Source organism: Allolucifera butyrica (genome assembly GCF_900476375.1).
Taxonomy (GTDB): Bacteria; Bacillota; Negativicutes; order Sporomusales; family UPPP01; genus Lucifera; species Lucifera butyrica.
In genome coordinates, this window is the sequence record NZ_UPPP01000065.1 from 1 (window position 1) to 92,633 (window position 92,633).

The 92,633-nt window shown below is 50.3% G+C and carries 89 protein-coding genes; 7 read left to right on the plus strand and 82 right to left on the minus strand.

The genetic code is table 11. From position 1 onward, the window contains the following. Positions 1 to 160 precede the first annotated feature (160 nt). Positions 161 to 634, plus strand: a complete 474-nt coding sequence (locus tag LUCIF_RS08680; protein ID WP_207857285.1) for a redoxin domain-containing protein — start codon at positions 161 to 163, stop codon at positions 632 to 634. A gap of 197 nt (positions 635 to 831) precedes the next feature. Here LUCIF_RS08680 and upp read toward each other — a convergent pair whose 3' ends face one another. The 29 genes from upp to LUCIF_RS08825 form a co-directional block, all read right to left on the minus strand. Then, positions 832 to 1,458, minus strand: coding sequence for a uracil phosphoribosyltransferase (gene upp, locus LUCIF_RS08685; RefSeq protein WP_122627482.1), 627 nt, complete (start codon positions 1,456 to 1,458; stop codon positions 832 to 834). A 24-nt stretch (positions 1,459 to 1,482) separates the two neighbouring features. After that, positions 1,483 to 2,718 (minus strand): serine hydroxymethyltransferase, encoded by a 1,236-nt coding sequence (gene glyA, locus LUCIF_RS08690; protein WP_122627483.1) that lies wholly within the window; start codon positions 2,716 to 2,718, stop codon positions 1,483 to 1,485. A gap of 80 nt (positions 2,719 to 2,798) precedes the next feature. Next, positions 2,799 to 3,344: a TIGR01440 family protein gene (locus LUCIF_RS08695; protein ID WP_122627484.1), complete on the minus strand. Its 546-nt coding sequence runs from the start codon at positions 3,342 to 3,344 to the stop codon at positions 2,799 to 2,801. Positions 3,345 to 3,355: 11 nt separating this feature from the next. Next, positions 3,356 to 3,793 (minus strand): ribose 5-phosphate isomerase B, encoded by a 438-nt coding sequence (gene rpiB / locus LUCIF_RS08700; protein WP_122627485.1) that lies wholly within the window; start codon positions 3,791 to 3,793, stop codon positions 3,356 to 3,358. A 50-nt stretch (positions 3,794 to 3,843) separates the two neighbouring features. Beyond that, a complete protein-coding gene (locus LUCIF_RS08705; protein WP_122627486.1) occupies positions 3,844 to 4,314 on the minus strand; it encodes a low molecular weight protein arginine phosphatase in 471 nt (156 codons plus the stop codon). Positions 4,315 to 4,514: 200 nt separating this feature from the next. Next, positions 4,515 to 5,114, minus strand: a complete 600-nt coding sequence (locus LUCIF_RS08710) for a manganese efflux pump MntP (RefSeq protein WP_122627487.1) — start codon at positions 5,112 to 5,114, stop codon at positions 4,515 to 4,517. 54 nt (positions 5,115 to 5,168) lie between these two features. Then, positions 5,169 to 6,218: an L-threonylcarbamoyladenylate synthase gene (locus tag LUCIF_RS08715; RefSeq protein ID WP_122627563.1), complete on the minus strand. Its 1,050-nt coding sequence runs from the start codon at positions 6,216 to 6,218 to the stop codon at positions 5,169 to 5,171. A 16-nt stretch (positions 6,219 to 6,234) separates the two neighbouring features. After that, complete coding sequence (gene prmC / locus LUCIF_RS08720; RefSeq protein ID WP_122627488.1) at positions 6,235 to 7,104, minus strand: peptide chain release factor N(5)-glutamine methyltransferase; 870 nt, start codon at positions 7,102 to 7,104, stop codon at positions 6,235 to 6,237. A gap of 2 nt (positions 7,105 to 7,106) precedes the next feature. Further along, positions 7,107 to 8,183, minus strand: coding sequence for a peptide chain release factor 1 (gene prfA / locus LUCIF_RS08725; RefSeq protein ID WP_243638708.1), 1,077 nt, complete (start codon positions 8,181 to 8,183; stop codon positions 7,107 to 7,109). Then, entirely contained in the window at positions 8,170 to 9,135 is a 966-nt protein-coding gene (locus LUCIF_RS08730; protein ID WP_122627490.1) for a DUF1385 domain-containing protein, read from the minus strand. The genes prfA and LUCIF_RS08730 overlap by 14 nt, the downstream gene beginning before the upstream one ends. Positions 9,136 to 9,187: 52 nt before the next feature. After that, on the minus strand, positions 9,188 to 9,385 hold the full coding sequence (gene rpmE, locus LUCIF_RS08735; RefSeq protein WP_122627491.1) for a 50S ribosomal protein L31: 198 nt from the start codon (positions 9,383 to 9,385) through the stop codon (positions 9,188 to 9,190). 122 nt (positions 9,386 to 9,507) lie between these two features. Further along, the gene (locus LUCIF_RS08740) at positions 9,508 to 10,419 is read right to left on the minus strand and encodes a hypothetical protein (RefSeq protein ID WP_122627492.1); all 912 of its coding nucleotides are present in this window, start codon (positions 10,417 to 10,419) and stop codon (positions 9,508 to 9,510) included. Positions 10,420 to 10,431: 12 nt separating this feature from the next. Beyond that, positions 10,432 to 11,127, minus strand: coding sequence for an L-ribulose-5-phosphate 4-epimerase (locus LUCIF_RS08745; protein ID WP_122627493.1), 696 nt, complete (start codon positions 11,125 to 11,127; stop codon positions 10,432 to 10,434). A 159-nt stretch (positions 11,128 to 11,286) separates the two neighbouring features. Continuing rightward, positions 11,287 to 12,963 carry a ribulokinase gene (locus LUCIF_RS08750; RefSeq protein ID WP_122627494.1) on the minus strand — a complete coding sequence of 559 codons (1,677 nt, stop codon included), beginning with the start codon at positions 12,961 to 12,963 and terminating at the stop codon, positions 11,287 to 11,289. A gap of 60 nt (positions 12,964 to 13,023) precedes the next feature. Further along, complete coding sequence (locus LUCIF_RS08755) at positions 13,024 to 14,226, minus strand: ROK family transcriptional regulator (RefSeq protein WP_207857287.1); 1,203 nt, start codon at positions 14,224 to 14,226, stop codon at positions 13,024 to 13,026. A 151-nt stretch (positions 14,227 to 14,377) separates the two neighbouring features. Continuing rightward, complete coding sequence (locus tag LUCIF_RS08760) at positions 14,378 to 15,616, minus strand: radical SAM family protein (protein ID WP_122627496.1); 1,239 nt, start codon at positions 15,614 to 15,616, stop codon at positions 14,378 to 14,380. An 8-nt stretch (positions 15,617 to 15,624) separates the two neighbouring features. Further along, complete coding sequence (pth, locus tag LUCIF_RS08765; protein ID WP_122627497.1) at positions 15,625 to 16,182, minus strand: aminoacyl-tRNA hydrolase; 558 nt, start codon at positions 16,180 to 16,182, stop codon at positions 15,625 to 15,627. Continuing rightward, positions 16,183 to 17,001 carry a polysaccharide deacetylase family protein gene (locus LUCIF_RS08770; RefSeq protein WP_122627498.1) on the minus strand — a complete coding sequence of 273 codons (819 nt, stop codon included), beginning with the start codon at positions 16,999 to 17,001 and terminating at the stop codon, positions 16,183 to 16,185. After that, complete coding sequence (locus LUCIF_RS08775; RefSeq protein WP_122627499.1) at positions 16,994 to 17,641, minus strand: GNAT family N-acetyltransferase; 648 nt, start codon at positions 17,639 to 17,641, stop codon at positions 16,994 to 16,996. The genes LUCIF_RS08770 and LUCIF_RS08775 overlap by 8 nt, the downstream gene beginning before the upstream one ends. 155 nt (positions 17,642 to 17,796) lie before the next feature. Then, on the minus strand, positions 17,797 to 18,747 hold the full coding sequence (locus tag LUCIF_RS08780; RefSeq protein ID WP_207857289.1) for a ribose-phosphate diphosphokinase: 951 nt from the start codon (positions 18,745 to 18,747) through the stop codon (positions 17,797 to 17,799). Between the two features lie 15 nt (positions 18,748 to 18,762). Next, positions 18,763 to 20,130: a bifunctional UDP-N-acetylglucosamine diphosphorylase/glucosamine-1-phosphate N-acetyltransferase GlmU gene (glmU, locus tag LUCIF_RS08785; RefSeq protein ID WP_122627500.1), complete on the minus strand. Its 1,368-nt coding sequence runs from the start codon at positions 20,128 to 20,130 to the stop codon at positions 18,763 to 18,765. Positions 20,131 to 20,431: 301 nt separating this feature from the next. After that, complete coding sequence (gene ilvA, locus LUCIF_RS08790) at positions 20,432 to 21,640, minus strand: threonine ammonia-lyase (RefSeq protein WP_122627501.1); 1,209 nt, start codon at positions 21,638 to 21,640, stop codon at positions 20,432 to 20,434. 32 nt (positions 21,641 to 21,672) lie between these two features. Further along, positions 21,673 to 22,488 carry a pur operon repressor gene (gene purR / locus LUCIF_RS08795; protein ID WP_122627502.1) on the minus strand — a complete coding sequence of 272 codons (816 nt, stop codon included), beginning with the start codon at positions 22,486 to 22,488 and terminating at the stop codon, positions 21,673 to 21,675. Between the two features lie 253 nt (positions 22,489 to 22,741). Next, positions 22,742 to 23,500, minus strand: a complete 759-nt coding sequence (locus tag LUCIF_RS08800; protein ID WP_122627503.1) for a nucleotidyltransferase family protein — start codon at positions 23,498 to 23,500, stop codon at positions 22,742 to 22,744. Positions 23,501 to 23,565: 65 nt separating this feature from the next. Next, a complete protein-coding gene (locus tag LUCIF_RS08805) occupies positions 23,566 to 24,249 on the minus strand; it encodes a GntR family transcriptional regulator (RefSeq protein WP_122627504.1) in 684 nt (227 codons plus the stop codon). Then, complete coding sequence (ispE, locus tag LUCIF_RS08810) at positions 24,224 to 25,117, minus strand: 4-(cytidine 5'-diphospho)-2-C-methyl-D-erythritol kinase (RefSeq protein ID WP_122627505.1); 894 nt, start codon at positions 25,115 to 25,117, stop codon at positions 24,224 to 24,226. Before ispE ends, LUCIF_RS08805 begins: the two co-directional genes overlap by 26 nt. A gap of 4 nt (positions 25,118 to 25,121) precedes the next feature. Further along, on the minus strand, positions 25,122 to 25,592 hold the full coding sequence (locus LUCIF_RS08815) for a chemotaxis protein CheW (protein ID WP_122627506.1): 471 nt from the start codon (positions 25,590 to 25,592) through the stop codon (positions 25,122 to 25,124). A gap of 111 nt (positions 25,593 to 25,703) precedes the next feature. Further along, positions 25,704 to 28,355 carry a cyanophycin synthetase gene (gene cphA / locus LUCIF_RS08820; RefSeq protein WP_122627507.1) on the minus strand — a complete coding sequence of 884 codons (2,652 nt, stop codon included), beginning with the start codon at positions 28,353 to 28,355 and terminating at the stop codon, positions 25,704 to 25,706. A 13-nt stretch (positions 28,356 to 28,368) separates the two neighbouring features. Further along, on the minus strand, positions 28,369 to 29,181 hold the full coding sequence (locus LUCIF_RS08825; protein WP_122627508.1) for a cyanophycinase: 813 nt from the start codon (positions 29,179 to 29,181) through the stop codon (positions 28,369 to 28,371). A 149-nt stretch (positions 29,182 to 29,330) separates the two neighbouring features. Here LUCIF_RS08825 and LUCIF_RS08830 point away from each other — a divergent pair, with 149 nt between their 5' ends. Continuing rightward, positions 29,331 to 29,963, plus strand: coding sequence for a L,D-transpeptidase family protein (locus tag LUCIF_RS08830; RefSeq protein WP_122627509.1), 633 nt, complete (start codon positions 29,331 to 29,333; stop codon positions 29,961 to 29,963). Here the strand turns inward: LUCIF_RS08830 and LUCIF_RS08835 are convergent. From LUCIF_RS08835 to LUCIF_RS08855, 5 genes are all read right to left on the minus strand, one after another. Further along, positions 29,925 to 30,716, minus strand: coding sequence for a HipA family kinase (locus tag LUCIF_RS08835; RefSeq protein WP_122627510.1), 792 nt, complete (start codon positions 30,714 to 30,716; stop codon positions 29,925 to 29,927). The genes LUCIF_RS08830 and LUCIF_RS08835 overlap by 39 nt on opposite strands. A gap of 214 nt (positions 30,717 to 30,930) precedes the next feature. Beyond that, positions 30,931 to 31,764: an SDH family Clp fold serine proteinase gene (locus tag LUCIF_RS08840; protein WP_122627511.1), complete on the minus strand. Its 834-nt coding sequence runs from the start codon at positions 31,762 to 31,764 to the stop codon at positions 30,931 to 30,933. 129 nt (positions 31,765 to 31,893) lie between these two features. After that, complete coding sequence (locus LUCIF_RS08845; RefSeq protein ID WP_122627512.1) at positions 31,894 to 32,805, minus strand: SPOCS domain-containing protein; 912 nt, start codon at positions 32,803 to 32,805, stop codon at positions 31,894 to 31,896. 38 nt (positions 32,806 to 32,843) lie between these two features. After that, positions 32,844 to 33,563: a DUF3794 domain-containing protein gene (locus LUCIF_RS08850; protein ID WP_207857291.1), complete on the minus strand. Its 720-nt coding sequence runs from the start codon at positions 33,561 to 33,563 to the stop codon at positions 32,844 to 32,846. 257 nt (positions 33,564 to 33,820) lie between these two features. Then, entirely contained in the window at positions 33,821 to 34,684 is an 864-nt protein-coding gene (locus tag LUCIF_RS08855) for a YitT family protein (RefSeq protein WP_122627513.1), read from the minus strand. A 352-nt stretch (positions 34,685 to 35,036) separates the two neighbouring features. Between LUCIF_RS08855 and LUCIF_RS08860 the strand changes: the two genes are divergently transcribed. Next, entirely contained in the window at positions 35,037 to 36,197 is a 1,161-nt protein-coding gene (locus LUCIF_RS08860) for an ABC transporter substrate-binding protein (RefSeq protein WP_122627514.1), read from the plus strand. 108 nt (positions 36,198 to 36,305) lie between these two features. Here LUCIF_RS08860 and LUCIF_RS08865 read toward each other — a convergent pair whose 3' ends face one another. Beyond that, positions 36,306 to 37,247 (minus strand): 1,4-dihydroxy-2-naphthoate polyprenyltransferase, encoded by a 942-nt coding sequence (locus LUCIF_RS08865; protein WP_122627515.1) that lies wholly within the window; start codon positions 37,245 to 37,247, stop codon positions 36,306 to 36,308. Between the two features lie 169 nt (positions 37,248 to 37,416). On the opposite strand from LUCIF_RS08865, the gene LUCIF_RS08870 reads away from it, so the two are divergent. Continuing rightward, entirely contained in the window at positions 37,417 to 37,701 is a 285-nt protein-coding gene (locus LUCIF_RS08870) for a hypothetical protein (protein ID WP_122627516.1), read from the plus strand. 656 nt (positions 37,702 to 38,357) lie between these two features. Here the strand turns inward: LUCIF_RS08870 and LUCIF_RS08875 are convergent. Both LUCIF_RS08875 and yabG read right to left on the minus strand, forming a co-directional pair. Further along, complete coding sequence (locus LUCIF_RS08875; protein WP_207857295.1) at positions 38,358 to 39,119, minus strand: CAP domain-containing protein; 762 nt, start codon at positions 39,117 to 39,119, stop codon at positions 38,358 to 38,360. A gap of 175 nt (positions 39,120 to 39,294) precedes the next feature. Beyond that, a complete protein-coding gene (gene yabG / locus LUCIF_RS08880; RefSeq protein WP_122627517.1) occupies positions 39,295 to 40,167 on the minus strand; it encodes a sporulation peptidase YabG in 873 nt (290 codons plus the stop codon). Between the two features lie 165 nt (positions 40,168 to 40,332). Between yabG and LUCIF_RS08885 the strand changes: the two genes are divergently transcribed. Then, entirely contained in the window at positions 40,333 to 41,133 is an 801-nt protein-coding gene (locus LUCIF_RS08885; RefSeq protein WP_122627518.1) for a glycosyltransferase family 2 protein, read from the plus strand. A gap of 51 nt (positions 41,134 to 41,184) precedes the next feature. On the opposite strand, the gene rsmA is transcribed toward LUCIF_RS08885, so the two are convergent. The 5 genes from rsmA to metG all read right to left on the minus strand — a co-directional run bounded on the left by rsmA (position 41,185) and on the right by metG (position 47,054). After that, positions 41,185 to 42,045, minus strand: coding sequence for a 16S rRNA (adenine(1518)-N(6)/adenine(1519)-N(6))-dimethyltransferase RsmA (gene rsmA, locus LUCIF_RS08890; RefSeq protein ID WP_122627519.1), 861 nt, complete (start codon positions 42,043 to 42,045; stop codon positions 41,185 to 41,187). Further along, the gene (gene rnmV, locus LUCIF_RS08895; protein ID WP_122627520.1) at positions 42,042 to 42,587 is read right to left on the minus strand and encodes a ribonuclease M5; all 546 of its coding nucleotides are present in this window, start codon (positions 42,585 to 42,587) and stop codon (positions 42,042 to 42,044) included. Before rnmV ends, rsmA begins: the two co-directional genes overlap by 4 nt. 183 nt (positions 42,588 to 42,770) lie before the next feature. Continuing rightward, entirely contained in the window at positions 42,771 to 43,763 is a 993-nt protein-coding gene (locus LUCIF_RS08900) for a resuscitation-promoting factor (protein WP_122627521.1), read from the minus strand. A gap of 573 nt (positions 43,764 to 44,336) precedes the next feature. Further along, complete coding sequence (locus tag LUCIF_RS08905) at positions 44,337 to 45,107, minus strand: TatD family hydrolase (RefSeq protein ID WP_122627522.1); 771 nt, start codon at positions 45,105 to 45,107, stop codon at positions 44,337 to 44,339. 15 nt (positions 45,108 to 45,122) lie between these two features. Next, positions 45,123 to 47,054 (minus strand): methionine--tRNA ligase, encoded by a 1,932-nt coding sequence (gene metG, locus LUCIF_RS08910; protein ID WP_122627523.1) that lies wholly within the window; start codon positions 47,052 to 47,054, stop codon positions 45,123 to 45,125. Positions 47,055 to 47,308: 254 nt separating this feature from the next. Here metG and LUCIF_RS27170 point away from each other — a divergent pair, with 254 nt between their 5' ends. Further along, positions 47,309 to 47,560 carry an AbrB/MazE/SpoVT family DNA-binding domain-containing protein gene (locus tag LUCIF_RS27170; protein WP_122627524.1) on the plus strand — a complete coding sequence of 84 codons (252 nt, stop codon included), beginning with the start codon at positions 47,309 to 47,311 and terminating at the stop codon, positions 47,558 to 47,560. 40 nt (positions 47,561 to 47,600) lie between these two features. Here LUCIF_RS27170 and rsmI read toward each other — a convergent pair whose 3' ends face one another. The 19 genes from rsmI to rhaD all read right to left on the minus strand — a co-directional run bounded on the left by rsmI (position 47,601) and on the right by rhaD (position 70,299). Next, the gene (gene rsmI / locus LUCIF_RS08920) at positions 47,601 to 48,461 is read right to left on the minus strand and encodes a 16S rRNA (cytidine(1402)-2'-O)-methyltransferase (protein WP_279386952.1); all 861 of its coding nucleotides are present in this window, start codon (positions 48,459 to 48,461) and stop codon (positions 47,601 to 47,603) included. Between the two features lie 34 nt (positions 48,462 to 48,495). After that, positions 48,496 to 49,233, minus strand: a complete 738-nt coding sequence (locus tag LUCIF_RS08925) for a tRNA1(Val) (adenine(37)-N6)-methyltransferase (protein ID WP_122627526.1) — start codon at positions 49,231 to 49,233, stop codon at positions 48,496 to 48,498. Beyond that, positions 49,234 to 50,040, minus strand: a complete 807-nt coding sequence (locus LUCIF_RS08930; RefSeq protein ID WP_122627527.1) for a PSP1 domain-containing protein — start codon at positions 50,038 to 50,040, stop codon at positions 49,234 to 49,236. A 1-nt stretch (position 50,041) separates the two neighbouring features. Next, positions 50,042 to 51,034: a DNA polymerase III subunit delta' gene (gene holB, locus LUCIF_RS08935; RefSeq protein ID WP_122627528.1), complete on the minus strand. Its 993-nt coding sequence runs from the start codon at positions 51,032 to 51,034 to the stop codon at positions 50,042 to 50,044. A gap of 8 nt (positions 51,035 to 51,042) precedes the next feature. Further along, positions 51,043 to 51,489, minus strand: coding sequence for a YaaR family protein (locus tag LUCIF_RS08940; protein WP_122627529.1), 447 nt, complete (start codon positions 51,487 to 51,489; stop codon positions 51,043 to 51,045). A 14-nt stretch (positions 51,490 to 51,503) separates the two neighbouring features. Further along, complete coding sequence (locus LUCIF_RS08945) at positions 51,504 to 52,181, minus strand: dTMP kinase (protein WP_122627530.1); 678 nt, start codon at positions 52,179 to 52,181, stop codon at positions 51,504 to 51,506. A 1-nt stretch (position 52,182) separates the two neighbouring features. Continuing rightward, on the minus strand, positions 52,183 to 53,658 hold the full coding sequence (locus LUCIF_RS08950) for an aminotransferase class I/II-fold pyridoxal phosphate-dependent enzyme (RefSeq protein WP_207857297.1): 1,476 nt from the start codon (positions 53,656 to 53,658) through the stop codon (positions 52,183 to 52,185). Positions 53,659 to 53,907: 249 nt separating this feature from the next. After that, complete coding sequence (locus tag LUCIF_RS08955) at positions 53,908 to 54,936, minus strand: autoinducer 2 ABC transporter substrate-binding protein (RefSeq protein WP_122627531.1); 1,029 nt, start codon at positions 54,934 to 54,936, stop codon at positions 53,908 to 53,910. Positions 54,937 to 55,028: 92 nt separating this feature from the next. Further along, positions 55,029 to 56,036 carry an ABC transporter permease gene (locus tag LUCIF_RS08960; RefSeq protein WP_122627532.1) on the minus strand — a complete coding sequence of 336 codons (1,008 nt, stop codon included), beginning with the start codon at positions 56,034 to 56,036 and terminating at the stop codon, positions 55,029 to 55,031. Further along, entirely contained in the window at positions 56,014 to 57,024 is a 1,011-nt protein-coding gene (locus LUCIF_RS08965; protein ID WP_122627533.1) for an ABC transporter permease, read from the minus strand. Before LUCIF_RS08965 ends, LUCIF_RS08960 begins: the two co-directional genes overlap by 23 nt. A gap of 15 nt (positions 57,025 to 57,039) precedes the next feature. Next, positions 57,040 to 58,557 (minus strand): sugar ABC transporter ATP-binding protein, encoded by a 1,518-nt coding sequence (locus LUCIF_RS08970; protein WP_122627534.1) that lies wholly within the window; start codon positions 58,555 to 58,557, stop codon positions 57,040 to 57,042. 41 nt (positions 58,558 to 58,598) lie between these two features. Continuing rightward, a complete protein-coding gene (gene rhaI, locus LUCIF_RS08975) occupies positions 58,599 to 59,816 on the minus strand; it encodes an L-rhamnose isomerase (protein WP_122627535.1) in 1,218 nt (405 codons plus the stop codon). Between the two features lie 171 nt (positions 59,817 to 59,987). Then, positions 59,988 to 61,016 carry a LacI family DNA-binding transcriptional regulator gene (locus LUCIF_RS08980; protein WP_122627536.1) on the minus strand — a complete coding sequence of 343 codons (1,029 nt, stop codon included), beginning with the start codon at positions 61,014 to 61,016 and terminating at the stop codon, positions 59,988 to 59,990. Between the two features lie 121 nt (positions 61,017 to 61,137). Beyond that, complete coding sequence (locus tag LUCIF_RS08985; RefSeq protein ID WP_122627537.1) at positions 61,138 to 62,574, minus strand: rhamnulokinase; 1,437 nt, start codon at positions 62,572 to 62,574, stop codon at positions 61,138 to 61,140. A 276-nt stretch (positions 62,575 to 62,850) separates the two neighbouring features. Continuing rightward, positions 62,851 to 63,201 carry a DUF192 domain-containing protein gene (locus LUCIF_RS08990; protein ID WP_122627538.1) on the minus strand — a complete coding sequence of 117 codons (351 nt, stop codon included), beginning with the start codon at positions 63,199 to 63,201 and terminating at the stop codon, positions 62,851 to 62,853. Between the two features lie 29 nt (positions 63,202 to 63,230). Further along, entirely contained in the window at positions 63,231 to 66,863 is a 3,633-nt protein-coding gene (locus LUCIF_RS08995; RefSeq protein ID WP_122627539.1) for an AAA family ATPase, read from the minus strand. Continuing rightward, positions 66,850 to 68,121 (minus strand): exonuclease SbcCD subunit D, encoded by a 1,272-nt coding sequence (locus tag LUCIF_RS09000; RefSeq protein WP_122627540.1) that lies wholly within the window; start codon positions 68,119 to 68,121, stop codon positions 66,850 to 66,852. Before LUCIF_RS09000 ends, LUCIF_RS08995 begins: the two co-directional genes overlap by 14 nt. A gap of 137 nt (positions 68,122 to 68,258) precedes the next feature. After that, the gene (fucO, locus tag LUCIF_RS09005) at positions 68,259 to 69,419 is read right to left on the minus strand and encodes a lactaldehyde reductase (protein WP_122627541.1); all 1,161 of its coding nucleotides are present in this window, start codon (positions 69,417 to 69,419) and stop codon (positions 68,259 to 68,261) included. Positions 69,420 to 69,474: 55 nt separating this feature from the next. Next, positions 69,475 to 70,299: a rhamnulose-1-phosphate aldolase gene (gene rhaD, locus LUCIF_RS09010; protein ID WP_122627542.1), complete on the minus strand. Its 825-nt coding sequence runs from the start codon at positions 70,297 to 70,299 to the stop codon at positions 69,475 to 69,477. Between the two features lie 253 nt (positions 70,300 to 70,552). Between rhaD and LUCIF_RS09015 the strand changes: the two genes are divergently transcribed. Then, positions 70,553 to 71,308: a DeoR/GlpR family DNA-binding transcription regulator gene (locus LUCIF_RS09015; RefSeq protein WP_122627543.1), complete on the plus strand. Its 756-nt coding sequence runs from the start codon at positions 70,553 to 70,555 to the stop codon at positions 71,306 to 71,308. A 167-nt stretch (positions 71,309 to 71,475) separates the two neighbouring features. Here the strand turns inward: LUCIF_RS09015 and LUCIF_RS09020 are convergent, their stop codons facing one another. The 21 genes from LUCIF_RS09020 to LUCIF_RS27295 form a co-directional block, all read right to left on the minus strand. Beyond that, entirely contained in the window at positions 71,476 to 72,669 is a 1,194-nt protein-coding gene (locus tag LUCIF_RS09020) for a M20 family metallopeptidase (RefSeq protein ID WP_122627544.1), read from the minus strand. Between the two features lie 95 nt (positions 72,670 to 72,764). Further along, positions 72,765 to 73,274 carry a nucleoside recognition domain-containing protein gene (locus LUCIF_RS09025; protein WP_122627545.1) on the minus strand — a complete coding sequence of 170 codons (510 nt, stop codon included), beginning with the start codon at positions 73,272 to 73,274 and terminating at the stop codon, positions 72,765 to 72,767. Next, entirely contained in the window at positions 73,267 to 73,929 is a 663-nt protein-coding gene (locus LUCIF_RS09030; RefSeq protein WP_122627546.1) for a nucleoside recognition domain-containing protein, read from the minus strand. The genes LUCIF_RS09025 and LUCIF_RS09030 overlap by 8 nt, the downstream gene beginning before the upstream one ends. 62 nt (positions 73,930 to 73,991) lie before the next feature. Beyond that, on the minus strand, positions 73,992 to 75,158 hold the full coding sequence (locus LUCIF_RS09035; protein WP_122627547.1) for a M20 family metallopeptidase: 1,167 nt from the start codon (positions 75,156 to 75,158) through the stop codon (positions 73,992 to 73,994). Between the two features lie 222 nt (positions 75,159 to 75,380). Beyond that, entirely contained in the window at positions 75,381 to 76,310 is a 930-nt protein-coding gene (locus LUCIF_RS09040) for a glycyl-radical enzyme activating protein (protein WP_207857306.1), read from the minus strand. Then, positions 76,273 to 78,642 carry a glycyl radical protein gene (locus tag LUCIF_RS09045; protein ID WP_122627548.1) on the minus strand — a complete coding sequence of 790 codons (2,370 nt, stop codon included), beginning with the start codon at positions 78,640 to 78,642 and terminating at the stop codon, positions 76,273 to 76,275. The genes LUCIF_RS09040 and LUCIF_RS09045 overlap by 38 nt, the downstream gene beginning before the upstream one ends. A gap of 73 nt (positions 78,643 to 78,715) precedes the next feature. Then, a complete protein-coding gene (locus tag LUCIF_RS09050; RefSeq protein ID WP_122627569.1) occupies positions 78,716 to 79,375 on the minus strand; it encodes a GntR family transcriptional regulator in 660 nt (219 codons plus the stop codon). 154 nt (positions 79,376 to 79,529) lie between these two features. After that, positions 79,530 to 80,456 carry a type II secretion system F family protein gene (locus LUCIF_RS09055; RefSeq protein WP_122627549.1) on the minus strand — a complete coding sequence of 309 codons (927 nt, stop codon included), beginning with the start codon at positions 80,454 to 80,456 and terminating at the stop codon, positions 79,530 to 79,532. A gap of 5 nt (positions 80,457 to 80,461) precedes the next feature. After that, positions 80,462 to 81,853, minus strand: coding sequence for a TadA family conjugal transfer-associated ATPase (locus LUCIF_RS09060; RefSeq protein ID WP_122627550.1), 1,392 nt, complete (start codon positions 81,851 to 81,853; stop codon positions 80,462 to 80,464). Positions 81,854 to 81,868: 15 nt separating this feature from the next. After that, positions 81,869 to 82,771: a pilus assembly protein TadG-related protein gene (locus LUCIF_RS09065; RefSeq protein ID WP_122627551.1), complete on the minus strand. Its 903-nt coding sequence runs from the start codon at positions 82,769 to 82,771 to the stop codon at positions 81,869 to 81,871. A gap of 29 nt (positions 82,772 to 82,800) precedes the next feature. Beyond that, positions 82,801 to 83,715: a pilus assembly protein TadG-related protein gene (locus tag LUCIF_RS09070; RefSeq protein WP_165865940.1), complete on the minus strand. Its 915-nt coding sequence runs from the start codon at positions 83,713 to 83,715 to the stop codon at positions 82,801 to 82,803. 9 nt (positions 83,716 to 83,724) lie between these two features. Further along, the gene (locus LUCIF_RS09075; RefSeq protein ID WP_122627553.1) at positions 83,725 to 84,126 is read right to left on the minus strand and encodes a TadE/TadG family type IV pilus assembly protein; all 402 of its coding nucleotides are present in this window, start codon (positions 84,124 to 84,126) and stop codon (positions 83,725 to 83,727) included. A 101-nt stretch (positions 84,127 to 84,227) separates the two neighbouring features. Further along, positions 84,228 to 84,395, minus strand: coding sequence for a Flp family type IVb pilin (locus LUCIF_RS09080; protein ID WP_207857308.1), 168 nt, complete (start codon positions 84,393 to 84,395; stop codon positions 84,228 to 84,230). Positions 84,396 to 84,597: 202 nt separating this feature from the next. Beyond that, positions 84,598 to 85,581: a type II secretion system F family protein gene (locus tag LUCIF_RS09085; RefSeq protein ID WP_122627554.1), complete on the minus strand. Its 984-nt coding sequence runs from the start codon at positions 85,579 to 85,581 to the stop codon at positions 84,598 to 84,600. A gap of 353 nt (positions 85,582 to 85,934) precedes the next feature. Continuing rightward, positions 85,935 to 86,402, minus strand: coding sequence for a (2Fe-2S)-binding protein (locus tag LUCIF_RS09090; RefSeq protein ID WP_122627555.1), 468 nt, complete (start codon positions 86,400 to 86,402; stop codon positions 85,935 to 85,937). Continuing rightward, positions 86,395 to 87,237, minus strand: coding sequence for an FAD binding domain-containing protein (locus tag LUCIF_RS09095; protein ID WP_122627556.1), 843 nt, complete (start codon positions 87,235 to 87,237; stop codon positions 86,395 to 86,397). Before LUCIF_RS09095 ends, LUCIF_RS09090 begins: the two co-directional genes overlap by 8 nt. Continuing rightward, positions 87,224 to 89,560 (minus strand): xanthine dehydrogenase family protein molybdopterin-binding subunit, encoded by a 2,337-nt coding sequence (locus LUCIF_RS09100; protein WP_122627557.1) that lies wholly within the window; start codon positions 89,558 to 89,560, stop codon positions 87,224 to 87,226. Before LUCIF_RS09100 ends, LUCIF_RS09095 begins: the two co-directional genes overlap by 14 nt. A gap of 304 nt (positions 89,561 to 89,864) precedes the next feature. Next, positions 89,865 to 90,524 (minus strand): hypothetical protein, encoded by a 660-nt coding sequence (locus tag LUCIF_RS09105; RefSeq protein ID WP_122627558.1) that lies wholly within the window; start codon positions 90,522 to 90,524, stop codon positions 89,865 to 89,867. Positions 90,525 to 90,769: 245 nt separating this feature from the next. Next, positions 90,770 to 91,630 (minus strand): transposase, encoded by an 861-nt coding sequence (locus tag LUCIF_RS09110; protein ID WP_122627559.1) that lies wholly within the window; start codon positions 91,628 to 91,630, stop codon positions 90,770 to 90,772. A 71-nt stretch (positions 91,631 to 91,701) separates the two neighbouring features. Next, on the minus strand, positions 91,702 to 92,250 hold the full coding sequence (locus LUCIF_RS09115; RefSeq protein ID WP_279386953.1) for a hemagglutinin repeat-containing protein: 549 nt from the start codon (positions 92,248 to 92,250) through the stop codon (positions 91,702 to 91,704). 120 nt (positions 92,251 to 92,370) lie between these two features. After that, complete coding sequence (locus tag LUCIF_RS27295) at positions 92,371 to 92,616, minus strand: group II intron maturase-specific domain-containing protein (RefSeq protein ID WP_122627561.1); 246 nt, start codon at positions 92,614 to 92,616, stop codon at positions 92,371 to 92,373. Between the last annotated feature and the right edge of the window lie 17 nt (positions 92,617 to 92,633).

Consider the following 92,633-nt stretch of genomic DNA (forward strand, 5'->3'; position numbering starts at 1 on the left):
CCTTTCTATACAATTTCCTTAACGTAATTAAAATAATACAAAATATAAAATAAATTTATTATTATATAATAATAAAGAAGGATTATTTAAATAACCGGAGAATTTATCCATTAAATCCTACTTAATGGGATTCCATTCAATCCTAAGGGAGGTATTTAGAATGATTCAACGTATTACCAGTGGCGACAGTGCTCCTGTCTTTGCACTAAAAGATAATCGCGGTGAAATGATTGATCTGGCTTCTTTCCGGGGGAAAAAGGTTCTCCTTTCCTGGCATCCTCTGGCTTGGACAAGAGTATGCGCCGAACAAATGAAATCTCTTGAAGCGCATTGGGCCGAGTTTGAAAGGTTGAATACCGTTCCTTTGGGCTTAAGCATTGATCCGTATCCGGCGAAAAATGCCTGGGCCAAGGAGTTAGGGATTGCCAAGGTCAAATTGCTGGCCGATTTTTGGCCCCATGGAGAGGTCACCCGGGCCTATGGACTGTTTCGTCAGGAAGAAGGTTTTTCCGAACGGGCTAACGTTCTCCTGGATGAAACAGGCAAAGTGCTTTGGATTAAAGTCTATGAAATTCCGGAATTACCGGATATTAATGAAGTACTTACTGTCATCCGCAACAGTCCGGCCATATAGCTAAAAATTCATGGCTCGAAGCGCAAGGCTCAGGGCGCGAGAGAATCCGTCCGGCAAGGGCTTAGGACGTGAAATTCCGTCACTACAGAGTCGTTCCAGCGCCTCAAAACCAGCAAAAATGAGACAGGGCATAGCGCCTGTCTCATTTTTTTGAAGCAAAGTATGAGTTTCCGGACAAACTTTCCCGCCAATGCGTTTTATTTCGTGCCGAAAATCCGGTCACCGGCGTCGCCGAGCCCCGGAACAATATATCCGTGGTCATTAAGATGGTCGTCTACCGCTGCGGTATAGACTTCCACGTCGGGATGCTGTTCATTAATATAGTGTACGCCTTCCGGTGCCGCCACCAGGCACATCAGCTTAATATGCTTGGCTCCCTTCCGTTTCAACATGTCAATGGTCGCTGCGGAAGATCCTCCTGTCGCCAGCATAGGGTCAATCACTATAAATTCCCGTTCGGCTACATCGGTGGGCAGCTTGCAATAATATTCCACCGGTTTTAATGTTTCCGGATCGCGGTATACGCCCACATGGCCTACCTTGGCGGCCGGAATCAGGCGCAGGACTCCGTTTACCATGCCCAAACCGGCCCGCAGAATGGGAACGACGCCGAGTTTTTTACCCGACAGCACCTTGCAGCAGCATTTCGCCACCGGCGTTTCGATTTCCGTTTCCTCCAGCGGCAGATTGCGGGTCAATTCATACGCCATAAGCATGGCTACCTCTTCCAATAATTCGCGGAATTCTTTCGGCCCGGTTTTTATATCCCGGATTAGCGTTAATTTATGCTGGATCAACGGATGATCAATAATTTTAACTTGCACTCTACATTCAACCCCCAAAAAATTTTACGCATAAAGCGGATACTGACTACAAAGCTCTTTTACCATATCGGCCGCTTTTTCTTTCACCCAAGTGTCACCCGGCGCATCCAGAACCATGGCGATGATCTCGCCAATGACCAGCATGGCGTCTTCTTTCATGCCGCGGGAAGTAACGGCGGGTGTACCGATCCGGATACCGCTGGTGATAAACGGACTGGCCGGATCAAAAGGAATGGCGTTTTTATTAACGGTAATCCCGATTTCATCCAATAATTTTTCCGCTTCTTTGCCCGTAAGTTTTTGCCCTCTTACATCCACCAGCATCAAATGATTATCCGTGCCGCCGGATACCAGGGTAAATCCGGTGGCAGTCAGTTTATCGGCCAAAACCTTGGCGTTACGAACAATCTGCCCCTGATACAGACGGAACTCTTCACCCGTTGCTTCCTTCAGCGCAACCGCTTTGGCCGCTATCACATGCATTAACGGCCCGCCCTGAATGCCGGGGAAAATAGCTTTATCAATGGCTTTGGCGAGGGCGGCGCGGCAAAGAATCAGTCCTCCCCGCGGTCCACGCAGAGTTTTATGCGTCGTACTGGTCACAATATCGGCATGAGGAACCGGACTGGGATGCAGTCCGGCTGCAACCAGCCCGGCAATATGCGCCATATCCACCATAAGCAGCGCACCCGCTTCTTTGGCGATTTCACCCAGTCTTGCAAAATCAATAAGACGGGGATACGCACTGGCACCGGCCACCAGCATTTTCGGCCGGTGCGCCAGGGCCAGGCGGCGCACTTCTTCATAATCAATACGTTGGTGCACGGTGTCTACACCATAGGGGACAATTTTGAAATATTTACCGGAGATATTCACCGGACTGCCATGAGTTAAATGTCCTCCATGAGCCAAATTCATCCCCAGGATGGTATCGCCGGGCTCAAGGCAGGCAAAATAAACTGCCGTATTGGCCTGGGCCCCGGAGTGGGGCTGTACATTGGCATGCTCGGCACCAAATAAGGCTTTGGCCCGGTCAATGGCCAGCTGTTCCACGATGTCAACATATTCACAACCGCCATAATAACGATGAGCGGGGTATCCTTCCGCATATTTATTCGTCAATACGGAACCTTGCGCTTCCAGCACCGCTTTGCTGACAAAGTTTTCGGAAGCAATCAGTTCCAGCTTATTTTGCTGACGCATGCGTTCTAATTCAATTGCCCGGGCAATCTCCGGGTCAACACCGGCAAGTATACTCATAATTTCCTCCTTATAATCCATGGTTGGCACCGAGCATAAGACTCAGGACGTTGGAAAACCGGCGAAGTTTTTGCCTTACCTTATTCATACACGGCACGATTGCCGCCGATTAGCTTGGGGCGGGTGCGGGCGGCCGTAAGCAGGGCCTGCCCCACGTATTTTTGCTCTAAACGCACCGGCACCGCAACCCGTTTCAGATGCATCCCAATCAGGGTACAGCCGATATCCAGACCGGCATGGGCCTGGATGGTTTCCACCACGACCGGATCGGCAAAGTCCCGCATAGCCTGAGCTGCCAGGGATCCTCCCGCCTTGCGGACCGGTTTGACACTGACTTGTTCCAGGTTATAGCGTTCCATCACGGCCCGTTCCACAACCAACGCCCGGTTGAGGTGTTCACAGCATTGAATTGCCAGGGCTACGTTCCGCCCCCTGCAGACCGTCAGCAAACTGCGAAGGATGTCCGCAGCAATTTCTTCCGAACCGGCTGAACCGATTTTCACACCCTGCACTTCACTGGTACTGCAGCCAACCACCAGGATTTGTCCCGGTTGAAGCGCCGCCAAGGCCAGTAATTCTTCCACCGCTTTGGTTACCTGAGAATCAATGCCTAGAGCCTCTTGCATTTTTTCCACCTCTATTTTTCAATATCGGCAATCTTGCAAACCCGGCGGGCGTGACGTCCGCCGATGAATTCGGTCGTCAACCATTTATCAACAATTGCTAACGCCAGCCCGGGTCCAACCACCCGTTCCCCCATTGTTAAAATGTTGGCATCGTTATGTTCCCGGGACATCTGTGCTGAAAACACATCATGACACAAGGCGGCCCGGATTCCTTTCACTTTGTTGGCGGCAATACTGACGCCGATGCCGGTACCGCAAATAAGAATGCCCCTGTCACACTCCCCTGAGACCACCGTCCGGGCCACGTTCAGGGAAATGTCGGGGTAATCAACAGACTCGGTAGAATGAGTGCCGACATCTTGAAAAGCAATCCCTTTTTCCGTTAAAAAGTTCTTAATTTCCTCTTTTAAATGGAACCCGCCATGGTCACTGCCAATTGCTACACGCATATTTTCAACCCTCCAGCATCCAATTATATATTTTGTTCTTGATTCTCTGTCTAACTTTTTTTTCCTGCCAAATCGACAATCTTTTCCCAGATTTTATTCACCAGGTCTTCTATTTGCCGTGCACAGGCCTCATACCGGGCATGGCTGCCGCCAAACGGATCGGCTATATCCACCGTTTCTCCGGCATATTCCGCCAGCGTAAATACTTTAGCTCCGGCCTGCGGCGCCAATTGAAGCACGGCGCGCTTATGACGCTCCGTCATCGTCAGAATCAAATCGGACGCTTCAATATATTCAAACAGCAATTGACGGGAACGATGCGCCGACAGATCGATATTCCTCAGTCCCATGGCGTGTACCGCGCCGTCGGACGCGGGGGAATCAGCGCCGGCAGCGATTCCCGCCGACAACACCCTGATTATTTCCGTCAAATTGTTTTCTTTTACTTTGCGCTGCAACAGAGCCTCGGTCATCGGGCTGCGGCAGGTATTGCCGGTACATACGATTAAAATACGCAACATATCGTTTCAACTCCCTATAATAGTATGTCCCAGAACATTTTATCATACCAAATCAGGCCGGCGCTATAAGAAAAACCGCCGACGCGGCTTTTCGGCTCGTGGCGCGGGGCTCAGGGCGCGGAAAAGCCCTTCTGAAAATAATAAAAAAGACCGCTCATGCAGTCTTTCATTCAAGGCGCAGTCGCGACCATTTTTTATTTTTAGCATAATGCTGTCCATAGAACATGGATAGACAGTAGAATCAGCGCCAGGCCGCCGGCCAGTTCCGCCCACGTTCCCAGATAACGCCCCGCCTTTCTTCCCAGACCCAGGCCGCAAACGGCAATCACAAAAATGACTGTTCCCAGAATCACGCTGAGCTTTAATAAATCCACTTCCATCATTCCCATGCTGAATCCGGCCGCCAGCGCATCGACGCTGACACTGAAAGCCAGCATAAATAAAGCCGATCCTTGCAATGGGTGGCAGGAACCATTTTCATTGTTGCCCGGGGCCAGATTCTCTTTTATCATACAAAGTCCCAAACCTGCCAATACAAGGGCGCCGAAGGCGCTGGCCCAGTTTTGCACCATAAGAGCAGGATACTCGATATGATAGGTCCCCACATGCTCCACCATGTTGTCCAGCCAATGACCCACATGATAGCCGGTCAAAATCATCACAATATGAAACAGGGCAAAGACGATGGACGCCCGGAGAATCACCTTCAGCCGCACCCGGTTCATTCCGATGGGAATGGATGCTGAAAACAAGTCGGCTCCGAGTGCCGTACTCAATACCAGCAATTCCAGAAAGCTCACGCCCTCACCTCCATACATCCATTTATATGAGGCGAAAAGACGTTATATGTCCGTTCAGACGGTAAGGATCCGGTAGCCGGATGCTTTGCGCAGGCGGTTCATAACGGCAAGGCCCAGGCCCTGTTCCTCGATTCCTTCCGCATAGATAATATCGACGGGGTGTGAATCAAAATGGCGGAGGGCCGTATAAAGTCCGGCCGCTGCTTCTCCCGGGTCACGGCGGGAACCGTAAATTGCCGTAACAATTCCTGCCGGCAAGGCTCCGGCCATCTCTTGAGAAACGACAGCACCTACTTTTTGCCCCGCTTCAAGAGCAAGCTTAATTTTCTCCTGCAGATTTTCCCGGATCCGTCCCGGGTTTCCTTCCAACAGGATCAGAGGCGCATTCGGCGCATAATGACGGTACTTCATACCCGGGGACCGGGGAACCACGTCTTTTCTGCCGGCCAGACCAGGGTCCACTTCGACTTCCCCCAGTACAGCCATGAGCTGCTCCAGCGTAACGCCGCCCGGCCGCAACAGCGTCGGCACCGGCGTGGTACAGTCGATCACCGTCGATTCCACTCCGATATCGCAAGGTCCGGCATCAATAATTACTTCGATTTTTCCATCCAGGTCATTCAGAACATCCCCGGCCGTAGTCGGACTGGGGCGGCCGGACGTATTGGCGCTGGGAGCCGCTACGGGTATACCGGCCAGCCGGATCAGTTCCCGGGCCACGGGCGACGCGGGCAAACGGATGGCCACCGTATCAAGACCGCCGGTCACCACATCCGGCACCGCCGGGGTACGTTTGAGCACCAGCGTCAGCGGTCCGGGCCAGAATGCATCCATAAGCGCGGCTGCATTGGCCGGTATTTCCCGGGCCAGCTTTTCGACCTCCCGTTTGTCGGCAATATGTAATATGAGTGGATTGTCCGAAGGTCTGCCTTTCGCTTCATAGATGCCGCCGACAGCCCGCTCATCCAAACCGTTGGCGCCCAGACCGTAAACCGTTTCCGTCGGAAAGGCAACCAGACGGCCCCGGCGCAGAACAACCGCTCCCCGCTCCAGAACCGTTATATCCGGATGCTCTTTATCCACCGTGTAATATTCTGTTACCACCACAATACAAAACCTCCTATTCCGATAACGCCAAAATGACTACCCGTTCGATACCGCCATAATCCTTCAAAATTTCCGTCATCCTCAGCCGCGGCGATTGGGCCGCCAGATCAGCCACCGGCCGGGCCTGACCCATACCAACTTCTAAAGCCATAAAACCTTGCGGCTTCAGGCAGGCAGCCCCGTCTTTTATAATCCGGCGGTAAAAATCAAGGCCGTCCTTGCCGCCCGACAACGCCAAATGCGGCTCACAGCGGACTTCCGGCTCCAGATTGTCCACCTCCGCCGCCACAATATAGGGCGGATTGGCGACAACGGCGTCAAAAGTCTGACCGTCCAGAGGCGCAAACAGGTCACCTTGCTTACACTGCAAGCGGCTTTCCACACCGTGCCGGACAGCATTTTGCTGCGCCACTTTCAGGGCGTCACCGGAAATATCCACGGCAATTCCCGCCGCCGCCGCCAATTTGTGAAGCAGGCTGATTAGAATCGCGCCGCTGCCCGTGCCAATATCCGCTATACATGGGTTAACCGTTTGGGCCAGCCGGCTGGCTGCGTACTCGGCCAAAATTTCCGTATCCGGCCGGGGAATCAGCACATGGGGATTTACGATAAAATCCAGCCCCATAAATTCCTTATAGCCGGTTATGTAAGCCACCGGTACGCGCTGGGCCCGTTTTTTTACCACTTCGCGAAATGCCGCCAGTTCCCTCGCTTCCAGCGGCTGGTCAAAATTCACATATAAATGCAGGCGGCTTTTTCCCAGGATATGGGAAAGCAGTACTTCCGCATCAAGACGGGGATTGGAAATCCCCTTTTCGCGGAAGTACTGCCCGGTCCATGTGAGAATGCTGCCGATGGTCCATTGTTCACTCGTCGTCGTCATGTTCATTCAACCTGCTTCAGACGTTCGCTCTGGTCAGCAGTACTAAGGGCACTGATCAGTTCATCCAGATCGCCGTCCAGAATAAAATCCAATTTATGAAGGGTTAACCCAATGCGGTGGTCACTGACCCGGCCTTGCGGGAAATTATAGGTGCGGATCCGCTCGCTGCGGTCGCCCGTACCCACCTGACTTTTCCGGGCTTCCGCCGTTTCGGCCCGTTGTTCTTCCTGGGCGATTTCCAGCAATTTGGCCCGGAGAACGCGCATGGCCTTATCCTTATTTTTCAATTGCGATTTTTCATCCTGGCACTGGACGACGACTCCCGTAGGCAGGTGCGTAATCCGTACGGCGGATTCCGTTTTATTTACATACTGGCCGCCGGCGCCGCTGGCACAATAAGTATCAATCCGCAAATCATTGGGGTTGACCAGAACGTCATCCACATCCTCCGCTTCGGGCAATACCGCGACGGTTACCGTCGAGGTATGAATCCGGCCGCTGGCTTCCGTCGCCGGAACCCGCTGCACCCTGTGAACGCCGCTTTCATATTTGAACCGGGAATAAGCGCCGTCCCCTTCCACGACAAATACAACTTCCTTAAAACCGCCCAAATCAGTTGGGCTGGCATCCATGACTTCCGTCCGCCAGCCTTGTTTTTCGGCATAGCGGATATACATGCGGAACAAATCGCCACAAAACAGTGCCGCTTCATCGCCGCCGGCACCGCCGCGAATTTCGATAATGACATTTTTATCGTCATTGGGATCTTTCGGCAATAGTAAAATTCTCAATTCCCCGCTCAGTTTTTCATGCCGGTTTTTCAACTCTGCCAATTCGGCTTCCACCATATCCCGGAAATCGTCATCCAATTTTTCTTTCAGCATATCCCGGGCGTCATTCATTGCCTGTTCCGCGTTTTTAAATTCCCGGAACGCCGTAACGACCGGAGTCAGCTTCGAGTGAGCCCGGGTATGTTTCTGCCAGACATTCATATCGGCCATTACGTCCGGATCGCTGATCAGCGCTTCCAGCTCCAGGTATCTATCTTCAATTGCCTGCAATTTATCAAGCATCGACATTCTCCTCTTTATTCTCTTCCCCGGCTCCGGCAGTCGCCATAGCTTCTTCCGGCACCGGCCGCACGGCCTCCAAAGCGCGGATCGCCACTTCGATCTGGTCGTCACTGGGTTCACGGGTAGTCAGTTTTTGCAGCCATAAACCCGGGGTGATAGCGCAGGTTACCCATTTCTGCTCACTCCTGCCGGCAAACCGGATGATTTCATAGGAAATCCCGGCTATCACCGGTAAAAGTACAATCCGGGATACAATCCGGAGCCAAAGGTCAGGCCAGCCCAAAAAAGCAAACATCAGAATGCTGACCACCATGACAATCAGCAAAAAGTTGGTGCCGCAACGGGGATGAAGGGTACTGAAAGGCCGTACATGGTCCACATCCAGAGGCACGCCTGCCTCATAGGCATAGATCGTTTTATGCTCCGCACCATGATATTCAAAAACCCGCTTAATATCTTTCATTAGAGATATACCCAGAATATAGGCCAGAAAAATAACCAGCCGCAAAATACCCTCTAACAAATTGAGCACCCGGGAATCGGTAATGGTACTGTGAATATATTTTGCCGCATAGGTTGGAATTATTACGAACAGAACAATCGCCAGGCCTAAGGAAACCACCATAGTCACGGCAATCTCTTTCGCTGTCAGTTCTTCCCCTTCCTCACCGGCAGCCTGCGCGGAAAAAGACAAAGACTTTAAGCCGTAAATCAGGGATTCCACTAAAGCAACCACACCCCGCAGCAACGGCTTTTTGAGTATGGGATACCGCTCGGTTACAGACGTAACGGCGTCTTTCCGGACGGTAATCTCGCCGGAAGGTTCCCTCACTGCCGTAGCAATGTAGCCCGGACCGCGCATCATAACCCCTTCAATAACCGCCTGGCCGCCAATATAAACTTTCGGTTTCGCCACAGTATTTCTCCTCTCAGAGCAAGCCGCGACCGGCCGGCCCATATGTTTGGATATAAATACAGCAGAGCATCGCTGCTCTGCTGCCCCATTAGTCTTATTGACCGTAACGCTTATTGAATTTCTCAATACGTCCGCCGGCGGTTATATTCCGCTGCTGGCCGGTATAGAACGGATGGCATTTTGAGCAAACGTCCACACGCAGTTCTTTTTTGGTGGAACCGGTCACAAAAGTATTGCCGCAGCCACATACTACTTTGGCTTCACCATAATTCGGATGGATTTTTTCTTTCACCTTATCTTGCACCTCTCTTTAAATAGCCCACTCCACTTAATACTAAGTTATTATATCACATTGTGCCGGGACGATGCAAGATAAAGAAAAAGTAAAATACTTTCCTTCTACCTAAAGAGCCTTTAGGTCTTTCTTGTGTACTTACTAAGCAGCGACAACAGGCCGGCTTCATCCTGCGCCGGCGTTCCCACTCCGGGAATCAGTTCCCAGCTTTCCGCGTGGCTGGCGGAAGCACCCGGCTCTAGCCGGACCAGCGGCGACAGCGATTCCATCTCCAGCATAAAATCGGTCGTATATGTTTCATAAGACACGCCGAAATCCGGGTATTTAGCGTCCAATTGATGCTGATACCGTTTAATGAACAGGTTGCCGTGGTTAAAATAGGCCGCCCAGCCGTCCTCATTGGGAATCCCGAATTTAAAAGGCGGCTGCATTTTGGGGTCCTGCTTCAGGGCAATCATTTTCTCGCCCCAGTATATCCGGTGGTCGTTCATCTTGCTGTAGGGCCATAAGGCCAGCAGCCGGTTGCCCAAAAGCCCCGTATCCCGGGACGGCTGCGGCACAACTTCCCTGCCGCCCGGCGCCATGACCGTAAGGGCCCATACTGCCAGTTCCACCGGCCAGGCATTCTTATTTATCAATTTATGTGTAACCGTAACCTGATTGCTGCCGGCAGCCAGCGTCACCGTCATTTCTTTCTGAATCTGCACCCATTCCTCGGGTTTCTGTACCAGATGAACGCCGTTTTCCAGCAGGTGATACTCCACAGGATCATTGTCGGCGATATAAGAACGCGGGTCGTGTTCCGGACTGTGCCATAGCCGGTGTCCGCCGCGGATATGCCAGAACTTGCCGCCATAAGTTTCTTTAGCGCCTTCGTGTTCGCAAAATTCGTTTTCCTGTCCCGTAATACCGAAACGGATAATGCGGGGCCCGCAATCCACAGTGGCGACGAGATCCACCACCCCATTGGAAACGGACACGCATTTTCCGTATTGTTTATATTCCGTTTCCTTTACCGTTACCTTGGCCATTGGTTTCCCTCCTTATTTTTTGGACTGCCCATAATAGGCATTCTTGCCATGTTTCCGCATAAAGTGTTTATCCAAAAGAACCCGGTCGATCGGTGCTAAAGATCCCTGTAAACCGCAGGAATACATCGCCATTTTGGCTACTTCTTCCAGAACCACGGCATGATACACCGCTTCCGCCGCATCTTTTCCCCACGTGAATGGCCCATGGTTGGCCACCAGTACCCCCGGGACATAGAGGGGTTCCTTTCCCTGAAAAGTTTCTACAATCACGTGGCCTGTCTCCGCTTCATACTGGCCCTCAATTTCCTCAGCTTTCAAGGGACGGGTGCAAGGGACATCCCCGTAAAAATAATCTGCATGGGTTGTGCCGAAAGGGGGAATGGGGCGCTGCGCCTGCGCCCAGGCCGTGGCGCAGGTCGAATGGGTATGAACCACACCGCCGATGGACGGAAACATTTTATACAGTACCAAATGCGTCGGCGTATCGGAAGACGGCCGTAATTTTCCCTCCACCTGATTCCCGTCGAGGTCGAGTACCACCATGTCTTCCGGCTGCAGTTCATCATACTCCACTCCGCTGGGTTTAATTACGATCAGTTGTTTCTCCCGGTCGATCCCGCTGGCGTTTCCCCAGGTATGGATCACCAGGCCCTGTTTTTTTAATTCCAAATTGGCTTGCCACACTTTTCTTTTCAATTCTTTTAGCATGAATCATTGCTCCTTTCCAATTGATCTACGGGCATTTTTTCAGGTTCGGTTGAAAAACAAGGTTGCCAGGAAGCCAAAGGCTCCTGACAACCGCGATGGATACTTTCTCCGGCCATGAATTCAACTCCCATCGCTGGAAAACTCACGCCGGTCAGTCAATTACTCGCCTTTGACACTGCGTTTGATTTCTTTGAGCCGCTTCATGACATCATTAGCGCCCCGTCCGAAATAATCATGCAGGATCTTGTATTCGGCATACAATTTTTTATAAAGCGCCACGTTAGCGGCGATTGGTTTATAAACTTCCTTGATCCGCGCCATTTGGGCCGCAGCAGCAAAAATACTGTCATAGCCGCCCACGGCTTTACCGGCCGCCACCGCGCCAAACATGGCCGCCCCCAAAGCCGGAGTTTGCGCCGAGGCGGAAACGTGAATCTCCATATTGGTCACATCGGCAAAAATCTGCATGAGCATACGGTTTTTTTCCGCCAGCCCGCCACAGGCATATAATTGGTTGATGGCCACACCCGCTTCGCGGAAAGTTTCAATAATCATGTTTTTGCCATAGGCGGTTGCTTCAATCAGCGCCCGGTATATTTCTTCCGGTTTGGTCAGCAAATTAGCGCCCAGCAACACGCCGGTCAGGTCTACATCAACCAGAACCGACCGGTTGCCGTTCCACCAGTCGAGTGCAATCAGGCCGTTCTCACCCGGTTTCAGGCCCGACGCCTTTTCTTCCAGAAGTTGATGAATGGAAATCTTGCGCCGCCCGGCTTCTTCTGTATAATCGGCAGGAACACAATTTTCCACAAACCATTCAAAAATATCACCTACGGCGGATTGCCCGGCTTCGTAGCCATAAAAACCGGGTACCACGCCGTCTTCCACCACGCCGCACATGCCGCTGACTTCTTTTTCGGCCGTTCCGAGCAGGATATCGCAAATGGACGTTCCCATAATCATGAGCATTTTCCCGGCTTCTACCACATTGACCGCCGGCGCCGACACATGAGCGTCCACGTTGGCAACCGAAATGGCTGTTCCCGGTTTCAAGCCCATTTTGGCCGCCATCGCCGCCTTAAGTTCACCAGCCTTGTCGCCAATAGGCAGAATCGGGCTGTTCAGTTTTTCCGCCACCAGGTTTTCCAGCCGCGGATCCAGGGCTTTAAAGAATTCCGGCGACGGATAGCCTTTGCGTTTGTGCCAGATTGCCTTGTAGCCCGCCGTGCAGCTATTACGGACGTCGACGTCCGTCATCTGCATGGTAACCCAGTCGGCTGCTTCCATAAACCGGTCGGCAGCAGCATAAATTTCCGGCGCTTCATTTAAAATTTGCCAAATCTTCGGAATCAGCCACTCCGAAGAAATTTTGCCGCCATAGCGGGCCAAAAACTCTTCGCCCCGCGCCGCCGCAATTTCATTCAACCGGTTGGCTTCCTCCTGAGCGGCGTGATGTTTCCATAATTTGACCCAGGCGTGAGGATTGTCACGATATTCCGGCAATTGGCAAAGGGCCTTACCGTCTTTGCTGACAGGCAGCATGGTACAAGCCGTAAAATCAATGCCCAGACCGATCACATCGTCCGAATCCACGTTGGCCGTTGCTAAAACCTGCGGCACGGCGGTAAATAACACGTCCAAATAGTCATCAGGGTTTTGCAGCGCCCAGTCTTCCCCCAGTTTAATGCGGCTCCCCGGCAAATATTCATCAATGACTCCGTCTTTGTAGGGAACTACCGCCGTGGCGATTTCCCGCCCTGTCGCCACATCCACCAGAAGGGCCCGGCCGGATTGGGTGCCATAATCGACCCCTATCGAATATTTGTTTTTACCCATATTTCTCCTCCTCATTATAATATTGGGATTTATATAAAATTACAGCAAACACAAAGCTAACTATAAAATGTTCCGCAAGACCAAATCCACAATGCCTTTCAGCATCGATTCATCCCCGGTAGCGGAAAACCGGATACTGGCCGGCCCGTAACAGCTTTCCAGCGCCCGTTCCCGGATGGTCTGCTGCATCGTCTCTTCGATAAACTTCCGGCCGCGGACAATTCCGTCGCCAATAATCACCATTTCCGGATTAAAAATATTAATGATGTTGGCCACACCGATGCCAAGATAGCGGGCAATCTGGCGCAAAATCCGGCCTGCCAGCTCGTCTCCCTGCTCGGCCGCCTGATAAACATGTTCCGCCCGCACCGCTTCCATATCCCCGTCGACCAGATCACAAACCAGGGAGTCACGCCCTTCCTTAATTGATTTAACCATAGCGGCGACTAAGGCTGCTTCCGAAGCCAGCGCCTCCAGACAGCCATAATTACCGCAGCTGCAAACCGGCCCGGCCACATCCACCGTAGTGTGACCAAATTCCCCCGCACTGTTGCTCAATCCCCGGTACAGCTCCCCATTGATCACAATGCCGGCGGCCAGACCGTAAGAAACTCCCAGAAATATCAGACTTTTCGCTTCCCTGTCGGGTCCGTAATAATATTCGCCCTGGGCCATAGCCTGCACATCGTTTTCCACAAAAGTCGGAATGTGAAATTTATCCTCCACAATAAATTTTAGAGGGACATTCCGCCAACCGATATTGGGGGCAAATACGGAAATTCCTTCGGAAAATTTTACCGGACCGCGCACAATAATGCCGACCGCCGCAACGGTCGAGGACGACTCCGCCAAGCATGCTTCAATCGTCTCCAGCAAAAGGGATAAGGCGTCTTCCTGCTTGACATCTTTAATGCTATGGCTGATTTGTTTTTTAATTTCAAACCCGCCATTGATCAGATAGCCGACGATTTCCCGGGAGCGGGCCTTAATGACGACAAGGTCCGCCAAGTCCGGATTGGCCTTAAGAAGCACCGGTCTTCGCCCGCCGCTTGATTCTCCGATCATGTACTCCGTAATGTAATTCCATTCCATTAGTTTGTTGGTAATATTGGTAACAGTGGGAGGAGTTAAATCGGTTAATTTGGCAATATCCACACGGGATATCGGGCCGCGCCGCCGGATGACGTTCATGACCACCGATTCATTGGCCCCACTGGCTACTTTATAATTAAAATTCGGCAATCCCTGCATTCTCTCCCCCACTTTCTTAGGTACTTTATTAAGTTATATAATTATTATTCGCAACATCGCCTTGAATTCCTGCAATTTTTTTATAACTTTTTAATTCTTTTTAGAAAAGATTAAGAAAAGCTCAGGGCGCAAAAAATAAGAGTCGCCGGCGGCGACTCTTATTTTAGATGTTACGCCAATATTTGCTGAAACTGCCGATGGCAATCCGTGGGAAGGTTGCCGCAAGGTCTTCAATGAAGCGGCGTACACCCAGCGTTTTACCCGCCGGCGGCGGCATAAGGGGCAGAAATAAATCCGGGTCCATATTTAAATTGCGCAGTTGTACCATGTCGACGGCCGTAGTGCCGAGCCACTCTTTCCAGGCGCGCACTTCCTCCTCACGGTCGTTAAAGCCCGGCAAAAAGAGCATGTTCAGCGAAACATACACTTTATTTTCCACTGCATACCGGATCGACTCCCGGACATTGTCCAGGTGGTAATTGCCCCGGTAATACCGCTGATACTGTTCGGGGATAGCACTGATCATACTCACCCGCATGCTGTCGAGGCCGGCATCTACAATCTGCCGGATCCCCCCGGTGAAGCCGGCATTGGTATTGATATTAATCATTCCCCTGCCGGTCCGGGAACGGATCCGCTCAATCGCCGCCGCAATGGCTCCGGCCGCGAGAGAAGGTTCGCCTTCACAGCCTTGTCCAAAGGAAATCATGCCATCCGGCGCAGATTCCAGATGATAGATTCCAACCGCAGCAATTTCTTCCGCCGTGGGAGCAAACTGGATACGGCTTTGTGGCGACGGGCAGCATTCGGCCGGCTGCAACGAAATGCAGCCCAGGCAATTGGCATTGCAGGCAGGCGATACGGGAATTCCCGCTTCCCAACGGCGATAAAATAAATTTTGCGCCGTACAGCAATGCCATTTCAGCGCGCAGTCGGCCAATTGAGCCACAATCCGGCTGCCGGGCAAATCCCGTTTGACCCGGGTTACCTTTTGCCGCAAATCCGGCGTGTTAAAGCGGTAGGGATGCCATTTGGCATTGTCATCGCTTTTCGTGGCGGCTACATAAATTTGATCTTTATACAAAGCAGCGGCGGTATAGCCAAATAACGGCAGGGGCGATGCCCCATCCTGTTTGGTATAAGCCGGCAAATAGGTGCGGGTATACCCGACCGGCAGCATTGCCGCCACGGCCAGCCGGCGCCCTGTCAGCGGTTGAATCCTGCCCTGTTTGCCCGCCAGAGGAATACGGCCCGGCAAGTACATCAACTCGGCGCCTTCCGGCAGCGGAATCATATCCGCCAATGACAGAATCCGTTCCTGATTTCCCGTTCTGCCCACAGCCAGGCAGCCCGGTGCGTCAAAAATCTCCCCGTTCTTATCGGCATAAAGTGCTGTTAGCAAATAACCACCTACTTATTAAATCCATTCATCGCTTTATTGAAACCATGTTTTAGAATACTTTCCACAGCATCGGCTCCCCGGGCAATGGTTTCTTTCATAATCGGTGCTTCGTCAGCCGTAAACCGTCCCAAGACGTAGTCCGCCGTTTCCCAGCCCGCCGGCGGCCGCCCGATACCGACCCGTACCCGTCCAAACGTATCTTGTCCCAGATGAACCAGCAGTGATTCAATTCCCCGGTGACCGCCGGAACCGCCTTTCAGTCGCAACCGCAGTTTGCCAACGGGCAAATCCAGATCGTCATATACTACCACAATGTCCTCCGCCGGCGTTTTGTACCAGCGGGCCAACGCTCCAACAGCCTGGCCGCTTAGATTCATATAGGTCTGCGGTTTCACCAGCAGCACCGGTTCTTTGCCCCGGCATTCGCCCACAAGGGCGTCAAACCGCTCCCGCCAGGCTACCGGCTGCCAGCGCCCCGCCAATTCATCCACGACCATAAATCCCGCATTATGGCGGGTTGCACCATATTCCGCCCCGGGATTGCCCAATCCAACAATAATCTTCATCTAATCACCCGTTTTTGCTAAGATTTCATCTACCGTGACAAAGGTATACCCCCGCAACAAAAGTTCGGTTATGATCCGTCGCACTGCCTCTACCGTTTGGGCCCGGGATTGGGATGCCTCGATACCGTCCCCGTCGTGCAGTAAAATAATGGAACCATTCTTTACCCCCTTCAGCGTGCGCGAGACAATAACATCGACGCCCGGATTGGTCCAGTCCCGGCTCATAACCGACCATTCCACTACCTTAAGATGCCGTTCGTTCATAACTTCCATAACCACGGGGTCCCGAAAACCGTGAGGCGGCCGCACGACGTGCGGCACCTGACCGGTAATAGCGGCAATCACCTTATTCGCCCGGTCAATTTCGTACGCAATGGTTTTTTTGTCGGCTTTCAACAAATCCACATGATCATAGGTATGATTCCCCAACTGATGACCTTCGGCCAGAATCCGCCTCACCAGTTCCGGATGTTTTTCGGCGTTCCGGCCAATGACAAAAAAAGTGGCCGGCACCTTATACTCCCGCAAAATATCTAATATTTGTCCCGTATAGGGCGGATACGGGCCATCATCAAAAGTCAGCGCCACCACTTTCTCTTTGGTACTTATCCGGGAAAAAACAGCGCCATAAAAATCATTGCCCGGCAAAACAGCGTAAACTGTCAGTACAAAACCAATCACGATTCCCAGGATAGCTACCCAGAAGCCCAGGCGGACAGGACGCCGCAAGATTTGCAGATAATCAAGAGTCAGCCCGGTAACCGTTACGACGGTCAACAGCCCCAGCATGCTGATGAGCCGGATATTCAGATCAAACATGGCGCCGCCCCATTTCTTTAAACATGATGAGCCAGGGACCTTGGCAATCCCTGGTCATTCCACCGGCAACAAAACCCATTTTTTCATAAACCCGAACTGCCGGTCCGTTATCCGGCCGTACCTCCAGACGCACCCTGGATACCTTCCGGCACTCTAAGTATCGTAAGGCATGGTGCATTAACTGTTGCGCCACTTTCCGTCCACGCCAATCTTCTGCCACAGCAATTGATAAAATACGGGCATCTGCAGCCTTCGCCGGAGTCAAGGCGGAACGGAAAAAGGATATCTTACCGGCTAAAATGACCAATAACGGCCGGAACCGGAAACCATATTGCCCTGTAAGCCAGCGCCAGGCCCAAAAGAACAAATGGCCGCCGCAGATCCCCCGGCGCCACAGCCCGGAAAGCTCAGACGGCGCAAAGCAATAACCTATGATCCCGCCGGCTGCCGTACGGGCCACCAAAGCAGCCTCCGGTTCGCTCTCCCTTACCAGGGTAAAAACATCCTCCATTGCTTTTGGCTCCGGCAGACTACCGCAATAATAGAGGACACTTTCCCGGAATGCAGCCGTAAACAGGGCGGCAATTGCAGGGATATCCTCTTTTTGCGCTTGTTCAATAACATAAGCTTCCCGGTCCATAGGATCATCCTTTTTTTGGTAATTGGGTATTGGGTTTTGGGGATTGGGTTGGGTATGGGAAAAGGGAAATGAAAGCTCCGTTCTCATTTCCCTTTTCCCAATCACTACTCACACTAAGTTACCACTATTGTTTAATCATCTTACCACTATTATATTTAGTCATCGAATAATTTACTAATGGATAGTTCGCCGAAAATGCGCACGATGGCTTCACCTAACAGCGGCGCCACGGACAACACTTTCACTTTCGGCGAACGTTTCTCCGGCGGTAAGGGAATTGTGTTAGTCACAATGAGCTCGCAAATATTGGAGGCCTCGATCCGCTCGACCGCCGGAGGGCTGAGAACAGCATGGGTGCAACAGGCGTATATATCCTTTGCTCCGTATTTGGCCAGCGCTCTGGCTCCTTCCGTAAGAGAACCGGCCGTATCGACAATATCATCAATAATGACTGCATTTTTACCTTCCACGCTGCCGATTAAGTTCATAACCTCGGCCACTCCCGGCGCCGGACGCCGTTTCTCAATAATAGCAATCTGAGCGTGCAGCCGGTCGGCCAATTGCCGCGCCCGGGTTACACCGCCCAGGTCGGGGGATACAACTACAATATCTTCCAGTTGCTTAGAGCTGATATAGTCCGCTAAAATCGGCACTCCCGGCAGATGATCCACGGGAATATCAAAGAAGCCCTGAATCTGACCGGCATGCAAGTCCATGGTCACTACCCGGGTAACGCCGGCCGTTGTTAAAAGATTGGCCATCAGTTTGGCCGAAATCGGCTCCCGGCCACGGGTTTTGCGGTCTTGCCGGGCATAACCGTAATATGGGACCACGGCGGTAATATGGCGGGCGGAAGCCCGTTTCAGAGCGTCCACCATAATTAAAAGTTCCATCATATTCTCATTGACCGGCTGGCAAGTCGGTTGAACGATAAATACTTCAGTTCCCCGCACACTTTCGTCAATCATGACCTGTATTTCCCCGTTGTTAAACCTTCCGACATAAGCATCTCCCACAACGAGACCCAGATGAGCGGCAATTTCTTCCGCTAAGGCCGGATTGGCATTGCCGCTAAAGATGCGGAGCCTTTTATCATTTTTCAACATTATTAAACCTCCAGATTACTTTCTATGCTTGCCGACCCATCCTTCAATGTTGGCCTGGCGTGCCCGCGCAACGCCCAGGGCGTCCGGCGGCACATCTTTGGTGATGGTGGAACCTGCGGCTACATAAGCGCCGCACCCTACAGTCACCGGCGCAACCAGATTGGTATTACAGCCAATGAAAGAATGATCTTCAATTGTTGTCCGGTGTTTATGCTTGCCGTCGTAATTTACAGTAATGGTGCCTGACCCGATATTCACTCCGGCTCCCATGTCGGTATCGCCAATATAGCTGAGATGGGGAACTTTGCTGCCCGCTCCGACATGGGAATTCTTGATTTCCACAAAATTACCCACCTTAACGCCGCGGGATAACACTGTATCCGGTCTGAGATGCACGTAAGGACCAACGGTCACATTATCTTCTATTGAACATTGATGAGTATACGAAAAATGAAGTGTGACGTTATTGCCGACGAGGGTATCCTGCAGCCGGCTATTAGGACCGATCGTACAGCCGGAACCAATCTTCGTCGCTCCTTCCAGCCAGGTAAAAGGATAAATGACCGTATCCGGCGCAATTATTACCTGTTCATCAACAAAGGTAGAGTCCGGGTCCATAATGGTTACACCGCTGTCCATCAGTTCCTCCAGCTTACGCCGTCGCAGAAGTTTTTCCGCCTCCGCCAGCTGCAACCGGGAATTGATCCCCATGGTTTCCCGGTAATCGGCCGCTTCCATAGCCCAGACTCTGGCGCCCTGGGTTACTAAAATGCTAATGACATCGGTTAGATAATATTCGCCTTGTTTGTTATTACAGGTAATGCCCGACAGGGCATCAAACAGCGGGGCCCGCTCAAAACAGTAAATCCCGGTATTGATTTCGTTGACGGCCAGTTCGCCGGGACCGGCGTCTTTTTGTTCAACAATCTTTTTCACCTGCCCGCCGGCGTCCCGGATCACCCGCCCATATCCGGTCGGATCGGGCATCCGCGCCGTCAATACGGTGGCAACTGCCTGCGCCTCACGATGAGCGGCCAGAAGGTCTGCCAGCAGATCCCCCCGTAAAAGAGGAGTATCCCCGCACAGTACCATCACCGTACCCTCAAAATCGGCCAGTTTCGTTTCAGTTTGTATAACGGCGTGACCTGTTCCCAACTGTTCCGTTTGTACAACAAATTCCGCCCGGCCGTCCAACGCTTCCGCCACACTTTCCGCGCCAAAACCGATAATCACAAGATTCCTGCCGGCACCAGCCTTTTTTGCCGCCTCCAGCACATGCTGCACCATCGGTTTGCCGCCTACGGTATGCAGCACTTTGGGTAACGCCGACTTCATGCGGGTGCCCTTTCCCGCCGCCAGAATTACCGCTGCCATATCAGACATTTCCGTTCCTCCTTGTTGGGGTAGACTTTAGCATATCATGCTTTAATCCGTCTCCCGCCATGGTAACTAGTTTGACTCATTTATACAAAAGCCTTTATTCTCTTCGACATAATCGGCTATATTCCTTTTGAGTGAAAAATGCAAATTTCATAAAATTGCTGCGGCAAATAAGGAAAAAGCCATTCCTAACTAGGCCAGCGGGTTTCCGGACGGCGTCCGAACCGGCTATGCAAGTTTGAACAGCTTTCTTGAGCCCGCTTAAAAGCAGTAGCTACCTCTTTTTCAGCAGTCTCTTCTTGCTTTATAACACTTCTACCACATATCCTTCCCGCCTCAGGCCGGATAAGATCTCTTCCGTATGTAAGGCATCCCTGGTTTCCAGACCGATTTCAATGACGGCCTGCCCCAGCGGTACGGCCCGTTCCACCCGGTCGTGATATACATGAATCACATTGGCCTGCAGCCTGGCAATGATGGACAGCACCCGCTGCAACGCTCCCGGCCTGTCAACCACCAGCGTGGATATCCGTACACGCCGTCCGGCTTTCACCAGACCACGCTCAATAATCCGGGAAATAAAATTCACATCAATATTACCGCCGGAAATAACGCTAACGATTTTCCCTTTTGCAGGAATCTTATTATGTAAAATAGCAGCAAGAGAAACGGCTCCGGCCCCTTCAGCCAGCATTTTGGCCCGTTCCAGCAGCATCAGAATGGTACCTGCCGTGGCTTCGTCATCCACAACCACCATATCATCAACATATTTATCAATAATGGCAAAGGTTAAATTTCCCGGTTCTTTTACGGCAATTCCGTCGGCCATAGTCACTGCATCCGGTGTTGTTTTCAATTCATGGGCCCGCTTGGACATATAGATAGCCGGCGCTCCCTTGGCCTGTACTCCATAGATCTTGACATGGGGAGCCATTTCCTTGACCGCCATGGAAATTCCAGCCAGAAGACCACCGCCGCCGGCCGGAGCGACAATGGCCGAAACATCGGTGAGATCCTCCAGTATTTCCAGTCCGATCGTTCCCTGTCCGGCAATTACTGCCCGGTCATTAAAGGCATGCACCACGGTTTGACCGGTTTGCGCCTGAATTTCTTCCACTTTCCGGAATGCTTCGTCGTAGACGCTGCCACTTAACACCACTTCGGCCCCATAGCCTCTGGTCGCCATGATTTTGGCCAGTGGGGCAACTTCCGGCATGACGATGGTGGCCTTAATGCCCGCCGCTCTCGCAGCATAAGCAACTCCCTGGGCATGATTGCCGGCGGAGGCGGCAATTACGCCTTTTTCCTTTTCCGCATCGCTAAGGGTCTGGATTTTATTATATGCGCCCCGTATTTTAAACGAACCCGTCTTCTGCAAATTCTCCAGTTTAAGATACACTTCGGAACCAGTCATCGAACTAAATGTCTGACTGAGGTCAAGAGGGGTGTGGTGAATCACGCCCCGTAAAATGGAATAGGCCTGTTCAATGTCTTCCAATCGTAACCCTTGCATGACCCTGCCTCCTTGCAATCGCTTCCGCCGGTTCAGTCGGTAAACGCCGGCCGGATATCTATTGTCTTAGTATGCTCTTCCATGTCATGTAAAATAAGCAAGGCCAAATAATCTTCCACCAGTTTTTTCTGCGGTTCCGCGGTAGCAACTAATACGCCGGTCCCTACGACATCCGCTCCCACCTCGCCGGCCAGGTCGATCATTCCCCGGGCCGTACCGCCCGCCTTCATAAAGTCATCAATGATCAGTACTTTGCTACCGGGACGGATAGCCCGCTTCGGCAGCGACATAGTCTGAATCCGTTTGGATGAACCGGTTACATAATTGATACTGACCGTAGACCCTTCAGTCACCTTGGCATCCCGTCGCACCATAACCAGCGGCAGGTTAAAGGCCCGGGCCGTCATAAAAGCCAGGGGAATTCCCTTAGTTTCTACGGTCATAATATAATCGGGTGATTTCCGGTGAAATTTGGTCATAAATATTTCTCCTACCTGGACCATCAGCGAAGAGGTAAATAAAATATCCAGCATATACAAAAAACCGCCGGGAATCATGCGGTCGGGAGTTGCCAGCTTCGTCGCCAACTCCGTCAGCAACCGGTTGGTCCCGTCACCGCTGCGATACGGTAAAAAACGCACGCCGCCCGCCGCACCGGCTACCGTTTCCAATGTTCCAAAACCGCACCGGCCGAGCCCGTCCCGGATTGTTACCATATCCTCACTCAGAGTGGACTTCGCCGTTCCGAACATATCACTGAACTGAGTAAGGGAAAACAAGTGGCAGGGATTATCCACCAACAGTTTCGTCAAGGCCACGACCCGCTCCATTCTCCGTACTTTCTCCATAACCTAATCCTCCATTGTCAGGATAACAACGAACATTACCACTGATAAAAATATTTTTGTTCAGATTCTCTATAGACCTGACAATTCCTGCTCCCCGTTAAAAAAATATTGTAAGAAAAACCCGAAGGGTTTTCAAATGGAAGGAAAGTATTTTACTTTTCGGCTTTCTTAAAAAGAATGTGTTATTTGGAAACAATCTGAAAAGTTATACTTTCTGTTACTGTAAAAAAAGACACAGAATGCTCTGTGTCTTTTATACCGGCGCTTTAACGGCGGTGCGTACCATTTCCAGATCGCTTGGTTTATCCACATCAATGCCCAGTTCCGGATAATGGGATTGAATCACAGCCCCCCTGATATGCAATAATTCGGAAACCCGCCTTTCCACCTCTCTAAGCCGCAGTGTCCCCGCCAAAAAACGAAAAACGAACGTCCAGCCCAACATCTGGCATAATTTAAACGGACGTTTGCGATTATCAATAATTTTCCGGGCCAGGTCCATGCAATGCGGTACAATCCGGGGATCCACCAAAAACAAATTGCCCCCTGTATACACCCCTTCTTTCAACCGTACATAGGTACGCTGATTTCCGGGATAATGGCGTTCATTGACCTCTTTGGGAACGACCGGATAATATAAATCGGCTGTTCCCCCGGAACACTGGCCGATAAAATCATCAACCGCATCCGCCGTAAGCAAGGGAATATCCGCCGTAGCCACCAGTACCTTGTCACTATGGCCCAGTGCCTCCATACCCAGCGCGATCGTGTCCATAATGGTTGCGCCGCCTTCGACGATAATGACGGAGGAAGGAAAACCGCATTGCCCCAGTTCCCGAGCCGGCCCAATCACTAATATCCGTCCGACTTGACGACTTTGCAGCAGCGCATTAACTACAAACGTAACCATTGGTTTACCGTCAATATCAATTAACGCTTCATAGGACTGTGAAGAAAACCGGCTCAACTGCTTATTATTCTGTCCGCCTGCCAGAATCAGGGCATCATACATAGGTGCGATCCTCCTAAACGATACATAGAAACTATTAATGAGCCGGCGCCGTCCGGTTCCATCCGTTAACTCTGGCGACGGGCATTCATATCCATCAGTAAAGCCTGTTCCGCATTTTCCATATGTTCCCGGGCCACTCGCTGAGCTGCTTCGCCATCACGCTGTGCAATTGCCTCTACCAAGCGGCTGTGCTCCTCCAGGGTATTTTTCAAGCGGCCGGGAAAGGCCATGGAAATGCTGCGAAAACGTGTAAATTGCTCTCGCAGGTTGTTAATAATTCCTACCAGACGGTCGTTACGGCAGGCTTGATACAAAATGTCATGAAACTTACTGTCTGCCTCAACAATCTTATCTACGTCCTCCTGGTCAATATACTCGCCAATTTCCACCAGCAGGCGTTCCATCTGTTCCAGTTCCTCTTCCGTGATCCGTTCGGCAGCCAGTCCTGCCGCCAGCACGTCCAACGCTGTCCGGATTTCATATACCTCATTGACATCCTTAATCGATAAATCCGCAACATAGGTACCACGCCTTGGCATCATAACCACAAAGCCTTCCAGTTCCAATTTACGGATGGCTTCCCGGACAGGTGTCCGGCTAACGCCCAGTTCCTCTGCCAATTGGATCTCCATGATACGCTCCCCGGGCTTTAAGACCCCGTTGATAATGGCTTCCCGCAGCGTTTCACTGACCACTTCCCGCAACGGTTTGTAACTGTCCAGTCTAATCGGCAATAATCGCCGCTCCATTTTCTCCCTCCCCATCTGCTACACTGCGCGCTATCATAATCCGCGTTCCCTGGTCATCCTGCAGCCGGGCGGCAATACGCCCGGCTTCCTCCCGGCAGCGGACCAAACCAAACACCGTTGGTCCGCTGCCCGACATCAGGCAATGCCCGGCTCCACAATGCAGCAATCTTGTTTTTAGTTCATTAACGGCCGGATAAGCCGGAATCGTTACACTTTCCAGCACATTGGAAAATCGCGCCGCCACTCCCTGCAAATCCTTTTCCGTCAATGCCGCCCGCATTCCCGCCAGGTCCGGATGCTCCTTCACCGCCTCTGCCCGGTATTGCCGGTAAACCCAGGCGGTAGACACTTCCACAGGCGGCTTGGCAAGCACAAAATAGCAGAAAGGCAAGTCGGGCAGGGGGGATACCACTTCCCCCCGCCCGGTAGCCAACATGGTTCCGCCGTGAAGACAAAAAGGTACATCCGAGCCAAGGGAAGCCGCCAGCCTCTCCAGTTCGGACGAGCTCCGGCGTAAATTCCATAAGGTGTTCAGTCCTTTCAGCACTGCTGCTGCATCCGTACTGCCGCCGGCCAAACCCGCTGCCAGCGGTATGTGTTTTTCGAGAGCAATATGAACCCCCTGCCGGACATTGTAAGTATCGGCCAGCAGCTTAGCGGCCCGGTAAGCCAGATTATCCTCTCCGTCACTTAATCCGGAAACATCCACGGACAGCGTGATTCCGCTTCCCCTCGGGGTAAGACGGACAATATCGGCCAAATCAATGGATTGCATGATCATAGCCACTTCATGATATCCGTCGTCGCGCTTGCCCAGAATGTCCAATGCCAGATTAATCTTAGCATATGCCTTTAGAATCAGAGACATGATATCAGACTTTCATTTCCCGCAGGGCGATTGCTTCCTGCGTCGTTAAAATTTTATCAATGTCCAATAAAATAACCAGCCGTCCCTCAACCTTACCCACGCCATGAATATACTGGCTGTCCAGCACAAACGTTGGCGGGGGCGGTTCTACGGCATCGGCGGCAAGACGGATTACCTCGGTCACAGCGTCCACCGTAATGCCGACGGTCTGGCCGTTGACTTCCACGATGATAATTCTTGTATCATCACTATGTTCCAGCATCGGCAGCTGGAAGCGTTTGCGGAGGTCGATAACCGGAATAATCCGCCCGCGCAAATTAATAATTCCCTCAACAAACGACGGAGTCTGCGGCAATTTTGTTATTGGAACCAAGCGATTGATTTCCTGTACTTTAGTAATCGGTAAGCCATATTCTTCCTGGGAAAGACGAAAAATAACCAACTGCAATTCCTGGCCGGTTTGGACGTTTTCCATATAAGCGCACCTCCACATACGATAAAGTTGATGTATAATTCTACATTATGGAAGCTTTCGCCTGCATCCGGCCCGGATTTTTTTCTAATACTTCCCTGCTCTATCCCATTTTTACAGAATACTGCCGCTGGCCACAATGACTTGGTCCACCGGCTGCGAAGGGAGAGAAACCATTTCTTCCCGTTGCCGGAACTCTTGGATAACCTTCATGATCCGGTCATATTTTTCGTAAAATACGATGATCAGATCGCCGGCCTTGGCTGCTTGCAGCGCCGCCAGCACGGCCTGCCCTTCCTCCAGCACAATGTGCATCTTTTCCGGCGCCATGGAATCCAGTGCCCCCTGCTGCAGCAGGACGGCCACTTCGCCTGGCGCCCGCCCTCTAAGATCGGCGTCTTCCTTAATATAAATAACGTCAAAACCCTGCCCGGCAATCCGGCCTATATGCAATAGTACGTCATTTCGCCTGTCGCCGGGTGCGCCGATCACACCGACCAGCCGGGAAGCCCCCATCCTGCCGGCTGTTGCCAGCAGGGCCTGATAGCCGGCCGGATTGTGGCCATAATCCACACAGACCCGGAACTGGCCGAATGTTTCGACGGTCAACCGTCCCGGATTATGCTCAAAGGTCGACAGTCCTTTGCGGATATATGCCAAAGGGATATTATAGCTATAGCAGGCAGCAGCGGCTATAACAGCGTTTTGCACATTATGGGTGGCAATACCGCCCATGGTTACCGGAATATCGGCCACATGAATAACCGGCCGGGCCAGGCTGCCGCAAGCGGCATAAATAATATGGTCTTTTACCAAAAAAGCTTTGCCGCCCGCTCCCAAGTGTCTGCGAACTACAATATTGTCCGGGTAAATACTGCTGAAAACGATCTCGCCCCGCGCCCGGGGAAGCAGCGAGACAACATAAGGGTCATCCGCATTTAAAATGGCGGCACCTTCCGGCTTCACCGTCTCAATAATCAGGGATTTTAAATAAGAAAGATCCTCCAAATCTTCAATCCCATCCTGCCCAAAATGATCTTCCGTAATATTGGTAATAATCCCCACATCGCAGGTATCAAATGCCAGCCCGCCCCGTACAATGCCGCCCCGGGCCACTTCCAACACCGCCGCCTCCACCAGGGGATCGGTCAATACATTACGGGAACTCCGGGGACCGGTGGTATCCCCCCGTTCTACACAATAGCCGTCAATATAAATTCCTTCCGTTGTCGCCATGCCTACTTTATAACCGGCCAATTGCCAAATATGGCTGATCATCCGGGTTACCGTTGTTTTGCCGTTAGTACCCGTAATGGCCGTAATCGGAATCCGTCCGCTTCCGGCGGCGGGAAATAAGTGGTCTACAATAGCACCGGCCACATCCCGCGGTTTGCCGGCATAAGGAAAATGATGCATCCGGATACCAGGCGCGGCATTTATTTCAATAATGGCGCCGTTTTCCCGGGAAATGGGGCGGGCAATGTCCTGCGCTACCACATCGATGCCGGCAATATCCAGGCCGACGATACGGGCCGCTCTTTCTACCAGCCGGGCATTGTCGGGATGAACAATGTCGGTTACATCCACAGCCGTACCGCCGGTACTTAAATTAGCGCTTTCCCGTAAATAAACAACTTGTCCCGCTGCCGGCACCGATGCGCCGGTAAATTGCTGCTTGTCCAAAACCATCCTGGCAATGTCGTCTAATTTAATTTTAGTCAGCGGCTTTTCATGGTATTCGCCCCGCCTTGGATCTTCATTGACCCGATTCACCAGTTCAGCCACGTTATGAACACCGTCCCCCATGACGTAGGCCGGAATGCGTTCGGAAGCGGCTACCATTTTATAACCTACAATACACAAGCGGTATTGCCGGCCGGTTATATATTCCTCCACTAATACCCGCCGGTCATATTGACTCGCCACCGCAAAGGCCTGCTCTACTTCGGCGGCACTGTTGATTTTCACTGTTACGCCTTTTCCCTGATTACTGCTCAGAGGCTTGACCGCAACACAGCCGCCTATCTGCTGCCAAGCCCGGACTGCCTGTGCCGCATCTTCCACCAGCAGGGAAAAAGGTACAGGAATCCCGTTGTTAACCAAAAATTGATTGGTCAGATATTTGTCGCAGGCCAAGTCCGCCGCCAACGCCCCGGTTTTGCCGGTAATGGTGGCCCAAATTCTCTGCTGACGGCAGCCATACCCCAGAACCAGTAAATTTTCCGCACCGATCCGCGTAACTGGGATATTGCGTTTTACCGCCGCCTCATAAATAGCCTGAGTGCTCGGCCCTAACTGGTACCGTTCCGCTGCCGCCCGTACCTTGTTCACTGCCTCGCTCAGGCTAAATTCCTGCCGGCCTAATACGGCGAGCAGCAATTTTTCTGTTTCCGCTACGGTTTGCATTGCAGCTGCCTGCACGCTATAGCCGATAATAACGTCATATACTCCGTCCCGTCCGCTGTGGCGCGTTTTGCCGAAACGGACATCGTAGCCGGCCAGATTCTGTATTTCTAAAGCCACATGCTCGAAAATATGCCCCAGGTAGGTTCCTTCGGCCAACCGTTCCACAAAGCCTCCCTCCCTTCCCCGGGAACAACAATGCGTTTGCAGACCGGGCAGCAATTCCAGCACACGGTCAATAAACCCGTCTATGGCGTTACTGGGTATATTCTCATACTCGCCAATGTCCAGCATTACCCTAAGTACCGGGCGATAACTGTACACATTAGGCCCCTCCAGTACGCGCACCGACAGAACTTGCATGAATAAGCCTCCTTTAAGAACCACAGATATACGGCCGCCGCCGCTTTAAATCATAACCAAAACCGGCCGGCAGAATATGCAGCAAAACATTGGTAATCGCCAGCGGTTCATAGGTTTGGGACTCGGAAATATTGGAGTACATTATATGTTTCCCGTCGATAATTGTCACTGTCTGCGAGCCAATCACCTCGCATCTGGCATCAGGTGTCACAGCTAAAGCAGTATCTTCGTCAATTCCGACACCGAGAATATACGGGTTTTGCGCCACCGTCGCCAGTAACCGGTTAATCCGGCCCCGCTGGGCAAAGTGCTGATCAACCACGACTTCCTCCAGCAAGCCCATCCCGTGCGCCATGCTGAGGGTGGACTTTTTTGGCGTATCATTCGAATCTCCCTCGACAATCATCGTGTCGCTCATCACCGACGCGCCGGCGCTTGTACCGGCAATCACCGTGCCCCGGCTGTAGGCGCGGCGCAAAGCGTTGTCAACTTCGGAGCCGCCCAGGATACTGGTAAGACGAAGCTGGTCGCCGCCGGTCAAAAACAGGCCGGTAGCGGTCTCGATTTCCGCTGTCTGGCGGGGGGTATTGGCCATCTCCCGGTCGGCTATATATAAAATAACAACACTTTCCGCTCCCAGGGCCAAAAACAGTTGGCGGTACTGGTCGCCTACCTCGCGGGGATATTCCGTCGCTGTTGTCACAATTGCAATTTTAGCATCCCGGCCGCCGGCCATTTCTATAAACTTTTTTAATATTAGACAATCGCCTGTTTTGTCTTCATTGCCGCCGATAATCAACAAATTTCCTGTTACTTTATCTCCCATGCATAACCTCCGTCATTCAGTCATACAATGCTATTTTTGCCAATGACACCTAATATTTATACAAAAATCTCTGGGAAAAACACCTGCTCCGCTTTGCTTTCATATAATATGGCAAATAAAATAAGCCCATAATTAAAGGAGGTTCCAGGATGGATCTCAGGATACTCTATCCGCCATGCAGTGTAAAACGAGTTGTCTTTACTGAAGATTCCGTTCACCCAATGCTAAATAGAATCCAGACATTACTAAAAAATCGTGGCCTCTATCAGGGTGAATACCATGGCAAATATGACGCCGCAACGCAGGAAGCGGTAGCTTTGTTTCAGGAAGGAGAAAACCTAAAAGTCACCGGCAACGTAAATCCTATTACGGTTTGCCGTCTTGAACAGGCGGTTACCTGGGAAGTGGTTCCGGTAAAAAACAAAATGCGCAGCAATTTTGCCTTGCCCCGGGCCAACATTCTTATTACCAAGAGTACCCGTCAACTCACCCTGTTCAACGGCAACAGCCCGTTCCGTCATTTTCCGGTAGCGATCGGTAAGCCGTCAACCCCCACTCCGTCAGGCAACTACGCTGTTGCCACCAAAGTAATAAACCCAGGCGGAATGCTGGGCACCCGTTGGCTGGGTCTTACTTTGCCGTCGTATGGTATTCATGGTACCAGTGCTCCCTGGCTGATCGGAAAAATGGTCTCCCATGGCTGCATTCGCATGTACAACGAGAATGTGGAAGAATTATTTGTTTTAGTCAGTGTCGGTACGCCGGTGTACATCCGGGATTAGAGAACACAGCCGGGAGGCTATTTCCTTCACCATATCCCGCCGCGTCAGCAAAAATAAAAACAAGGCCTCCCGCTCATCTTCCCGTGGCAGCCATTCCCAAGGGATATCATCCACCAAAATAGCCAGTTCCTCATCGGTAATCTGTTCAAATTTCCGCACATAAGGCTGAAAATGACGGGCTGACAAAAAGTGCTTCAATAACATGCCATAAGCACGCCGGTGATTCACTTTAATTTCTCCGGCCAGTGTCCTGAGTGATTCAATATTCCACACACCCCGCCGGAATAAATGAGAGTTGTCGATCGCATAAACCCGGTAACCTTCCTTTTCCCGGCGAATTAAGAGGTTTTTGCGATTCCATATCCGGTCCCAGTTATGAAACAAATGGTCGAATAAAATGACGCCGGCCATTTGTTCTTTATTAATGGCCTTCGAAAGACTGTACCGTTCCACATACCGGGTGGAACTTATATATTGGCAGGCAAAATGAGGTCCCGGCGCCATGCCTTTAACCTGTCTATATTTATTGCCGGCTAATAAGCGGTCACTGATCATTATCAAGTCGCTGGGCGGAAAACACAGTTCCATCATCTGACCGATACGGGCGGCCAGCCATTCATTGACCAGAACTTTAGCGCCCATACGGTTTTTCTGCAATTTTACGACATAGAGCTTGTGATTGTCTGCCCGGAATACTTGCGGTGTCGTTACACCAACTCCCATTGGTCCCATATATTCTACGGCAACTAACACATTTTTACCCCCTTGTCGACTATCCCACATTTCGCATCCTGAACTTATGGTGGCAATGCAGGGGACTGCGAAAAATGGGACTATAACAATTCAGTACAGTATATGCGCCAGGTACAAAAAAGGTATAAGAAAAACCGCTTGACGCGTTTTTTTGGTAATTGAGAATTGGGTTTTGGGGGTTGGGGATGAATGTGTCCAAAAAAGAAAAGCCGCGTCAGCGGCTTTTCTTGGCATCCTGGTGACTGTAGGGAACGGGAATATACTGGACTGAGGGACGGCGCTGCGCCGGCTGCGGGTAAAGCTCCATCAAATCGTAAATTTCCGGCGGCAAATCCGGATTAACCGGCAGGTTCATTGCTGCCAGCTTATCGCAAGTAATTGGATAGTCATGGGTCCAGCGCCCTTCCGTCAGGGTATGAGCTAACTGTCCGGCTTCCACCGGCGACAATTTATTCAACAACAAAGTCGTTAAAAATTCCTCCACCTGCTTCATTGCCTTTTGGGCCATATCGGCCAAAATCAGCGTATTATCATCAATCCGGTTAATTTTCTTTTGTTTAACCACTTCAAGGATGGAGGCAGCCGGATACTGGCCCAGTTGAGGATCTACCGGTCCCAGAACGGCGTTGCAATCCATGACAATTTCATCAGCGGCCAAAGCGATCATTGTGCCGCCGCTCATGGCGTAGTGGGGTATAAACACAGTTACCTTAGCCTTATGTCTCGTCAAGGCATGAGCGATCTGCTCCGATGCCAGAACCAGCCCACCGGGCGTATGTAAAACAATATCCAGCGGCATATCGTCTGGGGTCAGACGAATAGCCCGTAAAACCTGCTCAGAATCTTCAATATTGATATACCGGCTGATCGGCACCCCTAACAGGCTGATCGCCTCCTGTCGATGGATCAGCGTAATTAAGCGTGAGCCGCGTTTCTCCTCAAAGGTGCGCACAAGCCGGAGCCTGGCTTTTTCAATATTCTGTTGTTTGAGCATGGGCCAAATGCTAAATACTAAAAACAGCAGCCAAAAAATTCCGGTCCAATCCATCTCTTAGCCCCCCCTAACATTATATATCCGGAATATTGGCTGTTTCGTCTCAAAAATCCTTTTTTCGCTCTTGACGTGAGGAAAAAGCAAAAAGACCGCAACCTGGTTGCGGCCTCTACGCATCAGCATTTATCCCTTGGTTGTTGTGATTCCCGTTACATCGAGCAGCCAACTGGCGATCCAGCCGGTCGTATTCCCGTCGGGCAGTACAACCTTATACCAGCCGAAAGCAGAGTCCTTGATGGTAACAACATCCCCTTTATTCACCTTGGCAACTACAGGGAAATTAGTTCCCGGGCCGGTACGGACATTTACACGGTTGCCAGTTACCGTTGCCGTTCCGGCAGGAGCCATTGAGGTCCCCGCTGTCGGCGTAATTCCCGGGCCGCTAACCATCACATTCTCAGGACAATAACCGCTAGGCTGCATTGCCGGAGTTGCTTCCGGATTCATGCCGGCACCCAAATTACCGGCCATGGGGCCTTCTGTTACTCCCATTTCACCGGCGGGAGGAACGGGATATACATCCATCTGGGTTGTCGTCGTTACCCGGGCCCATACTTTCAATACAATGGTAATATGCATCTGACGCGGCGTTGCCGGATCAAAATCATAATTAATTAAATCTACTGTCGCGTCGGCCGACGCAGTCATTCCCGGTATCGTGCCGTCAATTTCCACATCCCGTGTCCAGTGAACAGCTTCGGTTTCAAACGCGTGGACCGGTTGGTCCGGCAAATTAGCCACATACATTACCTTAACATCTAATTCGCCCCGGACAATGACCCGGTCTTTAATCACATCAATGGTCTTGACTTCCACATCTTTGACATAGACGTCAATGATCTGCTCCATATCGGGTTTGGGCGATGGCACAATCATGTCAAATTCAACGACCCGCTGAGCGTAATTAGCGCCCAGTACCTGCTCTACTTCAATTGTCTCCGGACCGGGCGGCGGAAAACCGCACATTGTTTCATCCATGTTTGTCGTTTCTGGTCCCATAGTACTGCCGGTGTTTTGCCTTAGTTTTTCAGCCAACTTTCTCCCCCCTTTTTATCCACCTTGCATAGCTCCTGTCATCCTTTAGGCGCAACAGGCGGCATAGGCGGTGCGGGCGGCACAGCGGGGCTGAGCATAACTTCCCGGTCCGCCATAACCTTGGCCGTGACGGTAAGCACGATGGAAACATCAAATTCCCGGTTGCATTCCTGAATCTGGACCACGACTTCCTCTGCTGCTGCTGCTGTTTCAGTAGCAGGAGCAGGACCGCATTCTTCGGCGGCAGGTGCGGTAGGAGCGGCGGTCTCGCAGCATTCGACTTCGTCGTCATCCTCCTCATCAGGTACATAATTTTTGTACTTATACGCACGGCTTAGTCTATGCACATCATAATCAACAAAGTCGACAACCACACTGGCATCGGCATCCATGCCCCGGCGGGCTCCCGGTATGGTAACATCCTGCGACCACTTCACATTTCGTACTTCCACGGCATGTACGGCTTGATCCGGCACACAAGCAACATAAATAGCCTTAATTTCAAAATCGCCCCGGACAATGACCCGGTCATTGAGGATATCTACTGAATTGACTTCCACGTCTTTGACGAAAACATCGATAATTTGTTCAATAGCCGGTTTCTGCCGCGGCACAACAACATGAATATCCATAACCTTTTGCTGCTGTTGCTCGCCGATAATCTGACGTACCACGATTGTCTGCGGTCCGGTTTGCTCGCCTAATGTGCACTGGTTTCCCCAGTAATTTGCCTGACGGAGATCTTTATCGTCCACCACAAACTTTCCCCCCTTTTGTATGTTCTATTTCATATATATGTTGAATCCCGGTCTTATGTGACAGATAATGCAACATCCGTCGGAGAATCCTTTTTTTTGTTATATTCTATGCGGAGTCCACCGGTTTTGGCACAAAGAAAAACCGCTAGCGCGTTTTTTCGGCTCAAGGCGCAGGGCTCAGTGCGCTGAAAAGCCCAAAAAAGACATCCGGATTTAATCATCCGGATGTCTTTTTTCTCCGATCCTACTCTCTCTAGTTATTCGCAATTAACCCGGTGGGCTCCCGGCAAGGTAAAGCCCCGCCCCATAACTTCCGCCGCGTCGCTGACAATCATGAAGGCACAAGGGTCGGCTCCCTGCACCAGCAACTTAATCTTAGCAATCTGCGTTAGACTCACCACAACAAAAATTACCTGTTTCTCCTGACGCGTAAAGGCTCCTTCCCCGTTCAAAATGGTGACGCCCCGGCCCACTTCTTTTAAAATCGCTTCGACAATTTGTTCTGTATTATAGGAAACGATAAATACTGTCTTTTTGCGATTAAAGCCTTCCACGACCTTATCGGTAACGTTGGCACCGACAAACATGGAAATTAACGTCAAAAAAGCGGGTTTCAAACCAAACAGGACGGCGGCGATCAACATGAGCACGCAATTGACCGCAAAGCCGACTGCACCAAAATTAAAGGAATAGTACTTCTTCACTATGGCCGCTACGATATCCAGCCCGCCGCCGCTGCCATTAGCACGAAAGATAATGCCTGAACCGATCCCGCTGATCACGCCGCCTGCCAATCCGGCCAAAAGCGGGTCATCTAAAGGACTGTAACTGGATAAAAACTGCAAGGCGTCTACAGCAACGGAAAAAATAATCGCACCGTAGACCGTCCGGATAGTAAAATCTTTTCCTAATAATTTATAAGAAGCAAAAAGCAAGGGTATATTCATCAAAAATATTTGCACACCAATAGGCAGTCCAAATAAAAAATAAAATATCATCGCTATGCCGCTTACACCGCCGCTCAGCAGATGATGCGGCACTAAAAAAAGGTCGATGGACGCGCTGCTGATAAGGCACCCCAACCCAACGTACAAATACTGCCAATACTGTTGTTTATTCATAGCATTCCTCCACTTTTAATTCGATACTCTTTCATGTCCTTCCCATCCTATTCCGTTTCTATTCGCAACCATTTCATAAATATCCTTCCGCTCCCGATAACTGCCACAAAATTCCCGCAATAAAGCGAAAAATTGATGTGGAAGTATTTTGCTCGTGGATATAGCATATATTTGTCTCCCACGGACGTTAATAGAACAAATTGCCAATTAACCGGCTTTGACGGGGTATGGCAAGAGGTCTATAATTGTTACATGTATACATTATACCTTTAATCGGTGTGCACTACCAAAATACAAAATGCTTCATCCAATACAATTGAATAATTATGTTTAATGATGCAGGAGGATGACAATGAAGAAAAGAAAGATGACCCTTTTGGCCGGTGCGTTAGCCCTTCTTACTGCGGTAGCGGCCGGCTGCGGCGGTAACAAGGCGCAAACCAATGATATAAAAATCGGCGCCAATTTTGAACTGACCGGCGGAGTAGCCCAATATGGACAATCCACCGTCAATGGAATTAAACTGGCCATTAAACAGGCCAATGCCGCCGGTGGTATTATGGGAAAACAGCTTACACTGGTTGTTGCCGACAATAAATCGGAACCGTCTGAATCAGCCAATGCAACAACAAAGTTAATTACCCAGGATAAAGTTGTGGCAATCATCGGCCCGGCTGCCAGTTCTAATGTGTTAGCATCCGCTCAGATTGCCGAGGATAACAAAATCCCTCTACTTACTCCGACCGGTACCAATCCACAAATTACCGTGGCCAATGGCAAAGTAAGAGATTTTCTTTTCCGCTCATGCTTTACCGATCCCTTTCAAGGCAAGATTATGGCCAATTTTGCCACCAATAGCCTGAAAGCCAAAACAGCGGCAATTTATACGGACAGTTCTTCCGATTATTCCAAAGGTCTGTCGAAGAATTTCGAAGCGGCTTTTGTAAAAAATGGCGGTCAAATCGTAGACAAAGAAGCTTTTCTGCAAAAAGACCAGGATTTCAAGGCAACCTTGACCAAAATCAAAACAGCCAATCCCGACATCGTTTATATCCCCGCTTATTATGAGGAAGTCAGTAAAATTGTCAAACAGGCTCGTGAAATGGGTATTACAGCGCCATTACTGGGCAGTGACGGCTGGGATTCACCCAAATTAGTGGATATTGCCGGGCCGGCCGCTCTGAATAATACGTTTTTTACCAACCACTATTCGTCCCAGGATAAAGATCCGCGGGTCCAAAAATTCATTGCCGAATATAAGCAGGAATACGGCCAGGAGCCGGATGCTTTCGCCGTACTCGGCTATGACGGCGCCCGTATGCTGATTGATGCCATAAAACGGGCCAACAGCACCGATCCGGTTAAGATCAAAGACGCTTTGGCCCAAACCAAGAATCTGCAGCTAATCACCGGCATACTCTCGGTTGACGCCAACCATGACCCGGTAAAAAGCGCCGTCATTATCGAATTGAAAGACGGTAAACAAACCTTTAAGGAAAAAATCAATCCCTAAGGGAAAGACTGATACATAAAAACAGGTCCGTAACCTTTATAAGAAAGGTACGGACCTGTTTTTCTCATTTTCAGATGGCTTTTCAGGGCCTGCCGCCTTTGCCCTGCGTCAATTGTATTGAAATAATAGCACCAGCGCCAGCAGCAGGCCAAACAGGGTGTTGGTTTGCGCCGTAGCTTTCATCGCCGGCATCATTTGCCGGGGCGTTGTTTTTCCCCGGAACCCTTTAACAGCTTGAATCGCCTTGGGCAAACTGCCAAAGGCCAGCAAGGCCCCCCACGGCAGAACACCGCTGAAAACCAGCCCCAAAAGCCATACATAGGCAATACTGAAAATAACGGTTAAACAAACAACGGCCCGTTTATGGCCCAGTAAAATGGCCAGCGTTCGCCGTCCGTTTTTCCGGTCTCCCTCTAAATCACGAATGTTGTTAGCCATTAAGATAGCGCCAATCAAAAATGACACAGGAATTGACACAAGCACACTGCTCAACGTAACGGAACCGGTCTGAATATAAAAGGAAAGCAGAATAATGACCAGTCCCATAAAAGTGCCGGCAACCACTTCGCCAAAGGGAGTCGCGGCAATGGGCCGGGGTCCGCCGGAATAAAGATACCCCGCCATGATACATACTGCGCCGATAGGCAGCAACCACCAGCTCGTTGCCGATGCGAGATAGAATCCTAAAAATAAGGCCGCAACGATAAAACCGGACGCCAAGGTTAAAACCAAGTGCGGCGCAACTCCTTCCCGGACAATGGCGCCGCCAATCCCCACGGACTGTTCATTATCCAAGCCGCGTACAAAATCATAATACTCATTAAAAGCATTCGTGGCAACTTGAATCAGCATGCAGGCCAACAACATGGCAAAAAACAAGTTAAGCTTTACCGGCTTTAGCGGCAGCGCCAGCACAGTACCAATCGCAACGGGAACAAAAGCTGCCGTCAGGGTATGGGGGCGCAGCAGGTTCCACCACACGGCCCAATTTTTGCCGGCCGGCAGAGCCAATAATTGCTCTGGTTCTTTTATTTTTATTTTCGTAGTCATAAAATTCTCCTCGTAATCCCGTTTGTTTTAACCTATATTTTTATAGTAACCGATTTGCTACGAATAGTAAATTGGGGAAAAAAAACTGCGCACCCGTAAAGAAATATCATAGTTATCGGCATCATAACATATTTTGAAGCAAGACCATTATTTGTATGGAGTGGGGATTTTGGACGACATGTTTTTATTTAATCTGGATCCTAACGAGCTTGCCCTGGTAGGGTTTTTGGTTGGTTTTGCCATAGCTCAGGAAAATCTCAGTATTGAAGAACAGTTTATTATCAGCAGCTTTTTAGCTTTAATAGGACAAACTTTATCAACCATTGCGACACAGCGGGTATTACTCAAAGTGCTGCAGCAAACGGACGACCAGGATCAAACCAAAAAATTGCTGGAACAAATCAAACAATTACAAATAGAAATTGACCAACTAAAAGGGAAAAAAAATGACTAAATCGAGTGCAAATTATGTAAAAAAACATAACCTTTTTCCCAACAACCTCATAAGATATAACAAATGGTTCCGCTTCAAGGAAAATTAGAGGAGGTCATGTATGTGAAATATGGATATTGCCCCAAATGTGGGTATCCTCAGCATTTATGCAAATGCCATTTGTACCATGAGCCGGGTATGAATTGGGGAGAAATGTCAGGTTATCCTGAAATGAAATGCAAAAAAGAAATGTGCCCCCCTCCCATACAGTGCCATATACCGGAATGCAAGCCGGAAAAAGAGTGTGTTAAGACCTTAAAGTATGTATTTAAGCTTTATAAAACTTGCAAGTTTCATATGTGTATGATTTGCCCTGTTTGCGGTCATGAATTTGATTATAACCGTCATCACGGCGTATGTCCCAAATGTATGATGCATACAGACGATCCACCCGATGATATGTAAAGCAAGACCGCCAATGCGTTCTTGCGGCCCGGGGCTCAAAGCACAGGGCGCAAAAGACCTGTGTATTAACCGGACCTGTTGCAAACGCCGGATAACGCTCCGCCTGAATATGAGCTTCTAAATTATGTAAAGCCTGCGGTTATCCCGCAGGCTTTTGTATTCTAACTTAATGGAAACCGCTAAAAAATGGGATCAATGCACTTTTTAACAGACTAGCGGCCGATAAATTCCTGGGCAACGTAAACTGAACCATTGCTGCTCCGGGTCACGCCAATGCCGACATCGGTATAATGAGGATTCAGGATATTGGCCCGGTGGCCTGCGCTGTTCATAAACGCAGTTTCAGCAGCGGCAACATTTTGATTGATAGCCAGATTTTCCCCGGCATATACATAGCTGATGCCGGCTTGCCTCATCCGGTCAAACGGGGATTGTCCTTCGGGATTGGTATGGGAAAAGAAATTACGGCGAACCATATCTTGCGTATAACTCTCCGCCAAAGCCGTAAGCTGGGAATTCAGCCGGAGAGCAGGCAGCCCCTGGGCAGCCCGGTCGGCATTCAGCAAGCGTAACGCCTGTTGCTCGTCACTAGAAACGGCGCTGCCGGCGGAATTGGACGCCGGTGAAGTGTTAGAAGCAGGTGGCGTTGTTACGGTAGTTGCCGGACTGGGAATTGTCATCCAATTCGGATTGCTTACTGCATTGGAACTAAATCCCGGCTTGTCCACCGTCCAAAGATTAGAAGCCGCAGGATAGCTGTTGGAAGGCATACGATAGGTATACCCGGCCGGCAAAAACGACCCGAAAGTCAGGTAGTTTCCCCAGCCGCCATACCAGGAGGGACCGTTCCACGTATTTCCCCAGGCAGCCGCTGCCGTCACTGCCGGAAAGACGGTCGCCCAGGAAAGGGTAACCAGAGACAAGGATACCAAGCTGAGAACAAAAATACGCAGGACCTTGTTTAAATATTGCACTTGATCTTCCTTTCTCTAAATAATAAGTTACAATCCCGAATACAGTGTTACTATTTCGACTGCTCTGCTATAAAATCCTGTCTAACTTTTCTGTTAATTGTTTACAAACCCGTTGTGTTTTAAGCAGTCCAGGCAGACAAGGTTGCCGGATCAGGCAGCCTTGTCTGAATACTGCTCAATACGGGGTTTTGGGCATACCCAGCCGGAATTTCCCCCTTGTTTCCACCCCGCCGACCCCTTCGATGCCGGTGACAGACGCTACAATGGCTTCATTTACATTGACCGTATTGCCTATTGGCGTATATGCCACCTTTTCCGCAATAAATACCGGGTCATAGGCATGAATAAAAATCCGGGTGGGAGAACTGGCAAAATTGGCACCGGCTCCCAGGATGGCTTCAAAATGGGATTGGCAGGCTCCGGCAAAAATAACCAGATCATCGCGGGAAGGCTGGTAAAGGCGGACATTTCTTACCGCCCGGACAAAATGCTTAGAATTCCGGTAGTTGTTAATATCCCGCAGGTCTTTTTTCCCCCCGCCAATCAATGCGTCATGACCGGTAAGCACAATAATGTCCGGCCAGTGATCTTTCAGCAAATCCACGATATGGTCAGGCTGCTGCTCTTCCGGCATCCACTTGCCCACAGCGTCTATATTCAGTTGATGATATGTTTTCAAACACATCTTTAAATATTCTTCATCCCCGTCCAAATGAAGCACCCGTCCGGGCAATTCAAAGGAACCGTATTTTTTCGCCGCCCCGGAACGAAGTAAATCCGATCGTTGCCGTTCCCTGGTCCGGCGCAGCATAACCCGTTTTAAATTCTCATTATGCAAACTTTCCATTCGCACAATCTCATTACGCAGATGTTCCGCCGACACCCGTTCCAAATCGTCAATCGGGGCATCGGCGACCAGGCGCAGGTGCAATCCTTTGAGAGCGCAGTGCGTTAGGTTAGCCTCGTCACAAAAAATATCGGTCACTTTAAAAACAATATCGCCGCCATGTGACTTCCGTACAACCAGGTCGCCTACTGTTATGGACATATTTCTCCCTCCCCTCGGTTATTACATACTATGTGTCACACGAATGATTTGCCATCGAATTTTTCCCGTCCGGTACAAGTCGCAAATACAAGCACCTATCAATATACTATAGTAGGTTGCCTAGGCTCATAGGCAGCGCCTGATAATCACAGAGGTGATAGCCACATGATCACCGTAGTCGTTCCAGCAAAGAATGAGGCCGGCCGTATTGTGACGGTACTGCAAAATTTGGGGACTTTACCCGTTGACCACATTATCCTCGTAGCAAATGGATCGAAAGACGCAACCATGCAAGAAGTGCTGCGCATGCGGCTTCCCAAACTACAAATCCTTTATTTTCATGAATGCCTGGGCATCGATGTTCCCAGAGCAATCGGCGCCAAGGTGGCCGCCTCGCTGGGAAGCGACGTGGTTGTTTTTGTTGATGGTGACATGGTAGGAACCTTTAACGAAAATCTTATTGAACTGGCTGATGGAATCCTGTTAAAGCACCTCGATATGGCCCTGACTAATTGCTATCCTTCTCCTCCCCGCCATATTGAACGGTATAACCCCACCTTTCAGTGGCGCCTTAATTTAAACAAAGAAATTGGTCTGGAAAAAAAAATTAATCTGGCAACACCTGCTCACGGCCCCCACGCCGTATCCCGGCGCCTTCTGGAATCCATTCCCATCCGTGAACTTGCCATTCCACCTGTCAGCATCGCTCTGGCAAGAATGCATAAACTGCGTATTGATGTGGCAACTACCATTCCTCATTACCGCCTGGGTTCTTCCATCAAAAACCAAATCCATACCAACAAAATTATTGATACCATTGTTGGTGATTGTCTCGAAGGAATTGCCGTTTTTCATGACCAGCCACGCACCCGCCAGTGGCAAAATAAAACATATCTGGGTTATCACAGTGAACGCCGTTTTGATCTTTTGGATCACTTTTTAAATGAAAATCAATCTTCCACATAACATAAGAGCAGCTCTTGGCTAAGAGCTGCTCTTATGTTGCATCCGTTTTGCTTAGGATCCTTGCTCCTGTTCGGTCCAGGCATTGGCCACAGCGGCAAATTCCGCCAGGGACAGGGTTTCACCCCGCCGCATTCCATCTATCCCGGCCGTATTCAGGATTCCGTTCACCTGCGGGGCATCCAGCCCGGCGGCTTTTAATGCATTATGCAAGGTTTTACGGCGTTGTGCGAAGGCAGCCTTGACAACCCGGAAAAATCGTGTCTCATCCTGCACGTCCACAAGAGGCTGCTGCCGTACCGTACAACGGATGACTGCCGATTCTACCGCCGGTTGCGGAATAAAGGAGGAAGGCGGCACGAAAAACATAATCTCCGGCAGAGTATAATATTGGACCGCCACCGACAAGGCGCCATAATCCTTACCTCCCGGTGAAGCAATCATCCGTTCCGCTACTTCCTTTTGAACCATCGTAACCAAAACTTCAATCGGCAACCGTTCTTCCAGGAGCTTCATGATAATCGGCGTTGTAATATAATATGGTAAATTCGCAACCACCTTATATTTAGGCACCGTTATTTCCCGGGAAATGTCGATACGTAGCACATCACCCTGAATAATACGCACATTATCATATCCAGCCAGCGTTTTAGCCAGTACATCGGGCAGGCGCTTATCCAGTTCCACCGCTACTACCTGACTGCCGGCCTCGGCCAGCCCCTGGGTCAGCGTACCGATACCCGGTCCGATTTCGAGAATGGTATCCCCGCTGCCGGCCCCCGCTGCAGCCACAATTCCTTGCACGACGTGTTCATCAATCAAAAAATTCTGACCTAATTTTTTACTGGCATGGAGGTTAAAGGTTTTTAAAATATGCAGTGTAACATCTTTTCTGGCAATCTTCGGCTGAATCATATCGGGCCGGCCTCCATTTGCGCCACAGCCCGGCTGAATTCTTCCCGGCTGACGCCATAGTGATTGAGACGGTATAAAAAACTCTTGGCATTTGCATAACCGATACCCAGCATCTCACCTAGTACCGCCCGCCGCTCTGCCGCGTCAGGCCCGCCGGATAAACGGTTCTGCAATAGATCCTGCTGCAAGAACTCTTCCCGGGGCTGCCATGTCAGATAACGGATTTTAGCCAGTGCCGCCCGGATAGCCTCCGGCGAAGCCTGCTCAATACCCACATCCTGATTGGCTGTGGCGTCCCGCCGCGGCACAAAAGCGTGTTTGGCCAGAGGAAACCGCTCCTTTAAATAATTGCGGATCCGTTCGCCGGCACTATCCGGATCGGTCAATATAATCAAGCCCCGTTTTTGATAGGCTTGTTCGATTCTATGCAAAATAAGCGGTCCCAGTGTAAAACCGCCGGTAGCAATGCATTCCGCATCCACGGCCCGTTTTATGGCGGCAATATCCTGTTTTCCTTCCACAACAATTACTTCTTTAATCATTTCGGTCCTTTCTGAGAAAGACCGCTAATGCGGTCTTTCGGTAATTGGTAACAGGAGATTGGTAATTGGAAAAAGACAGGATACGAAAAGCCGGAACGGCGCAGCGTTGATGAGAGGATTCTTCTGTCGTTAATGGTTATTATACCTGGGAGCAAAAACCAACAGGGATACCCCTGTTGGTTTTTAATCTGCCAGAATATACACCTTGACCGTTTGGTGTCCAAACGACCAGGCCTCATTGGAATTTTCCATACACAAATCGATCCGGTTGCCGGTTATGGCTGAACCCGTATCGGCCGCCAAGGCTAATCCATAGCCGGGAATAAACAATCTGGTGCCGAGACGGATTACGCTAGGATCAACCGCCACAATACCGCGCCGGGCCGGTATACCGCTAGCCGTAATTCCTTCCGACGATCCGTCAGTGGGAAGATAGGCTGTAGCCCGCATCCATTCCACCCGCCGGAAACGCATTTCCCCCCGGGATGTTTCCACGGTATCGCGCGTACCGACTTTAATAATCTGCGGTTTCGCTTCCCGGATGATTTTTTCTTCTACCGGCTCAGAGCCAACTTGCTGTCCGTCTGCAAACTTCAGCCGGATACTCACCGTTTTAGCACCATTCTGGCCGTTCTCCACTACCTGCTCCTGTCCTTGTTCCATATCGGAATCAGGCTGGCGGACAACCGGATAAGGAATGCTCTCTTCCTGGCTAATTGTCTTTTCAGTTAAGACAATTGCCTGAATCTGCATATTTGGCGTTACTTTTGTGTTTTCATCCGGAACCAGTTTAATATGGTCCGCCGGAATTCCTAACGCATGGGCGGCTTCCCCCACCGTTGGTTTGTTGGTAATTACCTTGCGGGTCTCCCCCCGGTAAACAAGGGTTACTGGTGCGGCGCGATCTACTTCAATCGTACTGCCGTTGACAAGTTTTCCTGTTGACAACCGGTATTCGTCGTTGGGACCTAATGTTACTCCTGCTTGCAACAACACTTCCTGTGGATTATTGTATAGTGTGCTTACATTTAAATTCTTACCATCGACTACAATATGTACCGTCTTGTGCGCCCAAACAAACCCGGTTGCCACCAGTGATGCCACGATGACTGCCCCGATTAGCAGCATCCTCATCTTTCGCCCGCGAAAAGCCTTTTTGGGCAAAACATCACTCATGTATTTCCCCCTTTCTGAACGCTCGTAAAATTGTACCATAAATGGTATCAGCTTGTCAAACCATCCACTCTTTCCCTGTCCTCAAAGTATTTCCCTGCCTTGGAAATCCTATTCATACCCGGAAAAGGAAAAACCGCAACGCGGTTTTTCGGCTCATGGCGCAGAGCCCTGGGCACTGAAAAACCCGGCAAAAGGCTTCTGGCAAATCTTTGCTCTTCCAGGCAGAAAAAAGGTCTTGTTATAAGCGGATTAGGTGACACAACGGCGCGGCGCTGATAAGGGATTCTCTGCTGTTAACAGTTGCCGGTCCATAAGAAAGACCGCTGACGCGGTCTTTCAGTCCATATCACAAGGCCCGGGACGCCAAAATCTTAAACGAAGACCCAATAAGAACACTTTTGCAAGAAAAATATTGCGGCTTTACAGAGGACGGCAAAAAAAGAGGATTAGTACAAGATATTCATCGGGGGGCCTAAATATTCCAATGACCCCACTCTTCGCAGTCCTTTGTTATTCGACAATAATTCTCCGGGAAATATTGCCGCTATCAGTTCAGAATGCGAAATGTGGGAACTATTCCTTTGCGAGGCGGAACAGGGTCCGCACATTCCCGGTTGTCGCCGCGGCCAGCGCCTCGGTCTCCATACCCCGCAGCCGGGCCACTTCTGCCGCAACCAGACGGACATGGGCCGGCTCATTGCGCCGTCCGCGATAAGGCTGAGGCGTAAGATAAGGAGAATCAGTCTCCACCAGCAGCCTGTCAAGCGGCACTTCCCGCGCCACCTCTTTCAATTTGACCGAATTGGCAAACGTGACCGGTCCCGCAATGGATACGTAAAAGCCCAGCTTAATTACATCCCGCGCCATTTCCAGGCTGCCGGAAAAACAATGAAAAACACCGGTCAGGCCTTTTCCTTCCCGCCGCATGATTTCCATGATATCACCATGAGCGTCCCGGTCATGAATGATAAACGGCTTGCCCGTTTGCCGGGCCAGGTCGAGTTGACGGATAAACACCTGCTTTTGTATATCCCGCGGCGACAAGTCATAATAATAATCCAAACCGATTTCACCAATGGCTATTACCTTGGGATGTCCGGTCCACGCGGCCAGCTGTTCATAATCTTTCTCCTGCATATCCTTGGCATCGTGAGGATGCATGCCGACAGCGGCATAAATCGTTTCATGCCGCTCCGCCAGCAGAACCGAATTGGCCGAAGACGCCATGTCGGCTCCCACGTTAATTATATGAGTCACGCCGTTCGCCGCCGCCCTGGCAATGGCGGCTTCGCGGTCTGAATCGAAACGCTTGTCGTCCAGATGAGCATGCGAATCAAATAACATGCGGCAAAACCTCGCTTATTTTACCTTGCTGCCCGGCTGAATCTCTGAAGCCGGTGACACTAAGGTCAGTTTATCGTCGCAGGAAGCGGCCAAAACCATTCCCCGCGATTCAATTCCCCGGATTTTGGCCGGTTTCAGGTTGACAATCATCACCACATATTTACCCACCAGTTCTTCCGGCGTGTAATGTTTCGCAATGCCCGAAACAATGGTGCGCTGCTCCAGGCCCAGATCGACGGTCAGCGTCAGCAGTTTATCGGCTCCCTTTACTTTTTCCGCCGCCAGTACTTTGACGACCCGCAGATCCATTTTGGCAAATTCGTCAATGGTGATTTCCGGCATATCCAGGGCGGGAACAGACGGTTTAACGGTTTCCTGGGCGGCAGGCACTACTGCTTCGGCCGGAACGGCCTTTTCTTCAATGCGCGGGAAGATAGGTTCCGGTTTATTGGCTTTGGTAACGGCCGGCAAGAGACCCCACCGCTTCGCATCCGCCAGGTTCATACTCCCGGGATCGGCAGTAATTCCTAATTGCGACCAAATTTGCGGCGCTTTGACAGGGAGGAAGGGTGAAATCAAAATCGCAACAATCCGCAGAGTTTCCGCCAAGCTGTATAATACTCCGTGCAAACGGTCCTTTTGCGCCGGGTCCTTCGCCAGCGCCCAGGGAGCCGTCTCATCAATATACTTGTTGCTCCGGCTGATCAATGCCCAGACTTCTTTAATGGCGGCATTAATATCTAATTTTTCCATCAGCGTTTCATAGGTCGCTGCCGTTTTCACTGCGAGATCGGCCAGTTCCTGGTCAATCGCAGCTGTCACCGCCGGTTTTTCGATGATACCGCCGTTAAAACGGCCGACCATATTCAGGGTACGGTGCAGTAAATTACCAAGATCATTGGCCAGATCGGCATTCGTCCGGTTTATCAATGCTTCGCGGGAAAAATTGCCGTCCATACCCAGCGTGATTTCGCGCAATAGGAAATAACGGATGGCGTCCGGCCCAAATTCGTCAATTAATGCGAGCGGATCAATCACATTCCCCTTGGACTTGGACATTTTGTCCCCTTCCACGACCAGCCAGCCGTGTCCATACACCATTTTCGGCAACGGCGCATCCAGAGCCATCAAGATGATCGGCCAAATAATGGAATGAAACCGGACAATTTCCTTGCCGACCAGATGAATATCCGCCGGCCAGAACTTGGCGTACTTCTCCCGGTCATGCAGATAACCGGCCGCCGTAATGTAGTTGGTCAACGCGTCAAACCATACATACACCACATGTTTGGTATCAAAAGGCACAGGAATGCCCCAGTCAAAAGTAGTACGGGAAACAGCTAAATCTTCCAGACCGCCTTTAATAAAATTAATCATCTCGTTGCGGCGGGAAGTCGGCTGGATAAAATCAGGATTTTCTTCAATATAAGCCAGCAAACGGTCCTGATACTTGGACAAACGGAAAAAATAACTTTCTTCTTTTAACAGTTCGACCGGACGGCCGCAATCGGGACATTTGCCGTCGTTTAGTTGTCTTTCCAGCCAGAAGGTTTCACAGGGAGTACAATACCAGCCTTCATATTCGGCTTTATAAATATCACCCTGGTCATAAATCTTTTGAAAAATGGCCTGCACAACTTCCTGATGCCGCGTCTCGGTGGTACGAATAAAATCATCATGGGAAATATAGAGCTTCTCCCACAGCAATTGGAAAGACGCCACAATTTTATCCACATACTCTATGGGCGTAATTCCATTTTCCTGCGCTTTCCGTTCAATTTTCTGTCCGTGCTCATCCGAACCGGTCAGAAAAAATACATCATAACCGGCCAGCCGTTTGAAACGGGCTATCGCATCGGCAACGGTGGTACAGTAGGCGTGGCCGATATGTAGACGGTCGCTGGGATAATAAATCGGCGTTGTAATATAAAACGGTTTTTTATTCATAATGTCCTCCTTCACAAGTTCTGATCACTTTTTTCCAATTATAGACAAATCACTCTTTTCTTGTCAAACCTTTCGCTTACATTCATCGCGTTTATTTGACAAGGAAACCTAGTTATCTTTATAATCTTTTACCATTTTGGAAAATATATTACCAAATGGAAAAAATTAGGTTGACAAGTTGTAGCGAATTTGGTATTATTTAGGTAGACAAAAAATTTGTCGAAACATGTTTGTTTGAGGGGGAATTAGAGAAAATGAAATCAACTGGTATTGTGCGAAAAGTGGACGAGCTCGGCAGGGTAGTGATTCCTATTGAATTGCGCCGGACACTCGACATCGAAGAAAAAGACGCACTGGAAATCTATGTGGACAGCGACCGCATTATTCTTCGTAAATACGAACCTGCGTGCGTGTTCTGCGGCAATGCGGACGAAGTAACCAATTTCAAAGGCAAAAATATCTGTAAAGAGTGCCTTGATTCCATGGCACAAAAAAAGGCTATCTAACATTTCCTGTAAAATAAGAGGTGCAAACCTCTTATTTTTTTTATTTTTCGTCCTCACCGGCGACGACCGTCTGGTAAACTTCCCTGCGAGGCAAACCTCTGGCTGCGGCGACCTCGCGGATCGCATCCTTTTTGCTCATACCGGCGGTCACTTTGGCCATCACCGCATCATAGACAGAAGTCTCCGGGGCGTCAGACGGCTGTTCGCCGTCCATTCCGTCCGCTCTTCCGGCAATAATCAGGGTAAATTCTCCCCGCGGCAAGTATTCGTCAAAATGAGCCTGGAGGGTACTCAGCGTACCCCGCACCCACTCTTCAAACCGTTTGGTCAATTCCCGGGCCGCTACGGCCGGACGATCGCCCCAGGCCGTTACCAGTTCCGTCAGAGTTTCCCGTAAATGATGCGGGGATTCATACAAAACCAGGGTCGACCGGTAAGACGCCAACAGGGCAAGAAGCTCACGGCGTTTTTTATTATTTTTCGGTAAAAAACCGGCAAACGTAAACAAGCTTGTATCAAGGCCGGAAGCCACCAGCCCGGTTAACGCCGCATTCGCACCCGGAACGGGAGTAACCGTGACACCGGCTTCGATAGCCAATTGTACCAAATGCGTCCCCGGGTCGGAAATCCCCGGCAGGCCGGCATCGCTGACAACGGCGAGATCCTCGCCGTCCAAAAGGCGCTTGATGAGCTCCGGTCCCCGGCTGAATTGGTTATGTTCATGATAACTAATCAGCGGTGTATGCAGGGAAAAATGACTGAGCAATTTACGAGTCTGGCGGGTATCTTCCGCCGCAATGGCGCTCACTTCCCCCAATATCCGGACGGCCCGGTAGGTCATATCCTCTAAATTGCCGATGGGCGTGGCGCATAAATAGAGTACACCTGCTCTCTTTTCCAAACCAGTTTCCCCCTTGGCGCCAGCTAGTGGTCCACTAGGCATAATAGCTTTTAATCTCCTTACTGTAATCACCTGCCGCCGTATATACGGCCAGCGGCGGCATTACGTCCACTCCCGGCCGGGCGCCGCGAATTCCTTCCACTAATAGCATGGCCGGTTTTTTATGCAGCACAGGATGGATCAAACGTACCCGTTTGGGCTCTAACCCGGCGGCCGACATTTTTTGTAAAATTTCCGCCATGCGCTCGGGTAAATGGACCATGGCAAACCGGCCGCGATATTTTACCAAATAACGGGCAGCCTGAATTACATCGTCGAGATTGGCCGCCACTTCATGCCGCGCCAAGGCCACGCGGTCATTGGGACTGACGGCGCCTTTACCGAGAGGACGGTACGGCGGGTTGGACACGACAAGATCCCATTCTCCTGCGGGCAACAATTGATTAACCTTGCGGAAATCGCCCTGAATGACTTGCATTTTAGCGGCCAGTTTATTAAGTAAAATACTGCGTTTGGCCATATCGGCCATATAAGGACTGATTTCAAGTCCTGTCACATACCCTGCACCTCTGGCGGCAAGCAAGAAACCAATTACCCCCGTGCCGCTTCCCAGGTCTGCCACCCGCCAGCCGGGACGAAAAAAAGCAAAATGGGCCAGCAGGACTGCATCCAGAGAAAAACAGAATTCCCGCGGGTGCTGAATAATTTTCAAACCCTGAATCAGTAAATCATCGAGACGTTCCCCCGGCAGTAATAAATCCGCTTCTCCCATTTATTCTTTTTCCACAATTTCTTCCCAGGGGATTTCCACCGTTTTATCATGGACCAGCTGAACTGTGGCTGTCTTTCTGGCAGGATTAACGGTCATTACCTTTCCCTCGCCGTCAATCGTAACCACTTCCACCCCAATCGCCGGCGGCAAGACTCTCTTACAGCAAGAATGATAGCAATCGCTTTCATATTTAAGACAACACATCAGCCGGCCGCATATCCCGGAAATTTTCGTAGGATTCAGCGACAGGTTCTGATCTTTGGCCATCCGGATGGACACCGGCTCAAAATCGCCTAAAAAGGTGGCACAACAGAGGGAACGTCCGCAGCAACCAATTCCCCCCATCATTTTGGCCTCATCCCGCACCCCAATCTGCCTGAGTTCAATGCGGGTCCGAAAGACGGCCGCCAAATCCTTAACCAGTTCCCTAAAGTCAATCCGCCCGTCGGCGGTAAAGTAAAAAATAATTTTGTTTACATCAAAGGTATATTCCACATCTACCAGATTCATAGGCAATCCGTGGGTCCGGATTTTTTGCTCGCATAGTTTGAACGCGTCTTTTTCCTTATCCCGATTTTCCAGGACTTTTTCTTCGTCCTGGGGCGTGGCTTTACGCTGCACCGGCTTTAGAGGCGCCACTATCTGGTCGTCCTCTACCTGACGCGGGCCGATCACCACATCGCCGAATTCCAGTCCCCGGGCCGTTTCCACAATAACATGGTCACCAACAGCCAACGCAATTTCACACGGATCAAAATAATAAATTTTACCCGCTTTTTTAAACCGGATCCCCACCACTGTCTGCATGCTATCGTCCCTCCCTTGCTCCGTCTAGTAACCGGATGAGCAGCGCTTCACCCGTTAACCGGGTATTGGCATTGGCCAGCAGCGCCCGCTGCGCTTTTTTCACGTCCGCCAGCGCGGCCATCAGCCTTGGTTCATCCCAATACTTCGTTTGTGCCATCAAAAAGTCCAGCAAATCAATGTTAAACACTAATTTTTCATTTCGTCCGCATAAAATTACCAAGATATCCCTGAGTAGTAACGCCAAATATTGCAGCAGGTCCAAAACCTGGTTCCCCAGCTTTTCCCACAACGGTCCCTGTTCCCAAACCAAACCGCTTTCCTGCCGGCAGACAGCTTCTAAAAGGGTGGCCGCCTGATCCCGGAGCTCAAGACCGCCCGGTTCCAGTAAGGCTAAGGCCATTCCCATCCGTCCCCCGGCCAGCCGGGAAACCAGGTCGGCTTGGGCGGGGGCAACGCCCCGTGCGGCCAGCCCTTCGGCTAATACAGCGGCCGGAAGCGGCTGAAAGGAGAGCAGGAAACAGCGCGAGCGAATGGTCACCAGCAATTTTTGAAAAACCGCCGCTACCAAAATAAATACAAAATTGGAGGGCGGTTCCTCTAAAAGCTTTAACAAGCTGTTCTGGGCTTCCGTCGTCATTCGCTCCGCGTCTTGAATGATACATACCCGATAGGGGTTGATGTGCGCCGACATGCCGGCCTCATATTGCAAAGCACGGATTTGGGCTATTTTAATCGTGCTCCCCTCCGCCTCCACTATGTGCAGGTCCGGATGCGCCCCTTGGCGGCTCAGGCGGCAGTCATTACAGGAACCGCAAGGTTTCTCGCCCTGCCCGGCACTGCAGAGAATCGCCGCCGCCAACGTACGGGCCACCAGCATTTTTCCGGTTCCTTCCGGTCCGGCTAGTAACAGGGCGTGAGGAATCCGGCCGCCGGCGAGCATTCCCCGCAATGTAGCAATGCGTTCTTCGTGCCCAATAATGTTTTTCCATTCCATAACAGCCTCTACGTATATAAGTCCACCAGCATACCGCGAATTGCGTCATGCTTGGCTAGAATCTCCAGTTGCTTTTCCTGGCCGCTGCGCACATCTTCCGTCATATCGGCCAGGGTCTGGTCTACCTGTTTAATTATAGTATACATTTTCTGCCGGCCCTGACTGTCCCAGCCGTTTTTTGATTCCAGGCTATACATCCGGCCTACGGCTTCCCCAATAAATTTGCGCACCAATTCTTTATAACTTTTTAATTCTGCATACGTAGGTGTACTGCCTAACTTCTGTCCCTGCTCGTCAATCTGCCGCAATAGGGCGTTTAATTGCTCAACCGATTGTTTATCCTGCGAATTGAGGAGCTCGGACGCAAAGTGGTTTCCTACCTTATCAGGTTTGCCGGTACTTTCCCGTTCAGACACCATCGGAATGTTGGAAGTTCCCATTTTATTTACTTTCACGGCGTACCTCCTGCTTATAAATCAACCATACGTTTTACCGCGTCATAAATTGCCGCATGAATTTCGTCAATTGATTTTAACCGTCCATTTTCCGTACATGAAATGGTCTGCCAGCAATATTTGGCCGCTACCAGCCGGTAACTGGCGTAGCACCGGCTCAAATAATCCTCGTCCCGCTCATGAATGTCCGGTTGGCCTTCACCGGACTTATTGGCCCGTTCCCGGATCAACTTCCGGCTGTACTCGGGCGGCACATCCAAAAAAAGCACACAGTCGGGCACAGGCAGTTGAAAGAGTTGAAATTCAAAGTTCCATAGCCATTCCAGAAACTTTTGCTTGTCCGCATCACCGGGTATCTTAACGGCCTGATGAACCATATTGGATGTCGTATACCGGTCCGCCAGGATAATCCCGCCGCTGTAATAAAAATCTTGCCAGTCCTTTTTAAAAGAGGCATACCGGTCCACGGCATAAAAAGTAGACGCCACATAGGGACTGACATCGCCGGGCTGACTGCCGAACTCACCGTTTAAATACATCTTGATCAGAGCCGAAGAAGGACTCCGATAGTCCGGGAATTCAACCTTTTTTACCCGCTTTCCTTCTTTTTGCAGCCGCAGGTAGAGTTTTTCCGTCTGAGTGGCTTTACCGCTCCCGTCTCCCGCTTCAATGATAATTAGCTTTCCCGGCATTTTATCCCACCACTTTAATGGTTTTTAGTGTATAGTCTTCGGGGCCGGAAATATGAAGTCCGGCCTCCTGTAAACGACGACAATAATCAATAATTTCCTGGGAAATTTGTTCCCCCGGGCACAGCAGCGGAATGCCCGGCGGATAAAAGGTAACAATTTCGGCACAAACGAGTCCGCACGAGTCGAGAAACGGCACCTGGCGGGTCTGCCCGAACAGAGCTTCCCGCGGCGATAAGATCTGCGGCGGTGCAACCGGATAAGCCACATCCACGCAAGCATTGTACATCGCCGAAAAATCGGACTGTCCCCGGTGATTCAGCACCATATCCCGCAGAGCGTCCACCAGGGCCTTGGCTTCCTCTTCCGTATCGCCCAGGGTCAGCAAAAATAGAATATTGTACATATCCGACAATTCAGCCTGCACCTCGTAATGGTGGCGTAAGATCCGTTCCGCTTCCGCGCCTTTAAGGCATAACCCCTTTACCGTGACCGTTACTTTCGTAGGGTCTATACTGTGAACCCCCGGGGTGCCGATTTTTTCCTCCCCAAAACAATAAAGTCCCGGTATGGTATTAATTTGGCTTCTGGTCCAATCGGCCAGATCGATAGCCCGGGCAATCAATTCCCGCCCCTGGGTCGCCATCTGCATGCGGGCCACATCCAGCGACGCCATCAGGATATAATTCGGGCTGGTAGACTGAACCAGCTGCAGCATGGCTTTAAGCCGCGGCACACTAATCCGCCCTTCCCGGCAATGCACCATGGAACACTGCGTCATGGCCCCGATAATTTTATGCGTACTCTGGGCGCAAATATCCGCTCCGGCGTCCAGTGCCTGCACCGGCAGCCGGCTATTGAATTTCAGATGAGGTCCGTGCGCCTCATCCACTACTACAGGCATATTGTGGGCGTGAACAATATCCACAATTTTTTTCAAGTCCGTCGCCACACCGTAATAGGTTGGATTAATAATAAGAACACCCTTGGCTTCCGGATGCAGTTTGACGGCCCGCTCCACCGTCTGCGGGGTAACCCCCATGGCCAGGCCCAGGTCGGCGTCTACCTCAGGCTGCATAAATACCGGTATGGCACCGCTGAGAATGATCCCGCCGATAATCGAGCGATGGGCATTCCGCGGCACAATGATTTTTTCCCCCGGGCCGGCAATCGTTAGTATCATAGCGTAAATCCCGCCGGTTGTACCGTTGACGACAAAGAAACTATGATCGGCACCATAAAGCTCGGCGGCTAAGTCCTGCGCTTCTTTAATACAGCCGTGCGGTTCGTGCAAATCGTCCAATTCAGCCATTAACGCCAAATCGAGTGCCAGCGCATCCCGCCCCAGAATGTCTCCCAATACGGAATGCATCCCTTTGCCTTGTTTGTGTCCCGGTGTATGATAAGGGATGACCCCCTGTTGTACATAATTCAGCATTGCTCCCAACAATGGAATGTCCCGCTGACTGATATGCCCCACACCACAGCCTCCTCACTATGAAAAGGGTAAATTTTTCCTGTATGCAATATTATACCCTGTTTTGCCAAAATAATCTCAATTAATTGTATCATAGCGTCCCTGCCTGTACAATGCCGCAGAGACAGTTAATAAGCAACTCCTTTTTATTATAGAACAATACGGTGGTAATGTAAAAAAAATTCGGGGCGGAAAAAACCGGCGAATTGCTTCGCCGGTAAAAAAGGGAGAAGGTTATACGCCTGTTCAGAACTAGAAGTTGAACTGGTCAACATTCTCTTTGGTAAAATCCAGAGGAGCGCCCATAATGACTTCTTTGGTATCCGCCTTATAGGTGATCTTGCCTACGGTAGGAACCTCCATCCCATCGGTCGGGGTTTTGCCGTCAAGCAGTTGTTTGGCCATATAAATTGTCAGGTACCCCAGTTTGCCCACATCCCAAAGGGTGGCGCTCTGAGCGGCGCCGCTCTTTATGTATTGTCTCATACCGTTCGGGGTAGCCAAACCGATTAATTTAATCTTGCCATTCAGACCCATCTGTTCAATCGCCTGGGCCGCACCCGGTTCCGCTACGGTGGATAAGGCGGCAATTCCTTTCAAATCCGGGTAGGCCTTAACTAAATTCTGGGTCTGGGAAAATGCTTTTTGCTGATCTTCTTCACTCGGTGCAACTGTCACCAGCTTGATGTCCGGATATTTTGCGGCTTGCTGTTCTTTCATCCACTTAATCCAGACATTTTGATTCGGCGCCGTCAAAGAAGCGGTAAGTATGGCGTATTCACCGCTGCCGCCTATTTCTTTCGCCATATTATCCATCATATGACGTCCCAGGATCTCGGCAGTCGTTTGGTTAATAAACAATTCACGGGCCTGCGGCATGGAATCGGCGTCATAGGTCATGACTTTTATCCCCGCCGCCATGGCTTTTTTCAAAGCCGGCGCCACTGCGGCCGGATCATTGGCCGAAACAATAATCACATCCACTTTTTTATTAATTAAATCCTGAATGATATTGACCTGCTGCGCGGCATCGGCCGCAGTCGGCCCGGTATAAAGAAACTGGAAGCCCAATTGGGCGGCTGCCTTTTTGGCGCCTTCCGCGGCGGTATCAAAATACGGGCTGCCTATTACCTTGGGAACCATGGCAATCGTCTTTTTGCCTGTCTGGGCCGGTCCCTGAGTATTTCCCTCTTTCGCAGTATTCCCGCCGCATCCCGCCGCCAACAACAACCCTGCCAATGCGGCCGTTACCAATAATGCGGTAAGTTTTCCCGTTTTCATCGCAATCACCTCTCCGTCTTTTTAGAACACCCGGCTTGCCCCAAGCCGCAAATTCCGGTTCCCCCCGCCAGGAATTTTATCCATTTACGGCTTCAGGATTTCTCCTTTAAGCCGGGAGTCCCACCGCCGGAATTGCCAAGGAAATTGAATTTAATAAACAAATTCAGCTTATCCCTGATAACAACCAAATTATTAATCAGCAAAATGACAATCAGCGCCAGCCCCATTAATAAATTTTGCGCAAAAGGGCTTACTCCGATGAGGTTTAGTCCGTTTCCCAGCACGGCAAATACACTGACCCCGATTACTGTCCCGGCAATGGTGCCTGAACCGCCGGCAATATTCGTCCCGCCCAGCACGGTCGCTGCAATGCTCTGCATAAGGTATACGGCTCCCAGATCGGCCCGCGAAGTGGAAACACGCGAGGAAATAATCAAGCCCGAGACCGCGGCCATTAACCCGCCGTAAATGTATACATACATAAGCACCCGGCCGGTCTTCACCCCGGAGAATAAGGCAGCCACTTTATTGTTGCCCAGCGCATAGACCCTTCGTCCCCAGGGAGTCCGCGATAACAGCAGGGAGGAAATCACCGCCAGCAACGCAAATAACACGGTCTGCACCGGCAAATTGCCTAATAGATAACCTTGCCCGATAAAATAATAGCTGTCGGGGAAATTGGAAATCGCGTTGCCCCTGCTAAGTACCAGGGCGATTCCATTAAACAGGGTCATTGTACCCAATGTCGCCAGGATCGGCGGTACGCCAACGCCGGCAATCAACAGACCGTTAAAGGCGCCGCAACCGAGCCCCGTCAAAATTCCTGCACCGATGGCTGCCGCCAGGTTTCCTGTGGCCCCGTAAACAACGGCAATTACAATCGTCGTCAGGCCGGCAATGGAGCCAAGAGACAGATCAATGCCGGCCGTAATAATAATCACGGTCGCCCCTAAGGCCAGAATACCCAGTTCCGACATTTGCTGCGTAACCGATAAGAGATTGGCAAGTGTCAGAAAGGTCGGCGACAGAAACGACATGACGGCCATTAGCCCCAGGAAGAATAACAGCAGAATCAATTCATGAGACCTCCGTTTTCCCATGCTTCATTCCCCCCCTTACCTCTCCGGCTACATCAATACCCTGTTTGTTCAATTCGTTTTGGCGGTTATTCATTACATCCAACGTAACCGCCATAATAATTACCAGGCCCATAACCACATTCTGCCAGTAAGGTTCAATATGCATTAAAATCATGCCGTTTTGCAGCACACCCAGAATGAATACCCCAATCAGTGTTCCCGTCAGACTGCCGCTGCCGCCCAGGACATTGGCCCCACCGATCACCACGGCGGCAATGACGGTTAATTCAAAGCCGGTCCCGCCGTTAGGGTCAATCGTCCCCAGTTGGGCGCCGTACAGTACACTGGCTAAACCGGTTAACGCTCCCATATAGCCGAATACAAACAAAGTAACAAGTCCCGTAGGAATCCCGACTCTGGCCGCCGCCGGAGGATTGCCGCCAAGAGCATAAATACTCCGGCCCAGGCGCGTATATTGAAGCAAATAATAGGTTACGGCGAGCACAACCAGCAAAATCAATACCGGTATGGGGATGCCCAGCAGCGAAGTATTATAAAGGCTCGTATACCAGACCGGCATGGAAGTTACCCACTTGCCGTTCGTATATAACAACAGGCTGCCCCGGAAAAGATTCATCGTGCCCAGAGTCACGACAATCGCCGGGATTTCCGCCCCCGCAATCAGAATGCCGTTAATCAGACCCAGCAAAATACCGCAAGCAATGCCGGTCAGCAATATAGTAAAAAGATTGGCCGCCGGCAGTAAGGCGCTCAAACCGGCAAAAATGGCCGCAAAACCGAGTTGGGAACCAACCGATACATCAATACCCGCCGTCACAATGACCAGGGTCATTCCCACGGCCATAATGGCCAAAATAACATTATTCATAATAATGCCAAGTAAATTCGACGGATTCAAAAAGGCCGGGGACACCAAAGCAATCCCGCCGCTGATCATTAGCAAAATCAGGGTCATCACCAATTCCCGGTTTTTCAACCAATCTTTCATAGTAAGACTCCTTTGCTATATAAATTCCGCGGCCTGCTCCGCCGTACCCAGCGCCTTGGCCATAATGGATTCCTGGGTAGCGTCCTTTTTCGCCGCCACTCCGGCTACCCGGCCCCGCCGCATGATTAAAATCCGGTCGCTGACTGCCAAAATCTCCGGTAGTTCCGAGGAAATCACAATTACCCCAATTCCGCTGTCGGCCAATTCCCGCAATGTTTTATGAATTTCAATCTTGGCGCCGATATCCACACCGCTTGTCGGTTCATCGGCAATCAAAATTTTCGGGTTGGTAGCCAGCCATTTGGCCAGCACCACTTTTTGCTGATTGCCGCCGCTCAAAAAGCGGGCCCTTTTACCAGGGTCCGGCGGCCGGACATCCATTTTTTCAATATATTGCTGCGTGATTGCCAGTCCCTTCTCTTTATCCACACAGCCAAACTGATTCCGGATCGTGTCCAATATGGGCAACGTAATATTCTGCTGCACCGTATCCGCGAGAATCAATCCTTCCAACTGCCTGTTTTCCGGCACATAAGCGATGCCATAATGTAAGGCATCGGCCGCACAGCCGATCACAACCGGCCTGCCTTCCAGAATGATTTCACCCGTATCAGGCCGGTTCAAACCAAATAACGCCTTGGCTATTTCAGTGCGGCCGGACCCGACCAGCCCTGTAATACCCAGAATCTCCCCTTTTTTCAGTTCAAAAGAAACATTGCGGAAATTTCCTTTTTTAGTCAAATTTTCAACTTTCAGAATTTTATCCTTGCAAAGGCTCCTGGCAGTTAGTGATAAATACTCTACCTCCCGGCCGACCATCAGGCGGATCAATTCCCGCCGGTCAATCGCCGCAATGTCCCGGGAGGCAATGTACTTGCCGTCCCGGAATACGGTAACCCTGTCGGCGACCCGATAAATTTCGTCAAATTTGTGGCTGATAAATAATACAGCAATGTTTTCCCGGCGAAGAGTGTCGATAATTTTATACAAATTTTCCACTTCCCCCGCCGATAGCGTGGAAGTCGGTTCATCCATGACAATCAGGCCGGCATTAAAACTAATTGCTCTCGCAATGGCGACAATTTGCTGGGAAGCCAGATTCAGGTCCTTCAATACGGTTTTTGGATTCAGCCTGGCGCCTACCCGCTGAATTGCCGCTGTTGCCAGCTCATTAATTTTTTTCCAGTCTAACTGCCTGCCCCATACCGCTTCATTGCCGATGCAAATATTTTCGGCAACAGTGAGATTAGGGAACAGGCTAATATCCTGATAAATCACCGAAATCCCTTTGCGGATTGCATCCAACGGGTTTTTGACAACCGTCCGTTCCCCGTTAATTATTATCTCGGCGCCGTCGTCAGGATAATGAACACCGGCCAGCACTTTAATCAACGTCGACTTGCCGGCGCCGTTTTCCCCTACCAGGGCGTGGACTTCTCCCCGTTTCACATCCAGCGAAACATCATCCAGCGCCTTAATGCCGCCGAAGGTTTTACTGATATGTCGTAAATTTACAATATCATCCCCAGTCAAACGAATCCCCCCTGCTTCTCACTTCTGAACCGCTTAACCGTCTACTCCCAACCCTGGCCATCGCGGCCGCGGCCTACTTTCTGCTCCTCATAGCCGCTTTGCAGATAGGCCGTCATCGGGTCGGGCGCCAGTCCCAGTTCCTCCCGGATGCCGGCCAACAGAGGCTTAACCTCCGTCTCAAAGGCTTCCCGCACGATATTTTCGGCAGCCAACACATCGTTTTTTTGCCGGGCTTGCCGCAATGCGGCCCGGTTTACCAGCAGGGCTTTGGCGTGCGCCGTCTGGATATTGAGCACCGAACGGATCATGGCCGGAACCTTCGGTTCAATACAATGACTTTGGTCAATCATGTAAGCAATACCGGCTGCCGTCGCCGCTGTTGCCGGGTCCAGTTCGCCCGCTACCAGTTCGTTAAAAATCAGGAATAATTCATACGGATTGATCGTACCGACAATTAAATCATCATCGGCATATTTCCGGTTATTGAAATGAAAGCCGCCAATTTTATGTTCATCCAGTAAAAAGGCGACAATATGTTCCACGTTTACCCCCGGGGAATGATGGCCGAGGTCTACCAGAACCTGCGCCTTTTCCCCCAATTTGCCGGCCAGGGTGAAGGACATCCCCCAGTCGGCGATATCCGTATGATAAAACGCCGGTTCGAATACTTTATATTCAATCAAAAGACGCATATCGCCGGTGAGGGAGGCATACACCGTCTGCAGCGCCTGCTCCAGATAATGCTTTCTTTCCCGGAAGTCACCCTGCCCCGGATAATTGGTCCCGTCGGCCAGCCACAGGCTTATGATTCCGGAATTTACCGTTTTGGCGATTTCAATACATTCCAGCACGTGGTCCAATGCTTTTTGCCTTACTTTAGCGTCCACATGGCAGAGACTGCCAAATTTATATTCCTCACCCTGAAATAAGTTAGGATTTACCGCGCCAATTTTCAGGCCGAGTTCCGCCGCATAACCGATGATTTTTCCATAGTCATCCGTTTTATCCCAGGGAATGTGGATGGCTACGGCCGGGCAAATCCCGGTAAATTTATGAACTTGCGCGGCATCGTCCAGCTTCTCGTATAGATTGCGGGGTACCCCGGTTTGTTTAAAAACCTTGAAACGGGTGCCGGAATCCCCGTACCCCCAGGACGGCGTCTCTACTTTAAAAGCCTTAATCCGTTCTCTTACCCAGGCGACATCAACTCCTTTGGCCTGCTGCTGTTTTTCCCAAACCGTATAATTCTGCCCGTTCATCCTGCATTTCCCTCCCAATTGTTCTCCTATCGCCTGCCGGTTATCCCGGACAGGCCATGGCCGTCGTAGAAAACGTTAACATGGAATCGATTTCTATAGTCATTATACGACACCTTTTCATTGAATCTGACACCTTAATGCGACACCGCTCCGGTCTTGTTGCCCGAAATTTTATACCTGTACAAACTCCTCTTTCGCAGGATCCGTTGACCGTCTGATCATCAATTCGCCTTCAAAAATAATCCGTTTCACTTTCGCATGCGGATGGCGGGACCGGTGCAGGAACAGTTCCACTGCCTGTTCGGCCATCGCCGCCAGCGGCTGCCGGCAAGTCGTAACAGGCGGCGAAATCCACCGGCTCATATGAATATCGTCAAACCCCGTAACGGCAACATCTTCCGGAATCTTCAGCCCCATTGATTTAAGATAATTGATCGCACCGATGGCCATCAAATCGGTAGCGGACACAATGGCCGTCGGCCTGACCGGAGCAGCCGTAAAAAAATGCCGGGCCGCTTCATAACCGCTTTCAATATGATAATTTCCCTCATAAACCAATTCCGGCCGTAAAGGCAGCCCATATTCCCGGAGCGCGTCGGCGAAGCCCTGATACCGGTCGTTATTCACCTTATACCGGGGAATGGAGGTAATATAGGCCATCTCCCGATGACCCAACTGATACAGATGCTGCACAATCTTTTTAATTCCGGCATACCCGTCCGTATATACAGTATTCACCGGTTTATCCAGGTTAAGATGGTCAATAAAAACCACCGGCAGGGTTTCGGCCAGTTTCAGCAGATATTCAATACTGGCCTTGTCTCCCTGATAGGTGCAAACTACCAGTCCGTCAACATTGCGGTTGACCAGATCACTTAAATAAGCCGTCTTATCCTGCGTCCCCTCACCGATCGAAGTGACTAAAATATTATAGCCGTGCTTCCTGGCGGCATCCTCAAGGTCTTTAAACAGCTCGTAATAAAAAGAATTAATATAATCGGGAATAATAATTCCCAGGGTTTTCGATTTTTTGGTCCGCATCCCCTGAGCCATCATGCTGGGTGAATACCGGAGTTCTTCAATCACTTTCAAAACGTTTTTTTTCGTCTTTTCATTGACCGGCGCCGTTTCATTCAAAACCCGCGATACGGTTGTTACGGAGACTCCCGCCTGCCTGGCCACATCTTTAATCGTTGCCACAATTCATTCTCCCGCTCATTAAATTGTTATCATGAAATCGTTTCCTACGAATCATTATAGCCTCCCTTCCTTTTCCCTCGCAATCTTTATTTTTCACTCAATTCAGACTTTATTCGCCGCATCATTCCCTGGGTTGCGGCGAATACTCCTGCGTGCCAAAAGATCTTTGAATCAGTTCCCGTCCCTCCGCCAAATTTTTCACCTCGCCGGCGGCGATTAACTGCAGCAGGATATTTCCCAATACGGACGCCTCGACCGGGCCGGCCAGCACCGTTTTACCGGTTACGTCCGCTGTCAGTTGGCACAAAAAGCCGTCCTGAATCCCGCCGCCCACCATATGGATTGCGTCAATCCGGTAGCCGAGAATTGCCTCCAGTCCGTCAATAACCTGTTTATATTGTCCGGTGATCCCATGATAGGCGGCGATGGCCAGTTCACCAATCGTCCGCGGTATCCCCTGCCCGTGGTCACCGCAATAATCCCGGATCGCAGCGGCCATATCGGCCGGCGCCCGGAAAACATCGGCATCCGGGTCGATAACAAACCGGTTATTCTTCGCTGCCGCCGCCTGCTTGCTAATCGCCGGAAAGCCAATCTCCTCGCCGTTTTCGGTCCAATGTTTCCTTAACTGTTGAATGATCCATAATCCTGTTACATTTTTCAAAAAACGAATTTTTCCTTCCACACCCCCTTCGTTGGTAAAGTTATTCTGCCGGGAAAGGGCATTCATTAGCGGTCTGTCCCGCTCCACTCCCAGCAGCGACCACGTGCCGCAGCTCAAATAGGCGCTTTGGGCCGTAGCCAGCGGCGTGGCAGCCACGGCGGATGCCGTATCATGGCTGCCCACGGCAATGACCGGAACGGCCCCCAATCCGGTCTCGGCCTGAACCGCCCGGGTCAGAATGCCGGTTACCTGTCCCGGCCTAATCAGGGTTTGCAGAATCTTTCCCGGCAATCCCACAGCCTGCAGCAGATCCGGGTCCCAGCCGGCCGTGCCGGCATTGAGCAGTTGCGACGTTGAGGCTACCGTATACTCGTTGTATTTATGGCCGGTAAGATAAAAAGCGAATAAATCAGGCAGAAACAGCAGGCTTTCGGCTTGTTCCAACAAACTGCCGCGATATTTTTTATCGGCATATAATTGAAATAACGTATTAAAAGGCAGATATTGTACGCCCGTCTTAGCATAAAGTTTTTCCCAGGAGATGAAATTGTCCGTTATCTCCCTGCCGATGTTCTCTGTCCGCTGGTCCCGGTAATGGTACGGGTTGCCGATCAGTTCGTCACGCCGGTCCAGTAGACCATAATCAACCCCCCAGGTGTCAATGCCGATGCTGCTTATGTTTTTTCGACGAATGCCGGTCAACGTTAGCCCTCTTTTAAATTCCAGCAACAATCGCAAAAAATCCCAATACAGCGTCTTGCCCAGCATGACCGGCTCATTGGCAAACCGGTGGACTTCCTCCAGCCGAAGATTGCGTCCATTGTACTCCCCCAGCATAATCCGCCCGCCGGAGGCCCCGAAATCAGCCGCAACATAAAACAAACTGTTTGGCATGCGCATCCCCCCTAAGAAAAACCGCTGCGCGGTCTTTCGGCTCAAGACGCAGGGCTCAGAGCGCGGAAAAACCATTGCGTGGTTTTTCGGTAATTGGACTTTAGTAATTGGATTTTGGTAATTAGTAATTGGAATTTGAAAAAATGAAACAGCGGTCTTTCGCAAATACAACCTCAGAAAACGTTACCATGAAATCGGTTCCTATTACTATTATAGATTAGCGCTGGCGGATTAGGCAATCGTTATTTTGAAAATATTTCCATTTTTTCATTGCATCTAACCCGGCTCTTTTGCATAAACCAAGGCATCGCCGGCTTGCGTGAAAGTATGCGCGGCCGTCCCTGCCGGCAGTTCAATCACATAGGCGCTGCCCCGGCAGGCGGCCCATTTCCCCGGCCGTAAATCCGCAACAATTTTAAGAATACAGTCTTTATTATCAACAAACAGAACATCAATGGCGTAGTGCATACCCAAGGTATGCACGCTGTTGCACGGCCGGATCACCAGCCCCTGTCCCGCCGGCAGAGTTTTCGTACCCAAGAGTCCCCGTAAGCGGCGGAAAAACGTGTCCGCCACCCGGAGCTGCTCCGCCAGAATCGTTCCCTTCTCTTTGTTCAATAACAACATAGCTTACCTCCCTTAAACCAGTGAGTGCACTAGGCAATTTCGATGGTTACCGTGCTGCCGTGCCCGGCAGGTTCAGCCGGTCCGACAATCAGTCGCCTGGGCATGCGCTGCTGCAGGCCGGTCACATGGCTGATCACCCCGATGGTCATATTTTCATTCGGCAGCCGTTCCAGCGTGCTCATAACAACCTCCAGCGCTTCCGGATCCAACGAACCGAAGCCTTCATCCAGAAAGAAAAATTCGAGCGGATACTGGCCCCGGAGCTGAATCTGACTCGACAGGGCCAGAGCCAATGCCAAAGAGGTCTGGAAGGTTTCCCCGCCGGAAAGGGTTCCCACAAAACGCTTGAAACCGCCATTGGCGTCGTCACGGACAAGAAAAGAACCGTCCGAGGCAATCTCAATGGCATAGCGATGATTGGTCAGTTGCTTTAATCGTTCCGACGCCGACGTCAGTACGATCTCCATCTGTTCCTGAGCCATAAACTCGACCAGTTTATTGCCGCGGGTCAGCGTCCGCAAGGTTTCAAGATGGCGCAGCCGCTCCGTAAGGCCGGTCATTTCATTTTCAATTTCCTGCCAGCGATTATGCCGGTTGACGAGGTCCCGGCAGCTGTTTTCCGCCGCCACCCGCCGTTCCATAGCTTGTTCTTTTTGTGCCAGGGCTTCCTGGGCTTGGCTCTGCAAGCGCTTCCATTCTTCCATACTAATCCTTTTATCACCCAGTTTAGCAGCGAATTGGTCCCGCTCCGCCGCCAACCGGTGTTCCTGCTCTGTATACGCATCCATTCGCTGCCGCATTGCCATTAAGTCACAGTCCTCGATATAGGCGGTTTCGGCCGCCTCCTCCTGTTCAAAGCCTAACCGCTTCAGCTTGCCGGTAATCCGCTCCGCAAAACGGCACAGCTGCTCCTGCAGCGTGGACCGCTCCGCCTGCCGCCGGGTCAGGTTCTGTTCCACATTCATTCGGGCCGCTTCCGCCTCCCCGTACTGTTCCGCCGCATTCTGCTCCACCGTACGGAGCCCGGCAATTTCCGCATTAACTTCCTCAAATAATACCCTGGCTGCCATGCCCTGGGTAATCCGGCGAAGTTCTTCCCGCTTCTGTTCCCTGCTATTGACCAGCACCTGCCGTTTGGCCTGAACACCGGCCAGAGCCGCATTTATCCTGGCCTTACCGTTACTTAGTTCTTGCAGCCTGTCCTGAAACTGCCTGCTGTCCTCCCGGTTTTGGCCGGCCTTTTGCCGCAGTTCCTCCGCCCGGCGGTCTTTGTCCGCTACCTGGGCAGCCAGCATCCCTGCTTTTCCGCCAAGCTCCTCCGGTTCGATAAACTCCCCGGAGCAAAGCGCCGTCAGCAACCGGAGGAGTTCCTGTGATAGCCCGGCTACCCGTCTTTCCAGTTCGCTCAGGTTGTCCTGCTCCCGTTTCAGCTCCTCTTCCGCGGCGGCGATCGAAGCCTGCAGTCCGGCAATGGCTAATTTAGCCCGGGAAAATTTTTGCTCAAGCTCCTGCAGCCGCTCAGCAGCCTGCTTCCGCTCATTACGCCAAGCGCTGAAGGCCGCTTTCGCCCGCTCCAGGGCCACCGCCTGCGCTGCCGCCAACGAACCGGCGCTCTCCACCGTCAAAAAGCCGGCAGGAACGTCCCACTCCCCGGCCAGCGTATCCAGTTCCGCCGCGATCTGCCTGCGGCCGTCACTGACCGCCTTCTGAGCGGCGACAAGTCTGGTCTGAACGGCGACAACCCCGGCCTCGTGCCGGCGAAGCATCAACTCTGTCTGTTCAAGATTTATCTTCAACTGCTCCGCTTCTTGCTCAAGCAGTTCCTTTTCGCCGCCAGCACCCTCCTCAGGGCTGACAAGGGCCGGAACGGGATGAGCTATCGAGCCGCAAACCGGACAAGGCTGACCCTCCCGTAAACCGGCCGCCAGTTGAGCGGCGAGCCGGCGATGGTCTTTCGCCAGCAAGGCGGCGATTTGACCGGCCAGCAACTCCTGTTTTTCCTTTCCGTCCTGATAGGCCGACTGCAATTGATCTCTTTGCTCTCCCAGCCCGCTTAATTCCAGGGTTAAAGCATCCACTGCGGCAGTTTCCCCTGCTATTTTCGACTCATTGGCGGTCAATTCGTTCAGTTTGGCTTTCAGTTCCGCCAGTCTGACCTCTTGCCGGACCAAATTTTCTTCCTGCCACGGACACTGTTCTCCGGCGGCCAGTTCTCTTGTCCGGAGTTCATCGGCTGCCCGCTGTAAATCCGCTTCTTCCGCCGCAGCCTGACAGAGATCCGTTCTGGCCGAGGTTAGCCTGTTCTTTCTTTGCGCATGTTTCTGCTGCATTGCGGCAGCAGCCTGAATTTCCCTTTCCAGACTGCCGGCCAGTTGTACGGCCGCCTGTACCTGCAGGCGGTACGTACGGTCTACGGTATTTGCAGCCAATTCATTTTCGAGAGCAGCCACTTCAGCGGCTAACCGCGCAATTCGCTCCTCCGTCACCCCGATTGCACCGCCTGTATTCGCCAAATTCGCCTCCAGTTCATCCATTTTCCCTTTTTCCCGGGCAATTTCCTCTTCGAGCCTTGCTGCTTCCCGCTCGGTATCTTGGGCTGCCTCCAACTGCGCCTTCCGTTCGATAAGCTTTGGTTCCCGCTCTTGCCTACCGGTCTTAGCCGCAATCAGGGCTTTCTCAAAATCCCGGGTCCGGGTTTCTAATTCCTGCAGATGTGTTTCTATACCGACACAGGCTTTTTCCACCTCGTCAAGCTGGCCGGCCAAACCTTTTCTGGCACTAATATCCGCAAAAACCTGACTTGCTTTGTCGGCGAGCTGCACTTGCCAGGTCAGCCGGTCAAATTCCTCTTTCTGCCGGCGGTGGTTGAGAAGTTCCTGCTCTTTCCCGGCCAGTTCCTGCTGCAGTTCAAAAATCCTCCGCCCCTCCTCGCAGTGCCTGCCAGTCTCCTCCTGGTGCGCAGCGGCGGCCTTCTCGCTTTCTACGGCTTGACCCAGCAGCGTTTCCGCCTGCTTAAGACTCTCCCGGGAAGCATCGCCCAAACCTTGCAATTCTCCGGACAACTTAATAAATTGTCCGTTAACCGTCTCGTAGCGGCTGTTGAGTTTTTCCACCAGGCCCCGCCCGTATTTCTCCAAGGAAAAAATCCGTTCCAGCATTTGCCGCCGGCCGGCGCCGTCCATTTTCAAAAACTCGGAAAATTTTCCTTGCGGCAACACGACCGCCCGCATAAAATCTTCCGGTGTCAGTCCGAGAAGATTGTTTATATAGTTAGTGACGTCTCCGTCCCGTTCCGCAACGACAATTTCCTGACCTTCCGTCAATTCGACAAGACGGCTGTGGGTATTTTTCACCGAGATATGATCCCGGGTTTTGTAGCCGCGTTCAACACGGTATATCCGGCGCGGCCCCGCGCCGAGAGCAAAGGTGAACGACACGGCAAGCTTGTTCTCAGCATGGTTGATAATCCCCTGAATCCCCCGTTTGGCCCGGACCACCGTTCCATAAAGGGCCAGGGTCATCGCATCCAGAATCGATGACTTGCCGCTGCCGGTGGGACCAAAAATACCGAAAACGCCAAGGTCGGATAACACGTCAAATTGAATTTCCTGCTCCGCCCGAAAACTATTCAGTCCTGCTATTTTAAGGTTAAGCGGTTTCATTGGCTTCCTCCCTTTCCTTAGGGTCGTCGAATGATTCAGTTTCCCCGGTAAGGTCCAAAAACAGCTTGATCAAACCGGGCTCAGCAACCGCACCGCCGGTTTGGCGTTCATAGAAGCGTGCAAACATCTGCTCGGCCGACAAATGCCTTAGTTCATTAAGCTTGTCTACGCCTTCACCGGTCAGGTGAATTACAGGCCGGATCGTAACGAATCCCGGCTGAATGCGCCGTAAGGTCTGGATTTGGTCCATCGTCAAAGGCTGGGTTACGGATAGCTCCAAATCAATCCAGGCCGCGGCGTCCCGGCCTTCCTCCACCCAGCGGTACACTTGCTCCAGACCGGCCGTAGCCCGCCATTTGACCAGCGGTTTGCCGGCTGTCAGCAGAATTTCTCTTACCGCCGCACTTTCTCCCGGTACTACGTCTACAAGGGTCACCGATTTAGCCTGGCCTGTTTCGGCAAAACTGTACTGGAGCGGCGACCCGGCGTAACGGCCGGGGACGGCTCCGCCGAGAGCCTGGGGCCGGTGGAGGTGTCCCAGGGCAATATATTGAGCAGTTGCGGGAAAGACCGAGGCATCGACTGCATAAATTCCGCCTACTTGCTGGATCTGGTTTTCCGATTCGGGACACTCCATACAGCCCCGGACAAAGATATGGCTCAGGGCTATGTTAATTGTATCCCGGCGAAAATTGGCGCTTAACCGTTCCATGGCCGCCTTAACCATGGCTGCGTAGCCCTGCTGCATCTCTTCCTCTGCCAGGGTCCGGGACATTAGCTGCCGGAGGCGTCCTTCCGAAGGGTAAGGCAGCGCCGCAAGCACGGCGGAATGGTCGCACGACGGCATTGCCAGTTCGAGCCAGGACGGACCGCACTGAATCCGTTTCACTCTCCCTGCCGGAGTATAGGAGGTTGGATAAATTTCATCCCGCGGCAAGCCAACCAGCGTAATCCCCAGCCGGTCTGCCAGCGGCGACGGGGCGCACAGACGTTCCGGATTGTCATGATTGCCCGCTATAACAACAACTCCCCGTACGCCATGATTTGACAACCGGTCCAGGGCAAAATAAAACAGTTCCTCCGCCGCGGCGCCGGGATTGGGGGTATGAAACACGTCGCCGGCAATCAGCACCAGATCCACCGCTTCTTGCTCCGCGATGCCGCAAATCTCGTCAATAAACTGCTCCTGCTCCGGTTGCCGGTCCCTGCCGTCCATTGTTTTTCCCAGATGCCAATCCGCCGTATGAAGTATGCGCATCCTAGGCCTCCTGTATAGGTAGAATAGAATATCCTTTTAAATAATGTTGTTTTATGTTCATTATATTATAGCTTGTCACTAAAAAGCCAGCCTGCAAAGCAATGCTTTGCAGGCTGCCCGGACACGGCTTTATTCTATTATTTAAACGCTTGCCGGTAGATTGCCAGTATATCGGCTACACTGGTTTCGCGGGGATTCCCCGGCGTACAGACATCGCGGTAAGCCATCTCGGCCAATTTCGGCAAATCTTCTTCCTTGGCGCCGATCTCAACCAGCTTTTGCGGGATGCCAATCTTCCGGGACAGGGCAACCACTGCTTCCACCGCAGCCCGCCGGTATTCCTCCTGACTCATATTGTCTACCTTCGCGACTCCCATGTTGCGGGCAATTTCCCGGTACTTTTCACCGGTTGCCGGTGCATTGTACTCCATGACATAAGGCAGGAGCAGGGCATTGGCCACCCCATGGGGCGTATCGTAAACAGCCCCCAGGCAGTGGGCCATGGAATGAACAATCCCCAGACCTACATTGGAAAATCCCATTCCGGCAATATACTGGGCAACTCCCATACCTTCCCGGGCCGCTAAATTATTCGGCTCAAATACGGCTGTTGCCAAATGCCTGGCAATCAGTTCAATGGCCTTGAGTTCAAACATATCCGTCATGACCCAGGCCCCTTTGGTCGTATAGCCTTCAATGGCGTGGGTCAGAGCATCCATCCCGGTTGCCGCAGTAAGGCCCTTGGGCATGGAGGCCATCATTTCCGGGTCTACGATGGAAAGCACCGGAATATCCTTCGGGTCAACGCAGACCATTTTCTTCACAGCCGCTTCATCGGTAATGACATAGTTTATCGTAACTTCAGCCGCCGTTCCGGCAGTAGTCGGCACGGCAATCACGGGAACGGATTTATTTTTAGTGGCTGCCACGCCTTCCAAAGACTTTACATCGGCAAATTCCGGATTATTCGTGACAATGCCGATGGCCTTCGCGGTATCCATGGAAGACCCGCCGCCAATCGCCAGAATAAAGTCGGCTTTTGACGCCGCATATTGTTTCACACCGGTTAAAACATTTTCAATGGTAGGATTGGGTTTTACATTATCATAGATTTCAAAAGGGATCCCCGCATTTTCCAGAACGGTGGTGACCTTCTGGGCCACTTTGAATTTTACTAACTCCTTGTCTGTTACCACAAACGCCTTTGTAAAATTCCGCCCGGCCACTTCCGCCGGAATTACCTGAATGGCCCCTGCCCCAAAATAAGACGTTTCATTGAGTACAATGCGATTTGCCATACTAACACCTCTTTATTTTATTTGTTGTAGAATCTACGGCGGTGCGAAAACTTTATTAAGCCTGCAAAACTCCGGCCCGCGGCCTTACCCCGAAAGCCTTGGCCAGCGCCAGAAGCTGCCGGTCCGTAATGCTTTGTTTAATGCCGCCCTGATGAGCATGAATCAACATATATATCTCGGCAGCCTTTTCCACTGTTTCAATCAGGCCGAACGCTTCGTCCATGGTTATTCCGGCCCCCAGAATTCCATGCTGCGGCCAGATAACGATCCGGCAGTCCTTCATCTTATCCGCTGTGGCCCGGCCAATTTCATTTGTTCCCGGTACCAGCCAAGGAAGCACTCCCACCCCGTCGGGAAACACCACTAAACACTCGGTGCACATTTCCCATAAAGTTTTGGTAAAGGCCTTTTCCTCAAGCCCGTGGACAAAGGTCATTGCCAAAACATGCGTGGCATGATTATGAATAATAACACGATGGTTAGGATCTTTTTTAAGCCGTTCCGTATGGCTCATGAAGTGAGCCGCCAGTTCGCTGGTAGGACGGCCGTCGTTCTTAAGGCCCCAGATAATATCAAAGGTGCGGCCATCCTCGCCAATCCGTATGACGCCCAGGTTTTCCTCAGGATTTGCGAATACGTTTTTAAAATACTTTCCCGTGCCGGTTACGATAAAATATTTTTCCGCCAGTTCCTGGACGGGACAGGGCAAAGGCAATGTCTGCTTTACATCGCTGACATCCATATACTTTTTCACTTCTGTCCCGGGAAGCAAATAACTTATATTGCCGCCGTTGCGTTCATCCCATCCCTTTTGCCACATATTGCGGGTAACTTCCATCATTTCCTGCACAAAGGGAATTTCGTGCCGGATACCGTTCATTCTCTTCCCCTCCTGCTTATGGCTTACTTACCGCCATGTTCATATTCAATTAATGGGAACCGTCTCTATCATTTCTTTTCTTCTTTAGTTTATTGCACCGTTTCTTCGTTGTCAACAGAAAAAAAGAGATATCATCCTTGTATTTTGTTGTTTTATGTCCGATACCTATTCTAATTTTGTTGTTTATTTGTCTTTCCCTGCCAATCCGGTTATACTTAAATCAATGATCCCATATAATCCGAGGAGGTTCTGCATGCTAGGAATCGAACGCCGGCAAAAAATCACCGAAAGGATCCAACGAGACCGGAAGGTCTATGTATCCACTTTAAGTGAACTTTTCGGGGTAACGGAAGAAACGGTCCGCCGGGACCTGGAAAAATTGGAAAACGAGGGAATCCTATCCCGTACTTACGGGGGAGCCATCTCGAACCAGCATACCAATGAGGATTTATCTTTTCCGGCGAGAACTTCCCTTAATTTTGAAGCAAAACAGCTTATTGCCGCCAAAGCGGCTGCTCTCATCAATGACCGGGATACAATTATGGTCGACGCCAGTACCACTTGTTTAGAATTAATGCATGCCCTGAAAGAAAAAAAGGGTCTTACCGTAATTACCAACTCCGTAAAAATAACTCATGATTTTATGGATGCCAATTTTAATATTATTTCCACCGGCGGTTCCCTGCGCTCTCATTCCTGCGCCTTAGTCGGCCCGGTCGCCGTAAATACCCTTGCCAATTATTATGTAGATGTAGCCGTTATCAGCTGTAAAGGGCTCTCCCTCGCCAAAGGGATTATGGAATCCAACGAGCCGGAAAGCGAATTCAAAAAAAGACTGATTCAACAGGCCGGAAAAACCATCTTGCTTGCCGACCACACTAAATTCAATAAAACCGCCTTTGTTAAGCTGATGGACTTTGCAGCGCTGGACTATATCGTGACCGATCAGGCCCCTGCCGGGGAATGGCTGGAATTATTTAATAAATATAATATAAAAGTCCTGTATTGATTGGGAATTGGGTGTTGAGTGTTAGGTATTAAGGTTGGGTTGTGAAGAGCGGATCTCGGTAAACGGAAGGAAACCGCATAAAAAACCGGCTAATGTGATCTTTCCTGTAAAACAGGGAGTGTCTCCAATTCTGAGACACTCCCTGTTGCTATACCAAGAACTCCGGCTTACCTTTTTAACGTTTGTAAACAAAATGAATCAGCATCCAAATTAATTGTACATACGGCTAATAATTTTGCCCGCTCAAATAAGCTTTCCACAATGGCAAACTCTTCCGGACTATGATTTCTGCCCCCCTTAACCCCCATAGCGCAAACAGTCGATACGCCGGCCATTACGCTGAATGCCGAATCAGACCCGCCGCCTACCAACTTTGCATACGGAATCCCCACGTTCATTTCCTCATAGGTCTTTTTAACAATAGAAAAAAGCTCATCAACGCCTGCCGTTCTTCTCATCGGCGCCATACCGTAAACCTCGGCAACCGTGGTAGTTGTTCCCTGAATATAGGTTTTGGCTGCTGCTTCCTGTATTTGCTGGCGAATCTCCGGTAATAATGCAGGATCCAGATACCGGACATCTATCACGATTTTCGCCTGACCAGGTACTGCGTTGGGAACGGTCCCGCCCTGTATCACACCAACATTGAAGGTCGTGCCCTTTTCCCAGTTCGTCAAGTTCTGAATAGCGATTACTTTATGGGCTATTTCTAAAATAGCACTCCGTCCATTTTCCGGCTCGTTGCCAGCATGTACAGCAACCCCTTTGACTTCCAGTTCAAATACAGCGGTTCCCTTGCGCCCGACAACGATTGCATCATCTGTAAATCCCGTTTCACAATTAAACGCCGCTGCCGCTCCCTGTGCCTCTGCCATAAATACATCGGCCGCATTGGATTTTCCGTGAGCTACCTCTTCATCACCAGCCAAAATTACTTTCAGTGGACGTGCATTATATCCAACTGCCTGCAGTGCCTTTATGGCATATAATGCAGCCACAATTCCGCCCTTCATATCAAGAACGCCCGGACCGTAGGCGACACCATCCCGGACCGTAAACGGCCGCTTGGCTGCAGTGCCCTCTGGAAAAACCGTATCCATGTGCCCAAGAAATAATACTTTTGCTTTTTTTCTGTCGGAGCCCAGTTCACCAATCAGCATATTTCCAGCCTGCTCCATTTCGAGGATCCGGGTAACTGCCCCTTCCCTTGCCAGCACTTGCTGAATTCTGTTGGCGACGATATCGATACCCGGCTTATTCCAGGAACCGCTTTCCAGGTTGACAAGTTCCTGCCACAACGCCAGCATTTCATCTCGATGCGCATCAATAAATTGAAAGATTTGCTCTTTTTGACTATTCATATTTCCACTCCTAATATTTTTGTCGCTGCAGCGACGGCCAATAAGCTCAAAGTTCATGTTACTATTCCATTCTGCCCTCTGTTTTTCTGTAAAACTTACCCGTTTATTCCCATAACGCTTAAAACCACTCTGGTCAATAACATAACAACGGCAGCGTCTACAAGCGGAACGCAAATCAGCAGGGAATGCCATTTTTTATCAACGTTGGAGACAATTACAATGCGGACAAAATGGCCAATCAGCGTTCCCATGGTTACACACGCGGGAAACAGGATCGTTGCCTGAACCGCGGTGATTATGCCTTTAGAATACAAAGTAGCCGCGGTAGCACACCCTGCTGCCTTGGCGAAAAAGGCAGCAATCAGCGCAAATACAGCCTCACCAGGCAGACCAAATATGGCCATCACCGGCTGAAGTATGGTACCGACTCCCTTCATTAACCCGGTAATTTCTAAGAACTGAATGAGTACATACGCCAAAACCATAGCCGGAGCAATCATTTCCGCGCCAATATAAAAACCTTTTTTGGCTCCCGCCACAAATTCTTCCACTACACTGGGTTTCACTTTCTGCAAATTTATTTCTGCGGCAGTCTGATTAGCCATTTACGCCACGCCCTCCTTCTGCCTTGTTGCGGGATGCATACCATTTTAAATACAAGCGTGCCAAATTAGCGCCCATGACCTTAACAATAAAAATCAACCCGATAATAACGCCCACCGGCAAAACGCTGATAGGCAGCAGGGCGGCTCCGGTGCCGAAGGTATTGGTAACCGGCGCAGACCCCGCATACTGGTAGGCGACAAATACGGCCCGCTCCTCTTCCGTCATCATTTTGTCTTCTACTAATCCCTTCGTCATTACCGCCGCCACATCAGAACTGGTAAAACTGCTGACGAAGGCTAATCCGCTGGCGCCTGGAATTCCCATTAAAGGCTGTAAAACAGGGCGGAATAATACTTCAGCCGCCCGCAAAGCACCAAGCGACTCGGCAACTTGAATGCATCCCAGTGCAAACATCAGCGTTGGAAAAAGCGTTAATGCAAACATGAAACCATCCCGCGCCCCGTTGCCTCCTTTACCAGTAAAGATAACCCCATTGGCTACTTTCCCAAAGCTCCCCGTAAGTACCTGAAAATCCAACGCTCTCAAAGGTCCGTCCGCTTTTGCAAATACACCGGAAAAGGCAATAATCAATATGATTAATGATAACCAGCCTTTCCAAGTAACTTTGTATTGTTCTTGCTTTTGTTCCGCCATAGGTGCTCCTCCCCATTAATTTAAATATTTAATATGTTAAAGCCATTTTTATATTCGACTTACTAAATGTTGTCTAACTTGAGCACGCAGGCAACCAACAGTTTAGCTCTTTCAAACAGGCTTTCGACAATTGCATATTCCTCCGGACTATGATTCCGTCCGCCTTTCACTCCCATAGCGCATACCGTTGGCACTCCTGCCAAAACCGTATAGGCCGAATCAGAGCCACCGCCTACCGTCTTTGCATAGGGCGTTCCAAAACCATTTTCTTCATAGGCCTTTTTCACTACTTCAAATAACTCCTTTACCCCTTCCGTTGTTTTCATCGGCTTTATGCCATCCATAAAAGTAACCGTAGTGGCCGTACCTTCAATATAAATTTTATTGCCAACATCTTCGATCCGTTTCATAATTTCCGGTAAATCATCCGGTTCTTTATAGCGCACATCAATAAAGATTTTTGCATAATCGGGAACAGCCGTTGATGTCGTCCCGCCTTGCATTACCCCTACATTAAAGCGGATGCCTTTCTTACAATCCGTTAGATTTTGTACGTCAATAATCTTATGCGCCATTTCTAAGATCGCACTCCGGCCGTTTTCCGGATCATTTCCTGCATGTGCGGCAATCCCCTTTATTTCCATCCTAATCCGGGCGACACCCTTACGTCCGACAACAATTCCATCATCCACAAACCCTGTCTCCATATTAAATGCCGCTCCGTAGCCCTTTGCTTCTTCCATAAATATTTCCGGCGCATTCGAATTGGCATGTAAAACCTCTTCATCGCCCGCCAAAAGGACTTTAATCGAACGCGAATCATAGCCAATCGATTTCAAAGCTTTTATTGCATAAAGAGCAGCCACAATACCGCCTTTCATGTCAAGAACACCCGGTCCATAGGCTTTGCCATTTTCTATGGTAAAAGGACGCTCTGCGATTGCGCCTGCCGGAATCGCCGTATCCATATGTCCCATAAAAATTACACCTGGCTTGGAATGATTTTTGCCAATCTCTCCGATCAGCATACTGCCGGCTGTTTCAAACTCAATCGTACGAAAAGTTGCTCCTTCGCCATCCAAAATCTTTTTAAAGCGAGCGGCAACTTGGTTGATCCCTTCTTTTTCATGGGGACCGCCTTCCATCGTTACGACTTCCTTCCACAGTGATACCATTTCCGCACAGTGATCATCTACATACTGAAATGCTTTCTGTTTTTGGTTAGTCATCTTATTCCTCCTATTATTTATTTATATTAAGAAATCAAGTAGATTTCTTAATGCTAAATATAGATAGCAAGAGACTATTATAAAAACCAATTTTCCGTTTATTCCGTCTATTGTGAATTAATAAAAAAGTGCTTTAAATGAAGATTTCCCTTACTAGCCTTCATATAAAGCACCTTTGCTTACTAAATTCACCTTTGGGAATCCGTTTATAGATATCACAAATTACTTAAAGTCTAAAATACGTATCCCATAGGTCGATATAATTTTCTTTATGTCGCCAATTTTTGCATCACTTGGTGTTGTGAACGTCTCGTTATGGGCCCCAACGGCACGATACTTCGACTCACCCAAATTATGATAAGGAAGAAGTTCAACTCCTTTTACCCACGTATTTTTCTTAAGAAATTCACACATTCTTTTGATATTTTGCTCATTGGCATTCACTTCTTCTATAAGCGGAACACGAACAATTGTATTCGGATGCATCTGTGATATCTGCGTAATATTTTTTAAAATTGCCTGGTTACTGACCCCGGTCATTCTCTTATGAGTTGCTTCGTCCATGTGCTTGATATCCACAAAAACGCAATCTAAATATTCAATGATGTCTTTTACCTGTTCAAAATCAAAGTAACCGCTTGTTTCGACAGCAGTATCGAATCCGTGCTGGCTGCAAGCTATAACAAGCTGCCGTAAAAATTCAGCCTGAGCAAATGGTTCCCCACCGGAAAATGTAACCCCGCCTCCGGATTCCCGGTAAAAGACAGCATCCCGTTTGATTACTTTCAGAACGTCTTCAACAGTAACTGTATACCCTATCATCTCACGGGCACCTGTTGGGCATACTTCACAACACTTAGCGCAACCACAACATTTTCCACGGTCAAAACGATTTATCGTATTATCCGTGACAATTGCGCTGTTACTGCAAACGAAGACGCAGCGATTACAACCAGTACACTTTTTATGAAAAAATAATACTTCCGGCTTTTGATTCCAAGACTCCGGATTGGCACACCATTGGCAACGTAATGGACAGCCTTTTAAAAAAACAGTACTTCTAACTCCTTCCCCGTCATGGATCGACCAGCGCTGTATTTGAAATATAATCCCTTTACATTGTTTCATAGGTGGTTCTTTCAATAATCGCATTCTGAGCTTCCCGGGAAAGGTTGACAAATTGCGTACTGTAACCTGCTACTCTGACAAGCAAATCTCTGTAATCCTCCGGATGTTCCTGGGCTTTTCTCAATACTTCCGTAGAAATCACATTAAATTGAACATGAAAAGCGCCCAGGGCAAAATAAGCTCTAATAAGAGATGCTAAATTTTTCAGGTTTCTCTCCGATTTCAACAGTTCAGGAGCAAATTTCATATTCATCAAGGTCCCGCCGGAATGTACGTCATGATTGATTTTAGTAACAGAACGCATCGCGGCGGTTGGACTTGTTAAATCAGTACCTGCGTGGGGTGAAACTCCTTCCGTTAATGGAGTCTTTGCTTTTCTGCCGTCCGGAGTTGCCCCAATCACACTCCCTGCCGGAATATAATTAGAAATTCCCATGAATGCCGAAGTAAAAGGGGTTCCGAAATAATCTTTATAGGACCGTACTTCTTTATAATAAAAATCAGTTATTTCTACAGCAATTGCGTCAACGTAGTCATCATCATTGCCATATTTCGGACAGGCAAGCACCGCTTGTCTCATTTCCTCGTAGCCTTCCCAGTCAGCCTCTAACGCTTGGTTAATCTCTGCTAATGTGTACTTTTTATCCTCAAACACCAGTTTTTTAATTGCCGCCAAGGAGTTGGCCGAGTCAGCCACCCCAATTCCGGTAAAGACAGGGGAAAGATTGTATTTAGCACCGCCTTTACTAAGGTCTTTCCCCTTTTCCATACATCCATCTACAAGCAGGGAAATATATGGTCTGGGCACCATTTCGGCATGAATCTGCTGTAGAGTAACCGAGCCGATCGCAGAATGTTTTATCAGATAAGCAAGTTGTTTATAAAAAGCTGCTTTTACTTCTTCATAGCTCTTGAACACAGAAGCAGAAACTTCCGAAAGTCCCATATCTTCTCCGGTAATGCGGCTTTTGCCGCCATTCAGCGCATATTCCAGCGCAGCGGCCAAATTAATATTTACGGCTGACGTCCACCGGCCTATTTTTCTAAAGTGCGGCACTACGCAGCCGCAATTGTTCCAATCGCGTGCGTCTTCCGGCGACAATCCTTCCGCCAATAACATTTCCGAACCGATCTTGTCGTTATGTACCGCCGGAAACCCTGTCCCAACCCGAATCAGTTTACATACGGCCAATAGAAATTCATCCGGACTATCAGGATGAATCCGCACACTCAAACCTGGCTGATGTGTTTTTACATTTTCAGTTGCATTCAGACACATATAAGAAAGGTCATTCGTTGCATCCCGGCCATCTCTTGTCCTGCCGCCTACGGTCAAATTCTGGAATGCATTATAACCGGCAAAAAATTTAGCCGTATTACCGGAAATAGCCCATACCCACTCAGAAAGCTTAATCCAAAGCGCCTCAATCAACTCCTGCGCTTCCTCTTTAGTGATAGTGCCTGCTTTTATATCCTTAGAATAATATGGATACATATATTGGTCGAACCTGCCCAGATTTAATGCCAGGGAATTCTCAGACAAGATTGAACCAAGTTGAGTAAACCATATGGTCTGTATCGCTTCATAAAAAGTTTCCGGAGGATGTTCCGGCACGTTCCGGCAACTTCTTGCAATTTCAAGAAGTTCTTTTTTCCGCAGAGTGTCCGTTTCCCGCTGTGCCATGGCTACCGCTTCATCCGAATAGCGGCGGGCCAGGGCGATAATTCCATCACAAACCAAAATGGCAGCATTATAAAAATCAATTTTTTCTAACGCTTCGGCAGTAATCGGTTCTAAACTCTGCAAATGTTCGAGCGCCTCTTCTTTTAGCCTCCCAAATCCTTTTTTGAAAATAATATCTTGATAATCGGCCGTAATTTCGCCAACCGCATTTCTCCACTTGGAATCATTGTCGATAATGCCGGTATCAACCAAAATTTTTGCCGTTTCCGGATTTAGACGGGATAAAAAAGTCTCTTCCAGCGACTTGCCTTTCCAGTAAGGGAAAATCTCTTTACGCAATGTGTCTTTTGCCGCTGCATCAATGTGATAAGAGTCCTGGTCCCGGCTTGCAAACGAGTCCATTTCCTCGTCAACCCACTTCCAGGAATATTCAGGACAAATAACCCCCGACTTCAGAAATTCGCCAACGGCTCCAACAATAAGTTCCTTATCAAAAATAGTTACCGGAATACTCTTACATACAGCTTGAAATGCTTTGGCCCGCCGTATAATAACGGATTCGCCTTCCGTATTTTTATAGGATGCCGTAAAAGCTACTGCCCGGTGAACACTGATAGACGGCTTAGCATCTATATACGATGTTTTAAAATCTTCTATCCGTTTATTAGACATACTTATGCCCCCTTTTATATAAGCATTATTATCGATTATCGATTTTCGAAAATCGATAATAAAAAAAAGAATTTCAACTTAAGTATTCGATTAAATTAGCACTGGCATCGGCCATATGTTTACGCAGTATTTGTTTAGCACCCATGATATCTTTTTGGGAACAGGCATCTAGTAACGCATGATGTTCTTCCTGCGATTTCATCTGATAATTCATCGTTGACAAATACAGGCGCATATAGCGCTCCACATTATTATTCATATTATGAATTAATGTAAGCAGCTTAGGCCTATTTGCAGGCTGGTATAACGTTTCGTGAAACTGCCAATTCAGTTCACCCCAGCGCCCGCTATGGCCTTCTTCATCCGCCTGTTTCAATATTTTGCCCGCAGCCGCTAAATCCGCCTCTGCCAAATTGGGAACAGCCAGTTCAAGGGCCCCTAATTCTAAAAATAACCGTATATCAAATATCTCCTGCGCTTCCTTCGCGGATAATTGACTAACTACGGCCCCACGGTTAGGATAAAAACTCACTAATCCTTCCGCTTCCAAACTTTTTAACGCTTCCCGCAGGACACTCATGCTTACGCTAAACTTTGTAGCTAACTCCTCCTGCTTGAGCTGAACTCCCCCGCCAAGTTCCCCCGACAGAATGGCTTCGCGAAGAATATTGGTAATCATGCCCGGTAACGTACGGTATGAAGTTTTTATATGATTATTTAAACTATTTTTCATGTTTTTACTATATAACTTTTCCTCGCTCTTGTAAAACCAATTTTCGAATGTATACATGATACATTCGAAAATTGGTTTTATACGGTAACTGGTTCCTCTTTTCGCCGGCACTTTGCAATCGTTTTTCTTTGAAGTTTCGACTTCATCTCTTTTTTTAACGTTTAGTAAACATCGTAAAGATTTGAATAAACGCCGGGCCCAGAAGTACCACAAAAATAGTAGGGAAAATAAACATGACCAAAGGGAAAAGCATTTTTACGGGCGCCTTCATCGCTTTTTCCTCCGCCCGCTGGCGCCGTTTTTCCCGCATGCCGGCGGACTGGACCCGCAGCACATTGCCGATACTAACGCCCAGCTGGTCGGCCTGTACCAGAGCGGTGACAAATAAAGACAAGTCCGGCACGTCACAGCGCTGGCCCATGGCGTGCAATGCATCCCGCCGGGAAACGCCAATACGGATTTCCTGCAGCAGCCGGCTGAACTCCTCCACCAAGGCGCCTTTCATTTTCTCCGTTAGTTTGACCAGGGCACCGTCAAAACCCAGACCGGCTTCCACACTAACCGTCAATAAATCCAGCACGTCGGGCAGGTCTTTCTGAATATTGGCCCGGCGGCCGGCAATTTTCTGATTGACCAGCAGCAAAGGCAGCGACAGGCCCACGGCAAGGCAAATCATCGTAATGCCAATGATTTTGTGTACCGGAACCGCCGCCATAACTAAACCCAAAACAACTACCCCAGGCAATAACAACGCCAAAAAAACAGTCAGCAACAAAAACTGGTCCGCATTTAATCCGCCAAAACCGCCGGCCATCAACAATTTTTGTTCCGCCAGCCGGCGAATCGCCTGCGGCGCCAGACGGGCCAGCACCGCCGCCAAACTGCCGCTCACGGGGGTAAAGAACCTTTGCAGAAAGGGTTTGCTCAATTCCTCCTCAATATCGGTCCGCTCCCGCGTAATTTCCTCTAAAGCCCTCAGGCGCAGGGAAACCGGCCCTGCCGCCGGAACAAAAGTATTCAATGCAAGGTAAGCCAGGATAAAAATAATCAAGAACGTCATGCCGGCAATCAGGATTATCACGTATATCACCTGCCTAAAATGGTTTGCTCACTGGGCCAGAACACTTCATTGGGCAGCATAATTCCGTTGGCCGCCAGTTTATCCAGAAATTTGGGACGGATTCCCGTGGGACGGAACCGGCCGATAATATGATTCTGTTCATCTTTGCCGGTTTGTTCAAAGACAAAAATATCCTGTAAGACGATCACATCGCCTTCCATCCCCTGCACTTCGGTCAAATGGGTAATCCGCCGGCTGCCGTCCTGCAGGCGGGATTGCTGCAGAATCAAATCCACCGCCGATGCAATTTGCTCCCGGATCGCCCGGACGGGCAGTTCCATCCCGGCCATGAGCACCATCGTTTCCAGACGGCTCAGCATATCCCTTGGGGAATTGGCATGACCGGTGGTTAAGGAACCGTCATGACCGGTATTCATCGCCTGCAGCATGTCCAGCGCTTCACCGCTTCTCACTTCGCCCACCACAATACGGTCGGGCCGCATCCTGAGGCTGTTGCGGACCAAATCCCGCATGGTAATGGCCCCTTTTCCCTCGATATTCGGCGGCCGCGTCTCCAGCGTCACCACGTGATCCTGCCGCAATTGCAGTTCCGCCGCGTCTTCAATGGTTACAATCCGTTCGTCGTCGGGAATAAAGGAAGAAAGAATGTTGAGGGTTGTGGTTTTCCCCGAACCGGTACCGCCGGATACAACAATATTCAGTTTCCCTTCCACACAGGCTTTTAAGAAATCAGCCATTTCCCGGGTCAGGGTGCCAAAAGCGATTAAGTTTTCCACCGTCAGAGGATTTTTGGCAAACTTACGGATGGTAACGGACGGCCCCTTTAAAGCCAGCGGGGGAATAATCGCATTGACCCGGGAGCCGTCGGGCAGACGGGCGTCTACCATGGGGGAACTTTCGTCAATCCGCCGTCCCAGCGGCGCCACAATTTTCTCGATCACATGCATAACGTGCGCGTCGTTACGAAACCGCACGTCGGTCAGCACTAATTTGCCCTTCCGTTCTACATACACCTGACTGGGGCTGTTAACCATGACCTCGGACACGGAATCATCCTGCAGCAGCGGTTCAATCGGGCCATAGCCCAGCACCTCATCCACCACTTCCCCGATAATCCGGCTGCGTTCGGTGCGCGGCACGGGAACCGGTTCTTCATCCATTACCGTATTGGCCATACGGGATACCAGGTCTTCCAGCTTTTTTCTGTCCGCGTCTTTGTCAAACAAAATCTGGCTGTCTTCCGAACTGATCTCATCCACAATTTGTTTATGAATGCGCGATTTTAAATTCTGATACGGGTCCCCCTTGAACGAAATAACAGGCTTGTTTTTATCTTTGTTGGTCAGGGCCGGCAGCTCGGTTTGTTTTTGTTTCTCCAGCCGTTGCAGCAACGACATGCCATTCCCCTCCCCCTACTGGACCAGTTTCGCTCCATATAGACCAAATCCCGTCGAACTCGTGGTCACATCCCCGGGCATAACCATCTGCAAAAATTCACCGGTTACATAGTTTTGGTTGCCCTGACCGCCGGCCCCCTCCAGAAAGAAGGCGGCGAAACCGACAATTTCCACCTCAGTGCGGCCGTTTCCCGACAAAGAATCAATGACCGGCACAATAACAATCCGCGGTGAACTTCTTTTTACCGTGTCAAAAGTAGCATCCGGGTCCAGCCCGACCCGGTAGGCCACTCCCTGGCTGGTAGGCCCGGACATGTTGCCCGGCTCCGTGGAAACCGAATCACCAATCGATAAATTTCCATCATAACCATACTCAATATTATTCCGGTACACATTCGCCCCGTTCCCCCCCAGCGCCAGTCCCCCGTAATTGCCGTTATACCCGCCGCCGGCCCCGGCTTTCAGGGTATATGACTGGCCGTAAACAAAATTCTGTTGGACAACCCCAAACGGGACAACGCCGGCAGCACTCTGGATCACCTCGATCTTCGCCTCCGCCGACGCCTGAACATCGGCGGTTTCCATCCCCCAAAGCCGGGCAAATAATAAGTCTACCCGGCGCATGGCCTTCACCGTCACGCCGGTATTGTTGTCCACGGCCTGAATATCCAGAGTGTCGGTATCCAGCCCGTTTTGCCGGGCGTAGAGAGTAGCGTCGGCAACCGCCTGCTGAGGGTCGGCGGGCAAATCCTGAACACCGGCCAGAGCCGCCGCATCCGCCAAATTCGTCAGTTGCGCCTTGGTAACGTAGAGTAAGCCAAGGTCAATGACCAGGGAGGAAAAAGCAAACAGCGTGGAAACGGCGAGCACTGTCAAAAGCGCAATATTTCCTTTTTCACTTTTTCTTTTGCTAAACACAGTGGCTTGCGCCTCCTTCCGTCAATGCCTCACTGAATCAAGGAAACGCCATATGCTCCATACTCCCCGACGTTATCGGAAACATCACCCGGCTCAACCAGATGCAAAAATTCCCCGGTTACATAGTTATCAATCCCCGCTCCGCCGCAGCCTTCCAAAAAGAAGGCGGCAAACCCGACAATTTGGACATCATGCTGCCCGTCACCGTCCAGTGAATTAATGACCGGTACGACCACAATCCGCGGCGACCCTTTTTGCACGGTCTGCCAGGTTGCCGCCGGGTCCAGGCCCACCCGGTAATCAACTCCCTGCATAGTCGGTCCCGACATATTGCCGGTCTCGGTTTCCACTTCCAGCGGCACCCAGTCAACGACCTGCAGTCTGCCCTGATACCCGTACTCAATGTTGTTCAGATAATTAGCAGCCCCCGTTCCCCCCAAAGCCAGGGCGGCAAAATTGCCGTTATAGCCGGTACCGGCTCCTAATTTCAGGCTATAGACTGCGCCATATTGAAATTCCTGCTGTACCACACCAAAAGGAACCACGCCGGAAAAACTGCTGAGCGGGCTGATCCTGGCCGTTGCCCGGGCTTGCACATCGGAGCGGCTTATGGCAAATATCCTGGCAAAATACAAATCGACCGCCCGGGTGGCCTGTACCGACAGGACCGTATTATTATTGCTGACGCTTACATTCACGCTGTCATTGTTCTGGCCGTTCGTCGCGGCGTAGCTGGAGGCGCTGGCAACCGCCTGCTGCGGATTGTCCGGCAAATCCTGAGCGCCGGCCAAGGCGGCGGCATCCGCCAGATTTGCCAACTGAACCTTATTGATATAAAGAACGCCAACGTCAACAACCAGGGCGGCTACCCCGAGCAATGCCGTCAGCACCAATGCGGTCAATACTGCGATCATTCCTTGTTGATTCTTTCTCCGGTCCGGCATGCGCTTCACCTACTCTACCCTCATTACAGCCTTGCCCTGGACGGTAACCGGGTTTTGCGCAAAAAACTGGCTGATTAACGGTGTAATGAGTTCTACCGGATTGCTGACCGTAACGGTAACCGGATCACCGGGCGTACGGGTGGGCGATGGGGAAATAGTAACCGTCAACTGCCCCTGGTTAATGGTAGAGGCCGCTGCATTTACCGCGGCAATAACGGTCGCGTCGTCATTGCCTACGGCTGCCGAACGCGCTCCCTCCCGGGCCGCTTCCGTCACTACCAGGTATTGATTCATAACCCGGCCGAATTCCATCATTCCCGCTACCAACAGCAGAAAGACCGGCAACACCAGTGCAAATTCAACCATGCTTTGGCCACGGTTATTCCTGATATAAGAAACAATCCTTCGCATCTTGCTGCGCCTCTCTTCCTGGTGAAGATTATTTAAACCCGCCTTTTAATGCAAAAGCCCCTGACGAGTCAGGGGCCAACCTAGGGCATCTAAGTAAATTTTTATAGCGAACCGCTAATTTTGGTAAACATTCCGTTTAAAGTAGTTCCCATAGCAGCCAGAGTACCCATAACGACAACGGCAATAAGAGCAAGAATCAAACCATATTCAACCATACCTTGTCCTTTTTGATTCCGGAACATCATTTTTACCATTTCCAGCAGCATCATTTTTACAACCTCCCGGTTAATTGATTTTCGGTTCCGATTCGGAAAGGATTGGCTTCTTCTTGATGTTATTGTAGCAAATTTCCTTATGGATTCCATCGGCCGTAAGTCTTATTCCAGCTGAGGGAAAGGTCCTGATTTAGTTCTGGGACTTTAGTCGAAATTAGTCGAACTGAGTCTAACGTCCTACCATTGCGTCCTAAACTTACACGTCAATATTGACGATTTTACGAACAATAAAAATACCGGTCAACTGACTGACGACGGCGGCCAGCAGCAGCATTTTTCCTAACGGATGAGTAAACAGCACCGTAATATACCCCGGATTCATCGCATATAAAACGACCCCGAGCGCAACCGGCAAAATGCTGATTAATAATCCTGAAATCCGACCTTGCGCCGTCAGCGTCCGGATTTGCCCCTTAATTTTCACCCGCTCCCGGATTGTACCGGCAATGCTGTCCAGGACTTCCGCCAGATTGCCGCCAACCTGCCGTTGAATCAATACGGCAGTCACAACCAGGTCAAGGTCGTCACTGTCCACCCGTTTAGCCAGGTTATTCATGGCCTGCTCGGTGGCCACCCCTAAATTCATCTCTTTCAATACCCGGCCAAATTCCTCCGAAACCGGGGGCAGCATTTCCCTGGCGACCATCTCCATGGCCTGCATAAAACTATAGCCAGTCCGTAACGAATTGGCAATCAGAACCAGCGCATCGCCTAATTGCCCGTTGAACGCTTTGGCCCGCCGGGCAATTTTTACCCGCAGCAGCATAACTGGCAGCAAGTAGCCGGTGATTCCTCCCGTTATCGCCAGAAACGCCTTGCCACCGCTTAGGACAAACGGCAGCATGGCCCCGATGATTACCAGCCCGACACAGAGGGTGATAAATTCCGAACCCCGCAACGGAATGCCGGCTTGAATCATCTTGTGCTCCATACGGCGCGACCATTGAAACGATTCGAAATAATGGCTGAACCAGCGCACCGCAGCGCGCCAGCCAGTTAGCTCCGTGCTGCGTTTTCCGGCTTGACCGGGCACTGCCGCGCCGTTATTCGCCGGTCTCTGCTCAACATAGAGGTCCATGCGGCGGCTGACTTGCCTGTGCCCGGCCGTAAGGGAATAATAAACGGCCAGCATTAGGATGATCATGATCAGAAACACCATAATGGGAATCATCAGAACCATGGATATCCCCCCTTCGGGAGCCTGCTTAAAAAGATGCGGATACTAGGCGCGGCGAGCATTCGAACGAAGGCGTACTCGGGGGTACGTTGAGTGAGGACGCGCAGCCGCAACAACGTAGACGCGCTTTTTAAGCAGGCTCCTTTTCTTTTAGTATAGCATTGGCCATGATTCGCCTGTATCGTCCCCAGGTCTTATTCTCCTGGGCGCACAGTCCCGCCTTAACTAGGCATACAGTCCCGGTATGAGAAAAACCGTGTGCGGTTTTTCGGCATGTGGCGCAGGGCTCAGGGCTCAGGGCGCGGAAACTAAAAAACTCGCAGACTTAAATCGCCTGGGAGTTTTTCTTCTTCAAACTATCCGGAATGCAAGAGAGACCGGACAGCCCGTTTTATTTCTTCGAAGCTGGTGCAGCGGCAAATATTGGATTGCAGCCAGACTTCGATCCGGTTGTCGTCGGCATCGGGATGCAGACTGATCAAGGCATGGCAAACCATAAGAAACCCGGATGTGCAATAGCCGCACTGAAAAGCCCCATTGCTGACGAAAGCACTCTGCACAGAAGAATTCGTCAGCCCCTCGACGGTGGTTATTTGATGCCCGACTGCTTCGACAGCCAGCATCAGGCAGGATTTCATGGGCCATCCGTCGATCAGAACGGTACAGGCGCCGCAGTCTCCATTTTCACAGCCTGGTTTGGCCCCGGTCAGCCCCAGTTCCCTCCGCAAAACATGGAGTAACGTATCGGCAGCCCGGACACAAACACTGCTTTTCATCTTATTAACCTCTAACTCGATTACCGCTTTCCCTTCCACTTTAAACATTCCCCACCTCGTCCTGCGCTGCCAGCAGCTTCATAAGCAGGGCGGAGAGCACAAATCGCCGGTATTCCGGCATTCCGGCAACATTATTGAGTACGGGCGCCGGGATGGCGGCAAGCGCCTTTTCTACCCGATAGGCATAAGGCCGGCCCGCTTCGTTCAATCTCTTCTCCATCTGCGGGGAACGAAACGGAAAGGCACAGACGCCGCTTAAAGCCAGCCGGATTTGTCCCTCTTGTCTGAGCGACGTGAGCGTAACTAAAGGATAATCAATTTTTTCATTTCTCGTTTTTTTTATATGTACATGGGGCAATTGCAGATAACTTCTATCGATGATGAACTGAACGATGCATTCGCCCCGGTTTAGTTGCAGTTTTCTATCAAAAACCTGACTGATTGGCACTTGCCGTTGTCCATACTCCCCGGCGACAACCGCACTGCCATCCGCTAAAAGAAGCGGCAGCAGTGTCTCGTGGTAAATAATTTTGCCGCACAGATTCCCTCCGATGGTTATCTTGCCTTGCGCCGTATGGTCCGCAACCCGGGCGCAAACCTTGCCCAGAAGAGGAAAGAGGCCACCGTCCGTTATCCGGGTCAGCGAAACGCAGGCTCCGATGATTAAGTTGTTGCCTGATAAATCCAGGGCCTGGCATTCCGGTATGTCTTTCAAATCAATGACCGCCCCGGTATAGATAGTCCCCATTCTGGCCCCGGTAATGATTTCCGTTCCGCCGCCAAAGTATAACGGCTCCTTTCCGGCACTGTCAATCTGGTTGAATAGCCGGACTGCGTCCTGTATCCTGCCGGGCCGGTAGTAATCAAAATCAAAGGGTATCATCAAACCCCTCCGTCGAAACTCTCCAGATTGATTCCGGAACGAGCGGTAAAAAATTCAGTTCTGCCTGTGCCGCTGCCGACAGGGCATTAGCCAGTGCGGCGGGAATACCGATTATGCCGTGTTCTCCCAGTCCTCTGGCTCCATACGGAGCTTCCCGCTGAGGGGTCTCTACAAACTGCACTAAATAATGCGGTGTCTCGCCATAATGCATGACTTTGTAGTTTCGCAGGCGAATCTCCGCCAGTTTTCCCGCTGCCGAATACCGGAACTCCTCCCGGGTTCCTAACCCGAGCCCCATACACATTCCGCCCCGGACCTGACCTTCGGCCAGTTCCGGATTGATGACCTTGCCGGCATCAAGTACCGTGGCGGCTTTTCTCAACCGGTAGGTATAATCCCGCGTATCCAATTCGACTTCGACGGCCTGCGCGCCAACCGTCCAGTACGGTCCGGGCTTGCCGGCCCCGGTATAAGGGTCAAGCAAAGTAATGCCGGGCATCACAAAACCGCCGCTGCCGATGACCGGACCTCCCGTGCTACTGCCGTCGGCCTGCCGGCAGCCATGAACGATCTCCTTAAAGGAGATGCAAAGATCCGGATTGTTTGGAAAGTAAACCAGTTCATTGCCTACGGCCAGTTCCCGGGGCGAACAATGCAAAGCTGCGGCAGCGGCCTTTTTTAATTTGGCAATCAGGTCATCCGCTGCCGCCAAAACAGCGTTGCCTGCCAAAAACGTAGTCATACTGGCGACCGTTTTCCAGTGTTTCGGACTAACCTGGGTATCTACTTCCCTAACGACATGAATGCGGTCAATATCCATTTTTAGTTTTTCAGCCAATATTTGGGCCAACGTCGTTTTCATTCCCGAACCGATTTCCACGGCGCCACAGTTAAGGTTGAGACTGCCGTCCGGATTCATAGTCACTATAGCACCCGCCGAAGCGTCAGGCGGAGAATCGGATGTTTTCCAAAAACAGGCGATACCTTTGGCGACAACTTTTCCATCGCCGGTTTTCCGCCTCACGCCTTCATCCCAGTTTACGAGTTTGCGAAGTTTTCTCAGGCATTGTTGCAAATCTCCCACGTTACTTTGTGTTATCTGGACCCGGGTAGGGGAAGTATCTCCCGGTAAAATAGCATTTCTCAGTCTCAGTTCCAAGGGGTCCATTCCCAGAGTGTGCGCCAATTTATCGATTGCCCGTTCCATACAAAAGTTGTACGCCACATGGCCGAATCCCCGGAAAGCGGTGGCATAACAATGATTTGTGTAAATGCACACTGCTTCACACCGGACATGCTCAAAGTTATACGGACCGGTGCAATCCGCCGCCATGGCTTTCGCCAGCCGCGGGCCGAGACCGGCATACGCCCCTGTATCGACATGATAAATGATGTCGGCTGCTTTAAACTCTCCGTCTTTCGTCGCGCCCAGCTTAATCTTCGCCTCCAATCCGGCGTGACAGGGAGAGGCTGCGAAATCCTGCTCCCGGGTATTGGCAACCCGGACCAACTTCCCGTTCACTGCTTTCGATGCCATATAGGCGAGAAGTTCGAGCTGCAATGTGGCCTTGCCGCCAAACCCGCCGCCAACCAATGGAGTCTTAACCACCACCCGGCTTTCGTCAACATTGGCATAGTGGCTGATTTTATCCCGGATTTCAAAAGGCGCCTGGGTGGAAGTATAAATTAGTATTGTGCCGCTTGGCAGAATTTCCGCTTTGGCATTTCTGGGCTCCATCGCTACATGGTCCGACTGGGGCAAGCGGATATCGGCCTCAATGATTACCTCACTTGTTTCCCATCCCTTAAGCAAATCGCCTTTGGCAATATTCACCCGGCCGCAAATGTTGCTGCCGGGTTCGGGATAAACATCAGGAACCGCCCGCTTATATTGGCCAAGGTCCGGGTGAATCAGCGGCGCCTCTTCTTTGAGCGCCTCGGCTGTGGAATTTACTGCGGGCAATAACTCATAGATCACCTTGATTAATCCGGCAGCCTGCATCGCCGCCGCTTCCCTGTTGGCAATCACCAGCGCAACAGGCTCGCCGAAATACCGGACCTTATCCCGCGCCAGCGGTGGCCGGTCTTCCAGAATGGACCCACATAACCGGGGAAAATCCTTCCCGGTTACTACCGCTTCTACGCCGGGCACAGCCAAAGCCCCGGAAATGTCGATGGATACGATCCCGGCATGGGCATGAGGACTATTTACCATACTGGTATAAAGCATACCCGGAAACAGGTAATCATCATTGTACTTCGCAGCGCCTGTCACCTTATCCCATGCTTCTTTCCTGGGTACGCTCCGTCCCACGGTTTCCATAAAATCAATCTCCTAAAAAGCTTCGGTAAACTTTGTGGCTCTATAAAGCGGTGTTGCGGCGCTTATAACGAATCGCTGCTTATTTTAGTCTATTTTATTGCCATCCCGCAGGAATTAGAACCCTTAACCGGCTAAACCGTTAATTATATGGCTATCTCATTCGGTGAGAAGTCCCCATCCAAATTTTTGATGGTTTTTGATTAAGGGTGTAGAATATTGCGAATCTATAGCCTTCAACAAAGAAAAAAGCCACTGAATCAGTGGCTTGGAAACAATCGAGCTTATGTAATATGTAATTATTTGGTTAAAATTTATAGGTTATGCCAAGACCTAATCCTTTAGCTGTTGCATCTACATTATAGCCATATAAATTTAAATTTTTACCCTGAGTTCTGCGATAATCTAAGTTAAGTTCCAGGTTAGGAGCAATTTCTTGTGACAGCCCTACTTTCCAATTAGTAAAATCCGATGCTATACCAACCTGAGCATAGGCAGTCGTCTTATCCGCGATTTTAGTGCTGCCAACCAATCCAAATTGCAGTTCGTTTTTTGAATCTGAAGCATTTCCGTAATAGTTGCTATTAGAAATTCCTTTAATCTTTACAAGACCTGCATAAGCAGAAATATTATTATCCAATTTGTACAATACGTTGAATTCCTGAGTTTTTAGTTCGAAGTTCTCTACATCTCCGGCACTGTATACCTTATCTGCAGACTTAGCATTAAAACCAGCATACTGAAAAGCAAAGTTATTCCCTAATCCGGTGGTAATACCCCAATCCCAGTTACCCTTTATACCATAACCAGTGCTACCAAGATTGTCCTCTACATAATTATCCGCATTTCTCCAGGTCAAATCGACCGAAGTTTTTCCCGCTGAGTAATCGGTTTGCGGTGCAGCAAAGCCAACACTAGCTGTTAAAATAGTTGCTATTGCAATTGCAAGTAAAGCTGTTTTTTTCATTTTCGAGTTCTCTCCCTTTATAAATGTTGTTGCGGAATAGCTGCCAATTCTACTACGCATAATTCACCTACCTTAAATATTCCGCTTGAAATATTCGCAATTTGTGAAAAATAAATTTTTCACAAATTGACCTTTTTTAATTCTATAGTTTTTATAAATTCCCTTTAACTTTTCCAATCAAATTCTAATAATTTCAATAAAATTGAAAACTCGTGGGGTCAGGCTTGAGTTATATTAAAATTGACTTATTTTTCATTTTGACCGCCCATCAATTGTTGGCAAATTCTTGTTATATTGGCTGGATCAATTTGAAGAAGTTTTGCCATTTCCCTCCTAGTCATTAGATTTCTCTCTATCGCCTCATAAATTAACCGTTTTCTAGCTGCTACCACTTGCCGTATTCGACACTTCCCTACCAGTTGTTCTTGACTTACCTGTTCCTCTCTAACTATCTTCCATACTAATTGATTCCAGGTTAACTCCGGCTGTATTTTCTTATTTTCTTCTTTTTGATTAATTATTTCATCTTTTTTCTCTTGTTCACTTTCCGGTTTATGTTCCGGTTTATCAATAATACACCCCACTAAATCAAAGTAATGCTCAATTGCCTTTTCTACATTAGAACTCAGCGTCCGTAATATAAAATCTACATTTACTAATCCATTCGCTTTTTTAACATAGGAATGGTGGCTACTCCATCTATAGTCAATCCCTCCCTGTATATTTGCTCTAACTGGGTTTTGATGAATGTAGCATATAAGAGTTATTAAATAGCTTTCTTTCTCACACAAAAATGCCTTATAACGCTGTTCAAATACATGTCCACTATGTTTCTGCCGCCAATTATAGTATTGCGTATATCTTTGCTGAACCCCTTGCATTATTTTGGCTAATGGAATTCTTCCAACCTGCAACAACAAGTGCACATGATTATCCATCACGACATAAGCATATAACTGAAAACCATATCGTTCTTTGTAATTTGAAATAATCTCTAGATATTTTTGTTTTTCTTCATCTGTTCCAAATACACTTGCTCTGTTATTTCCCCTAGCTATTACATGATACACTGCACCTTCATAATGTACTCTTGGCTTTCTGGCCATGGTTTTCTTTCACCCGCTACTTTTATTTTCAGCTTAACAAATCGTTTTAATAAGTCAATCATTATAATAACTCAAGCCTGACCCCATAAGCCTTGCTGCAGGGTATGGTCTTTCACCGCCGCAAGATTTATGTTGCCGCCGGCGGCCAGGGTCAGATCCGTACCGGCCTTGACCTGGGCGCCGCTTAAGGTGGCGTCTTTTTGGGCGACCAGCGTCGCACTGCCGCCGGCCTGAATGTTACTGGTGATATTCTTGGTCGTATCATAGGTATAGTATCCGGTCGCAATCCGTTCGTTGGCCGCCTGACTGCCTACTTGCAGGTTCTGCCCGGCGTTTAGCGCAAGGTCCTGCCCGGCCGTCAGATTCGCGCCGGTAACCTTAATATCACGGCCCGCCTGGATGCTGAGACTGCCTTGGGCCGAGATATTCGCCTGCTGATTCACCAGGGTGGTAGACAATTGTCCCAGGTTCACGCCGGAAACAACCGTTTCGTTGGCAATATCCTGCCCGGCTGTGATTTGGGCCAGATTGCCGCCGTCGATCGTGCCGCCGCGGTTGACGATATTCGCGGCACTGACCTGCAGACTGTTATCCGCTTTGATCGTCCCCATATTGGTCAAATCGCCGCTGGCTACGAAGAGTCAAGTCGAGTAGAAACGCGCCTTGCGACGCGCAACCCTCACAGAACCGGACTTGCCCTATTAAGGCATCCGGCTCTTCATAGCAGCATTTACTTACGTCTAGCCATAGATATTTACATAGATTCTCGCGTTAACTAGCGGGAATCTCTCCTCGAGTTTTGCAAATCCTTCCCAAGTCAGGCTGTTCTTTTGGCTTCTACGATTGAGCACTTCAAGTATCTTGCGCCGTATGCGGTATCCAAACGCATGAATTCCGTTGCTGTTGTCGGTCACCCCATAGTAGCGGTAGTGCCCAGCCAGCTTGGCATTTATCTGCTTGATTAAGTCTCCTATCTCAGTGTGCATATTTTGATAGAGCCATT

What these genes read in the sequence shown, in the direction of transcription:
- LUCIF_RS08680 (WP_207857285.1), top strand. Translation starts at nt 161, where the DNA reads ATGATTCAACGTATTACCAGTGGCGACAGTGCTCCTGTCTTTGCACTA.
- glyA (WP_122627483.1), bottom strand. Translation starts at nt 2,718, where the DNA reads ATGAGTATACTTGCCGGTGTTGACCCGGAGATTGCCCGGGCAATTGAA.
- LUCIF_RS08695 (WP_122627484.1), bottom strand. Translation starts at nt 3,344, where the DNA reads ATGCAAGAGGCTCTAGGCATTGATTCTCAGGTAACCAAAGCGGTGGAA.
- rpiB (WP_122627485.1), bottom strand. Translation starts at nt 3,793, where the DNA reads ATGCGTGTAGCAATTGGCAGTGACCATGGCGGGTTCCATTTAAAAGAG.
- LUCIF_RS08705 (WP_122627486.1), bottom strand. Translation starts at nt 4,314, where the DNA reads ATGTTGCGTATTTTAATCGTATGTACCGGCAATACCTGCCGCAGCCCG.
- prmC (WP_122627488.1), bottom strand. Translation starts at nt 7,104, where the DNA reads ATGACGACGACGAGTGAACAATGGACCATCGGCAGCATTCTCACATGG.
- prfA (WP_243638708.1), bottom strand. Translation starts at nt 8,183, where the DNA reads ATGTCGATGCTTGATAAATTGCAGGCAATTGAAGATAGATACCTGGAG.
- LUCIF_RS08730 (WP_122627490.1), bottom strand. Translation starts at nt 9,135, where the DNA reads ATGGGCCGGCCGGTCGCGGCTTGCTCTGAGAGGAGAAATACTGTGGCG.
- LUCIF_RS08740 (WP_122627492.1), bottom strand. Translation starts at nt 10,419, where the DNA reads ATGGCCAAGGTAACGGTAAAGGAAACGGAATATAAACAATACGGAAAA.
- LUCIF_RS08745 (WP_122627493.1), bottom strand. Translation starts at nt 11,127, where the DNA reads ATGCTAAAAGAATTGAAAAGAAAAGTGTGGCAAGCCAATTTGGAATTA.
- LUCIF_RS08750 (WP_122627494.1), bottom strand. Translation starts at nt 12,963, where the DNA reads ATGGGTAAAAACAAATATTCGATAGGGGTCGATTATGGCACCCAATCC.
- pth (WP_122627497.1), bottom strand. Translation starts at nt 16,182, where the DNA reads ATGAAGATTATTGTTGGATTGGGCAATCCCGGGGCGGAATATGGTGCA.
- LUCIF_RS08770 (WP_122627498.1), bottom strand. Translation starts at nt 17,001, where the DNA reads ATGTTTGATCTGAATATCCGGCTCATCAGCATGCTGGGGCTGTTGACC.
- LUCIF_RS08775 (WP_122627499.1), bottom strand. Translation starts at nt 17,641, where the DNA reads ATGGACCGGGAAGCTTATGTTATTGAACAAGCGCAAAAAGAGGATATC.
- LUCIF_RS08780 (WP_207857289.1), bottom strand. Translation starts at nt 18,747, where the DNA reads ATGTTGAAAAATGATAAAAGGCTCCGCATCTTTAGCGGCAATGCCAAT.
- glmU (WP_122627500.1), bottom strand. Translation starts at nt 20,130, where the DNA reads ATGTCTGATATGGCAGCGGTAATTCTGGCGGCGGGAAAGGGCACCCGC.
- ilvA (WP_122627501.1), bottom strand. Translation starts at nt 21,640, where the DNA reads ATGCAAGGGTTACGATTGGAAGACATTGAACAGGCCTATTCCATTTTA.
- purR (WP_122627502.1), bottom strand. Translation starts at nt 22,488, where the DNA reads ATGGAGAAAGTACGGAGAATGGAGCGGGTCGTGGCCTTGACGAAACTG.
- LUCIF_RS08800 (WP_122627503.1), bottom strand. Translation starts at nt 23,500, where the DNA reads ATGTATGATGCCCTGATTCTGGCAGGCGGACAGAATAATAAGCAGTTG.
- LUCIF_RS08805 (WP_122627504.1), bottom strand. Translation starts at nt 24,249, where the DNA reads ATGGAGCGGCGATTATTGCCGATTAGACTGGACAGTTACAAACCGTTG.
- ispE (WP_122627505.1), bottom strand. Translation starts at nt 25,117, where the DNA reads ATGTCTCTGATTCTAAAGGCATATGCTAAGATTAATCTGGCATTGGAC.
- LUCIF_RS08815 (WP_122627506.1), bottom strand. Translation starts at nt 25,592, where the DNA reads ATGGAAAACGTCCAAACCGGCCAGGAATTGCAGTTGGTTATTTTTCGT.
- cphA (WP_122627507.1), bottom strand. Translation starts at nt 28,355, where the DNA reads ATGCAAGTTCTGTCGGTGCGCGTACTGGAGGGGCCTAATGTGTACAGT.
- LUCIF_RS08825 (WP_122627508.1), bottom strand. Translation starts at nt 29,181, where the DNA reads ATGGGAGATAAAGTAACAGGAAATTTGTTGATTATCGGCGGCAATGAA.
- LUCIF_RS08830 (WP_122627509.1), top strand. Translation starts at nt 29,331, where the DNA reads ATGGATCTCAGGATACTCTATCCGCCATGCAGTGTAAAACGAGTTGTC.
- LUCIF_RS08840 (WP_122627511.1), bottom strand. Translation starts at nt 31,764, where the DNA reads ATGGATTGGACCGGAATTTTTTGGCTGCTGTTTTTAGTATTTAGCATT.
- LUCIF_RS08855 (WP_122627513.1), bottom strand. Translation starts at nt 34,684, where the DNA reads ATGAATAAACAACAGTATTGGCAGTATTTGTACGTTGGGTTGGGGTGC.
- LUCIF_RS08860 (WP_122627514.1), top strand. Translation starts at nt 35,037, where the DNA reads ATGAAGAAAAGAAAGATGACCCTTTTGGCCGGTGCGTTAGCCCTTCTT.
- LUCIF_RS08865 (WP_122627515.1), bottom strand. Translation starts at nt 37,247, where the DNA reads ATGACTACGAAAATAAAAATAAAAGAACCAGAGCAATTATTGGCTCTG.
- yabG (WP_122627517.1), bottom strand. Translation starts at nt 40,167, where the DNA reads ATGTCCATAACAGTAGGCGACCTGGTTGTACGGAAGTCACATGGCGGC.
- LUCIF_RS08885 (WP_122627518.1), top strand. Translation starts at nt 40,333, where the DNA reads ATGATCACCGTAGTCGTTCCAGCAAAGAATGAGGCCGGCCGTATTGTG.
- rsmA (WP_122627519.1), bottom strand. Translation starts at nt 42,045, where the DNA reads ATGATTCAGCCGAAGATTGCCAGAAAAGATGTTACACTGCATATTTTA.
- rnmV (WP_122627520.1), bottom strand. Translation starts at nt 42,587, where the DNA reads ATGATTAAAGAAGTAATTGTTGTGGAAGGAAAACAGGATATTGCCGCC.
- LUCIF_RS08900 (WP_122627521.1), bottom strand. Translation starts at nt 43,763, where the DNA reads ATGAGTGATGTTTTGCCCAAAAAGGCTTTTCGCGGGCGAAAGATGAGG.
- LUCIF_RS08905 (WP_122627522.1), bottom strand. Translation starts at nt 45,107, where the DNA reads ATGTTATTTGATTCGCATGCTCATCTGGACGACAAGCGTTTCGATTCA.
- metG (WP_122627523.1), bottom strand. Translation starts at nt 47,054, where the DNA reads ATGAATAAAAAACCGTTTTATATTACAACGCCGATTTATTATCCCAGC.
- LUCIF_RS27170 (WP_122627524.1), top strand. Translation starts at nt 47,309, where the DNA reads ATGAAATCAACTGGTATTGTGCGAAAAGTGGACGAGCTCGGCAGGGTA.
- LUCIF_RS08925 (WP_122627526.1), bottom strand. Translation starts at nt 49,233, where the DNA reads ATGGGAGAAGCGGATTTATTACTGCCGGGGGAACGTCTCGATGATTTA.
- LUCIF_RS08930 (WP_122627527.1), bottom strand. Translation starts at nt 50,040, where the DNA reads ATGCAGACAGTGGTGGGGATCCGGTTTAAAAAAGCGGGTAAAATTTAT.
- holB (WP_122627528.1), bottom strand. Translation starts at nt 51,034, where the DNA reads ATGGAATGGAAAAACATTATTGGGCACGAAGAACGCATTGCTACATTG.
- LUCIF_RS08945 (WP_122627530.1), bottom strand. Translation starts at nt 52,181, where the DNA reads ATGCCGGGAAAGCTAATTATCATTGAAGCGGGAGACGGGAGCGGTAAA.
- LUCIF_RS08955 (WP_122627531.1), bottom strand. Translation starts at nt 54,936, where the DNA reads ATGAAAACGGGAAAACTTACCGCATTATTGGTAACGGCCGCATTGGCA.
- LUCIF_RS08960 (WP_122627532.1), bottom strand. Translation starts at nt 56,036, where the DNA reads ATGGGAAAACGGAGGTCTCATGAATTGATTCTGCTGTTATTCTTCCTG.
- LUCIF_RS08965 (WP_122627533.1), bottom strand. Translation starts at nt 57,024, where the DNA reads ATGAAAGATTGGTTGAAAAACCGGGAATTGGTGATGACCCTGATTTTG.
- rhaI (WP_122627535.1), bottom strand. Translation starts at nt 59,816, where the DNA reads ATGAACGGGCAGAATTATACGGTTTGGGAAAAACAGCAGCAGGCCAAA.
- LUCIF_RS08985 (WP_122627537.1), bottom strand. Translation starts at nt 62,574, where the DNA reads ATGCCAAACAGTTTGTTTTATGTTGCGGCTGATTTCGGGGCCTCCGGC.
- LUCIF_RS08990 (WP_122627538.1), bottom strand. Translation starts at nt 63,201, where the DNA reads ATGTTGTTATTGAACAAAGAGAAGGGAACGATTCTGGCGGAGCAGCTC.
- LUCIF_RS08995 (WP_122627539.1), bottom strand. Translation starts at nt 66,863, where the DNA reads ATGAAACCGCTTAACCTTAAAATAGCAGGACTGAATAGTTTTCGGGCG.
- LUCIF_RS09000 (WP_122627540.1), bottom strand. Translation starts at nt 68,121, where the DNA reads ATGCGCATACTTCATACGGCGGATTGGCATCTGGGAAAAACAATGGAC.
- fucO (WP_122627541.1), bottom strand. Translation starts at nt 69,419, where the DNA reads ATGGCAAATCGCATTGTACTCAATGAAACGTCTTATTTTGGGGCAGGG.
- rhaD (WP_122627542.1), bottom strand. Translation starts at nt 70,299, where the DNA reads ATGAACGGTATCCGGCACGAAATTCCCTTTGTGCAGGAAATGATGGAA.
- LUCIF_RS09015 (WP_122627543.1), top strand. Translation starts at nt 70,553, where the DNA reads ATGCTAGGAATCGAACGCCGGCAAAAAATCACCGAAAGGATCCAACGA.
- LUCIF_RS09020 (WP_122627544.1), bottom strand. Translation starts at nt 72,669, where the DNA reads ATGAATAGTCAAAAAGAGCAAATCTTTCAATTTATTGATGCGCATCGA.
- LUCIF_RS09025 (WP_122627545.1), bottom strand. Translation starts at nt 73,274, where the DNA reads ATGGCTAATCAGACTGCCGCAGAAATAAATTTGCAGAAAGTGAAACCC.
- LUCIF_RS09030 (WP_122627546.1), bottom strand. Translation starts at nt 73,929, where the DNA reads ATGGCGGAACAAAAGCAAGAACAATACAAAGTTACTTGGAAAGGCTGG.
- LUCIF_RS09035 (WP_122627547.1), bottom strand. Translation starts at nt 75,158, where the DNA reads ATGACTAACCAAAAACAGAAAGCATTTCAGTATGTAGATGATCACTGT.
- LUCIF_RS09040 (WP_207857306.1), bottom strand. Translation starts at nt 76,310, where the DNA reads ATGCGATTATTGAAAGAACCACCTATGAAACAATGTAAAGGGATTATA.
- LUCIF_RS09045 (WP_122627548.1), bottom strand. Translation starts at nt 78,642, where the DNA reads ATGTCTAATAAACGGATAGAAGATTTTAAAACATCGTATATAGATGCT.
- LUCIF_RS09050 (WP_122627569.1), bottom strand. Translation starts at nt 79,375, where the DNA reads ATGAAAAATAGTTTAAATAATCATATAAAAACTTCATACCGTACGTTA.
- LUCIF_RS09060 (WP_122627550.1), bottom strand. Translation starts at nt 81,853, where the DNA reads ATGTCGTTGCTGCAACGGCTGGAGAAACAAAAACAAACCGAGCTGCCG.
- LUCIF_RS09070 (WP_165865940.1), bottom strand. Translation starts at nt 83,715, where the DNA reads ATGCCGGACCGGAGAAAGAATCAACAAGGAATGATCGCAGTATTGACC.
- LUCIF_RS09075 (WP_122627553.1), bottom strand. Translation starts at nt 84,126, where the DNA reads ATGCGAAGGATTGTTTCTTATATCAGGAATAACCGTGGCCAAAGCATG.
- LUCIF_RS09080 (WP_207857308.1), bottom strand. Translation starts at nt 84,395, where the DNA reads ATGATGCTGCTGGAAATGGTAAAAATGATGTTCCGGAATCAAAAAGGA.
- LUCIF_RS09085 (WP_122627554.1), bottom strand. Translation starts at nt 85,581, where the DNA reads ATGGTTCTGATGATTCCCATTATGGTGTTTCTGATCATGATCATCCTA.
- LUCIF_RS09090 (WP_122627555.1), bottom strand. Translation starts at nt 86,402, where the DNA reads ATGTTTAAAGTGGAAGGGAAAGCGGTAATCGAGTTAGAGGTTAATAAG.
- LUCIF_RS09095 (WP_122627556.1), bottom strand. Translation starts at nt 87,237, where the DNA reads ATGATACCCTTTGATTTTGATTACTACCGGCCCGGCAGGATACAGGAC.
- LUCIF_RS09100 (WP_122627557.1), bottom strand. Translation starts at nt 89,560, where the DNA reads ATGGAAACCGTGGGACGGAGCGTACCCAGGAAAGAAGCATGGGATAAG.
- LUCIF_RS09105 (WP_122627558.1), bottom strand. Translation starts at nt 90,524, where the DNA reads ATGAAAAAAACAGCTTTACTTGCAATTGCAATAGCAACTATTTTAACA.
- LUCIF_RS09110 (WP_122627559.1), bottom strand. Translation starts at nt 91,630, where the DNA reads ATGGCCAGAAAGCCAAGAGTACATTATGAAGGTGCAGTGTATCATGTA.
- LUCIF_RS27295 (WP_122627561.1), bottom strand. Translation starts at nt 92,616, where the DNA reads ATGCACACTGAGATAGGAGACTTAATCAAGCAGATAAATGCCAAGCTG.